Raw genomic sequence first — 99282 nt, 5'->3', positions numbered from 1 at the left:
CGTGTCTGAAGCGCACTGTGCGCTTCAGACACGGAAGGTGCCCCGTCTGTCTGCGCCAGCCGCCTGTTCGAGGTAGTCACGCAACGTGTTCGAATGATCGCCTGGCGTGTAAATGGGGCGAGTGTATGCCCGTCGGCAAGGGCTCTGCAGGGGGTTGCCGAATATGACTTGGCGATGTTTCGGGCGGACTAAGCTCGCCCGGAGCGCGGCGAGTTGAAACGAGTTGCGACAGGTTCGCATGCTTGTTCCCAAATCTTTCGGTTGTTCGCTTTCGCGCCTCCGCTCTTTCCGTCATTCCCCTACACCCCCCTTCCCCAAGACGAGTGTTCAGAGGGCATACATGGTGAGTGTTCAATCGCCTCCCGGTGGCCGAGAAGTCCCTTACGCGCGCGCCCTGTTGCTGCCCGCCATGCTGATGGCCGCGGCGACCGGAGCGGCCGCCGCCGCGGTGCCGGAGCAGTCCCGGCCCGCCGTCGGCTGGTGCGGCGCCGTCGCGACCCTCCTGGTCATCCTGGTCGGCACAGAAGCCGTGCGGCGCGGCCGCACCATCCGGGGGCAGCGCGCGCAGTACGCACAGCGGCTCGCGTACCTCGAAGGGCGCATCGCCGCCCATGACGACGAGACGGTCTGCCTGGGGCGGGACATCCTGCCCGACGCGCTCTACCGGCTGCGGCAGGGCGAACCGCCCGACCAAGTGATCCGCAACGTCGTCGACAAGGACGAGCGGTACCGCGAGCTGTCCGGCTCCCAGCGCACACTGCTCCGCTATGTCCTTGAGGTCCTGGACGACGAGGAAGCGATGCGAGAGTCCTCGCAGCGCGCCTTCGTGAACGTCGCCCGGCGCGTCCAGTCGATTGTCCACCAACAGGCCGCGGAACTGCGCGAGATGGAAGAGTTCCACGGCCGCAACCCCGAGGTCTTCGACGACCTGCTGCGCATCGACCACGGCACCGCGCTGATCGGCCGTCTCGCCGACTCCATCGCGGTGCTCGGCGGCGGCCGCCCGGGCCGCCAGTGGCCCGAGCCCGTACCGCTGTACAGCGTGTTGCGCGGCGCGATGTCCCGGATCCTCGACTACCCGCGCGTGGAGCTGCACTCGATCGCCAAGGTCGCGATCAAGGGCACGTCCGTCGAACCGCTCATCCACGCCTGCGCCGAACTCCTCGACAACGCCACCCGGTACTCGCCCCCGCACACCAAGGTGCACGTCACCGCCGTCGAGGTGCAGACCGGCATCGCCATCGAGATCGAGGACGGCGGCGTCAGCCTCAGCGAGGAGGCCCGTGCCCGCGCCGAGCGCTTGCTGGCGCGGGCCCAGGCCGGCGTCGACCTCAACGACCTCGGTGACACCCCGCGGCTCGGCATGGCGGTCGTCGGCCGCCTCGCGCAGGTGTACAGCATGCAGATCTCCCTGCGGCAGTCCGCCTACGGAGGCGTCCGCGCGGTGCTCATCGTGCCGCGCGACATGATGACCACCGACCCCGCCCCCGGCCTCGCCCACGGCATCGGCGCCTCCGCCGTGCCCCGCGTGGACAGCGGCGGCCGGCTCATCGAGGAGCCCGTCCGCAACATCCGCCGCAAGAAGCCCCGCGTCGTCACCGCGGGCCCGCCGCTGCGCTCCCAGCGCTCCGGGGCCATGGAGGACGACGTCCCCGAGGTCACCGAGTGGACGGAGAACGGTCTGCCGCAGCGCCGCAGCCGCGTCACGATGTCGCTCAAGGAGCGGTACGCCCGGGAGATCGAGGCCCAGCGGATCGCCGAGGCCCACGCCGCCGCGACCGCACCGCCCCCTCCGGCGCCGAAGAAGGAAGGCACCGAACCGGGCCTGTGGGTCGAGGCGTTCATGAAGGGCGTCAAGGGCGAGACGCCGGACGGGCCCGACCCGTCGGCCCCGCAGGGAACCACCCAGAACAACCACGGCAACGCCGACGAGGGGGGCTGGAAGTGATCCAGCAGCGCGCCAATTTCGACTGGATGCTGAAAGAGCTCGCCGACGGGGTGCCGTACACCCGGCAGATCGTGGTGCTCTCCGCCGACGGCCTGCGCATCGCGCGCTACGGCGGCGACCCGGACGCCGCCGACCGCATCGCCGCGGCCTGCGCGGGACTGCAGAGCCTGGCCGCCGCCGTGGCCACGGAGATCCCGCACAGCGACGGCGGCATGAAGATGGTCATCATCGAGATCAACGGCGGCTATTTCTACCTGATGGCCGCCGGCGCCGGCGCCTATCTCGCGGTGCTCGCCGACGAGACCGTCGACGCGGGCCTCGTCGCCACCCGGATGCGCGACCTCGTCGTACGCATCGGGGCACATCTGACGAGCCCCCCACGGCGTGACGGGCAGGCCGTATGACTCCTCCGCAAGGCCCTTCGAACGAGGACGCCCCCGACCCGGACGCCGCTCCACAGCGCGAGCGCCGCAGACCGACCAACCCCGAGCGGCTTTACGTCCTGACGGGCGAGGACTCGGAGCGGGCGCCCCTCGACCTCGTCACGCTGATCGTGGCGCGGGGCGAGGCGTCCCCCACGGCACAGCCGGAGCACTCCGCGGTGCTGCGGCTGTGCGGGACCCCGATCTCCGTCGCCGAGCTCTCGGCCTATCTGGCGCTGCCGTTCAGCGTGGTGACCGTCGTCCTGACGGAGTTGCTGGCGGCCGAGCTCGTGCACGCGCGCGCCCCCATCGTCCGCTCCGCGATCCCCGACCGATCCCTTCTCGAAGCGGTGATGCATGGACTTCAAAAACTCTGACACGATCACCGGCCCCCGCAGCGAGGACGTCCTGCCGCACACGGCCGCGGCCGCCGTGAAGGTCGTCATCGTCGGCGGTTTCGGGGTCGGCAAGACGACGATGGTCGGCTCGGTCAGCGAGATCCGTCCGCTGACGACCGAGGAGACCATGACCGAGGCGGGCATCGGGGTCGACGACGACTACGGCTCGGAGTCCAAGACGGCCACCACCGTGGCCATGGACTTCGGCCGCATCAGCGTCTCCGACGAGCTGGTCCTGTATCTCTTCGGCACCCCCGGCCAGGAGCGTTTCTGGTTCCTGTGGAACGGGCTCTTCGAAGGCGCGCTCGGCGCGGTCGTGCTCATCGACACCCGCCGCCTCGAAGTCAGCTTCGACGTGATCGGGCGCCTGGAGGAGCGCGGCGTGCCGTTCGTCATCGCCGTCAACGACTTCCCGGACGCGCCCCACCACCCCACCGAGGCCCTGCGCAAGGCCCTCGACCTGGAGCCCGCAGTGCCGATCATGGCCTGCGACGCCCGCCTCAGGGAGTCCAGCCGGGACATCCTGATGACCCTGATGCGCTATCTCCACTCCCTGACCGTGGCCCGCGCCTGACCCGCCACCGACTTCTGCAACCCCGGAACCCTTCCGCGAACCCGGAGCGACGACCGTGACGACTCCCTCCCCCTCCTGGCCCGGCACCGACCAGCCCGCCGTGCCGCCCCCCGGCTGCCCCGCCCACGGCCTCGGCCCCGGCGGACTGCGCCGTCTCTACGGCCCCGAGGCGGACGCCGACCTGTCCGGCCTGTACGAGAAACTGCGCGCCGAGCACGGCCCGGTGGCGCCGGTACTGATCCACAACGACGTGCCGATCTGGGTGGTGCTCGGGCACAGCGAGAACCTCCACATGGTCCGCACGCCCTCGCAGTACACCCGGGACTCACGCATTTGGCGTGCCGTACAGGACGGCAGCGCCGGGACGGACCACCCGCTGGCGCCCGTCTTCAGCTGGCAGCCCATGTGCAGCTTCGTCGAGGGCGACGAGCACCAGCGGCTGCGCGGCGCGGTCACCGGCGCCATGTCCGGCATCGACCACCGCGGCGTCCGCCGCTTCATCAACCGCTATACGAACCAGCTGATCAACGACTTCTGCGAGGACGGCGAGGCCGAACTGGTCAGCCACTTCGCCGAGCATCTGCCGATGATGGTGATGTGCCACGTCCTCGGCATGCCCGAGGAGTACAACGAGCGGATGGTGCAGTCGGCCCGCGACATGATCAAGGGCACCGAGACCGCCATCGCCAGCAACGCGTACGTCATGGAAGTCCTGATGGCCCTCGTGCTGCGCCGCCGCGCCCAGCCCGACGAGGACTTCACCAGCAGCCTCATCGCGCACCCGGCGCGGCTCACCGACGACGAGGTCGCCGCGCATCTGCGGCTGGTGCTCATCGCCGCGTACGAGGCCACCGCCAACCTCATCGCGAACGTCCTGCGGATGGTGCTCACCGACCCCCGCTTCCGCGCCCAGCTCAGCGGCGGCCAGATGACGGTGCCCGAGGCGGTCGAGCAGTCCCTGTGGGACGAGCCGCCGTTCACCGCCATGATCGGCTACTTCGCCAAACAGGACACCGAGCTGGGCGGCCGGCGGATCCGCGCGGGCGACGGTCTGATCCTCGGCATCGCGCCGGGCAACGTCGACCCCGTCGTACGTCCCGACCTCGCCGCCCATATGCGGGGCAACCGCGCGCACCTCGCGTTCAGCGGCGGGCCCCACGAGTGCCCCGGGCAGGACATCGGCCGCGCCATCGCCGACACCGGCGTCGACGCGCTCCTGTTGCGGCTGCCGGACGTCGAACTGGACATCCCCGAGCGGGACCTGCGGTGGACCTCGTCGATCCTGTCGCGGCATCTGGTGGAGCTGCCGGTGCGGTTCGCGCCGAGGCCGCCGCAGGATGTCATGGCCCGGCCGTCGGCGCAGGCGCCGAGGCCGCGCGGGGAGTGGGAGGTCTCCACGCCGCCGCGCCGGCAGCAGGCACCGCGGCCGCAGGCCGTTTCGCAGGCGACAGCGCCGGTGCCCGCGCCCGTTCCCGCGCCCCCCGTCCCGGCCCAGGGGGCTTGGCGGCGGTTCGTCACCTGGTGGCGCGGCTACTGATCCCAGTCGTCGTACGCCGACCACGCGCCCAGCGTCCGCCCGCTGACGAAGCGGTGCCGGGCGCCCGTGACCGGGTCCGTGAACTCCAGGCGGCGTGCGAGGAGTTGCAGAGGCCGGCGGAAGTCGTCCGGCGGCACGGGATCGGTCACCACCGGGTAGACCGGGTCGCCGAGGATCGGCAGCCCCAACGCGTTCATATGGACACGCAGTTGATGGGTGCGGCCGGTGTGCGGGGTCAGGCGGTAGCGGCCGAGGCCGCCGCGGTGCTCGATGAGCTCGACGTGGCTCTCACTGTTCGGCGCGGCGCCCTCGACCTCGTACGCCGCGATGACCCCGCGCTCCTTCTCGATGTGGCTGCGTACGGTGCGAGGGAGCGGCAGGGCCGCATCGTACGGCGCGATCGCCTCGTACTCCTTGCGTACGAGGCGATCGCGGAACAGCGTCTGGTACGCGCCGCGTTCCTCGGGCCGCACGGTGAACAGGAGCAGCCCCGCGGTCAGCCGGTCCAGACGGTGCGCGGCGCCCAGCGTCGGCACGCCCAGCTCCTTGCGCAGCCGGGCGAGCGCGGTCTGGGTGACGTGGCTGCCGCGCGGCATGGTGGCGAGGAAGTGCGGCTTGTCCACGACGACGACGTGCTCGTCCCGGTATACGACATCGAGGGTGAACGGCACGGTGATCTCGGGCGGCAGCTCCCGGTGAAACCACACGAAGGCCCCCGGCGCGTAAGGCGTGTCCGTCGCCACGGGCACCCCGTCCGCACCGACGATCGCGCCATCACGCAGCATCGCGTCGATGATCCCGTCCCCGGCGGCGAGCCGCTCCACCAGATGGTCGCGCACGGTCGGCCACGCGCCGCCCGGCGGCAACTTGACCCGGACGGGGTCGACGCCGTCGCGCTGCGGCAGTGGGGCGGGCGGGATGCGGGGCTTGCGTCTCATCAGGGGGTTCAGGGTACGGGAGCGGTGCGGCCGCAGCCGCCGGGCCCCGGGAAAACCGGTGCCGCCGAGCGTCCCCCCGCTGACACGATGTGGCCATGCCTTTCAAGATCTCTGATGTGGTCGTGCGCGGGGCCCTTGCCCGGCAGGAGCAGCCGACGTTGGTCGTCTCCGGTGGTCTGGTCCTGCGGCCCTGGGCGGCCACCGACGCCGCCGCCGTGTACGAGGCGTTCCAGGACCCCGTGATCCAGCGCTGGCATGCCCGTGTGGCCGACTCCGAGAGTGAGGCCCTCGGGTGGATCGAGGGCTGGCGCAAGGCCTGGGCCGACGAACGCGACGCGTACTGGGCGATCGCCGACGCCGATACGGACGAGGTGGTCGGACGGATCGCCCTGCGGCTGATCGAGCTGGGCGACGGTCATGCCGAAGTCGCCTACTGGACCATGCCGTCGGCGCGCGGTCGCGGCGTCGCCCCCCGCGCCGTCGAATGCCTCACGCGGTGGGCCTTCGACGAAGTGGGCCTGCACCGCCTGGAGTTGACGCACGCGACGGCCAACGAGGCGTCCTGCCGCGTCGCCCTGAAGACCGGCTTCGCCGTGGAGGGCACCAAGCGCAGCGCCCTGCTGCACGCGGACGGCTGGCACGACATGCACCTGCACGCGCGGATAGCGGACGAGGCGTCGGGGCCGACCCCGGTGGAGGCGGCCGCCCGGTAGCGGTGGCCGCCCCGCGAGCGCAGCGCTACACGCTCTCCTGCTCCGCCTCCACCTGCGCGTTCCACTCCCGCTTCGACGCCTGCCAGCCGTCCTCGTTGTGGCCGAGGCGCCAGTAGCCCGAGATGGACAGGCGCTCGCGCGGTACCTCGCGCTCGACGCGCAGGTAGCGGCGCAGCTCCTTCACGAAGCCCGCCTCCCCGTGTACGAAGGCCTGCATGTCGCCCGCGGGGAACTCCAGGGAGCGCACGGCCTCGACCAGGGGCCGGCCCACCGGGCGGCCGGCGCGGTGGAGCCAGACGACCTCCGCGTCCGTGGCGATCTTCTGCTCCTCCTCGGGGCCCCCGACCTCCACGAAGACCCGGGCGACGGCGCCCGCGGGGAGCGCCTCGGCCGCGGCGGCGATCGCGGGCAGGGCGCTCTCGTCGCCGGCCAGCAGATGCCAGTCGGCGGCCGCGTCCGGGGCGTAGCCCCCGCCCGGGCCGAGGAAGCGGACCGTGGCGCCCGGCCTGGCGTCGCGCGCCCAGGGGCCGGCGAGGCCCTCGTCGCCGTGGATCACGAAGTCGAGGGCCAGTTCGCGGACCTCGGGGTCCCACCAGCGCACGGTGTAGGTCCGGGTGACGGGCCACTGCTCGCGCGGGAACTCCTCGCGGATGCGCTGTATGTCGAAGGGTTCCGGATACGTGACGCCCTCGGCGTCGAAGAGCAGCTTCACGTAGTGGTCGGTGCACTCGCCCGCCGTGAAGTCGGCGAGCCCCTCGCCGCCGAGCACCACGCGCTGCATGTGCGGGGTCAGCCGCTCCGTGCGCACGACCTGCGCGACGTGGGCCTTCGGCGCTTTGCGTGCCGGACGTTCTGCCATCGGCGACGGCCTCCCCTGATACTGAGTTTCAACTTAGGCTTACCTAAGCTAACACCTCAGGACTGGAGAGTGGCGAGCAGTCGCTGCAGCGAGCCGCCCAGGTTCCACCGCTCGGCCAGCTCGTCGAGCGCCACCGGGTCGCGCGGCTCCCGGGGCAGCGCCACGTCGACCTCGGGCAGCGGCACGTCTCCGGCGACCCGGACGACCTTCGGCGCGACCGCCACGTAAGCCCTGGCCTCGTCGAGCCGCTTGCGCTGCGACGGCGTGAGCTTCGACCTCGGGTCGTCGACCGCGGCCATGATCCCGGCCAGATCGCCGAAGGCGTCCAGGAGCTTGGCCGCCGTCTTCTCGCCGATGCCGGACACCCCGGGCAGGCCGTCGCTCGGGTCGCCGCGCAGCAGGGCCAGGTCGATGTAGCCCTGGCCGTCCACGCCGTACTTCTCGCGCAGCCAGGCCTCGTCGGTGATCTGGAGGCTGCCGACGCCCTTCAGGGGATAGAGGACGCGGATGCCGCGCGCGTCGTCGACCAGCTGGTAGAGGTCGCGGTCGCCGGTGACGATGTCCACCGGGCCCGTGGCGCGGGCCGCGTAGGTGCCGATCACGTCGTCGGCCTCGTACGCCGCCACTCCCACGCGTGCGATGCCGAGCGCGTCCAGGACCTCTTCGATCACCGGCACCTGCGGGGAGAGGGTGTCGGGGATCTCCTCGGCGTCCGGGCCCTGCGCGGCCTCCTCGGCGACGCGGTGCGCCTTGTAGGAGGGGATGAGCTCCACCCTCCAGTGCGGGCGCCAGTCCGCGTCCATGCACGCGACGAGCTCGTCCGGACGGTGGTCCTGGACGAGGCGGGCGATGAAGTCGAGCAGTCCGCGCACGGCGTTGACCGGGGTGCCGTCCGGGGCCTTCACGGAATCCGGGACTCCGAAGTAGGCCCGGAAGTAGAGGGAGGCCGTGTCGAGAAGCATGAGCCGTCGTGTTCGCTGAGTCACGGTGGGCATCATGCCGCACGGCACTGACAGTGACGCCGTACGGCCCGCGACGAATGTGAGCTGGGACACTCCTGGGTTTGGTCCGTACAAGTGGGGGCAGGCGCGCAGCCGGAGCGAGCCCCGTCGAGGATTCAACATTTCGATGGGTCAAGTGGGCAGAAACCACTTCGCTCCACGGCCCGCCGGCGGGGGAGGCGGGCCGTCTTGGTTCAACCCGAGAGGTGTATGTGTCCAGGCTGCAGGCCGAGCACTTGTACAAAGTGTTCGGCAGACGACCCGCTGACGCGGTGGAGCGACTCCGCCACGGAGCCGACCGGGAGGAGCTGCGCTCCGACGGCACCACCGCCGCCGTGATCGACGCCTCCTTCGAGGTCGAACCGGGCCAGATCTTCGTCGTCATGGGTCTCTCCGGATCCGGCAAGTCCACGTTGCTGCGCATGCTCAACGGGCTGTCGGAGCCGACGGCCGGTCACGTCCGCTTCGACGGTCAGGACCTCACCGAGCTGAGCGCGCGCGAGATGCGGGAGGTGCGCTCCAAGAAGATCAGCATGGTCTTCCAGCACTTCGCGCTCTTCCCGCACCGCAGCGTCATGGAGAACGCCGGTTACGGCCTTGAGGTGCAGGGCGTTCCGCGCGCCGAGCGCGAGAAGCGCGCCACCGAGGCGCTGGAGCTCGCCGGCCTGAAGGGCTGGGAGAAGTCCTGGCCCGACGAGCTGTCCGGCGGCATGCAGCAGCGCGTGGGCCTGGCCCGCGCGCTCGCCACCGACGCCGATCTGCTCCTCATGGACGAGTCGTTCAGCGCGCTCGACCCGCTGATCCGGCGCGATATGCAGGACCAGCTCCTCGAACTCCAGAAGCGGCTGAAGAAGACCATCGTCTTCATCACCCACGACCTGAACGAGGCCATGCGCCTGGGCGACCGGATCGCCGTCATGCGCGACGGCCGCATCGTCCAGATCGGCACCGCCGAGGACATCCTGGTCACCCCGGCCAACGACTACGTGGCGTCGTTCACGCAGGACGTCGACCGGGCCCGGGTGCTCACCGCGGGCGCCATCATGGCCGACCCGGAGACCGCCTTCGGCACGGAGACGGACGACGGCAAGGAGCTGATGACCGCCGAGGACGTGCTGGCCGCCGCGCCCGCGACCGTCCCGGCGGACGCCCCCATCATCGAGCTGTTCACTCCCTGCTCCACCAGTGGTGTGCCGGTCGCCGTGACCGACGGCGACGGTGAGCTGATCGGCGTCGTACCGCGGGCCCGGCTGCTCGCCGTGCTCGGCGAGCCGATGGACTCCGAGAAGGACGCGGAGCCGAAGGACGCGGAGCCGCAGGGCGCGGAGCCGCAGGGCGCGGCGGCCGTCCCCGCGCAGGACGACGGCGACAAGAACGTGAGCAAGGTGAGCAGCGGTGCCTAGGATTCCCTTCGGCGACTGGGTCAATGACTCGGTCGAATGGCTCAGAACCCATATGGACTGGCTGTTCGACTTCATCAAGACCGTCTTCCAGGAGATGTGGGACGGCGTCTACGACGTCCTCTCCGCGCCCGAGCCGCTGCTGATGGCGGGCATCCTCGCCGTCATCGCGTTCTGGCTGCGCGGTCTGCTCGGCGGTGTGCTCGCCTTCGCCGGATTCGCGTTCATCGTGTCCCTGGAGCTGTGGGACAACGCGATGATGACGCTGTCCCTGGTGCTCGTCTCGACCTTCGTGGCGCTGGTCATCGCCGTACCCTTCGGTATCTGGGCGGCCCGCTCCAAGACGGTCAGCGGCATCGTCCGGCCCGCGCTGGACTTCATGCAGACGCTGCCCGCGATGATCTACCTCATCCCGGCGCTGCTCTTCTTCCGGATGGGCGCCCCCGCGGGCATCGTCGCCACGATCGTCTTCGCGCTCGCCCCCGGTGTGCGCATGACGGAACTCGGCATCCGCCAGGTCGACAAGGAGCTGGTCGAGGCCGCCGACGCGTTCGGCACCACACCCCGCAACACCCTCTTCCGCGTCCAGCTGCCGCTCGCGCTGCCGACGATCATGGCCGGTGTCAACCAGGTCATCATGCTGGGCCTGTCCATGGCGGCCCTGACCGGCATGGTCGGCACCCCGGGTCTCGGCGCCGACGTCAACGCGGCCATCGGCCAGCTCGACGTGGGCCTCGGCGCGGAGGCGGGCGTCTCCATCGTGATCCTCGCCATCTATCTGGACCGCGTCACCAGCGGCCTGGGCGGCCAGGTCTCCCCGCTCGGCCGCCGCGCGCTCGCCAAGCTGCGGGCCGCGCAGGGCCTGAACATCTGGAACTACCGCCCCCGGCCCGTCGTCGCGATGGTCGGCGTCGTCGTCCTCGCGCTCGTCGCGGGCGGCATGGGCATCTTCGGCGGCACCAAGTCCGAGTCCGTGGCCGACTCCGAGAACGTCGGCCAGGGCAAGGAAGTCAAGATCGGCTACATCCCCTGGGACGAGGGCGTCGCCTCCACCTTCCTCTGGAAGGAGGTCCTTGAGCAGCGCGGCTTCAAGGTGACCACCAGCCAGCTGGAGGCCGGCCCGCTGTACACCTCCCTGGCGCAGGGCGACATCGACTTCCAGACCGACTCCTGGCTGCCGACGACCCACGCCTCGTACTGGAAGAAGTACGGCAAGGACCTGGAGGACATGGGCGCCTGGTTCGGCCCGACCTCGCTGGAGCTGAGCGTCCCCGCGTACATGAAGGACGTCGACTCCCTGGCGGACCTCAAGGGCAAGGGCGACACGTTCAAGGGCAGGATCACCGGCATTGAGTCGAGCGCCGGGATGATGGGGCTGCTCAAGGACAAGGTCCTCGGTGAGTACGGCCTCGACAAGGAGTACAAGGTCGTCGACGGCTCGACGCCCGCGATGCTCTCCGAGCTGAAGGCCGCGTACGCCAAGAAGGAGCCGATCGTCACCACGCTGTGGTCGCCGCACTGGGCGTACAGCGAATTCGACCTGAAGAAGCTCAAGGACCCGAAGGGTGCCTGGGGCAAGGGCGACGGCGTGCACACGCTGACGCGCAAGGGCTTCTCGAAGGAGAACCCCGAGGTCGGCAAGTGGCTCAAGAACTGCAAGATGAGCGAGAAGCAGCTCACCGATCTTGAGGCGGAGATCAACAAGGCCGGCAAGGGCAAGCAGCAGGACGCCGTGCGCACCTGGCTGAAGAAGAACCCCGGTGTGCTCGACAAGATGGCACCCCTTCCGAAGGACTCCGGCAGCGACGAGAACAAGCGTCCGCTGAAGGCCGCGTACTTCGCGTGGGACGAGAACATCGCCGTCACCAACCTGTGGAAGCGCGTCCTGGAGAAGCGCGGCTACAAGATGGAGCTGACGCCCGCCGACGTCGGCCCGGTCTACACCGGCCTCGCGCAGGGCGACCTCGACCTCAACCTCGACGCGTGGCTGCCCACGGCCCAGAAGACGTACTGGGACAAGAACAAGGCGAACCTGAAGGACCTGGGCTCCTGGTACAGCCCGACGTCCCTGGAGGTCGCCGTCCCGTCCTACGTCAAGGACGTGAAGTCGCTCGCGGACCTCAAGGGCAAGGGCGACAGGTTCAAGGGCAAGATCGTCGGCATCGAGCCGGGCACCGGCGTGATGCAGGCGCTCAAGGACAAGGTCCTGCCCGGCTACGGCCTGGAGGACGAGTACGAGATCGCCGCGGGCTCCACCCCGGCGATGCTCACCGAGCTGAAGGCCGCGTACGCCAAGAAGGAGCCCATCGCGGTGCTGCTCTGGTCGCCGCACTGGGCGTACAACGAGTACGACCTGACCAAGCTGAAGGACCCCAAGGGCGGCTTCGGCAAGGGCGACACGATCCGCACGCTCTCCAGCAAGGACTTCCCCAGCCAGTACCCGCAGCTCACGAAGTGGCTCAAGGACTTCAAGATGAGCGAGGAGCAGCTGGCCAGTCTGGAGAACGAGATCAACAAGGCGGGCAAGGGCAGTGAGCCCAAGGCCGTCGACGCCTGGCTGAAGAAGAACCCGGGCTTCGAGGAGAAGATGACGGCCGTGAAGTAAGCCGGAACCCTCCCCGAGGGGTGGGCCTCGCTCCTGGTGCGCCTCGCGCGCCTTGTGGCGAAGCCCACCCCTCTCGGCGTCCCGGAGGGCCGCCCCGGTGCCTAACCTCGACCGGGCCCCGCCTCTCCGACTTTCTGAACGTGAGCCCCCACCCGTGACCGCACGGCAGCCCAGAACGGCGCTCCTCACCGTCGCCGCCCTCCTCGCCCTGGCCGCCGCCCTGCTCCTCGCGCAGCTGGCCCGCGCGGACACCGCCCCCGCCTCCGCGGGCACCGCGCGCCTGGCCGCCCTCGCCGAGGACGTGACGGCCGCCGACGGCCACCGCTACGACGCGCGCGACCACACCGGCCGCACCATGGACGCCGCGCAGATCGAACAGGCCCAGGACGGCACCTACCTCGCCGTCTATCACACGCTCCTGGCCGACGGCCGCTTCCACGCGGCCGTCGCCACCTCCACCGATCTGCGCCACTGGCAGCGCCGCCACGACTTCGGGCCCGGCACCCACCAGGCCTCGCTCGCGCACGACGGCCGGGGCGGCTATGTCCTCGCGTACGAGAAGGACCCGCGCAACCACATCGCGGTCCGCGCCTACGAGGACCTGGCGGCGCTGCTCGACGGCCGCGCCGACCGGGCCTTCGACGCACCGCTCACCCTCTCCCGCTGCGCCGAGGGCACGCCCGGCGTCACCGCCGTGCGCGGCGCCACGATCCACCTCACCGGGCACTACCGCGCGGGCTGCGACACCGACCGCCAGCTGCGCGCCACGCTCACCGGCTTCCGGCACTGGCACGCCGAACCCGACCGGCGCCTCGACCGCGCCGTGCACGCCTGGGGCACCGGCGGCAACATCGGCGACCGGGCGCCCGTCGAACTCGACGGGCAGCGCGTGATCCTCATCGAGGGACAGGGGCGCCGCGCGGACTTCGGCAGCTGGGGCACCTACGCCTACGACCCCCTGAGCGGCCGCGCCGACAGCCTCGACGTCCGTACCCACGGCGGCAGCCACGCCTTCGCCAACCCCTCCGCGACCCTGCTGACCGATCCGCGGGGCCGGCCCGCCCTGCTCGTCAGTCTGTTCATCCCACGTGAGAATTCCGCTCCCGGGGAGTCCGGGCAGCTGCTGTACTGGCACAGGCTGTAGCAACGGGGCAGAACCATTTGGCGAACATGCGTAGGGTGCAGAGAACCCCTCAGGGTTGAGAGTGGACCGACGCGCTGAAGGGAGCCGAGGCGATGGACGAGCGCAAGGAGACCCTCCGGGTGGGCTCGGCCGTGCGGCGCCGCCGCCGGCAGCTGGAGCTCACCCTCGCCGTCGTCGCCGAGCGCAGCGGCCTGTCCGTGCCCTTCCTCAGCCAGATCGAGAACGAACGGGCCCGGCCGAGCCGGCGCTCCCTCCAGCGCGTCGCGGACGCCCTGTGCACCACCGACGTGGAGCTGCTCGCCGCCGCCGACCCCGCACGCACCGTCGAGGTGGTGCGGGTCGGCGACGACACGGACCTGGACACCTCGACGCCCGACGCGCGCGTGCGTCAGCTGGCGCGCGGCCACCATCAGCTCCAGGTCCTGGAATTCGTCGGGGACCACGACGAGGGCCGCGAATTCCGGCACCGCAACGACGAGTTGATGTACGTGATCGACGGCGGCGTCGAGTTGGAGGCGGAGGGCCGCGCCTACCGCCTCGGGCGCGGCGACAGCGTGTTCCTCACCGGCGGGGTGCGCCACCGCTGGCGGGCCACGGCGGCTGACACGCGGGTCCTGGTGGTCGCCGTGAGCGACCACATCGAGGCGGTCGACGACGGGGGGCGCTGACATGCCGCTCGCGCGGGGCCCGCTGCGGGTCGTCTCGCTGGTGCCCTCGCTGACCGAGGCGGTCGCCGTGAGCGTGCCGGGCGCGCTGGTCGGGGCCACGGACTGGTGCGCCCACCCGGCGGACCTCGACGTCACCCGGGTGGGCGGCACCAAGAACCCCGACGTGCCCCGCGTCCTGTCCCTCGCACCCGACCTGGTGATCGCCAACGAGGAGGAGAACCGCGCCCCCGACCTGGCGGCGCTGCGCGCGGCGGGCGTCGAGGTCCTGCTGACCGAGGTGCGGACGCTGGAGCAGGCGTTCCGGGAGCTGCGTCGGGTCCTCACGGCGTGCGGGGCCGGGCGGCCGCGCTGGCTGGAGGAGGCGGAGGCCGCGTGGTGGGACCCGCCGTGCCCGTCGGTCCGGCTGCGGGCGGCGATCCCCATCTGGCGCCGGCCGTGGATGGTCCTGGGCCGCGACACGTTCGCGGGGGACCTTCTCGCGCGCATGGGCGTGGACAACGCGTACGCCGGGCACGCCGAGCGCTATCCGCGCGTCCCCGTCGAGGAACTGCGCTCGGCCGATCTCGACCTGGTGGTCCTGCCCGACGAGCCGTACCGCTTCACGCGCGACGACGGCCCCGAGGCGTTCGCGACGCGTACGCCGGTCGCGCTGGTCAGCGGCCGCCACCTCACCTGGTACGGCCCTTCGCTGGCGGAGGCCCCCGCCGTGCTCAGCGCGGCGCTGCGAGCAGCCTGCCGGTGACGACGCCGCGCAGGGTGTGCCCCAGCGCCACGGCGCAGGCGGTCACGAGGGAGGCGAACAGGCCCACCGCGATCCAGTCGAACACCGCGAGCCCGGTGTGCTTGCCGAGCCCCTCCGCCCCTGTCACACAGGTGCCGAGCGGAAAGGTGAAGGCCCACCAGGTCATGGTGAACGCCATACCGCCACGCCGGGCCCGCAGCACCATGGCCACCGCGAGCGCCAGCCACAGCAGGGCGAAGCCCATCACGGGCACGCCGTAGAGCACGGCGAAGGCGTAAAAGCCCTGGTCGAGTGGGGCGGGGAGGATGCCGGGCGCGAAGTCCGCGAACTTGTTGGTGGCGGTCGTCGACTGCCCAAGCGGACCGAGCACCAGGAAGAGGGTGGGGGTGAGCGCCAGCGGCAGCGGGCCCGATCTCACAAGCCGGGCGAAGATCATCGGTAGCATCAGCAGGGTGGCGAACAGGCTCAGGCCGAACATCGCGAAGCACGCGTACAGCAGGGTCTGCTGCGGCTGGCCCGCGGGCAGACGCGGTATCAGCGAAGGACCGGCGGACGACGCCACCATCGGGGGGACCACGGACAGCAGCCACACGGGCGACGCCTGGTCGGCGGCGATGCGGTGCCGGACGACCATCAGGTACGGGATGGTGACGGCCGTGGCGAGCCCGATGGCCGCGCCGACGGTGAACAGCACGGCGTCGACGGCGACAGCGGGGCCGGTGCCGATCCAGTCCCCGCCCACGGCCAGGGTGGCGCCGCCGACCGACAGCAGGGCCATCGAAAGACACCCGTAGAACGGCGCCACGCTCGGGTCGAGAAGATGGGCGCGGGCCTGGTCGTGGTGGTGGACCCAGTGCGCGGCGCGGGCGGTGAGCAGTACGGCGAGCATCACCAGGGACAGCCCCCACACGACGGCGCAGGCAGTCTCGAGCCCCGCGAACGAGTAGGGGAGGGTGGCGCCCGCGTTGGCGATGATGGCGGTGCCCATGACGGTGGCGTACCAGTTCGGCCCGAGGTGACGGACCGCGGGAAGGCGGGGGCGGGGGCCTGCGGGGCGTGTGGGGGTGGGGCGGGCTGAGGGAGCCGGGTGGGCCGGGTGGGCAGCGGTGACCATGGGACGACCATCGTACGGGGGCGGGGCCACCGCCAGGGAGTACCCTTCTATGAGCACATAAGCTGGCTTTATGAGCCAGTCCCCTCCATCCACTCCCTCGCCCGCACCGGCGGAGGTGCCGGTGTCGCTCGCGCACCGTGTCCCCGACCTCGGAGCGCTTCAGCTGCTGCTCGCCGTGGCCCGGCTCGGCAGCCTCGGGCGGGCCGCGCGGGAGCTGGGCATCACGCAGCCCGCGGCGAGCAGCAGGGTCCGCGCCATGGAGCGGCAGCTCGGTGTGGCGCTCGTCGACCGGTCGCCGCGCGGCTCGCGCCTCACGGGCGCGGGGGCGCTCGTCACCGACTGGGCGGGGCGGATCGTGGAGGCGGCGGAGGCCTTCGACGCGGGGGCGCAGGCGCTGCGCGACCGGCGGGACTCGCGGCTGCGGGTCGCGGCGAGCATGACGATCGCCGAGTATCTGCTGCCGGGCTGGCTGATCGCCCTGCGGACCCAGCGGCCCGACACGGCGGTCTCGCTCCTCGCGGGCAACTCCGCGGCCGTGGCGTCCAGGCTGCTCGCCGGTGAGGCGGACCTCGGCTTCGTCGAGGGGCTCACCGTGCCGGCCGACCTCGACGACGTGGTCATCGCGCACGACCGCCTGATCGTCGTCACGGCCCCCGGGCACCCCTGGGCGCGCCGCGGCAGACCGCTGGCCGCCGAGGAGCTGGCGGCGACGCCGCTGATCCTGCGCGAAGAGGGCTCGGGCACCCGCCAGGTCCTCGACGCGGCCCTCGGCGGCCTGGCCCGCCCGCTGATCGAACTGTCCTCCACGACGGCGGTCAAGGCCGCGGCGGTCAGCGGCGCGGGCCCCTCGGTCCTCAGCGAACTGGCGGTGGGCGAGGAACTCGCGGCCCGCCGCCTGGTGGAGATCCCCCTGAAGGACGTCCGCCTGCACCGAGAACTGCGTGCCGTCTGGCCGACGGGGCACAGGCCGGCGGGGCCGGGGAGGGATCTGCTGGCGCTGACTCGGGGTGGGGCGGGGATGCGGGGCGCTTGAGTGGGTGCTCCCACTCCGCCGCTAAGGTGACGGCTCGGCTGCCTGACCTTCAGCCTCCAGCACGGAGGAGCATGCGATGCACCACACTGCCCGGCACGTCAGACGTCTGGCCGCACGCGCGACCGTGTCCAGCCGCCTGTCCTCGATGAGCGACCATCGGCTCGGTGACGTCGCGGCGGCCGCCCATCCGCTCGGGTCCGGCATCGGCGGCAGATCGGCCGAACTGGACGTCGACGGAACACGGGTCTTTGTCAAGAGGGTCCCTCTGACGGACATCGAATCACGGCCGGAGAACGCACGGTCCACGGCGAATCTCTTCGGGCTGCCGATGTTCTACCAATACGGTGTCGGGTCCGCCGGTTTCGGGGCCTGGCGTGAACTCGCCGTGCACGTCATGACCACCGACTGGGTCCTCCGAGACGAGTACGCGGGATTTCCGCTGATGTACCACTGGCGGGTCCTGCCCGACTCCCCTCCGGAGGGCTTCGTCGACGAGTTCGGGGGCATCGACGGGGCGGTCTCGTACTGGGAGGGGAATGCGGCCGTGCGCGGGCGGCTGGAGGCCATCGGCCGGTCCTCGTACAGCTTGGTCCTCTTCCTGGAACATCTGCCGGGGACCCTCGCCGAGTGGCTGGGCGGGCGTCGCGACGCTCCTGCTTCGCAGACGGACGGTGAAGGCTTGTCGTACGCATGGGTGGACGACTCCCTGGGCCGAGGGGCGGCTTTCATGAGTTCTCGCGGACTTGTCCACTTCGACGCGCACTTCGCCAACATCCTGACCGACGGCGACCTGCTCTGCTTCGCGGACTTCGGTCTTGCCCTGAGCACCGACTTCGAGCTCTCCGCGGACGAGACCGCATTCCTCGCGGACCATCTCGCGTACGACCGCTGCTACATCGGGAGCCATCTGCTCCACCGTCACCTGCTGGAAGGCCGGTGCGGCGAGAGGAAACACCGGGCGGTCCTGAGCGAGTGGGCCGAAGGCCGGAGAGCCGATGACGTGTCGGCCGAAACGGCCGCGATCATCGACCGGCATGCCGGGACCGCGCTGGTCCTGGACGAATTCCACCGCCGCCTGCTGACGGAGAGCAAGCGGACACCGTTCCCGACGGCGCAGCTCGCACGCGCCCTCGCCGAGCCGACCACGCGTGCAAACAGGCCGAGCCGAAGGTAATCTCCGGCCAGGTCATGCCGCGTCCCCGCGCCATCTGAACGGGGCGCCTGCGGCGGCGGTGCCCGGCCGTGCTCGTCAGGCCGAGGTCGCCGTGGGCGACACCCTCGCCCACGGCGAACTTCACGCCGACAACATACTGCTCCCGGAAGCCGTGTTCACCGGCCCGTCCCGACCCGGACCGGCTCAGGAAGCGGCTCGGACCAGAGCCGTCATGACCCGCGTGTCCTCGCCCATCTCCGGGTGCCACTGGACGCCCAGCACCCAGGCGGGCGCCGGGAGTTCGATGGCCTCGACGGTGCCGTCCGCCGCGTGGGCCGAAGGTGCCAGGCCCTTGCCCAGGCGGTCCACGGCCTGGTGGTGGTAGGTCGGCACGTCCGTGGACGCGTCCGGCGCGATCGACTCGTAGAGCGTGCCCGGTACCGGCTTCACCGCGTGCGTGCCGAAGACGCCCACCTGCTCCGCGTGCCCCTCCATGTGCTGGACCAGCGTCCCGCCGAGCGCCACGTTCAGGAGCTGCATGCCCCGGCAGATGCCGAGCAGCGGCGTCCCGGTCGCCAACGCGGCCTCGATCAGGGCGAGTTCCCAGGCGTCCCGCTCCCGCGCGGGCGGCCCCGTGCGCTCCTCGCGCTCCGCGCCGTACCGCACGGGCTCGACATCCGGGCCGCCCGCGACGACCACGCCGTCAAGACGGGCGACGACGGAACGCGCGTACGAAGGATCATCCGGCGGAAGCATCGCGGCGATGCCGCCCGCCCGCTGCACCAGGCGCGGATACCCGGCGGGCAGCAGGGCCGCGGGCAGCTCCCACACGCCCCATGCCACCTTGGACTCCAGATAGGTGCTGACCCCGATCAGCGGCCTGCCGTTCACCGCGTTCTCCCTCACCGCTCTCCCCTCAGTGTGCTCATCAGTCGCGTGCCAACTCCGCCTCGGCCGCCGCGAGCGCCGCGAACTCCTCCTCCGGCGCACGTGCCACGAGGTGCTTGCGGCTGTACATCCCGAAGTAGGCGATAGCGACCACGTACACCGCGAGCGCGATGAGCGCCGCCGTCACGTCCACCAGGAAGGTCGCCACCAGCGCCGCGCAGGCGAGGACCAGCGCGACCGACGAGGTCAGGACGCCGCCGGGCGTGCGGTAGGGACGCTCCAGGCCGGGCTCGCGGCGGCGCAGCACGATGTGCGAGAGCGACATCAGCGCGTACGAGATGGTGGCGCCGAACACCGCGACGTTCAGCATGCGCGCGCCGTCCCCGGTCGCCGCGGCGAGCCCGAAGCCGATCGCCCCGGGGACGAGCAGCCCCAGGTAGGGGGCCTTGCGGCTGCTGGTGAGCGAGAGGAAGCGGGGGAGGTACCCGGCGCGCGAGAGCGCGAAGAGCTGGCGTGAGCCCGCGTAGATGAGGGAGAAGAAGGACGCGACCAGGCCGGCGAGCCCGGCGTAGTTGATGACGCGGCTCAGGCCCGTCGCCTTGCCGTCCGGCTGCAACGCCTCGACCAGGGGATTGCCGGACGACTGGATCGCCGCCGAGCCGCGCGCGCCCGCCGAGGCGAAGAAGGTCAGCAGCGCCAGGACGACCAGGACGCAGAGCGACCAGCGGATGGCGCGCGGCAGCGTACGCGCCGGGTCCTTCGTCTCCTCGGCCGCCAGCGGCACGCCCTCCACGCCCAGGAAGAACCACATGCCGAAGGGGAACGCCGCCCAGATGCCCAACAGGCCCAGCGGGAGCCATGAGTTGGAGCCGAACGCTTCCGCGTCGACGGGGATGTCGTTCAGCTTCGACGCGTCGAACTCCATGAACGCGGCGACCGCGAAGACCAGCAGCGCCGCCACCGCGATGCCGGTCACGACGAAGCTGAAGCGCAGCGCCTCGCCGACGCCCCACAGGTGGATGCCGATGAAGACGATGAAGCAGGCCAGATAGACCGGCCGGCCAGAGGTCAGGCCGAAGAGGCCGAGCGACTCGACGTAGTCACCGATGAAGATGGAGATCGCGGCGGGCGCCAGGATGTACTCGATGAGGATGGCCGTGCCGGTCAGGAAGCCGCCCCAGGGTCCGAGCGCCCGGCGCGCGAAGCCGTAGCCGCCGCCCGCCGTCGGCAGCACGGACGACAGTTCGGCCAGCGAGAAGACCATGCACGCGTACATCACGCCCATGAGTGCCATCGCGATGCCGAGGCCGCCGAAGCCGCCTTCGGCGAGACCCGAGTTCCAGCCGGAGAAGTCGCCGGAGACGACATAGGCGACGCCGAGCCCGGTGAGCAGCACCCAGCCGGCGTTGCCCCGGCGGAGCGTCCTGCGCTCCAGATACTCGTCCGTACAGTCGTCCGCCGGTTCGGCGGGGCTCGTCCTGGTGGACTCCACGGTCATGGCACGGCTCCTATGCGGCGGCGACGCTCTGGCTCGGCGGCTGGGCGACTCAATGGAACGGATCCATACCTTTGCTGTGCCGGGGGTGAGAAATCAAGACCCGTGCGTTACACCGCGGTTAATCACGCCTCACGTGAGAAAGCCCCGCAGCAACGCCGCCGTCCCCGCGCAGTGCTCCCGCATCATCTCCCGCGCCCCGTCCGCGTCCCCGTCGAGCACCGCCTCGACCAGCGCGGTGTGCTGGCGCTGCGAATGCTCCAGGTTCCGCACCAGCAGCGGGATGCAGTCGAGGAGATCGTTCACGGTCGCGCGCACCGCCGCGTACTGCGCGGTGAGCGTCGGCGAGCCGCACAGCTCGGCCAGCGTGAGGTGCAGCAGCGTGTCCAGGCGGCGGTACTCCGACAGGGGCGCGTCATGGGTCTGCGCGAGCGCCGTGCGCAGCCGGTCCGCCTGCTCGTCGGTGAGTCCGTGCGCCGCGCAGAGCCCCGCCGCGCCGACCTCCAGGACCTCGCGGAAGCGCAGCGCGTCCTCGACATCGACGTCCGCGACCCGGCGGCGCAGCTCGTCCTCGCCCGGCGCCTCGGGGCGCGGCCGTACGAAGGTGCCGCCGTACCGCCCGCGCCGCGACTCGACCAGGCCCTGGTCCTGGAGCACCTTCAGGACCTCCCGCAGCGTGACCCGGCTGATGCCGAGCCGGTCGGCCAACTCCCGCTCCGACGGCAGGCGTTCGCCGCCCGGCACCAGGCCGAGGCGGACGACCTGGAGGATCTGCTCCAGGGCCTCCTCGAAGCCGTTGCCGGCCCGCACCGGGCGCAGCACCGGAGTCAGCTGGTCGTCGTCCTGCGCCGCGGGCGATCCGCCCTCTTCCGTGTGCGACATGCCCGTACCCCCTTCCCAAGCAAAGGTTCTCCGCAATACCTTATGGCTCCCGGCTGACCCAAGGAGGCTTTTCCCGTGGCAGACCGCACACCCCCGCTCGCCGTCGAGGAGCTGAAGGCCCTCGTCGCGAGCGGCGAGATCGACACTGTCGTCCTGGCCTTCCCCGATATGCAAGGGCGGCTCCAGGGCAAGCGGTTCGCCGCCCGCTTCTTCCTCGACGAGGTCCTCGAACACGGCACGGAGGGCTGCAACTACCTCCTCGCCGTCGACCCGGAGATGAACACCGTCGACGGATACGCGATGTCCTCCTGGGACCGCGGCTACGGCGACTTCGCCATGCACGCCGACCTCGCCACCCTGCGCCGCGTCCCCTGGAACGAGGGCACCGCGATGCTGATCGCGGACCTCGCCTGGAGCGACGGCTCGCCCGTGGCCGCCGCCCCCCGGCAGATCCTGCGCCGCCAGCTGGAGCGCCTCGCCGAGCTGGGCTACACCGCCCACGTCGGCACCGAGCTCGAATTCATCGTCTTCAAGGACACCTACGAGCAGGCGTGGGACGCCGGGTACAAGAACCTCACCCCGGCCAACCAGTACAACATCGACTACTCGGTCCTCGGCACCGGCCGCGTAGAGCCGCTCCTGCGCCGCATCCGCAATGACATGGCGGCCGCCGGGCTCGTCGTGGAGTCGGCCAAGGGCGAGTGCAACCCGGGCCAGCACGAGATCGTGTTCCGCTACGACGAGGCCCTCGTCACCTGCGACCAGCACGCCGTCTACAAGACGGGCGCCAAGGAGATCGCGGCCCAAGAAGGCGTCTCGCTCACCTTCATGGCCAAGTTCAACGAGCGCGAGGGCAACTCCTGCCACATCCACCTCTCGCTCCAGGACGCCGACGGCGACAACGTCATGGCCGGTTCCCCGGACGACCCCGGCGGCATGTCGCCCCTCATGCGGCACTTCCTCGCCGGCCAGCTCGCCGCGCTGCGCGACTTCTCCCTGCTCTACGCGCCCCACATCAACTCGTACAAGCGGTTCGTGCCCGGCTCCTTCGCGCCGACCGCCGCCGCGTGGGGCTACGACAACCGCACCTGCGCGCTGCGCGTCGTCGGCCACGGCCGCTCGCTGCGCTTCGAGAACCGCCTGCCCGGCGGCGACGTGAACCCGCACCTCGCCGTCGCGGGGCTGGTCGCCGCGGGCCTGTACGGCGTGGAGCAGAAGCTCGAACTGCCGGACGAGTGCACCGGAAACGCCTACACCGGCGAGTACGCACACGTCCCCACCACCCTGCGCGAGGCCGCCGAGCTGTGGGAGAACAGCCCCATCGCCAAGGCCGCCTTCGGCGACGAGGTGGTCGCGCACTACCGCAACATGGCGCGGGTCGAACTGGACGCCTTCGACTCCGCGGTGACCGACTGGGAGCTACGCCGCTCCTTCGAACGCATGTGAGGCAGCCTTGCTTGAGGTCCAGAAACTCGACGTACTGAACCCGGCGACGGAAGAAATCGTCGCGACCGTCCCCGCCGCCACCCCGCAGGACATCGACGCCGCCGTCGCCCGTGCCGCGCGGGCGCAGGAAGAGTGGGCCGCGGCCGCCCCCGCCGACCGGGCCCGGCTGCTGCGCCGCTTCGCCGCCCAGGTCGACGACCACCTCGAAGAGCTGGCCCGCCTGGAGGTCCGCGAGGCCGGGCATGTCATCGGCAACGCCCGCTGGGAGGCCGGCAACGTCCGCGATCTTCTCGACTTCTCGGCCGGGGGAGCCGAGCGGCTGAGCGGCCGCCAGATCCCCGTGCCCGGCGGCCTGAACGTCACCGTCCTGGAGCCTCTCGGGGTCGTGGGCGTCATCGCCCCGTGGAACTTCCCGATGCCGATCGCCGCGTGGGGCACGGCGCCCGCTCTCGCGGCGGGCAACGCGGTGATCCTCAAGCCGGCCGAGACGACGCCGCTCACCGCACTCCGCCTCGCCGAACTCGCCCTGGCGGCCGGTCTCCCCGAGGGGCTCTTCCAGGTCCTGCCCGGCGAGGGCGCCGTCGCGGGCAACGCCCTGGTCGAGCACCCCGGTGTCGCCAAGATCGTATTCACCGGCTCCACCCGCGTCGGCAAGCAGATCATGGCGACCTGCGCCGACCGGGTGAAGCGGCTGACCCTGGAACTCGGCGGCAAGAGCCCGAACATCGTCTTCGCCGACGCGGATGTGGAGGCGGCGGCCCTCGCCACCCCCATGTCGTACCTGGACAACTCCGGCCAGGACTGCTGCGCCCGCACCCGCGTCCTCGTACAGCGCTCGGTGTACGACCGCTTCCTGGAGATCGTGGCGCCCGCGGTCGAGTCGATCGTCGTGGGCGACCCGGCCGACGAGAAGACCCAGATGGGCCCGCTGATCTCCAGGGCCCAGCTGGACCGCGTCCGCTCCTACGTCACCCCCGGCGACGGCATCCACGGCACGGCCCCCGAGGGCCCCGGCTTCTGGTTCCCGCCGACGCTGCTCACCGACGTCGACCCGGACGCCCCGGTGGCCGCGGAGGAGGTCTTCGGCCCCGTCGCCGTCGTCATCCCCTTCGAGGACGAGGCCGACGCGGTCCGGCTCGCCAACGCCACCGACTACGGCCTGTCCGGCTCGATCTGGACACGTGACGTGGGCCGCGCGCTGCGTGTCTCCCAGGCGGTCAGGGCCGGGAACCTGTCCGTCAACTCGCACTCCAGCGTGCGCTACTGGACCCCCTTCGGGGGCTACAAGCAGTCCGGCCTCGGCCGTGAACTGGGCCCGGACGCCCTGCACGCCTTCACGGAAACCAAGAACGTCTTCATCAGCACGGAGGCCTGAACCCCTATGTCAGAGAACATCTGCCGCCGCCTCGTCGGCCGCACCGCCGTCATCACCGGCGCAGGCAGCGGCATCGGCCTCGCCACCTCGCGCCGCCTCGCCTCCGAGGGCGCCAACGTCGTCTGCGGCGACATCGACGAGAGCGCGGGCGAGAAGGCCGCCGAAGAGGTCGGCGGGACCTTCGTGAAGGTCGACGTCACCGACGCCGAGCAGGTCGAGGCGCTCTTCAAGACGGCCTTCGACACCTACGGCTCCGTCGACATCGCCTTCAACAACGCCGGCATCTCGCCGCCCGACGACGACTCCATCCTGGACACCGGCCTGGAGGCATGGAAGCGCGTCCAGGACGTCAACCTCACCTCCGTCTACCTCTGCTGCAAGGCCGCCATCCCCTACATGCGGCGCCAGGGCAAGGGCTCGATCATCAACACCGCCTCCTTCGTGGCGCGGATGGGGGCCGCGACCTCGCAGATCTCGTACACCGCGTCCAAGGGCGGCGTCCTCGCCATGTCCCGCGAGCTGGGCGTCCAGTTCGCCCGCGAGGGCATCCGCGTCAACGCGCTCTGCCCCGGCCCGGTGAACACCCCGCTCCTCCAAGAGCTGTTCGCCAAGGACCCCGAGCGCGCCGCGCGCCGCCTCGTGCACATCCCCGTGGGCCGCTTCGCCGAGGCCGAGGAGATGGCGTCCGCGGTGGCGTTCCTCGCCAGCGACGACTCCTCGTTCGTGAACGCCACGGACTTCCTCGTCGACGGCGGGCTCACCGGGGCGTACGTCACGCCCCTGTAGTCCACGCCCCTGTAGTTCATCCTCCAGCCACCACCCCGTCAGCCGGGCGTCGTACGACGCCCGGCTGACCTGCGTAAACACGGGAGCGTGTACATGAACCTCAAGCGCCGCTGCACCGCCGCAGCCGCCGTGCTCGCCGTCGCGGGGACCGGCCTCCTCGGTGTCCAGGCCACCGCCGAAGCAACGCAGCACCCTGGGCCGAAGGCCGAGAAATGCCCCACGCTGACCGTCTCCGAAGGCTGGTACGGCGACAACAAGGCCAGACTCCAGCGCATGGTGGACCAGTACGGCCGCTGCGGTGACGGCCGCGGCGCCAAGCCGGTCGCCGCCTTCGACTGGGACAACACCGTCATCAAGAACGACGTCGGCGACGCCACCATGTTCTGGCTGCTGCGCAACGGCAAGATACGCACGCCCGAGCGGGGCGACTGGCGCACCACGAGCCGCTACCTCACCACCCCGGCGGCCAAAGCCCTGGCGAAGGCCTGCCCCGCCACCGGCACCACCCTGCCCACGCACCGGAACACCGCCCGGAGCGCCGCCTGCGCCGATGAGATCCTCTCCGTCTACAGCGAGGGCACCACGACCTCGGGCAGGGCCGCCTTCGACGGCTTCGACCACCGCCGCATGGAACCGCGGTACGCCTGGCTCGCCCAGCTCACCCGCGGCTGGACCACCCGCCAGGTCAAGCGGTTCGCGGCCGCCGCCCGCGAGGAGAACCTCGCCGCGCCCATCGGCACGTCGCAGCGCGTCGGCACCCACGAGGTCACCGGCTGGGTCCGCTACTACGACCAGCAGCGCGACCTGATCCGCACCCTGAAGAAGGCGGGCTTCGACGTGTACGTCGTCTCCGCCTCGCCGGAGCCGGTCGCCGAGGTCTGGGCCGCCGGAAAGGGGGGCGTGGGCATCGACGCCCGGCACACCATCGGCATCCGCAACGTCACCGCGCACGGCAGGCAGACCGCGCACCTCAAGGGCTGCGGCACCGCCGAGGACGGCGACGACTCGATGATCACGTACATCGACGGCAAGCGGTGCTGGATCAACAAGGAGATCTACGGCGTGCGTGGCGCCGCCGCCGAGAAGGTCCAGCCGGCGCGGAGGCGGCAGGTGTTCGCCGCCGGCGACTCCGACACGGACATCTCATTCCTGCGCGACGCCACCGGTCTGCGGCTCGTACTGAACCGCAACAAGAACGAACTGATGTGCAGGGCGTACGACAACGGCGACCGCCGCTGGCTGGTCAACCCCATGTTCATCGAGCCCAAGGGCGAGAAGGCCGGCCCCTACCCCTGCGCGACCACCGGCTACACCGAACGGGACGGCCGGGCAGGACCGGTGCGCCGCACGGACGGCTCGGTGATCCCCGATCAGAAGGACACGGTGCACGGGACGTCGGGGGTTTCCACGGCTTCGGTGACTTCGGCGGCACAGTAGACGAGCGTCGTCACGACAGCAGGAAGGATGTACGGTCCAGTCATATGCGTAACAGAAACATTTTGGCGCTGACCCTGGCCGCCGCCGCCACCCTCGCGGCCGTGCCGGCAGCTCTCCCCGCGGCCGCCGCCACGCCCGCGAACTCCCGTACCAGCACTGCCCATTGCCCGCAGCTGTCGAAGAAGCTGACCTGGCACGGCGACAACCGCGCCAGACTCCAGCGGATGATCGACGAGCGCGGACGCTGCTCGAACGCCCGCCTCGGACACGGCGACGCCAGGAAGCCCCGCCCGGTCGCCGCCTTCGACTGGGACAACACGGTCACCAAGAACGACGTCACCGACGCGACCATCGCCTGGTCCCTGCGGCACGACAAGATCCTGCGCCCCAAGAGCTGGAAGTCCACCAGCAAGTGGATGACGGACGACGCGGACCGCGCCCTCACCCGCGCCTGCGGCACCGACGTGCCCGTCGGCAAGCCCCTGCCGACCTCCACGGACACCGCCTGCGCCGACGAGATCTTCGAGGTGCGTGAGGACGGGAAGACGATGAGCGGCGCCGCCGCCTTCGCGGGGAAGTGGGACCACCGCCACACCGTCCCCCAGTACGCCTGGGTGCCGCAGCTCTTCGCCGGGCACACCGTCCCCGAACTCGAGTCGTACGCCGCGAAGGCCCGCAAGGAGGCGCTCGCCGCCCCGGTCGGCGCCACGCAGACCGTCGGCACGCACGAGATCCCCGGCTACGTCCGCTACTACGACCAGCAGCGCGACCTGATCCGCACCCTCAAGAAGGCCGGCTTCGACGTCTACATCGTCTCGGCGGGCTCCGAGCCCGTCACCGAGGTGTGGTCGAAGAGCGTGGGCATCGACCGCGCGCACACCATCGCCATCCGCTCCGTCCTCGACCGCGAGGGCCGCATCACCGCCTGGAACCAGGGCTGCGGCGGGGTGCCCGTCAACAAGGGCGAGGCCATCCCGTACATCGACGGCAAGCGGTGCTGGATCAACCAGGAGATCTTCGGGATCAAGGGCAAGTCCGCCTGGGAGAAGCAGGACTGGAACCACCGCATCGCCCTCGGCGGCGGGGACGCCGACACGGACGTGACGTTCGTCGGCGACGCCACCGGCGCGCACCTCGTGCTGAACCGCAACAAGAGCGAGTTCATGTGCCGCGCGTACGACAACGCCGACGGCCGCTGGGTCGTGAACCCGATGTTCATCGAGCCGATGCCGCGGAAGACCGACCTGTACCCGTGCTCGACCGCCGCGTACAACGAACACGGCGACGGCAAGGGCCCGGTGCTCCGCGAGGACGGCTCGGTCGTGCCCGACCAGCGTGACTCGGTGTACTGATCGTCGCGGCACGACCTAGAGTGCCGGGATGAGCATGACGCCTCCGCCCGGCTGGTACCCGGACCCGAACCAGCCTTCCGTCGAGCGCTGGTGGGACGGGACCGCGTGGACCGAGCACCGGCGCGCCCCCGAGAACCTCCAGGCGGCGCCGGTCCAGGTCCCGGTGCAGGCCCCGGTGCGAGCACCTGCGCAGACCCCGGTGCAGGCCCCGGTGCGGCAGGGCTTCGGTCCGGCGCCGGACGCCGCCGCGACGGCGGTGATCGCTCCGGCGTCCTCCTCCGGCGGCGGCCGCGCGAAGATCATCGCGCTCGCCGCCGCCGGGGCCGTCCTCGTCGCGTCGATCGTCACGGGCGCCGTCGTCCTCGGCAAGGACGACGGCGACCCGGAGGCCGGCGCCCCGGCGCCGAGCACCCCGGTCGCGACGGAGGGGAGCGGGAGCCCCACGCAGACGCCGACGAAGACGTCGACGAAGACGCCGGACCCGAACCCCGACGTCCTCGTCGACGACCTCAACGGCATAACGATCCCCGTCATCGACGGGTGGGAGAAGGCCGAGGGCGCCATCCACGACGAGCCGACCCTCCAGACGCCGGACACCTTCGACTGCCCGGGCGACTCGGGCATCTGCCGCTACGGCCAGGTCACCTCGCGCACGGCGACCTCCACCGACGAGACGTCCCCCAAGGCGCTGGCCAGGGACGACATCGAGGACGCGGCCAAGAGGACCTACGACAAGAACGTCCTCGACTCCGAGCTCTACGGCGGCATGACCGGACACGAGAAGGTGAAGGAAGGAACCGTGGCCGTCGCGGGCCGCAGCGGCTACTACGTGCGCTGGAGGGTCCGGACCGGCAAGGCGTCCGGAGGGTACGTGCAGTCGGTGGCCTTCAAGTCCAGCATCGGCTCCGAACCGATGGTCATCGTCCGCCTCTCCATCGACGTGGCCAAGGACGCGCCGCCCCTCTCCGACATGGACCGCGTCGTCAAGGGGATCCGCTCGGTCGACGACAGCGCCACGGGCGGCGGCGTGGGAGAGGACGTCGGCGCGACGCCATAGGGCCCCCTCGGGTATCAGAGGGCCCCTCGTGCATCAGAGGAAGGTGCGGCCCTCGCCCCGGTACGTCGGGACGCTCCCCGTCACCTTGTCGCCCTCCACCAGTCGCAGCGTGTCGAACCGCTCGCACAGCTCCCCGGCCTTGGCGTGCCGGAACCACACCTTGTCGCCGATCAGCAGATCGTCCGCCGGGCCGCCGTGCAGCGGCGTCTGCACCTCGCCGGCGCCCTCCTGCGGGTCGTACCGCAGCCCCTCCGGGAGATACGGCACCGGCGAGCGGTCGGCGCCCGCGACCCCCGACGCGGGATAGCCGCCGCCGAGCACCGTCACGGTCCCCGGCCCCGGCCTGCGCACCACGGGCTGAGCGAAGAGAGCGGCCGGACGCCCGCTGAACGACGTGTAGTTGTCGAAGAGCCGCGGTACGAAGAGCCCCGACCCCGCGGCGATCTCCGTCACCGCGCGCTCGGCCGCGGTGTGCTGCACGCTGCCCGTCCCGCCGCCGTTCACGAACTCCAGGTCCGGGGCGACCGCCCGCACCGCGTCGATGGCCCGCGCCCGGCGCTGCGCCAGCTCCTTGCGGGCCGCGGCCTGCATCATCCGGATCGCCCGCGAGCGCGCCGGATGCCCCTCGACCGCGTCCCCCACCCCGGCGACGTGGCCTTCGTACGCCATGACGCCCACGAGCCGGAATCCGGGCCGCCGGGTGATGGCGCGGGCCAGCGCGGCCACTTGCGCGGGGGAGTGCAGAGGTGAACGCAGCGCACCGATCCGCACGCGCCCGCCGAGCGGCCGGAAGGAGGTGTCCAACTCCAGACAGACCCGCACGTCCTCCGTGCCGCCGTCCCTCGCCCCGTCGATCAGTCGCAGCTGCGCCGGGTCGTCGACCATCACGGTCACGGCGGCCGCGAGCTTCGGGTCGGCCGTCAGCTCGGCGAAACCGGCGCGGTCGGCCGAAGGGTAGGCGAGCAGTACGTCGTCGAACCCGGAGCGGGCCAGCCATATCGACTCGGCGAGCGTGAACGACATGATCCCGGCGAAGCCGTCGCGGGCGAGGACCCGTTCGAGCAGGGCCCGGCAGCGTACGGACTTGCTCGCGACGCGGATCGGCTTGCCGTCGGCCCGGCGCAGGAGGTCGTCGGCATTGACGTCGAACGCGTCCAGGTCGACGATCGCGACGGGGGCGTCGAGGTGTGCGGTGGCCCGGTCGTAGCGGGCTCGGTCTGCGGCGAGGCCAGTCATGGCGGAAGCCTGCCAGACGCGATTACCCGAGGGTAGGGGGATGATCCGGGCAGATCACCCGGTGGCCTGGACTGGGTTCCCGTACGCCGCGCGTCTGCCCGTAGAGTGACGCGCACGGAGCCTCGCCGGGCCGAGCGTTCCGGCAGCCGGAGCGCGAGGAGACGGGGGAGCATGAGCACGGAGGCGGGACCCACCCCGATTCCCCCGCGCCCCACCGCGCCGCCCCGCCCCACGGCCCCGCCGCCCGAGCCGCCCCCCGCGGCGTCCGCCCGCTTCCCCGACGTGCGCCCCCCGGTCGACGAGGACTGGCTCCTCAACGCCCCGCGCCCCCCGGCCGCCCCCGTCCCCCCCGACCACGCGGCCCAAATCGAAGCGCTCCTGGCCCCTTTCACAGAGGCGGCCCGCCACAGGCCCCCGAGCCCCTCACACCGCGCCGCCGCGCCGCCCTCTTCCCCGAACGACGTCCTCGCGGCGCCGCCGGGTGAGGCGGCCCGGGGGGCGGATTCCGGGGTGTCCGGAGCGGTATCCGGTGGCTCGTTGCCGGGTGATGGCGTCGGGGCTTGGTCGGCGCTGCCGGGTGACTCGTCTCGGGGGGCCGATTCCGAGACGTCCGGAGCGGTATCCGGTCGGGCCTCGTCGCGTGACAGGGCTGTGTGCTCGTCCGAGGCGGAGCCGCTGTCCGGCGGGCCGTCGATGCGTGGCGGCGCCGCATCTCTCCCCGAAGCGGACGCGCTGTCCGGTGGGGCCGGCGGGGAGGCCGATCGCAAGGCGGCACCTGGTAAGCCCTCGTCGCGTGACAGTGCCGCGGAACGCCTGGCCGGTGAGTGCATGGGCCCCGTGCGCGGCCCGGTGGCCGCCGAAGTCGGCGGCAGCGATGCCCTGCCGCCTCCGCCCGCTTCCGCCCGGCTCCCGGACGCTCCGCCCCCGGCCATGGGGGCCATGCGCGTCCTCGACACGGGTGACGTGCCCGAGAGGCCCGCCGGGGGAGTGCCCGCGGTGCCCCCGCAGCCCGTAGCCGCGCCCACCCGCAACACCGGCCGGACCCTGCCGGCCCCGCCGCTCGGGCCGCCCACGCCCCGACCACGACCCGTCGCCGACAACGGGCCCGCGTCCCGATCGACGGTCGCCGACAACGCGTCCGTATCCGGGGCGACTGTCGCTGCCGAGGCGGCGTCCGCGTCCCGGCCGCCCGTCGCCGACAGCGTGCCCCTGCCGCGGTCAGCCGTTGCCAGTGACCGGCCTGTACCTGGGGTGACCGCCGCTGAGAACGCGTCCGTATCCGGGGCGACTGTCGCTGACAAGGTGCCCGCGTCCCGGGTAACCGTCGTTGACGAGGCGCCCTCGGCCCGGCCGACCACCACCCACAACGCACCCCCACCCCTACCCCCACCCCGCAAAACCACCGCTCGCCGCACCCCCGGAGCCGTAGATCTGAGCCCGACGCCCGGCACCGGGCGTCCCTTCGTGTTCTTTGCGCGGCCCGCTTCGTACGACGACACCACCACCCGGCTGCGCCCCGTCGGCGCCTGGGCCCGGCCCCGGGCGGTCGCCGCCGCGGCCTGTGTCGTTCTTGGGCTCGGGCTCATCGGCGGTGCCGTCACCGGCAGTTGGCTGACCGGCGAGTCCTCGGCGACCGGGGGCACTCGCAGCGCGTACGCGGTCACCGGTGACCTCTGGCACGGCGTTCCCGTCGACCGGCTCTTCCCGCCCACCCTCAAGGGGGAAGGCGCGGGGCCCGGCGGCGCCGACCGGTCCTGGACCCGGATCGCCGTCGCCCCGGACAGCGGCTGCGAGTCCGCCTTCGACCCGCTGCTGCGCAAGGCCCTCGCGCCGGCCGGCTGTCTGCGGCTGCTCCGTGCCACGTACACCGACGCGACCACCAGCCATGTCACCACCGTGGGCCTGCTCTTCACAAAGGCGGACGCCGACGGCATGCGGGCGCTGCGCGAGCGCTTCGCGGAAGAGGGGCTCGGTCGGCGCCCCGACCTCATGCCCCGGACGTACGCGGCCAAGGGCACGGCAGCCGAGGGCTTCGGCGACGCCCAGCGCGCGTCCTGGACGGTGTCCGTGCTGCCGGACGCGCCCGTCGTCGCGTACGCCGTGTCCGGATTCGCCGACGGCCGCGCCGTCACGGACCCCGAGCCCGCCACCGAGGCGATGGGCAGCAACACCGGCTCGGCGCCCGCCCAGTCGGGCCTCGGCCACGAGGCGAAGGGCATCGCCGACCGTGTAGAGCGGGGCCTGCGCAAGACCATCGCGAAGGCGGAGAAAGCGTGATGAGGGTCCGCGGGCGAGGGCTGGGGCGTGTTGGGGCAGTCCGGTTCGTCCGGACAGTGCGGATAGTTGTCGGGACAGTGCGGACAGTCGTCGGGACAGTGCGGATAGACCGTACGAGTGCTGCTGTTTCCGCCGCCCGGCACGCCGAGAGCATGCGCCAGACCCCACAAGGCCCGCCCTCCGGGCGAACGACGGGGCTCCCGCGACACACCGCGCTCGCCGCCACGCTCGCCGCCGCGCTCGCCCTCGCCCCCGCCACCCCGGCGCACGCCAACGACGGCATCCGCGCCCAGCAGTGGGGCCTGGACGCCATGAGTACAGGCCAGGTCTGGCAGACCACCAGGGGCAGCGGCGTCACCGTCGCGGTCCTGGACACCGGCATCGACGACCAGCATCCGGACCTCGCCGGCAATGTCCTCCAGGGCAAGGACATGGTCGGTTTCGGGGCGCGCCGCGGCGACCGGCCCTGGGCCCGGCACGGCACCGCCATGGCCGGCATCATCGCGGGCCACGGACACGGCGAGGGCCGCGGCGACGGCGTACTCGGCATCGCGCCCGAAGCGAAGATCCTGCCGATCCGCGTGATCCTCGAAGACGGCGACCCCGCCCGCAAGAAGGCCCGCAACACCCGCGGCAACGCCCTCGCCGAAGGCATCCGCTGGGCCGCCGACCACGGCGCGGACGTCATCAACCTCTCCCTCGGCGACGACTCCAAGTCCGCACACCCCGAACCGGCCGAGGACGCCGCCGTCCAGTACGCCCTGAAGAAGGGCGTCGCCGTCGTCGCCTCCGCGGGCAACGGTGGCGAGCGCGGCGACCACATCTCCTACCCGGCCGCCTACCCCGGCGTGATCGCCGCGACGGCCGTCGACGAGAACGGTGCCCGCGCCTCCTTCTCCACCCGCCGCTGGTACGCCACCGTGGCCGCGCCCGGCGACGACATCGTCATCGCCGACCCCGACCGCAAGTACTACGAGGGCTGGGGCACCAGCGCCGCCTCCGCCTTCGTCTCGGGCGCCGTCGCCCTGATCCGCTCCGCCCACCCCGGCCTCACGCCCGCACAGATCAAGCAGCTCCTGGAGGACACCGCCCGCGACGCCCCGCCCGGCGGCCGCGACGACTCCCGGGGCTTCGGCCAGATCGACCCGGCGGCCGCCCTCACCCGAGCCGGCAAGCTCAAGCAGGACAAGCTGCGCGCGACGGCGTACGACAACAAGTACTTCGGCCCGGGCCCCGACACGCCCAAGGAGGACGACGGCCCCGCGGGCTGGGCCGGCCCGGTGGCGGGCGGCCTCGGTGTCGCTCTGCTCGCGGCGGCGGTCTGTCTGTGGCGGGGCAGGCGTATCCCGCCGGGAACGCGCCCCGGCCCGCCTCTGTAGGGTCGGACCGTGGCGAACAAGAACATTCCCGACCCCGGCTTCTCCGACGACGACGGCACCGCCGATCCCCGGCTGGCCGCGGCGCTCACCGCCTGGTCCGGCGACCGCACGGCCCACGGCCCCGTCCTTGAGGCCCTGGCCGAGGCCCGCCTCCTCGTCCCCGTCGTAGCCGTTCTCGGAGAGGTCGAGGAGGACGAGAACGGGCTGCGCCGTGAGAAGACCAGCGACATGGCCGTTCCCACTCTGCGGGCCGGGGACCGCAAGGCGCTGCCCGCCTTCACCTCCACCGAGGCGCTCGCCCTGTGGGACCCGGCCGCCCGGCCCGTCGCCGTGCCCCTGCACCAGGCGCTCCAGGCCGCCGCCCACGAGCAGGCCGACACGATCGTCCTCGACCTCGCGGGCCCCGTCCCCTTCGAGCTGGGCAGGGCCGCGCTGCTCGCCCTCGCCGAGGGCCGTGCCAGCGCGGACCCGCTCGCCGACCCCGCCGTCACCGGCGCGGTGCGCGCGGCCGTCGCCGCCGAGCCGGCCGTGCTCCGCGCCCACCTCGGCCCCGGCAGCTCCGACGGCACGCTCGCCCTGGTCCTCGACCCGTCCGCCGACCCGGCCGACGCCGCCCAGCGCGTGGCCCGCCGGATCGCCGCCGACGAAACACTGAGGGCCCGCCTGGTGCGCGGCCTCGACCTGGCACTTCTGCCGGCCGAGGCGACGCCACCGGGCGAGCCCCTCTACGTACGTACGGTGTAAGACTCAGCCGAGTATGGCTTAAGGCTCAGCCGAAGACCGGGCCCGTGTACTTCTCGCCCGGGCCCTGACCCGGCTCGTCCGCCACGACCGACGCCTCGCGGAACGCCAGCTGCAGCGACTTCAGGCCGTCACGCAGCGGCGCCGCGTGGAACGAGCTGATCTCCGTGGCGCTCGCGTCCATCAGACCGGCCAGCGAGTGGATCAGCTTGCGGGCCTCGTCGAGGTCCTTGTGGCCCTCGCCGCCCTCGGCGAGGCCGAGGTTCACGGCGGCGGCGCTCATCAGGTGGACCGCCACCGTGGTGATCACCTCGACCGCGGGGACGTCCGCGATGTCACGGGTCAAGGTGTCGAAGTCGGGGGAGTCGGGCCCGGGGACCGCGGGGGACTCGGGGGTGGGGGTCGCGTCGCTCATGTCCCACACGATAAGCCGAGCACCATGGACGCCGGTCCCCCGGGAGCCGGTGCGCCCACCGGTTCGCCCCGCCCCGGGCAAGCTGCTAACCTTGTGTAACGACCGGCCGGAGACCCGCGTGCCAACGCAAGGATCCGGCCCACAAGTGGAGGCTCCGATCTCCCACCTGGCCGCTCCCCGGAGCGGCGGGTCACCGGTCAGGCGGCCGAAGCCCCAAGGCTTCGGGCCGCCCGATGTGCGCCCCGCGATCACCGCGGAGGTGCTCCGGTAGTACGCGGAGCCCCTTCTGTGATCGGTCGGGGCATTTTTTGTGGCCTCGCCCGGTTGGTCCATTCAACAGACGTAACGCGGCTGTCCGCCAGACGGTCGCGTGGTGCTACCGAGGAGGATCCATCAGCGCCGAGCCCCGCATCAACGACCGGATTCGCGTTCCCGAGGTGCGACTTGTCGGTCCCAGCGGCGAGCAGGTCGGGATTGTTCCGCTTGCCAAGGCCCTGGAGCTTGCGCAGGAGTACGACCTCGACTTGGTCGAGGTGGCCGCCACTGCGCGTCCGCCGGTCTGCAAGCTCATGGACTACGGGAAGTTCAAGTACGAGTCGGCCATGAAGGCCCGTGAGGCGCGCAAGAACCAGGCGCACACGGTCATCAAGGAGATGAAGCTCCGGCCGAAGATCGACCCGCACGACTACGACACCAAAAAGGGTCACGTCGTCCGGTTCCTCAAGCAGGGCGACAAGGTCAAGATCACGATCATGTTCCGTGGTCGCGAGCAGTCCCGCCCCGAGCTGGGCTTCCGGCTGCTGCAGCGTCTCGCTTCGGACGTCGAGGACCTCGGGTTCATCGAGTCGAACCCGAAGCAGGACGGCCGAAACATGATCATGGTTCTCGGTCCGCACAAGAAGAAGACCGAGGCGATGGCCGAGGCCCGTGAGGCCCAGGCGGCTCGCAAGGCGGACGCGAAGGCCAACCCGGGCCGCTCGCAGAACGCCTCCGAGGATGCCGAAGGCGACGTTGCCGAGGGTGAGGAGTCCTCCGAGGCTCCCGCTTCCGAGGCTCCCGCCGAGGCCCCGGCCGAGGCTCCTGCCGAGGCCTGATCCTCAGGGCGAGAGCCCAGAGGATGCCAACTGACACATATGGCTCCCGGATGCCCGGTTTCACGACCGGGCATCGGAGTGCCACTGACGAGGAGAGAACGGCGCTATGCCGAAGAACAAGTCGCACAGCGGTGCCAGCAAGCGCTTCAAGATCACCGGCTCCGGCAAGGTGCTCCGCGAGCGTGCCGGCAAGCGCCACCTGCTCGAGCACAAGTCGTCCCGTCTGACGCGTCGCCTCACCGGCAACGCCGAGATGGCCCCGGGCGACGCCAAGAAGATCAAGAAGCTTCTCGGCAAGTGAGCCGGGGCGCGCGCACCGCGCGCCCAGCTCTGACCGGGACCCAATCGATACCGGGTCGTGTGAGTCCAACCACGGCCCCGCTACAAGGAGTTAAAAAGTGGCACGCGTCAAGCGGGCAGTAAACGCCCACAAGAAGCGTCGGGCGATCCTCGAGGCGGCCAAGGGTTACCGCGGCCAGAGGTCGCGCCTGTACCGCAAGGCCAAGGAGCAGGTCACCCACTCCCTGGTCTACAACTACAACGACCGCAAGAAGCGCAAGGGCGACTTCCGTCGGCTGTGGATCCAGCGCATCAACGCCGCTGCCCGCGCCAACGGCATGACGTACAACCGCCTCATCCAGGGTCTGAACGCCGCCAACATCGAGGTGGACCGCAAGATCCTCGCGGAGCTGGCCGTCAACGACGAGAACGCGTTCGCCGCGCTGGTCGAGGTCGCGCAGAAGGCTCTGCCGAGCGACGTCAACGCCCCCAAGGCGGCCTGACGCCGCGCTTGGCCGAGCGTTGTATCGGACCCGTAGGCCGGTGGGCCTGCGGGTCCGTTGCTGTTCGGGGCCTCGTCCGCGCCCCTGCTGTCGTCTGCCGTCCGCGGGTTGGTCCTGGCTGGTCGCGCAGTTCCCCGCGCCCCTTGAGGGGGCTCTTCCCGAGGTGAGTTTCATGGTTGCCGCTCCTGAGTCGATCTCCCCGAAGTCGCCGCGCGTCAGCGCTGCCCGGCGGCTCGCCAAGCGGAATTTCCGGGGGAAGGAGCGGCTGTTCCTCGCCGAGGGGCCGCAGGCCGTGCGGGAGGCCGCCGGGCACGCGGGGACGCTCGTCGAGCTGTTCGCCACCGTCGACGCCGCCGAGCGCTACGCCGACATCGTGGGGGAGGCCCGTGCAGCCGGGGCCCGGGTGCACCTCGCCGACGAGGACGTCATCGCCGACATCTCGACGACCGTGACGCCGCAGGGGCTCGTCGGGGTCTGCCGGTTCCTCGACACGCCGTTCGAGGACATCCTCGCCGCGCGGCCCAAGCTCGTCGCCGTCCTCGCCCACGTACGCGACCCCGGCAACGCCGGGACCGTGCTGCGCTGCGCCGACGCCGCGGGTGCCGAGGCCGTGATCCTCACGGACGCCTCCGTGGACCTCTACAACCCCAAGTGCGTGCGCGCGTCGGTCGGTTCGCTGTTCCACCTGCCCGTCGCCGTCGGCGTACCCGTGGAGAAGGCCGTACAAGGGCTGAAGGACACGGGCGTGCGCATCCTCGCCGCCGACGGGGCGGGCGAGGACGACCTCGACACGGAGCTGGACAAGGGCACCATGGGCACCCCCAGCGCCTGGGTCTTCGGCAACGAGGCGTGGGGACTGCCGGAGGAGACCCGCGCACTCGCCGACGCCGTGGTGCGCGTTCCGATCCATGGCAGAGCCGAGAGCCTCAACCTCGCGACGGCGGCGGCGGTGTGCCTCTATGCCTCCGCCCGTGCACAGCGAGCCGCCGGAGGGTGCCGCTCCGTCACATCGAGCTAGTAGGGTGACGGGCCAGTCCGAGAGGTGGGGTACGGGGAATGAGCGTCGGCACGAGCAGGGCACCGGGAGTACAGGACATCGTCCGTGCTCGCACGGACCATGGCGGTCCCGGTGACCTCGACGGTCCCGGTGACCTCGGCGGCCTCGGACTCGACCCGGACGAGCTGCCCGACGGGCTCGTCGTCGCGGACGAGACGGGCCGGATCATCTGCTTCAACGCGGCGGCCGTGCGGATCACCGCCGTCCGCGCGGACGACGCCCTCGGCGCGCCCCTGGAGCGCGCCCTCCCCTTAGAGGACCTCGAAGGCCGCCGCTGGTGGCAGCTGACCAACCCCTACGGAGGCCTCGCCATCCGCGTCGGCCAGCCGGAGCGCAATCTGCTGCTGCCGGGCGGCCGTGAGGTCCTGGTCTCCGCCCGCTATCTGCGCACCGCCCGCACCGGACCCGTACGCCGCCTCATCGTCTGCCTCCGTGACACCGAGGCCCGCCGCCGCACCGAGCGCAGCCACGCCGAGCTGATCGCCACCGTCGCCCATGAGCTGCGCTCCCCCCTCACCTCCGTCAAGGGGTTCACGGCGACGCTGCTCGCCAAGTGGGAGCGGTTCACGGACGACCAGAAGAAACTGATGCTGGAGACCGTCGACGCCGACGCCAACCGCGTCACCCGGCTGATCGCCGAACTTCTGGACATCTCCCGCATCGACTCCGGACGGCTCGAACTGCGCCGTCAGCCCGTCGACATCGGCACGGCCGTCGGCCGGCACATCCAGGCGCACGTCGCCTCCGGCCAGGACGCCGCCCGCTTCCTCGTCCGCCTCCAGCAGCCGCTGCCCGACCTCTGGGCGGACCCCGACAAGATCGACCAGGTGCTCAGCAACCTCCTCGAAAACGCGGTGCGGCACGGCGAGGGAACCGTCACCATTGACGTGGCGCCCTCCTCGTCCCCGCGGGAGCGGGGTGGCACCGAGACGGCCGTGACCGTGAGCGACGAGGGTCCCGGCATTCCGGAGGAGTCGATGGGCCGCGTCTTCACCCGCTTCTGGCGGGGCAGCAAGCGCGGCGGGACAGGACTGGGGTTGTACATCGTGAAGGGCATCGTGGAGGCGCACGGCGGGACGATCACCGTCGGCCGCGCCCCCGGCGGCGGCGCCCAGTTCCGATTTACGTTGCCCGTGGGGGCCCCGGCGTATCTCCAGTGAGTCCATCGGCTCCGCGGAGGACGTCCTGAGCAGCCCGCGGGCGCATTCGTTCACCGCACCCCCGTTAGACTCGGTCGTTGGCACTTTGCGTCCCCAACCTTGGGACACTCCGTCTCCGATTCGTCGACGGGGACCATCCGCCAGCCAACCGGAAGCACGGGAAGAGATGTCGGCACCGAACAAGTCGTACGACCCTGTTGAGGTCGAGGCACTGAAACCTGAAGAGATCGAGCGCATGCGGGACGAGGCGCTCGCCGCCTTCGCGGCCGCGGACTCCCTCGACGCGCTCCAGGAGGCCAAGGTCGCGCACACCGGCGGCACCTCGCCGCTGGCGCTCGCCAACCGCGAGATCGGCGCGCTGCCCCCGCAGGCCAAGGCCGAGGCGGGCAAGCGCGTCGGCATGGCGCGCGGCGCCGTCAGCAAGGCGCTGGCCGCCCGCCAGAGCGAGCTGGAGGCCGAGCGCGACGCCCGCGTGCTCGTCGAGGAGGCGGTGGACGTCACGCTGCCGTACGACCGCACGGCCGCCGGCGCCCGGCATCCGCTGACCACGTTCATGGAGCGCGTCGCGGACGTCTTCGTCGCCATGGGCTACGAGGTCGCGGAGGGCCCCGAGGCCGAGGCGGAGTGGTTCAACTTCGACGCCCTCAACTTCACGCCCGACCACCCGGCCCGGCAGATGCAGGACACGTTCTTCGTCCAGGGGCCGGCGGGCACTGAAGGCGACGAGTCGGGTGTCGTACTGCGTACGCACACCTCGCCCGTACAGGCGCGCGCGCTCCTCGAACGCCGTGAGCCGCCCGTGTACATCGTCTGCCCCGGCCGCGTGTACCGCACGGACGAGCTGGACGCCACGCACACCCCGGTCTTCCACCAGATCGAGCTGCTCGCCGTCGACGAGGGCCTGACCATGGCCGACCTGAAGGGCACCCTCGACCACATGGTCCAGGCGCTCTTCGGCGCGGGCATGAAGACCCGGCTGCGGCCGAACTACTTCCCGTTCACCGAGCCGTCCGCCGAGATGGACATGGTCTGCTACGTCTGCCGCGGCGAGTCCGTCGGCAACCCCGACCGCCCCTGCCGCACCTGCGGCAGCGAGGGCTGGATCGAGCTGGGCGGCTGCGGCATGGTCAACCCGAAGGTGCTCACGGCCTGCGGCGTCGACCCCAAGAAGTACAGCGGATTCGCCTTCGGGTTCGGCATCGAGCGGATGCTGATGTTCCGCCACAACGTCGAAGACATGCGAGACATGGTCGAGGGTGACGTCCGGTTCACCCGACCGTTCGGGATGGAGATCTGATGCGGGTCCCGCTTTCCTGGCTGCGGGAGTACGTCGACCTCCCCGCCACCGAGACCGGCCGTGACGTGCAGGCCAAGCTGATCGAGGTCGGCCTGGAGGTCGAGACCGTCGAGCAGCTCGGCGGCGGCCTCAAGGGCCCGCTCGTCGTCGGCAAGGTCCTCACCATCGAGGAGCTGGAGGGCTTCAAGAAGCCCATCCGCTTCTGCACCGTCGACGTCGGCACCGCCAACGGCACCGGCGAGCCGCAGGAGATCGTCTGCGGCGCCCGTAACTTCGCCGTCGGCGACAAGGTCGTCGTGGTCCTGCCCGGCGCCGTTCTGCCCGGCGACTTCGCGATCGCCGCCCGCAAGACGTACGGCAAGACCTCGCACGGCATGATCTGCTCCGGCGACGAGCTGGGCATGGGCGACGACGGCTCCGGGGGCATCATCGTGCTGCCGCCCGAGCACGAGGCCGGCACCGACGCCATCGAGCTGCTCGAACTGGTCGACGAGGTCCTGGACATCGCCGTCACGCCCGACCGGGGCTACGCGCTGTCGATGCGCGGCGTCGCCCGCGAGACCGCCATCGCGTACGGCCTGCCGCTGCGCGACCCGGCGCTCCTGGACGTGCCCGCGCCGAACTCCTTCGGCTACCCCGTCAAGATCAGCGACCCGCTCGGCTGCGACCGCTTCACCGCGCGCACCGTCACCGGCCTCCAGCCCGAGGCCCGCTCGCCTATCTGGCTCAAGCGGCGCCTCCAGAAGGCCGGAATGCGCCCCGTCTCGCTCACCGTCGACGTCGCGAACTACGTGATGCTGGAGCTGGGCCAGCCCCTGCACACGTACGACCGCTCCCGCATCCAGGGGACGATCGGCGTGCGCCGGGCCGAGCAGGGCGAGAAGTTCACGACGCTCGACGGCGCCAAGCGCGTCCTCGACGCCGAGGACCTGGTGATCACCGACGAGCGCGGGCCCATCGGCCTCGCGGGCGTCATGGGCGGCGCCAACACCGAGATCGCGGACCACGAGGAGACGGCCGGTACCACGGACGTCGTCATCGAGGCCGCGCACTTCGACGCGCTCTCCGTCGCCCGCACCGCGCGCCGCCACAAGCTGGGCTCCGAGGCCGCCAAGCGCTTCGAGCGCGGTGTCGACCCGCAGGCCGCGGCCGCCGCCGCGCAGCGCACCGTCGACATGCTGGTGCTCCTCGCGGGCGGCACCGCGGAGGCGGGCGTCACGGAGGTCATCGCACCGACCGCGCCGCGCACGATCGCCATGCCCGCCGACCACCCCGACAAGGTCGCCGGTGTCACCTACGGCCGCGAGACCGTCGTACGCCGCCTCCAGCAGGTCGGCTGTGACGTGTACGGCCAGGACGACCTGACGGTCACCGTGCCGTCGTGGCGCCCCGACCTCGCGGAGCCGAACGACCTCGCCGAAGAGGTCATCCGCCTTGAGGGGTACGAGAATCTCCCCTCGACCCTGCCGAAGCCTCCCGCAGGCCGTGGCCTGACCGACCGGCAGCGCCTGCACCGCCGCGTCGGGCGCGCCCTGGCCGGGGCCGGATATGTCGAGGCGCTCAGCTACCCCTTCATCGGCGAAAGCGTCTTCGACCAGCTCGGCCTGGACGCGGACGACCCGAACCGCCGCGTGGTCAAGCTCGTCAACCCGCTCTCCGACGAGGAGCCCGCCCTCCGTACGACGCTGCTGCCGGGCCTGCTCGCCGCGCTCCGCCGCAACGACGGGCGGGGCAGCCACGACCTGGCGCTTTTCGAGACCGGTCTCGTGTTCCACCCGCGGGAGCAGCTCAAGGTCGCGGTGCGGCTGCCCGTCGACCGGCGCCCCACCGACGAGGAGATCGCCTCCCTCACCGAGGCGCTGCCCGTCCAGCCCCGGCACGCCGCCGTCGTCCTCGCGGGCGCCCGCGAGCAGGCCGGCTGGTGGGGCAAGGGCCGCCCGGCCGACTGGGCGGACGCCGTCGAGGCGGCGCGCACCCTCGCCCGTGAGGCCGGTGCCGAGCTGATCGTCGACCAGGGGCAGTACGGCCCCTGGCACCCGGGCCGCTGCGCGGAGCTGAAGGTCGTCATCGACGGCGACATCGTCTCCGTCGGGCACGCCGGCGAGCTGCATCCGCGCGTCGTCAAGACGCTGGGCCTGCCCGCCCGCACCTGCGCCATGGAGCTCGACCTCGACCGCCTGGAGCAGGCCGGTGAAGGGCCGCTGCGGGCGCCGCGGATCTCCACCTTCCCGGTGGCCACCCAGGATGTCGCGCTGGTCGTCGACAAGGAGGTGCCGGCCGCCGTGGTCGAGTACTACCTGACCGGCGGCGCGGGTGAACTCCTCGAGTCCATCCGGCTGTTCGACGTCTTCGAGGGCGAGCAGATCGGCGAGGGCAAGAAGTCCCTGGCGTACGCGCTGCGCTTCCGCGCGGCCGACCGCACGCTGACCGTCGACGAGGCGTCGGCGGCCCGCGACGCGGCCGTCGCCCTGGCGGCCGAGCGCACGGGCGCGGTGCTCCGCGGAGCGTAGTCACCGTCCGTAGGTGGTAACAGGCGCACCATGAGGCGCACAGAGGGGCTCAACCGGATCACCGGTTGAGCCCCTCACTCGTTAGGGTGACAACTGGCTTCACTATGGCTCAATCGGGTCACCCGGTCGCAAGAATCAGACCGGCCGTAGGGGTCGGCCTGCGCGCTGAACGGGGCCTTAGGGGGGCCGACGGCATGATCCGTAACAAGGTTGGGGCTCCCCGCCGGACGATGCTCGGAGCAAGGGCACGAGGTGGCGGGAGCCGTCGAGACCACGACCAGGGGCTGTTCGTACGTGGCAGAACGCCCCGAGCGGCTCCCCGGCTGCTCTCCGGCGGGGGGCGCAGGCGGTTCCGCCGCGCGCTCACGCTGGGGCTGCCGACCGTATGGGGCGCCGTCGCCATCACCTACAAACTGGCCTGTCCGCTCGCCCAGCAGGACGGCATGGGAGCGCGGATCGTCAGCAGCGCGGTCTTCTTCGCCGTCGGGACCGGGCTCATCGTGCACGTCCGACGGGCGCTGCTGCGGGAGTTGCGGCAGGTCCGCGAGGTCGCGGGCGCCGCGCAGAACACACTTCTGCGGCCACTGCCGCCCCGCGTCGACGGTCTGGTGCTCGCCGCCGGCCGGTTCGCGGCCTCGCAGGGCGCCTCCGTCGGGGGCGATCTGTACGAGGTGGCCGCCACCGAACACGGCGTGCGCGTCGTCATGGGCGATGTCCGGGGCCACGGCCTCGCCGCCATCGGGACCGTCGCCGCCGTCCTCGGCAGCTTCCGCGATGCCGCCCACGACGAGCCCGAACTGCCGCTGGTCATGCGGAGGTTGGAGCGGGCACTCGGGCGGCACCTGCGGGAGCGGGCGCGCGCCGAGCACCCCGCGAGCGGCGGGGCGGCGCCGGAGAACCCGGTGGCCGAGGAGTTCGTCACCGTACTGCTCCTGGAGATCGGCGACGGCGGGGAGATCACCGCGCTCAACTGCGGCCACCCCTGGCCCTTCCTGCTGAGCGGCCACGCCCGGCCACTGACGGACGCCGACCCGCTGCCGCCGCTCGGCACCTTCCCGCTCCCCGCCGACCTGCCCGTCCTCGACTGCGGGCGGCTGCTGCCCGGCGAGGCGCTCGCCCTGCACACGGACGGCATGGAGGACGCCCGCGACGCGGCGGGGGAGTTCTTCCCGCTGGAGGCCGCGCTCACCGAGGCCGCCCGCGTCCAGCCGGTCTCCCCGCAGGTCCTCATCCACTCCGTCTACGCCGAACTGCTGCGGCACACAGGCCGGTTGCCGTCCGACGACGCGGCGCTGCTCGTCCTGCGCAACGACCGGGGCGAGGGGAGAGCGGCACGCGCCGTCCGCCCCGCCATGGAGTTGTCGGGCAGACGGCGGGACGGACGGCGCTGGTGAGGGCCGCCGCACTGTATGAGGGGGGAGCCGGCGGCCCGCCGACCTCCTTAACTGATGAGGCATCTCAGTCAAGCGATTCCACACGGCGTGCGGCAGAGCGCACACCCCCCGGATCCGGGCACTCCGTTCACACCCCGTGTGAAGGCCCCTCCACTAGGCTGAGCAGCACCGAGCCACCGGAGGGCATTCATGCAGCCCAACTCTCTGCTCGACGCGATCCTCGACGAAGCGGGCATCTCGCACGCGGGACTTGCCGCACATGTGAACCAGGCCGGAAAGTCCAGAGGCCTCGCGCTGCGCTATGAACACACCGCCGTCTCCCGCTGGTTGAAGGGCCAGCGCCCGCGCGGCCAGGTCCCCGATCTGATCTGCGAGGTGCTCGCCGCCCGGTTGCAGCGGCCCGTCACCCTCGACGACATCGGCCTCGGACTGCCCGGTGTCCCCGCCGCCCGCGCCGGCTCCGCGTCCTCCACGCTCTCCGGCTTCGTGGAGCGGGCCACGGCCCTGTGGCGCTCGGACGAACAGCAGCGCCCCCACCTGCTCGGCGCGCCCGCCGTCACCGGCACCCCCGCGGTGATGCCGGTCTGGGAGTGGGAGAATCCGCCCGAGGACGTCGACGTGTCCCGCGGCGGACGCCACCCCGTCAGCACGGCCGACATCGAGATGATGCGGGCGGCCCGCGCCCACTACGAGCAGATGTACCGCAAGACCGGTGGCGTCGCGACCCGCACCCGCATCGTCGGCTTCCTCAACGCGGAGGCCGCGCCCCTGCTGCGGGGCAGCTACACCGACGAAATGGGCCGCCAACTCCACCGCTCCACAGGCGGGTTGGTCGCGATAGCGGGAATCTGCGCCTACGACTCGGACGCGCACGGCCTCGCCCAGCGCTACTTCCATCAGGCCCTGCGGCTCGCAAAGGCCAGCGGAGACCGGGGACTTGGGGCGTACGTCATCGCGCTGCTTGTCAACCAGTCGCTGTTCATGCGCGAGTACCGCCAGGCCGTGGCGTTCGCCGAGGCGGCGCTGCGGACCGCGGGCCGCGACTTCACCCCGGCGCTCGCGTCCGATCTGTACGCGATGCAGGCCAAGGCGTACGCACACCTCGGCGACGGCAGGAGCGCGCTGTCCTGCATCCGGCGTGCGGAGGCCGCGGCCGAGCGGATTCTGCGCGGCCGCGAGCCGGACGAGACCGGTTATGTCCAGCCCGGACTCGTCAACGTACAGGTGGCGGAGGCCCTGCTCAGCCTCGGCGATCTGGTCAGCGCCCGCGAGCACGCCGCGGCGGCCGTGGACACCCCGGCGCACGACCGGGGCCGGGTCCACCGGCTCGCCATGCTCAGCCAGATCGAGCTGCGCCAGGGAAACACCGACGAGGCGGTGGCCACCGCGGTGCAGATGGCGGAGCAGGCGCGTGGGATGGAGTCCCAGCGGCTGCGCGACCGGCTGCGCGCGGTGCGCGAGCACCTCGTCCGCAGCGACTGCGCGGGCACGGCGGAGGCGGCCGCACTCATCGACGGGGCGCTGCGCGTACCGCTGTGACGCCCTGACGCACCGCTCCGCACCCCGCACACTCTGCTCTGAGTTTCCGCCTGCTGCGATATTGCCATCTACTCGGCGGAAGGTGGCAGAACCGTGCAGTGGACGAAACAGAGTGAACAAACTGTGTATGAAAATCGATGGTTCTCGGTCAATCTGGCGGATGTCGAGCTACCCGACGGCCGGCATCTGGACCACTTCCTCATACGGCTGCGGCCCGTCGCCGTGGCCACCGTCGTCAACGACGCCAACGAGGTGCTGCTGCTGTGGCGGCACCGCTTCATCACCGACAGCTGGGGCTGGGAGCTCGCGGCAGGCGTCGTCGAGGACGGCGAGGACATCGCGTACGCGGCGGCACGCGAAATGGAGGAGGAGACCGGCTGGCGGCCGGGCCCGCTGCGGCACCTGATGAGCGTCGAGCCCTCCAACGGGCTCACCGACGCCCGGCACCACATCTACTGGTCCGACGAAGGGACCTACGTCGGCCATCCCGTGGACGACTTCGAGTCGGACCGCCGTGAGTGGGTCCCGCTCAAGCTCGTCCCCGACATGGTGGCGCGCGGGGAGGTCCCGGCCGCCAATATGGCCGCGGCGCTCCTCCTCCTGCACCATCTGCGCCTCGGCCAGGACGCGCGCCGGTTCTAATGGCCGATGGCCTGCCAGACCGCCACGGCGAGTGCCGCGACCGCCGCGAGAGCGACGATCGTCGGCAGCGGCCAACGCGTGTGCTCCAGAGCGGCGACCTTGGCCTGCAAGGCCTCCACGTTCTTGGCGGTCTGTTCGTCGTGCTGGGTGAGCAGCGCCAGCCGTCCGTCGACGCGGGCGAGACCCACGTCCAGGCTACGGCGCAACTCGGCGACTTCCTCCGGGACCACGGCACTATCGCCGTCGGTGGTCACGAATCCACTCCTCTCTGTAGTGGCGCGTCCCCCCTTCATCCGCACGGGCAGTCAACTCGCCTGGTGGACAGGGCGGGAGAGTGTGCGATGGGCATATGCGAGCCCACTGCGCACACGGTGTGTGAACGCCGCGGGCCCGGCACTCACAGGAGTGCCGGGCCCGTCCAATACGGAGCGTGCTCGTACGGGGAGTGAACCCCGCCGAGTACGGGGGTCAGTACGTGTAGAAGCCCGAGCCGGTCTTCCGGCCGAGGCGGCCCGCGTCCACCATCCGCTGGAGCAGCGGGGGAGCGGCGTACAGCGGCTCCTTGTACTCCGTGTACATGGAGTCGGCGACCGAGGCGACCGTGTCCAGGCCGATGAGGTCGGCGAGCTTGAGCGGGCCCATCGGGTGGGCGCAGCCCAGCTCCATGCCGTTGTCGATGTCCTCGCGGCTGGCGATGCCCGATTCGAACATCCGGATCGCGGAGAGCAGATACGGGATGAGCAGCGCGTTGACCACGAAGCCCGAGCGGTCCTGGGCGCGGATCGCGTGCTTGCCGAGGATCTTCTCGACCATGACCTGCGCCCGGCTGATGGTGCCCTCGGACGTGGTCAGCGCCGGGATCAGCTCGACGAGCTGCTGCACGGGCGCCGGGTTGAAGAAGTGGATGCCGATGACCTGGTCGGGCCGCGAGGTCGCGACGGCCAGCTTCACCAGCGGGATGGAGGAGGTGTTGGAGGCGAGGATCGCGTCCTGCCGGGTCACCACCTGGTCGAGCACCTGGAAGATCTCGGTCTTGACCTGCTCGTTCTCCACGACGGCCTCGATGACCAGGTCACGGTCGGAGAACTCGCCGAGGTCGGTGGTGAAGCTCAGGCGCTCCAGGGCCGCGTCGCGCTCCTCCTCGGAGATCTTGCCGCGCTCGGCCGCCTTGGAGAGCGAGTTGTGCAGCCGGGTACGGCCGATCTCCAGGGCCTCGCCGGTGGTCTCCGCGACCTTCACGTCCAGTCCGGAGCGGGCGCAGACCTCTGCGATCCCGGCGCCCATCTGGCCACAGCCCACCACTCCGACGCGTGCGATATCGGTCATGGAGTCGGTCACCTCGTGCCTTTCGCTGTTCAACGGGGCCGGCAGGGTCCCCCGTATGGATGCGGTCCCTGCCTCGGCCGTGAACGTTACTCCGCAACGAGGGGTCCATGAGGTGCCGGGTCGGGCATGCTGGCCGCAACCCGGCGAAAGGTGCCGGACACAGCGAGCTCAGGGGCGTACAGATGAGGCGTATGTCACGTCGGGGTTTCTCGGTGGTGGCCGCGGCGACGATCGCGGGCCTGGCGTCGGCGGGGGACGCGGCGGCGGCCCCCGACCGGCGTCGAAAGAAGGCGCGCGAGCTGCGGGCCATGTGGCTGGCCACCGTGGTCAACCGCGACTGGCCCTCCCAGCCGGGCCTGCCCGCACAGCAGCAGCGCGCCGAGCTGCTGGCCTATCTGGACTCGGCGGTGAACCGCAGACTGAACGCGGTGGTCTTCCAGGTGCGGCCCACCGCCGACGCGCTGTGGCCCTCGCCGTACGAGCCGTGGTCGGAGTACCTCACCGGCGTGCAGGGCAAGGACCCGGGCTGGGACCCGCTGGGCACCGCGGTGCGGGAGGCGCACCGCAGGGGCCTGGAGCTGCACGCGTGGTTCAACCCCTTCCGCATCGCCAACCACACCGACCCGTCGCGCCTGGTGGCCACGCACCCCGCGCGCGTGCACCCCGACTGGGTCGTGCCGTACGGCGGGAAGCTCTACTACAACCCGGGCCTGCCCGAGGTGCGGCGCTTCGTGCAGAACGCGATGCTCGACGCGGTCCGCCGCTATCCGCTGGACGCGGTGCACTGGGACGACTACTTCTACCCGTACCCCGTCGCGGGCCAGACCTTCGACGACGACGACGCGTTCGCGCGCTACGGCGGCGGCTTCCCGGACCGCGCCTCCTGGCGGCGCGACAACATCGACCGCCTCGTGCGCGAGATGGCCGGCCGGGTGAAGAGGACGCGGGGGCGCACCCAGTTCGGGATCAGCCCGTTCGCGGTCTGGCGCAACATCGCGACCGATCCGACGGGCTCGGACACCCGGGCCGGCGTGCAGACGTACGACGATCTGTACGCGGACACGCGCGGCTGGGTGAAGAAGGGCTGGCTCGACTACATCGTCCCGCAGGTGTACTGGAACATCGGCTTCCCCGCGGCGGACTACGCCAAGCTGGTCCCCTGGTGGAACGACGTCGTGAGCGGCACGGGCGTGAACCTGTACATCGGGGAGGCCCTCTACAAGGCGGGCGACCCGGCGCAGCCCGCGGCCTGGCAGGACCCTGCGGAACTCTCCCGCCACCTCACCTTCGCCGAGGGCTACAGCGAGGTGCGCGGGCACATCTACTTCTCGGCGAAGGAGGTCGGCGTCGACAGGATCGGCGCGATGGCGCGGGTGGTCGCCGACCACTACCAGGAGCCGGCGAAACCGCCGCGCTGACGCCCCGCGGCTAGCTCGCCGGGTCCTGATGCCGTACGACGGTGTCGGGGCCCGGCGACATCAGCGTCTCGTGGCCGTCCTCAAACCGGACGCGGTACGGCGGGCCGCCGTCCGGGCCGAGCACCTCGACGACCTCGGCGATCCGGTCGTGCTGCCCGACGATCCTGCCGTGCAGCACCAGCTTGTCACCTACGGTTGCGCGCATGTGGAGTACTCCCTCGTTGCGCTCTGCGGTCGCGGTCCGTGGCCGTCAGTCTACGACGGGTGGCGGAAGTTGGCGCCTGGCCTGACGCGCCGCGGGTCAGCCGCGCGCCCTTTGTGTGACGGCGATGCAGACGAGCACCGCCGCCGCCGTGAGGGGCGCGGCGACGGGCAGGTGCTCGCCGAGCAGGAACACCGACCAGACCAGGGTCAGCAGCGGCTGGGCGAGCTGGAGCTGGCTGGCCTTGGGGACGCCGATGACGGCCATGCCGCGGTACCAGACGACCAGGCCGAGGAACTGCGAGCCGATCGCGGAGTAGAGCAGGCCCGCCGTGCTGTGCCCGGTGAGCTGGAACGACTCGTGCTGGAGGGCGACGGCCGCGCCCACGACGTTGAGCGGCAGACACAGGACAAGACCCCAGCCGATGACCTGCCAGCCCGGCATCTCGCGGGCCAGGAGGCCGCCCTCGGTGTAGGCGGCCGCGCAGACCAGGAGCGCGCCGAAGAGGTAGAGGTCGGCGGCCGACAGGGCGCCGCCGCTCTGCTGCACGGTGAACGCGATGACCGCGGCGGCTCCGGCGAGCGCCGCCCCCCAGAACGTACGAGAGGGCCGTGCCCCGGTGCGCAGCGCCGAGAGGACGGCGGTCGTCAGCGGGAGCAGGCCGACGACCACGGCCGCGTGCGCGGTGGTGGAGGTCTGCAGGGCGAGCGTGGTGAGCAGCGGGAAGCCGACGACGACGCCGGCGCCGACCACGGCGAGCCCCGCCCAGTGGCGGCGGTGCGGGACCGGGACGCGCAGCGCGAGCAGGCAGCCGCCCGCGATGAGGGCGCTGAGCGCGCCGCGCAGGGTCACCAGGCTCCAGGGGCCGATGCCCTCCAGGCCCCACGCGGTGGAGGGGAAAGTGAGCGAGAAGGCGGTGACGCCGAGGGCGGCCAGCAGGGTGCCGGTGCGGCGGGAGCCGTGCGGGGCGCGGGCGGTCGCGGGGCTCGCGGTGGGCGCCGCCGGGGCCGCCGGGGCCGCCGCGGGGGCTTCGCCGACCGCTATCCGCTTCGGGCGAGTAGCGCTATCCTGTGCTGTCATGCAAGACAGTAGCAGTGTGGGCGAACTGGCGAAACGGCTGCGGAGCGAGCTGGACCGCTACTCTCCAGGCGGAAAGCTGCCGTCGAGCCGGGCGCTCGTCGAACGGTTCAAGGTCAGTCCGGTGACCGTGTCGCGTGCCCTTGGGCAACTGGCCGCCGAAGGGCTCGTCGTCACCCGGCCCGGCGCCGGGGTCTTCCGCGCCGAACCGACGGCGCCCGCCGCGCCCGCCGGGGACACCTCGTGGCAGGAGGTGTCCCTGAGCGCCGACGCCGCGGCGGAGCTGGTGCCGCGCGCGGTCGACGCGTCCGGGGTGCTCGCCACCTTGGCCGCACCGGCGCCGGGCGTCATCGAGTTCAACGGCGGCTACCTCGACGCCTCCCTCCAGCCCGAGCGCGCGATGGCCGCGGCGCTCGCGCGGGCGGGACGGCGGCCCGGGGCGTGGGGGCGTCCGCCGGTCGACGGGCTCCCGGAGCTGCGGGAGTGGTTCGCGCGCGGGGTGGGCGGGGCGATCACGGCCGCCGAGGTGCTGATCACGGCGGGCGGGCAGAGCGCGCTGACGACGGCGCTGCGGGCGCTCGCCCCGCCGGGAGCGCCGGTGCTCGTCGAGTCGCCCACCTACCCCGGGATGCTGGCGATCGCCCGCGCGGCGGGGCTGCGGCCCGTGCCGGTCCCGGTCGACACGGACGGGGTGCGCCCGCAGCTCCTGGAGGCCGCGTTCCGCGCGACCGGCGCCCGGGTCTTCGTCTGCCAGCCGCTGTTCCAGAACCCGACCGGGGCGGTGCTCTCCGCCGACCGGCGCCCCGAGGTCCTGCGGATCGCCCGGGAGGCCGGGGCGTTCGTCATCGAGGACGACTTCGTGCGCCGTCTCGTCCACGAGGACGCCGGGCCGCTGCCGCGGCCGCTCGCCGCCGACGACCGGGACGGCGTCGTCGTGCACGTCTGCTCGCTCACCAAGGCCACATCGCCGAGCTTCAGAGTGAGCGCCCTCGCGGCGCGCGGCCCGGTCCTGGAGCGGCTCCGCGCCATCCAGGTCGTCGACCACTTCTTCGTGCCGAGGCCGTTGCAGGAGGCGGCGCTCGAACTGGTCGGCTCCCCGGCCTGGCCGCGCCATCTGCGGTCGGTGGCGGGCGAGTTGAGGGTGCGCAGGGAGGCGATGGCCTCGGCGCTGCGGCTGCGCCTTCCCGAACTGGCGATGCCGCACATCCCCGCGGGCGGCTACAACCTGTGGGTGCGGCTGCCCGACGGCACGGACGAGGCGGCGCTGGCCTCGGCCGCCCTGCGCGCGGGCGTCGCCGTGGCGCCCGGCCGCCCCTACTTCGCGGCGGAGCCCCCGGCGGCGTACGTCCGGCTGAGCTTCGCGGCGGTCGCCGGGGTGGGGGAGATCGGCGAGGGGGTGCGCAGGCTGCGGGCGGCCTGCGACGAGGCGCTGGGGTAGCGGACGCCGTTCATCCTCCGGCCCGCGTCCACCGGTGGCTGTCCACGGACGCGTACTGGGCCCTCGGCCCAACCGCGGTGCGGCGTGCGTGGTCCGTGTGGCGTGCGTGGTCCGTGAGGCGTACGTAGTCCGTGACGAGCAGCAGATCCTTGGCGGGGCCGCCCACTCGCCACCGGGTGCGCCAGCGGTCCGCGTCGTACACCTCGAACTCGCCGCGGTAGAGGTCCGCCACGCAGGGATGGTCCGCGGTGTGGCGGCCGGAGCGCAGATCGAGGTCGTGGAAGAAGCGCCCGTCGGCGAACTCGACGCGGGCCGTGCCCCGGACCTCGCCGGGCAGGAAGCGCAGGGTGCGCTCGGCGGGGCGCGTGGTGCCGCGCCAGGTGAAGACGCCCGACTCCTGGTGGAGGAGCCCGCCGTCGTCCGGGGCGGGCAGTGGCGCGAAGAGCGTCGTACCGGTGAAGCGGCCCTCGGACCCGTCGGCGAGGTCGCGGACCGTGCGGGTCACGCGCCACTCGCCGACGAGATGGGCCAGGACCTCCGGGACGGGGTGGAGGGGCGTGGAGGGCATACCAGCAGGTTACGCGGGGTGCCGCGGGTCGTTGCCCGCCGCTGCCCGCCGCTGCCCGCCGCTGCCCGCCGCTGCCCGCCGCTGCCCGCCGCTGCCCGCCGCTACTTGTCGACGACCGCCATGCTGCCCTCGTCGTAGCGCGTGCCCGCGACCTTGCCCTCCGGGGCCGCCGCGTCGATCGCCGCGAGGTCGTCGGCGGACAGCTGGAGCGTGGCGGCCGCGACGTTCTCCTCCAGGTACTTCTCGCGGCGCGTGCCCGGGATCGGCACGACGTCGTCGCCGCGGTGCTGCACCCAGGCGAGCGCGAGCTGCCCGGCGGTGACGCCCTTCTCGTCGGCGAGCGCCTTCAGGGTGTCGACGATGGACAGGTTCCGCTCCAGGTTGCCGTCGGCGAAGCGGGGCTGGGTGCGCCGCATATCGTCCTCGGACAGCTCGTCGAGCGAGGTGTAGCGGCCGGTGAGGAAGCCGCGTCCGAGCGGTGAGAACGGCACGAGGCCGATGCCGAGCTCCCGGCAGACCGGCGCGATCTCCTCCTCCAGGTCCCTGGTCCACAGCGACCATTCGCTCTGCAGCGCGGCGATCGGATGCACGGCGTGCGCCCGGCGGATCGTGCGCGCGCTGGCCTCGGAGAGCCCGAGGTGACGGACCTTGCCGGCCTCGACCAGCTCGGCGAGCGCGCCGACGGTCTCCTCGATCGGCACGGTCTTGTCCACCCGGTGCACGTAGTACAGATCGATGTGGTCGACGCCGAGGCGCCGCAGCGACGCGTCACAGGCCTGTCGTACGTAGGCGGCGTCGCCCCGGATGTGCAGGGGATCGCCGAGCCGGTTGGCGAAGCCGAACTTGGTCGCCAGGACGGCCCGTTCGCGGCGGGGACCCGCGAGGGCGCGGCCGATCAGCTCCTCGTTGTGGCCGCTGCCGTAGAAGTCGGAGGTGTCGAGCAGGGTGACGCCGAGGTCGAGCGCGCGGTGGATCGTCGCGATCGACTGGGCGTCGTCCGACGTGCCGTAGGCGTGGCTCATCCCCATGCATCCGAGCCCCTGCGCCGAGACGGTCAGTGCGCCGAGCCGGCGGGTGGGAAGGCTGCTCATGGTGGTACCTCCTGGCTGGTGTTCCGTGGTCGGTTCCGACCCTAGGAGTTGGAGCGGACTCCAGGTCAAGGCGGGGGAGTCCGGAGAGCCGCAGCGCCTGTACGGGGGCTGTCCCCAGGGACCTTCGGCCCGCTGGCCCGATGGTCCGGCACCGCCCGTGTTCCTAGCGTGGTGATCGATCGCTCCGGCCGTCCGGCCCGGGCGACCGCCGCCGAACGAGGAGTACGCACGATGCGCGTCGCGTCAGCAGTCACCGTGGGCCTGGGCCTGGCCGGTCTTCTCGCGGGCGGAGTCGACGCGGCCGTCCCCGAATCGCCCAAGAGGCCAGACTCGGCGCTGAGTTGGGGAAGCTGCTCCGCCGACCAGAAGGAGCTGAACGAGGCGGGCGCGCAGTGCGCGAAGGTGACTGTACCGCTCGACCACGCCGACCCCGGCGGCCGTACGATCCAGCTGGCGATCTCCCGTATCAAGGCGAAGTCGCCCCAGCGGCGCGGCATTCTGCTCTCCAACCCGGGCGGTCCGGGCGGCACCGGCCTCGCCCACACCCTCGCGCTGCGCCCGACGCTGAAGGATGTGGCCGACCACTACGACCTGATCGGCTTCGACCCCCGTTTCCTCGGTGAGAGCACCCCGATCACCTGCGGCACAGCCCCGGCCCCGGCCCCGGCCGCTCCGACCACCACCCCGCGCAAGGACTTCGAGGCCTCGGTGCGTGCCTCGCGCGACACCGCACGCCGCTGCCAGGAGCACGGCGACAACGCCGAGTTGCTCCCGTACGCCTCGACCCGCGACGTCGCCCGCGACATGGACGCGATCCGCGCCGCACTCGGCGAGCGTGAACTGTCGTACTACGGCGTCTCGTACGGCGCCGACCTGGGCGCCGTCTACACCCAGCTCTTCCCGCGCCGCGCCGACCGCGTCGTCCTGGACTCCTCGACGGACCCGGCGGCCACGCAGTACGAGCTGTTCCAGCGGTCGGGCGCGCCCGCGGAGGCGGCGCTGGGCGGGCAAGTGCGGGCGGATGTCCTGGAGTTGCTGGCCGCGGCCGAGCGGAGCCCCATCCCCGTCAAGGGGCAGCGGCTCAACGCGCCGCTCCTGCGGATCATCTTCAAGCAGCTCGTCCAGCACGAGGAGAACGACGCCCAACTGGCGGGCGTCGTGGCCGACTTGCGGAAGGCCGCGACGGGCGAGGAGATCGAGCCGGGGCCGGCGCTCGCCGGGCTCCTCGAACTCCTCTCCTCGCCCGAGCTGGAGAGCAGCATGGTCGGCGGCGCGATCTTCATGTGCGGGGACGGCGGGTGGCCCGCGGGCGGCTGGCCGAAGAACCCGGAGACGTACTGGAAGAACATGCAGCGCGGCCGCGCCACGCAGCCGGTCTTCGGCCCCTACGTCAACAGCATGATCGCGCCGTGCGCGTTCTGGGGCGGCGAGCCCCGCGAACCCGGCACCAAGATCGGCAATGACGTGCCCGTCCTGCTGCTCCAGGCACGCCACGACAACAACGTCCCCTACGAAGGTGCCCTCGCCCTGCACCGCAGGCTCACCGGGTCCCGCCTCGTGACGGCCGACATCCGGGCGCACGGCGTGTACGGGCGCGGGAACGACGGCCTCACCCCCGTTCCCTGCGCCGACCAGGCCGTCAACACCTATCTGCGCGACGGGAAGCTGCCCGCCGCCGACCTCACCTGTCCGAAGCCGGAGGAGAACCGATGACGACGACAGGGATCAGCAGGCGGGCCGGGCTCGCGGCGACCGCGGCGGCGCTGCTCACGGGATCGGCGGCACCCGCCTCTGCCTCCGCCCGCGCCTCCGCCTCGTCCCGGCGGGGACGCGCCCTCCAGCACGGCGTCGACGCCATCCTCGCCACCGGGGTGACCGGTGTCCTCGCCGAGGTGCGGGGTGCGCACGGCCGCCGTACGGCTGCCCGCGCGGGCGTCGCCGACCTCGCGGCGAAGGAACCTGTGCCCTGGGACGCCTACTACCGCATCGGCAGCGACACCAAGACGTTCACGGCCGTCGTCGTCCTCCAACTCGTCGGCGAGGGGCGGCTGAAGCTCACCGACACCGTCGAGCGGTGGCTGCCCGGGGCGGTCCACGGCCACGGCAACGACGGCCGCCGGATCACCGTCACCAACCTGCTGCGGCAGACCAGCGGCCTGAACGACTACCTCGCCCTCGGAGCGGACCCCGACGACCTCACCCCGGAGGCCTACCGCCGGAACCGCTTCCGCTCGCAGACGCCCGAGGAGCAGCTGACGGCGGCCCTGAGCGAGCCGCCGCGGTGGCTTCCCGACGCCGCCGACCCGGCGGGGGAGCGGCGCTGGGAGTACTCCAACACGAACTACGTCGTCGCCGGCCTGCTCGTCGAGGCGGTCACCGGACACCCCTGGGCCCAGGAGGTCCACGAACGCGTCATCGAGCCACTGGGCCTCGGCGACACCTTCACGCCCGGCACATCGCCGTACGTCCCCAGACCGACGGCAACGGGCTACACGCACTTCCCGAACTCGTCCGAGACCGGTCGGCCCGTCGACACCACCCTGGGCTTCGGCGGCGGCGCGGACGGCTGCCTCATCTCCACGACGCGCGACCACGGCGCCTTCCTGCGCGCCCTGCTCGGCGGCCGGCTCCTGCGCCCCGCCCAACTCGCGGCGATGAAGCGGACCGTTCCCGTAAAGGACTGGATCCCGGCCGACGGCGTTCGCTACGGCCTCGGCATCGCCTGGCGCCCGGTGGCCGGCCGGCGGGACGGCATCTGGTTCCACGGCGGCACCAGCCTCGGCTGCGTCTCCGAGGGCGGTGTGACTCCGGACGGCACCACGGCTGTGACCAGCGCGGCCTTCACCCTGCGCCTCGACAGCGCGGAGCGACACGAGGCGCAGGCGCGGGCCACGCTTCGGATGGTCGATGCGGCACTGGGGGCCGCCGCCGGCCCCGGGGGAGACCGCTAGCGGCGCCGCCGACGCCCCGGGAGGCCGCTGGCGTCGTCCGGCGGGTGCCGGTCAGTGTCCGGCAGTGTGATGGGGAGTCGTCGGGCGGGGTTGCTTCGTCGGCAGAGGGGGCTCGTCGTCGGGTCGGTCGGCGGGGCGGCGTGGGAGTCTCGTCGCCGTCGCCGCGCCGAGCGCCGCCACGGCCGCCAGCGCCGCCAGCGTCGGGCCCATCGCGTCGAGGAACGAGGCGTCGGTCCAGTGCGGCGGCCGCGTGCCGTGCCCGTGTGCGGCGGGGGCCGTGAGGGTGGTCATCAGCGTGGTCGCCACGGCGATGCCCAGCGTCGGGCCCACGTTCATCGCCGTCTGCTGGAGGCCACCCGCCACCCCGGCCTCGGCGACCGGGGCGTGCCGTACGACGACGGCCGTCGCGGCGACCATCACCGTGCCGAAACCCGCGCCGACCAGCACGAACCCGCCTCCGATCGCCACCGCGCCCGACGCCTGGTCCAGGCGGGAGAGAGCGAGGACCCCGAGGGTGAGCAGCGCCATCGCGCACATGATCGTCCGCCGGGGTCCGTGCCGCCGCAGCAGCACCGCCGCGAGCGGCGCGCTCACCACCATCATCAGCGCGAGCGGCAGCGCCCTCAGCGCGCTGTGCAGCGGGTCGAGCGCCAGCACGTCCTGAAGGTAGTACGTCCCCACGAAGAGCGCCCCGAACATCGCCGCGGACGCCGCCACCAGGATGCCGAGCGCGGGCCCGACCGCCGCCGAACCGACCAGGCGGGGCGGCACCAGCGGGCTCGCGGCACGGCGTTCGTGGCGTACGAACGCGGCCGCGGAGACCGCCGCCGCGCAGAAGCCGAGCATGGTGGCCGCCGTCCAGCCCTTCTCCGGGACGCCCACCAGCGTGTGCACGAGGCACCCCAGCACCGCCGCGAGCAGCGCGGCACCGGCCAGGTCGAGCCCGGGCGGGGGCCCCTGCCGGCGCGGCGCGGGCACACGGATCAGCAGCGCCAGTACGCCGATCAGGAGCGCGGGCACCACGCTCAGGTAGAACACCGAGCGCCAGCCCAGATGCGTCGCGAGTGCCCCGCCGAGCACCGGCCCGGCCGCCGCCGCGAGGCCGATCGCGCTCGTCCGCACCGCGATCGGCATCCCGAGCCTGTCCGGCGGGAACGCGGCCCGCAGCATCCCGAGCGTGGCGGGCTGCAGCAGCGCGCCGAAGACACCTTGCGCGACGCGCAGCGCGATCACCCAGCCGACGCCGGACGCGAGGCCGATGCCCGCCGAGGTGAGCGCGAAGCCGAGTGTTCCGACGGCGAAGACCCGCCGGTGCCCGTACCGGTCGCCGAGCCGCCCCGAGAAGACCAGCAGGCTCGCCACGGCGATCAGATACCCGGTGCTGGTCCACTGCACCTGCGTGAACGAGGCGTCCAGATCGCGCTGCAGGGCGGGCTGTACGACAGTCAGCACGGTGCCGTCCAGGGCGACGATCATGGCGCCGAGCACGCTGCACGCGAGGGTGAGCCTCTGCTGGCTCGCAGGCCCCGTCGTCACGGCCGCTCCGACCCGAGGTGCGCGTCCAGCGCGGCTTCGATCAGCGGCTCCACATCCGCGGCCCCCGTCGCGAGCCGCAGACTGCCCCATCCCCACAGCTGCGCGATGCCGTGCAAATTAGCCCACAGCGCCCCGGCGGCGACCCGCGCCTCCACGGCGACCCGCGCCTCCGTGCCGGGTCCCGTGCCGGGTCCTGTGCCGGGTCCTGCGCCGGGCGCCGCGCCAGGCCCCGCGCCGGCCTCGGCGACCAGCCCGACCAGCACGTCGAAGAGCGGCAGGCTGGTCTGCCGCAGGCCGAGTCCGTCGCTCTCCAGGAGGTCGTGGCGGAACATCAGCTCGAACATGCCGCGGTGGTCCGCCGCGAAGCCGAGGTAGGCGCGGCACAGCGCCGTCAGCCGCGTACGCGCGTCCCCCTCGGCCGCGGCCTCCGTCACCCGGGCCGCCAGCTCGGCGAAGCCCCGCCGCGCGATGGCGGACAGCAGCGCCACATGCGTGGGGAAGTGGCGCCGGGGAGCGCCGTGCGAGACCCCCGCCCTGCGGGCGATCTCCCGCAGGGTCAGCGCCTGCACACCCTCGGCCGCCAGAAGTTCGACGCCCACGTCCACCAGCCGGGCCCGCAGCCCGGCGTCCTGTTCGCTCATAGACACTGTCTACTACATCGCGTAGACAGTGTCTACGTAGATCGAGGTGCCCAGGGCCCTGTCCGTAAGGGGGGAGGTAGGAGATATCTTGATGTCGAGCAATGTTGCAGACGCGGAGCGGAGCACCCGGTGACTGACTCGACCATCATCTACACCCACACTGACGAGGCCCCGGCCCTGGCGACCCATTCCTTCTTGCCGGTGGTCCAGGCCTACGCCTCGACGGCCGGGGTCAGCGTGGAGACCCGTGACATCTCGCTCGCGGGGCGGATCATCGCGAGTTTCCCCGAGCGCCTGGAGGAGGGCCAGCGCATCAACGACGCCCTCGCCGAGCTCGGTGAGCTGGCCAAGACGCCCGGGGCGAACATCATCAAGCTGCCCAACATCTCGGCCTCGATCCCGCAGCTGAAGGCCGCGATCGCCGAGCTGCAGGGCCAGGGCTACGCGCTCCCCGACTACCCGGACGACCCGAAGACCGACGAGGAGCGCGACATCCGCGCCCGCTACGACAAGGTCAAGGGCAGCGCCGTCAACCCGGTCCTGCGCGAGGGCAACTCCGACCGCCGCGCCCCCGCGTCGGTCAAGAACTACGCCAAGGCCCACCCGCACCGCATGGGTGCCTGGACGGCCGACTCGAAGACGAACGTCGCCACCATGGGCGAGAACGACTTCCGCTCCACCGAGAAGTCAGCGGTCATCGCCGACGCCGGTTCGCTGCGCATCGAGCTCGTCGGTGACGACGGTTCCACCACCGTCCTGCGCGAGTCCGTACCGGTCCTCGCCGGCGAGGTCGTCGACGCCTCCGTCATGCGCGTCGCCGCGCTGCGCGAGTTCCTCAAGGAGCAGGTCGCCCGCGCCAAGGCCGAGGGCGTCCTCTTCTCCGTGCACCTCAAGGCCACGATGATGAAGGTCTCCGACCCGATCGTCTTCGGCCACGTGGTCCGCGCCTTCTTCCCGAAGACCTTCGCCGCGCACGGCGAGACCCTCGCCGCCGCGGGCCTGACCCCGAACGACGGCCTCGGCGGCATCTTCAAGGGCCTGGACTCGCTGCCACAGGGCGCTGAGATCAAGGCGTCCTTCGAGGCCGAGCTGGCCGAGGGCCCGGAGCTGGCCATGGTCGACTCCGACAAGGGCATCTCCAACCTGCACGTCCCGAGCGACGTCATCGTCGACGCCTCCATGCCGGCCATGATCCGCACCTCCGGCCACATGTGGGGCCCGGACGGCGAGGAGCACGACACCCTCGCGGTCCTGCCGGACAGCAGCTACGCGGGCATCTACCAGGTCGTCCTCGACGACTGCCGCGCCAACGGCGCCTTCGACCCGTCGACCATGGGCTCCGTCCCCAACGTCGGCCTGATGGCGCAGAAGGCCGAGGAGTACGGCAGCCACGACAAGACCTTCGAGGTCGCGACCACCGGCACCGTCCGCGTCGTCGACGCCGAGGGCAACGTCGTACTGGAGCAGACCGTCGCCGCCGGCGACATCTTCCGCATGTGCCAGACCAAGGACCTGCCGATCCAGGACTGGGTCAAGCTCGCCGTCACGCGCGCCCGCGCCACCGGCAACCCGGCCGTGTTCTGGCTGGACGAGACCCGCGCGCACGACGCCGTGCTCATCGGCAAGGTCAAGCAGTACCTCGCCGACCACGACACCGACGGCCTGGACATCCGGATCATGTCGCCGGTCGAGGCCACCGCGTTCTCCCTGGAGCGCATCCGCCGCGGCGAGGACACCATCTCCGTCACCGGCAACGTCCTGCGTGACTACCTCACCGACCTGTTCCCCATCCTGGAGCTGGGCACCAGCGCCAAGATGCTGTCGGTCGTCCCGCTGATGAACGGCGGCGGCCTCTTCGAGACCGGCGCCGGCGGCTCCGCCCCGAAGCACGTACAGCAGCTGGTCAAGGAGAACTACCTGCGCTGGGACAGCCTGGGTGAGTTCCTCGCCCTCGCGGTCAGCTTCGAGCACCTCGCCACCACCACGGGCAACGCGCGCGCCCAGATCCTCGCCGACACCCTGGACCGCGCCACGGCCACGTTCCTGGAGAACGACAAGTCGCCGAGCCGCCGCCTCGGTGGCATCGACAACCGCGGCAGCCACTTCTACCTCGCCCTCTACTGGGCCCAGGAGCTGGCCAAGCAGACCGAGGACACGCAGCTCGCGGAGGCGTTCGCGGCCCTCGCCAAGACGCTGGCCGAGCAGGAGCGGACCATCGTCGACGAGCTGATCGCGGTGCAGGGCTCCCCGGCCGACATCGGCGGCTACTACCAGCCGGACGTGGCCAAGGCCACCAAGGTCATGCGCCCGTCCGCGACGCTCAACCAGGCGCTCGCCATCCTGAGCTGACGCTCCGGCACGCAGCGGTACGAGGGGCCTCCCGCCACGCCGGCGGGAGGCCCCTCCTCCGTCACCGCGCTCACGCGTCCCGGGAGCGCAGGACGAGAGCGCCCGCCAGCAGCGCCCCCGCCGCATAGCCGGCGAGCACTCCGAGCCCCGCCCACGGCCCGATCGGCAGCCGGTCGAGACCCGTCGTGGCCTGGACCGCGAGGCCGGCCGTCGACGGGGACAGCCGCTCGGCCCACTCCCGCCAGTCCGGGTCGGACAGCAGCCCCGCGACGAGCGGGAAGGCGTAGAAGAGGGCGAGGGCCGAGGTCGCCGCGCCCGCCGTGTCACGCACGGCGGTGGCCACGCCGAGGCCCACCAGGGCGGCCAGCGCCAGATAGAGCACCGAGCCCAGAGCCGCCCGCGGCGTCCCCCCTTCGGCGAGCCCCGGCACCGCGAACCCCTCGGCCGCGAGCAGCTCCCGCCCCGCCAGCAGCGACCCCAGCACCCCGAGGCCGCCCGCCACCGCCGTCAGCGCGCACACCACGACCGCCTTCGCGGCGAGCACCCGCAGCCTCCCCGGCTCCGCCGTCAACGTCGTACGGATGGTGCCCGTGCCGTACTCGCCGCTCATCGCGAGGACCGCGAGGACGACGACGGCGCCCTGCCCCAGCCAGACCCCCGTGAGGCTGAGCCGCACGGTGTCCTCCCCGCACGCGGCCGGATCCGGGCAGTCCCCGGCGGACAGCGACCCCGCGGTGACCGCGCCCGCCGCCACGGTCAGCACCACCACGGCGAGCAGGAGCCACCAAGTGCTGGGCAGCGTACGGAGTTTGGTCCACTCGGCGCGCACCGCCGCCCCCAGGCCCCGGCTCTCGTCCCGCGCCCTCACGCGTCCCGCCTCCGCAGCCGCCACACCGCGGCACCGAGCACCACGGCGACATACGCCACGAGCGTCGCGAGGCCGGTCCAAGGGCTCTGTGGGGAACAGCCCTTCGCCGGCAGACACACCGTCGCCACCTGGTCGAAGCGCGGCACAGTGTTCTGGATCGCGAACCCGGCTATGGGCGTGAGGCGTTGCAGCGCGTGCGCGAGGTTCAGCGGCAGCGCGCTGAGCAGGACCAGCGGCAGGACGAACACCACGACGACGGTGGCGATCGCCGCCGCCGTGCTGCGCATCAGCGCGCCGAGCCCGAGGGCCAGGACGGCGATCAGGGCGAGCACGGCCGCCGTGCCGACGACGGCACGCAGCACCGGCCCGTCCGCGAGCGAGATGTCCGGGAAGACCGGCGGCCGGTGTCCGTTGTCCCGCAGCACCGGCTCGCTGACCAGGTACGACGCGAAGGACGCGACGAGCCCGACGGCGAACGCCACCGCGCCGATCACCGCGGCCTTGGCCACGAGGACCCGGCCGCGCCTCGGACTGGCCACGAAGGTGGTGCGGATCATGCCGCGCCGGTACTCGGCGGTGACGAAGAGCACGCCGACCGCCGCGATCAGGACCAGGCCCAGCTGGGCGCCGTTCAGCGCCTTCACGGCCAGGTCGCCGCCCCCGGCCGGGGCCGGGCCGATGTCTCCGGAGCCGGTGAGCGTGAAGCCGTCCCCCGTCCGCCGCAGCCCGCCCTCCCCGCCCGGCCGCTGCGCACCGCCGCCCTCGCCGCCGACATCCGTGTGCCGCCAGTCGCCGGACGCCGCGCGGCCACCCAGAGTCACCTCGTCGAAGCGCGCGGTGGACCGCGACGTGACTTCGGTCAGGGACACGTTGCCGAACTTCCGCTCCCTCGTCTCCTCGGTGGGCGAGGCGACGAAGAGCCCGGCCTCCACCGGGCCCGACACCGCGTCCAGACGGGCCCTGCCCAACTCGTCCCAGGAGCGGCCGTCGGTGGATTCGTAACCGGTGAGGACGGCGCCCTCACGGGTCAGACGCAGCCACCTGGAGCCGTCGGCGGGCGTGCCGGAGCCCGCGGTATCGCGGGTGAAACCGCTCTGCATACGCACACCGTGACGCGCCGTCAGCAGTACGGCCGCGTAGTCCGTGCCGGGCCGCGTGCTCTCCTTCACCAGGACGCCCGCCTTGGCCCATTCGGGCGCCGGGCGGGAGCCGGCGCCGGTGAGCCCGCCGACCCGGGCCGTGATGCTGCCGTCACCGGTCAGGGTGCGGTGCGCGAAGGTGAAACTGTCGTGGATCGGCTGCCCGCCGGGCCCGGCGGGCGAGGGAGGCCCGCCACCGCCCTCCCTCGCGACGGACGAACTGGTCGCGGAGAAGAGGGAGATGAGGACCGTCACCACGATCGCGCCGACAAGGGTGAGCCCCCAGGCGCGCACCGTGCGCAGCTTGGTCCACTCCGCGCGCAGGAGCTGGGGGAAGCCGTCGCGGCCGACGGGGACGGCGCCGGGGCGCCGCGGCGTGACGGTGTCGGTCATCGCGCGCCTCCCTCGACGGGACCGACGGTGTCGGCCGGCATGTCGGCCGGCATGTCGGCCGCGAACTGCACGGCGTCCCTGGTGAGTTCCATGTACGCCTCTTCCAGCGTCGCCCGGTGCGCGGCGACCCCCGAGAACGCCACACCCGCGCCGCCGAGCAGCGCCACGACGCGCTCCGCGCCGAGCCGCGAGACGGTGAGCGTCTCCCGCCCGGTCGCCGCGACGCCCGCGCCCGCCTCCGTGAGGACGGTCATGGCGCGGGTGCGCTCGCCCGTGCGGACCTCGACGCGGTCACCGGAGGCGGCGGCCAGCAGCTCTCGTACGCTCGTGTCGGCGATGGCACGGCCACGGCCGATGACGACCAAGTGGTCCGCGGTGTCCTCCAGTTCACTCATCAAATGGCTGGACACCAGCACGGCACGCCCCTCGGCGGCCAGCGACCTGAGGAACCCGCGGATCCACCGGATGCCCTCCGGGTCCAGGCCGTTGACCGGTTCGTCGAAGAGCAGCACCGGCGGATCGCCGAGCAGCGCGGCCGCGATGCCGAGGCGCTGGCGCATGCCCAGCGAGTAGCCACCGGCCCGGCGCCCTCCGGCCCCGCCGAGGCCCACCAGATCGAGGACCTCGTCCACGCGCCGTACCGGGAGCCGGTGCGAGTGCGCCAGCCACAGCAGGTGGTCGCGCCCGCGCCTGCTGGGGTGCACGGCGGCCGCGTCGAGCAGCGCGCCGACCTCCGACAGGGGGGCGCGCAGCGCCTGGTAGGGGCGCCCGCCGATCAGCGCGACGCCCTCGTCGGCCCGGTCAAGGCCGAGGAGGACGCGTAACGTCGTGGACTTCCCCGCGCCGTTGGGCCCGACGAAGCCGGTCACCTGCCCCGGCTCCACGCGGAAGGACAGCCCGTCCACGGCGGTCACGGCCCCGAACCGCTTGCGCAGCCCCCGCACCTCGATGGTCGCTTCCATGTGCCCCGCTCCCTCCCCGTCGCCATCCGCACGGCACCGCCGTGCGCAGACACTGAGGCTAGGCAACCCGGGGCGGTGGGTCGTCACGCGCCGGAGCCGTCTCCGTATCCCTCACGTGAGGGACTCCACCGGCCCCCGAGGCGGTGACAATGACATCCGTGAAGGCAACAACTCCCTGGCCCGGGCGGGCCGTCGAGGGTCTCCCCGAGGGCCGGGTCATGGCCGCGGCGCTGCTCGCGCTCGCCGCCGCGGGCGAGACCATCCTGCGCGCGGACGGCCGCGTCCCGCTCCCGCTCGCGCTCTGTCTCGCCCTGGGGACGACCGCCCCGGCCGCCGTGCTCACCACTGCCCCCTCGCGGCTCCCCGGGGCCGCCGCGGCGCTGACCGCGAGCGCCGCCGGGCTGCTCTCGCTCACCCCCTTCCACGTCCTGACCGTGGCGGGCCTCGGCGCGCTCCTCCTCGCCCTCCACCGGGCGGGACGCCGGGGCCCGAAGGTCCTGGCCGCGCTGCTGCCGGTGCCCTTCGTCGTGTACGCGATCACCGCGCCGGAGAGCTCCGACACCACGTCCCGCCTCCTCGCCGCGGGGGTCGCCGCGGGCACGGCCGCGGCGGCCGGTGCCGGGCTCGCCCGCAGGGCCAGGGAGACCGCCCTCGCGCACAGCGCCACCGAGCGGGCCAACGCCGACACCCTGCTCGCACACGCGGCGCGCGGTGAACGCGCCAGGATCGCCCGGGAGTTGCACGACGTGGTCGCCCACCACATCTCGATGATCGCCGTCCAGGCCGAGACGGGCCGGCTGACCACTCCCGGCCTGCCCGCGGCCGGTGCCGAGCGCTTCCTCGCGATCGGTGACACGGCCCGCACCGCCCTCACCGAGATGCGCCGCCTGCTCGGGGTGCTGCGCGAGGACGCGGGCGAGGCGGCCGTGCCCGACCGCCGACCGCAGCCAGGCATCGAGCAGCTCGTCGAGCTCGTCGACGAGGCGCGGGACGCGTCCGGCACCGCACTTCGGCTGATCGCCGAGGGGCCCGTCCGCCCCTTGGACCCGGGCGTCGAACTCACCGTGTACCGCATCGTCCAGGAGGCCCTGACCAATACCCGCCGCCACGCGCCGGGCGCCGCCGCCGACGTCGAACTCCACTACACCCGGGACGCGTTGCGCTTGCGCGTCCGTGACAACGGGCCGAGCCCGCACACCTCGGCGGGCGACGACAGCGGTCACGGCCTGCTCGGCATGCGGGAGCGTGCCGCCATGGCCGGCGGCTCCCTGCGCGCGGGACCGGCACGCGCCGGCGGCTTCCTGATCGAGGCGACCTTCCCGGCGCCGGTACCGGTACCGGCACGGGCACCGGCACCGGAACCCCCGCCCGCACAGCTCCCCGTACGGGAACAGGCCGTATGAGCACCTTCCCCGCAGAGACCGCCGCTCCCCGCCCGCCTCTGCGTATCGTCATCGCCGACGATCACGAGCTGGTCCGCGTCGGCTACGCCGGGCTGCTCGCCACCCAGGCCGACTTCACGGTCGTCGGCACCGCCTCGGACGGTGCGGCGGCGGTTCGCCTCTGCCAGGAGGTGCGGCCCGACCTGGTCCTGATGGACGTACGCATGCCGGTGATGGACGGCATCGAGGCGACGGGCCGCCTCGCCGAGGCCGGGCCGGGGCCCCGGGTGCTCATCCTGACGACCTTCGACCTCGACGAGCATGTGTACGACGCGCTGGGCGCGGGCGCGGCGGGTTTCCTGCTCAAGGACGTCACCGCGGAGCACCTCTTCGACGCGGTCCGCGTGGTCGCGGCGGGCGAGAGCCTGCTGGCGCCGACGGTCACGCGCCGCCTCATCGCGGAGTTCGCCCGCATCAGACCCGCCAGGTCGGCCAGATCCGCCAGGTCCGCCCGTCCCACACCCGGCCTGGACGCTCTCACGCCCCGCGAGACAGAGGTGCTGCTACTGATCGCGGAAGGGCTCTCGAACCCCGAGATCGCCGCGCGGCTGCATGTCAGCGAGGAGACCGTGAAGACCCACGTGAGCCGCGTCCTGGGCAAGCTGGGCCTGCGCGACCGGACGCAGGCGGTGGTGGCGGCGTACGAGTCGGGCCTGGTCGTGCCGGGAGCGGGGGACGGCTGACGCCGGGGCGGCGGCGGGCGGCGAACTGGTCCGCCCCGCGCACCCCGCGCCCTACGAGGCGCGGCCTAGGAGGCGCGGCCTACGAGATACGCCCCACGACGTGCGCGCCACGAGGTGCGCGCTATGACACGCGCGCTACGACCGGCGGCCGGGCTTGCCCGGCTTGCCCGGCTTTCCGCGCTTGGCGGGCTTGGCGGGCTTGGCCGTCTTGGACTGCCGGGCGGGGGCTCCGCGGCGGCCCTTGTCGGCCGCCTTGGCGGCGGCCTTTGAGGCCGCGGGCTTCCGCTTCGGCTGGGCGGCGGTCTTGGCCTTGTCCTGCGAGGGGGTCTGCGCGCGGCCCCGCGAGCTGTTGACCGTACGGCCGCGGACGATGCCGATGAAGTCCTCGACCAGATCGGTCGTCCCGGCCTCCGGCCACGCCAGGGCGACGCGCGACTCGGGGGCGTCCGTGACCGGACGGTAGGTGAGGTCCTTGCGGTGGTGCAGACGGGCCAGGGACTGGGGGACGACGAGCAGCCCCACGCCCGCGGCGACCAGATCGACGGCGTCGGCCGTCGTCTCGGGGCGCTCCTCGGCGGGCAGGCCGGGGCGCCGCTCCCATACGAGCGTCTCGTCGAGGGGGTGGAAGACGATCTCGTCGGCCAGGTCCCCGGGGGAGACCTCGTCGACCGCCGCCACGACGTGGTCCTTGGGGATCACGACGACCGTCGTCTCGGAGTAGAGGGGGATCGCGCTGAGGTCCGTACGGTCGATCGGCAGCCGTACGAAACCGGCGTCGGCGCCGCCCGCGCGCAGCACGTCAGGCGCTTCGGCGGCGGAGACCTGAAGAAGGGTCAACGGGACGTCGGGCAGCCGCTCGTTCCAGATACGCACCCACTTGGTGGGCGTCACCCCCGGGACGTAGGCGAGCCGGAACGAAGGGGTTACTTCCGAGCCTGTCACCTCGCCAGGCTACCGGTCGTGGTCGGAAGTAGCGCACATGCTCGATACCCTGGACACCATGACGTCGCACCAGACCGCCCAGACCATGAAGCCCGCGACCGCGGCGAAGAAGCTGGGTGTGTACCTCGAGGCCACCCCCGCCGAGTTCCAGGAGGGTGTCGTCTCGCGCAGCGAGCTGAACGCGCTGCAGACCGACCCGCCCGAGTGGCTCCAGGAGCTGCGGCGCAACGGCCCGCACCCCCGCCCCGTGGTCGCCGCCAAGCTCGGCGTCTCCATCGCGGGCCTCGCCCGCGGCGGGGTCACGGAGCCGCTCACCACCGAGCAGATCGAAGCGCTGAAGGACGAGATGCCCAGCTGGCTCCGCCAGGAGCGCGCCACCCAGGCCGAGGTCCGCAAGGAAGCGGTCCGGATCAAGGAGCTGCAGGCGGAGAAGGCCCAGAAGCGCGCGGCGAGCGCCGACGGGGACGCCCGCTCCTGACCTTCCCGGGAGCGGGCGCCGCCAGCACTACTGCGACCGCGACCGCGACCGCAGACTCAGGACCAGGTCACGCGGCAGGCCGTGGGTGTCGTGCAGATAGCGGAAGTCCTCCTCGTTCAGCGGACCCCGGAACCGGGGCCGGGCCAGTACCTGCCGGCCCCGCTCCAGGAGCCGCCTGAACCGGCGCTCCTCATCCAGCAGTACCCGGCGCACGTGCCCCGGACCGGCTTCCTGGCGGAAGCGGTCCAGGGTGTGCCGGACCAGCTCGTCCGGCAGGTCCCCGAGGCCGCGTGAGGGATCGTCCCGCCACAGCACGGTGAGCACCCGCCGCACCAGCCGGCGCAGCACGTAGCCGCGTCCGGAGACGGCCGGGCCCACTCCGTCGCCGATCACCACCACGGCCGAGCGCAGATGGTCGCAGACCAGCCGCAGCGACGGCTCGTCCAGCGGCCACAGCTCCGGCACGAGCCGGCGCCAGGGGTCGAACACATCGCGCACTCGAACACCGACGTACGGCCCTGGAGCAGCGAGGCCAGCCGTTCCAGACCGAGGCCGGTGTCGACGTTGCGCTGGAGGAGCGGCACGAGGGAGCCGTCGGCGAGCCGGCGGTAGCGCATCATCACGTGGTTCCACACCTCCACCCAGCGGTCGTCGCGCGTGGGCGTGGACTCCGGCGGGCCCTCACCGGTCCACAGGAAGATCTCCGAGTCGGGTCCGCACGGGCCGGCTGATCCGCTGGGCCACCAGTTGTCCTCGACGGTCAGCTCCACCGGAACCCCGCGCTCCTGCCACAGCTCCAGGGAGGCGGTGTCGGGCCCGGTCCGGTCGTCGCCGCCGAAGACCGTGGCGTGCAGCCGCCCCGGGTCGACGCCGAACCCCTCGGTGAGCAGCCCGTGACCCCAGTCGAGGCTCAGCGGCCCCTCGTAGTCGCCGAGCGACCAGGTCCCGAGCATCTCGAAGACGGTCAGATGGGTGGGGTCGCCGACCTCGTCCAGGTCAGTGGTGCGCAGACATCGCTGTACGTTGACCAGCCGCCGGCCCAGGGGATGCGGGAGGCCCTCCAGATACGGGATGAGCGGGTGCATGCCCGAGGTGGTGAAGAGCACGGGGTCACCGGGCGGTGGCAGCAGCGTCGAGCCGGTGATCCGGCGGTGCCCGCGGTCCTCGTAGTACTCGACGAACGTACGGACGATCTGCTCGGTCCCCATGGGAGGCGTCACGGGCGTCTCCACGGGTGTCTTCACGGGTGTCTTCATGGGAGTGGCTCCTTCGCGTCGCGACGGGGGAGGCGCCGGGCGACGGCCCGCGGATCACCGGAACCGGGACGGGAGACCACGGAACCACCGGCGGGCCGTTTCCGGTCGCCGGTGGGGAAGAGGAAGTACGTCAGGCGGCGGCAACCGGCGAGCTGGTCGCTCGCGCGGTCGCGGTGCGGCTTCGGCCGGTGACGTCGTTCATAGGGCCGAAGATAGCGCGCCGGGTTCTTCGGGGCATGTCATTTACCGCGGGGTCACAGGGCCGTGAGGAGATCGTCGAGCGGGGCCGGCACCTGTCCGGGAACGAGGGCCTCGACGAGGAGGCGGCCGTAGCGGATCTTGCGGCCCTTCTTCGTGCCGAGGAAGCGCCGCAGCTGCTGGTGCCGGGGCCGGCCGTGGTGGGCGGGCTGGTGCAGGAAGGTCTGCCAGGCACGGTGGTCGCCCTCGGCCCGGACGATCTCCTCGACTCCCTCCGTGCCGAGCGCGCGGATGAGCTCGTCCTCCAGGTCCGCCACGCATACGAAGAAGTCCTGGCGGGGTGCTTGTGCCCGCTTCAGACCGCGGTCGTAGAAGCTCTGCTCACCCACGTCGCACAGTCCCGCCAGGCGCAGGCCGAGGCCGGGCGGCCCGAGGAGCCCGGCGTAGCGGCCGATGCTCATCGCTCCGCCCATCGGCACGACGCACACCCCCTCGGCGGCGAGGTCCCGGCCACGCCGCGCGGCCAGCGCCTCGACGGCCGCGAGGTCGCTCGGCCCTTCCAACAACACCGCCGTCCGCACCCCGAGCCGCCCCGCCAACTCACTCACGACCCCACCGGAACCCCCACTCGCCCATCCACCGACCGCTTCCCGGAATGCCCGCATGTCCACCATGGGCCGAGTCTGCACCTCCGCCACCGCCATGGCGTGGAATATTCGATGGCCGGACTCCACCCACCCATCAGCCGGCCGCCGCGCCGAACCACTTGGGCAGGTAGTCGAGCAGGTCCTGCTGGTCCTCGCCGGCCCAGGCCACGTGGCCGTCGGGGCGCAGCAGTACCGCGGGCGTGTCCAGTTCCTCGCTGACGTCGATGACGTGGTCGACCCGGTCCGCCCAGCCCTCCACCGAGAGTCGGCCGGTCTGGTCGAGCAGCAGGCCGCGGCCGCCGTGCGTCAGCTCGTAGAGGCGGCCCCGCTTCAGGCGCAGGTCCCGCATCCGTCGGCCGAGCAGATCGTGACCCGGGGCGGGCGTCTCACCGAAGTCGTAGCGGACCTCGACCGCGGTGATCATCCCGGTCACGTACCGGTTCACCTCCTCGAAGTCCATCAGCTTCGCGAACAGCTCCCGCAGCGCGGTCGCACCCGGATCGGTGCCGAGGAGCGTGATCTGCGCGCGGGTGTTGTCCAGCACGGCGGCGCCCACCGGGTGCCGTTCGGTGTGGTAGCTGTCGAGGAGGCCCTCCGGCGCCCAGCCGTTGACCGCGGCGGCCAGCTTCCAGCCGAGGTTGAACGCGTCCTGCACGCCGAGGTTCAGCCCCTGCCCACCGGTCGGCGGGTGGATGTGCGCCGCGTCGCCGGCCAGCAGCACCCGCCCGACCCGGTAGCGCTCGGCCTGCCGGGTCGCGTCGCCGAACCGGGAGAGCCAGCGCGGCGAGTGCACGCCGAAGTCGGTGCCCGCGACCGCCCGCAGCCGCTCCTTGAACTCCTCCAGGGTTGGCGCGGCCCGGTCCTCGGACACGCCGTCGGCGGGCACGACGACGCGGCACAACCCGCCCTCGCCCGGCGCGACGCCGAACCGCAGCTGGGTCTTGCGGACTTCCTCGACTACGGCGGCGACCGTCGCCGGGTCCTCGGTCATCTCCATGTCGCCCAGCAGCGTCTCGACGGTGGCGGGCTGGCCGGGGAAGTCGACCCCGAGCTGCTTGCGCACCGCGCTGCGCCCGCCGTCGCACCCGACGGCGTAGCGCGAGCGCAACCGCGTACCGTCCGCCAGTTCGACGCTCACCCCGTCCTCGTCCTGGCTCAGCCCGACCAGTTCGCAGCCGCGCCGGATCTCCGTTCCGAGTTCGAGGGCACGTTCGTTGAGCAGCCGCTCGGTGACCGGCTGCGGGGCGGCGATCCCGTACGGATGGGCCGTGTCCAACCGGTCCGGCCACGGCTTCATGATGCCGCCGAAGAGCCCGCCGACCTGGAACTTCTCATTGTCCGCGAGGAACCGTTCCAGCAGCCCGCGCTGATCCATCACCTCGACGCTGCGCGCGTGCAGGCCCTGCCCGCGGGACTCCTTGGTCGGCTCGGTCAGTCTCTCCAGCACGACCACCCGCACGTCGTGCAACCGCAACTCGGCGGCCAGCATCAAGCCGGTCGGTCCGCCGCCGACCACGATCACATCAATCATCGGAGCATCCGTTCAACGAGGCGTCGCAAGTCTGTCTTTTCGCAGGTCAGTGGCCTGGTCACTGGCCTGAGACGGAGCATTCTGCGGTACGACGGGGGCCTTGCCGCAAGCCCCCCGGTGCGCTATACATTGAGTGTGGCAAGGAGGGCGCGTCCTCCTTGCTTTTTTGTTTTCGCCGCGCGCCGCGCAGGCGGGGAGGCGATGGTGCGCAGAAGAGGCACGCAGGTGTTGGCGGGCGCCATGACGCTGGCCAGCGTGGTGCTCGTCGGCCCCAGTACGCCGAGCGGTCCCTTCTTCGCAGGGTCACTGCCCGCCGAAGCCGCCAGGGATGTCGTACCGAACCGCGTCATGACGTGGAACATCTGCAACCCCTGCGACGCGAGCGATGTGGGCCGGGCGGCGGAGATCGCCACGTACGCACCCCAGGTCATCGGCCTCCAAGAAGCGTGCGTGCGTGACGTCGAGAGGATCCGGGACTATCTGGAGAGCCTCTACGGGCTGACCTACCACGTCGAGTACGGGCTGGTTCTTCGGAACCGGGGCCGCTGCGGAGGATGGCCGTGGCGCCCGGAGGCCTTCGGCCAGGCGATCCTCTCGGCGGCGCCGATGACGGACCGGGTGAACGTGGAGTACCCCGACGGCGGATCCGAGGACCGTGGCTACATGGCCGTGACCACCACGGTGGGCGGCCGGTCCGTCCGGGTCTTCAACACGCACCTCGCCCAACGACGCCAAGAAGGCGTCCGAGCGGACCAGACCGGCGTACTCGCCGCGGAAGTCGCCCGGCACGACCGCGCGATCGTCCTCGGCGACTTCAACGCCGTGCCGGAGGCCTCCGAACTGACCGGGATATGGGCACTGGCCACGGACACGGACCCCCAGTGCCGTCCCTCAGCCACCGGTACCGGTACCAGTACCGGTACCGGTACCTGCGAGCCGACCACTGATTGGCACAGCAAGTTCGATTACGTCTTCCTGCGAGACATCGTCCCGCTCGAACACGGCGTGCATCCCACCCCGTACTCGGACCACCACCTGGTGCACACGGACGTGGACCCGTCGGACGGGTGAGGCCCCGCATTGCATAAAGCTGCGGCTGTACGTATAGTCATGCCATCCAAGAGGAGGGTTCCATGGCGGTACGCGCAGCAGTGGCAGGGGCGAGTGGGTACGCGGGCGGCGAGTTGCTGCGTCTGCTGCTCGGCCACCCCGAGGTGGAGATCGGCGCTCTGACCGGGAACTCGAACGCGGGCCGGCGCCTGGGTGCGCTGCAGCCGCATCTGGGTCCGCTCGCCGACCGCGTCCTGGAGCCGACCACCGCCGAGGTCCTCGCGGGGCACGACGTCGTGTTCCTGGCGCTGCCCCACGGGCAGTCCGCCGCCGTCGCCGAGCAGCTCGGCCCCGACGTCCTCGTCGTCGACGTGGGCGCCGACTTCCGGCTGGCGGACGCGGCGGACTGGGAGAAGTTCTACGGAAGCCCGCACGCCGGGACCTGGCCCTACGGCCTTCCCGAACTGCCGGGCGCACGTGCCGCCTTGGCGGGCGCCAAGCGCGTCGCCGTGCCCGGCTGCTATCCGACCGCCGTCTCGCTCGCGCTCTTCCCGGCGTACGCGGCGGACCTCGTCGAGGCCGAGGCGGTGATCGTCGCCGCGTCCGGCACCTCCGGCGCGGGCAAGGCCGCCAAGCCGCACCTCCTCGGCTCCGAGGTCATGGGGAGCATGTCCCCGTACGGAGTGGGGGGCCTCCACCGCCACACCCCCGAGATGATCCAGAACCTGAGCGCCGTCGCGGGCGCCCCCGTCACCGTCTCCTTCACGCCGACCCTGGCCCCGATGCCCCGCGGCATCCTCGCCACGTGCAGCGCGAAGGCGAAGGCGGGCGTCAGCGCCGAGTCCGTGCGGGACGCGTACGCGAAGGCGTTCGCCGACGAGCCCTTCGTGCGGCTGCTCCCCGAGGGGCAGTGGCCCGCCACGGCCTCCGTGTACGGCTCGAACGCCGTACAGATCCAGGTCGCGTACGACGAGGCGGCCGGGCGCGTGATCGTGATCAGCGCCATCGACAACCTGACCAAGGGCACCGCGGGCGGCGCCCTGCAGAGCATGAACATCGCCCTCGGCCTCGACGAGGCCACCGGGCTGACTACGATCGGAGTCGCGCCGTGAGTGTGACGGCAGCCAAGGGATTCACGGCCGCGGGCATCGCCGCCGGAATCAAGGAGAACGGCAACCCGGACCTGGCCCTCGTGGTCAACACCGGGCCCCGACAGGCCGCCGCGGGCGTCTTCACCTCCAACCGCGTCAAGGCCGCCCCCGTCCTCTGGTCGGAGCAGGTCCTCAAGGGCGGCCTCGTCTCGGCCGTCGTCCTCAACTCCGGTGGCGCCAACGCCTGTACGGGACCCAAGGGCTTCCAGGACACGCATGCCACCGCCGAGAAGGTGGCGCAGACGCTGTCCCTGAACGCGGGCGAGGTCGCCGTCGCCTCGACCGGGCTCATCGGCGTGACACTCCCCATGGACAAGCTGCTGCCGGGCGTCGAGAAGGCCGCCGCCGAACTCTCCGCGCACGGCGGCGAGAAGGCCGCCATCGCCATCAAGACCACCGACAGCGTGCACAAGACGTCCGTGGTCACCAAGGACGGCTGGACCGTCGGTGGCATGGCCAAGGGCGCGGGCATGCTCGCCCCCGGTCTCGCCACGATGCTGGTCGTGCTCACCACCGACGCCGACCTCGAAGCCGGCGTCCTGGACCGTGCGCTGCGCGACGCCACCCGGCTCACCTTCGACCGCGTCGACTCCGACGGCTGCATGTCCACCAACGACACCGTGCTCCTGCTCGCCTCGGGCGCGTCCGAGGTCACCCCGGAGTACGCCGAGTTCGCCGAGGCCGTCCGCGAGGTCTGCGACGACCTGGGCCGCCAGCTCATCGGCGACGCCGAGGGCGCCAGCAAGGACATCAAGGTCGAGGTCGTGAACGCGGCGAGCGAGGCCGACGCCGTCGAGGTCGGCCGCTCCATCGCCCGCAACAACCTCCTCAAGTGCGCCCTGCACGGCGAGGACCCCAACTGGGGCCGGGTGCTCTCCGCGATCGGCACGACGTCCGCCGCCTTCGACCCGGACGAGCTGAACGTCGCCATCAACGGCGTATGGGTCTGCAAGAACGGCTCCGTGGGCGAGGACCGCGAGCTCGTCGACATGCGCTACCGGGAGATCGTCATCACCGCCGACCTGTCCGCGGGCGACGAGACCGCGACCATCTGGACGAACGACCTCACCGCGGACTACGTCCACGAGAACAGCGCGTACTCGTCATGAGCAAGGACCCCAGCAGTCAGCCGACCGCGCGCAAGCACACCGCGCTGCCCAAGGCGCAGATCCTCATCGAGGCGCTGCCCTGGCTGACCCGGCACCGCGGCAAGACCGTCGTCATCAAGTTCGGCGGCAACGCCATGGTCGACGACGAGCTCAAGGCCGCCTTCGCCCAGGACGTCGTCTTCCTGCACCACGCGGGCCTCAGGCCCGTCGTCGTGCACGGCGGCGGGCCGCAGATCAGTGAGGCCCTCGACCGGCACGGCATCGTCAGCGAGTTCAAGGCGGGGCTCCGAGTCACCACCGAGGACGCGATGGACGTCGTACGCATGGTGCTCGCCGGACAAGTGCAGCGCGAGCTGGTCGGGCTGCTCAACCAGCACGGCCCGCTCGCCGTCGGCATCACCGGCGAGGACGCGCACACCATCACCGCCACCAAGCACCAGCCCCGCATCGAGGGCGAACTGGTCGACATCGGCCGGGTCGGCGAGATCACCCGGATCGACACGGGCGCCATCGAGGCGCTCCTCGCCGACGGCCGCATCCCGGTCGTCTCCTCGATCGCCCGCTCCCAGGACGATCACCATGTCTACAACGTCAATGCTGATACGGCGGCTGCGGCACTCGCTGCGGCTCTTGATGCCGAGACCCTGATGGTCCTGACCGACGTCGAGGGGCTGTACGAGGACTGGCCCCACTCCGACGAGGTCATCAGCAGACTCACCGCCAAGGAGCTGGAGAAGCTCCTGCCCGAGCTGGCCAGCGGCATGGTCCCCAAGATGGAGGGCTGTCTGCACGCCGTCCGCAACGGTGTCGAGACCGCCCGCGTCATCGACGGCCGCGTCCAGCACTCGATCCTGCTGGAGATCTTCACCGACGAGGGCATCGGCACCATGGTCGTGCCGGACGCGCCGCACGACGACACACGTCACGACGACACCGAGGGGACGTCATGAGCAACCAGGAGCTGACCGCCCGCTGGCAGGGCGCGCTCATGGACAACTACGGCACGCCGCGGCTGCCCCTCGTGCGCGGCGCGGGCACCAAGCTGTGGGACGCCGACGGCAAGAGCTACGTCGACTTCGTCGGCGGCATCGCGGTCAACGCGCTCGGCCACGCCCACCCGGCGGTCGTGGAGGCGGTGAGCGCGCAGATCGGCGCGCTCGGCCATGTCTCGAACCTCTTCGTCGCCGAGCCGCCCGTCGCGCTCGCCGAACGGCTCCTGGAGCTCTTCGGGCGCGAGGGCCGCGTGTACTTCTGCAACTCCGGCGCCGAGGCCAACGAGGGCGCCTTCAAGATCGGCCGCCTTACCGGCCGTCCGCACATGGTCGCCACCGACGGCGGCTTCCACGGCCGGACCATGGGCGCGCTCGCCCTCACCGGCCAGCCCGGCAAGCGCGAGCCGTTCCTGCCCCTGCCCGGCGACGTCACCCACGTCCCGTACGGAGACGTGGAGGCCCTGCGCGCGGCCGTCACCACCGAGACCGCCTTCGTGATCATCGAGCCGATCCAGGGTGAGATCGGCGTCGTCGTGCCGCCCGCCGGCTATCTCAGGGCGGCCAGGGAGATCACCCGGGCCACCGGTACGCTCCTCGTCCTGGACGAGGTGCAGACCGGAATCGGCCGGACCGGACACTGGTTCGAGCACCTCGCGCACGAGGGCGTGGAGCCGGACGTCGTCACGCTCGCGAAGGGTCTCGGCGGTGGTCTGCCGCTCGGCGCGACCGTCGCGTTCGGCGCCGCCGCGGAGCTCTTCAAGCCCGGTCACCACGGCACGACGTTCGGCGGGAATCCCGTCGCGTGCGCCGCGGGGCTCGCCGTCGTCGACACCATCGCGGCCGAGGGACTGCTTGAGAACACCAAGCGGGCGGGCGAGAAGCTGCGCGACGGAATCGAGTCACTCGGACACCGGCTCGTAGACCATGTCAGGGGCTCGGGCCTGCTGCTGGGTATCGTGCTCACCGAGCCGCTCGCGCCGCGGGCGCAGCAGGCGGCTCAGGACGCCGGCTTCCTGGTGAACGCGCCCGCCCCCGATGTCGTACGGCTGATGCCACCGCTGAACGTGCGCGACGACGAGGTGGACGCGTTCCTCCGGGCGCTGCCCGGCATCCTGGACAAGGCCGCCGAGGCCGACGGGGACGGACGATCCGGAGAATGAGACGACGATGAGCCAGGCGCAAGGCAACGAGCACGGCGACCACGCGGGTCCCGCCGTGCCGCAGACCCGCACCGCACGCCACCGCCGGATCGTGGACATCCTCAACCGGCAGCCGGTCCGCTCCCAGAGCCAGCTGGCGAAGCTGCTCGCCGACGACGGTCTGACCGTCACACAGGCGACGCTCTCCCGGGACCTGGACGAGCTGAACGCGGTCAAGATCCGCAACGCCGAGGGCGACCTCATCTACGCGGTGCCGAGCGAGGGCGGTTTCCGCACGCCGCGCGCGCCGCTGGGGGAGTCGGCCAAGGAGGAGCGGATGCGGCGCCTCTCCGCGGAGCTGCTGATCTCCGCGGAGGCCTCGGCCAACCTCGTCGTGCTGCGTACGCCGCCGGGCGCGGCCCAGTTCCTGGCGTCGGCCATCGACCAGGCCGAACTGCACGACGTCCTCGGGACGATCGCGGGCGACGACACGTTGATGCTGATCAGCAGGGAGCCGGGCGGGGGACAGGCCCTGGCGGACCACTTGCTGCGGCTGGCTTCCAACGACTGACCCCCGGGTCCTGGGCGCCGCCGATCACATCCGCCCGGCCGGTGCCTTCTGACCGCGCGCCATCCAGGCCGCGACCAGCGCCCCCGACACGTTGTGCCAGACGGAGAACACCGCCGAGGGCAGCGCGGCGAGCGGGCTGAAGTGCGCCGTGGCCAGGGACGCCGCGAGGCCCGAGTTCTGCATGCCCACCTCGAAGGCCATCGCCCGCGAGGCCGGCGGGCCGAGGCGGGCCAGTCTGCCCGCGCCGTAGCCGAGCGCGAGGCCAAGACCGTTGTGCAGGAACACCGCGAGGAACACCAGCGCCGCGGCCGACTTGATGGCCGCGGCGCTGCCCGCGACGACGATCGCCACGATGGCGGCGATGGTCAGCGCGGACAGCCACGGCAGGGCGCCGAGCGCCCGGTCGACGTACCGCCCGAGGAGCAGCCGCACCACCAGCCCGGCGATGACCGGGAGCAGCACGGTCTTCAGGATGTCCGTGACCATCGAGCCCGCGTCCACGGGCAGGTACTCGCCCGCGAGCAGCAGTGTCAGCGGCGGTGTGATCAGCGGCGCGAGGACGGTCGAGACGGTGGCGACGGAGACGGACAGGGCCACGTCGCCGCGCGCCAGATACGTCACGACGTTGGACGCGGTGCCGCTCGGCGCGCAGCCCACCAGGATCACCCCGGCCGCCAGCTGGGGCGAGAGGCCGAGCGCATGGGCGATCAGCCAGCCGAGCCCCGGCATGATCACGTAATGGGCGACGAGCCCGAGCGCGACGGCCCAGGGCCGCTTCACCACGCCCTGGAAGTCCAGCGGGGTCATGGTCAGCCCCATGCAGAACATCACGACACCCAGGAGGTACGGGACGTTCGTACCCCAGCCCTCGAAGGCGCCCGGCGCGGCGAGGCCGAGGGCGCCCGCGGCCAGGACGAGGACGGGGAAGACGGTGACGGCGCGGCGGGCGGCCTTGTCGGCACCGCCCCCGGCATCGGTGGGGCTGGGGATCGTCTGTTCGGATTGCACGGCGCGATGCAACGCCCCGGCCACGCGCGCGTGCAACCCCGTCTCGGTATGTGGTCGCTACACGGAGAACGGGGGCGCGTGAAAAGGGAGCGCGTGAGAAGGGGTCGCGTGAAAGAGGCCGTGGCGTCAGTACCGCCTGAGGGCCGTCGCCCCCGACTCCGTGCCGATCGCGATGTGCGGCCGCCGGTCCGGCTTCGCCCACCGCAGGACCGCGCGCATCGCGTCCGCGGACACCGACACGCAACCCGTCGTCGGGCCACGCCCGTTCACGTGCAGGAAGATCCCGGCGCCGCGCCCGCGCGCGGGGCGCGCGTAGTTGAAGTCGATCACGAGGGCGTGCGCGTACTGCGGGCCGTACGTGATGAGGTGCTCGGACCGGTCGGCCCGGCAGTCGGCGGCGAGCGGCTCGGACCAGCGGTTGTAGGCGCGCGACCGGTTGTCCTGGCACCACCAGGACTCCTTCGTCACGCGGCGGTACGGGTAGTCGGTGTCGGCGGGCTTCGGCTCGATCCCGAAGGCGTACGGCAGTCCGTAGAGCCCCGTGGGTGTCGTGTCCGTCCCCTGCCGGCGTGAGCCGCCCTCCACCAGGCCCTTCGCGCCGAACCGGGCGGGCGCGGAGCCGGACTCCACCCAGCGCCCGTCCTGCCGGTCCCACCAGATGAGGGTGCCGGTGGTGGAGTCGGTGCCCGACGCCTCGGCGGTGATGAGCTGACTGCCGCCGCCCGTGTCGGCCATCCGCTCCGGAAGCGGTGGCCCCGAGCCGGGCGCCCGCCAGCCACCCGTCCCGAGCATGCCGACGGCGGCGAGCAGGACGGCGGAGGCGAGGACGGCGGCTCGTGGGCGCATGGCTCAGACGCTAGCGGGCGGCAGCGGCAGCGGCAGCCCGGGAAGGCCGTCGATACTCCGTGCGATGTGCTCCTTCTTGGTGAAGTAGGCGTTGAGCGACGCGTCGTCCTCGCGGGCGAAGCGCTTGGCGTGCAGGTCGCGGTCCTCGTCGTACGTCATGAAGGGCACCGCGTACCCGCAGGTGTCACGGACGAGTTCGGCCGTCACGACGACGATGGCACGCAGGCCGTGCGGTGTGGTGTCGATGCCGGGGAAGTGGCCGAGCAGTTCCTTGAAGCGCGGGTCGTCGCGGAAGACGGGCTCGCCGCGGCCGTGCACCCGCACGATGTTGGGCGGTCCCTCGAAGGCGCACCACATGAGCGTGATGCGGCCGTTCTCGCGCAGGTGGGCGACGGTCTCGGCGTTGCTGCCCGCGAAGTCCAGGTAGGCGACGGTCAGTTCGTCGACGACCACGAAGGAGCCCTTGAGACCCTTGGGGGAGAGGTTGATCGTGCCGTCACCGGAGAGGGGCGCGGTCGCCGTGAAGAACATCGGCTGCTTCTCGATGAACGTACGGAGCCTGCCGTCTATGCGTTCGTAAGTCTTTCCCATGGCGGTGATTATTGGCCAAGATCCTTCGCCTGTCTAACGACTTCGGATACCTGCTCCACGGAGCGGCCGATTGACGAAGCATGCAGAGTTCTGCATACTCATGCATATCGCGTTTCGGTACACCGGCAAGAGACAGCCTGAGGAGCACGTGCAGTGAGCAGCAACAACGGCGGTGACGTACGGCTCTGGGGCGGACGGTTCGCCGACGGGCCCGCCGAGGCCCTGGCCAAGTTGTCCGCGTCGGTCCACTTCGACTGGCGCCTCGCGCCGTACGACATCGCCGGTTCCCGCGCCCACGCGCGCGTGCTCCACAAGGCGGGCCTGCTGACCGAGGACGAGCTGACCCGCATGCTCGCCGGGCTCGACGAGCTCGAAGCCGATGTGGCCGACGGCTCGTTCGTCGGCACCATCGCCGACGAGGACGTCCACACCGCCCTGGAGCGCGGCCTCCTTGAGCGGCTCGGCCCCGATCTAGGCGGCAAGCTGCGGGCCGGGCGCTCCCGCAACGACCAGGTGGCGACGCTCTTCCGGATGTACCTGCGCGACCACGCGCGGATCATCGGCGGCCTGATCGCCGACCTTCAGGGCGCGCTCGTCGGACTCGCCGAGGCGCACCCGGACGTCGCCATGCCGGGACGTACGCACCTTCAGCACGCCCAGCCGGTCCTCTTCGCCCACCATGTGCTCGCCCATGTCCAGTCGCTGTCCAGGGACGCCGAGCGGCTGCGGCAGTGGGACACGCGGACGGCCGTCTCTCCGTACGGCTCGGGCGCGCTCGCCGGGTCGTCCCTCGGCCTCGACCCGGAGGCGGTCGCGAGGGACCTCGGCTTCGAGCACGGCAGCGTGGGCAACTCCATCGACGGGACGGCCTCGCGCGACTTCGTCGCGGAGTTCGCCTTCATCACCGCGATGATCGGCGTGAACCTCTCCCGGATCGCCGAGGAGATCATCATCTGGAACACGAAGGAGTTCTCCTTCGTCACCCTCCACGACGCCTTCTCGACCGGCTCGTCGATCATGCCGCAGAAGAAGAACCCTGACATCGCCGAGCTGGCGCGCGGCAAGTCGGGCCGTCTCATCGGCAACCTCACGGGCCTGCTCGCCACGTTGAAGGCGCTGCCGCTCGCGTACAACCGCGACCTCCAGGAGGACAAGGAGCCGGTCTTTGACTCCTGCGACCAGCTGGAGGTCCTGCTGCCCGCGTTCACCGGCATGATGGCGACGCTCACCGTCAACCGCGAGCGCATGGAGGAGCTGGCCCCGGCCGGCTTCTCGCTCGCCACCGACATCGCCGAGTGGCTGGTCAAGCAGGGCGTGCCGTTCCGCGTCGCGCACGAGGTCGCGGGCGAGTGCGTCAAGGAGTGCGAGCGGCTGGGCATCGAGCTGGACCAGCTCACGGACGAGCAGTTCGCCAAGATCTCCGAGCACCTCACCCCCGAGGTGCGCGCCGTCCTGAACGTGCCGGGTGCCCTGGCCTCCCGCGACGGCCGCGGCGGCACGGCCCCCTCCGCCGTCGCCGTCCAGCTCGCCGAGGTCAAGGCGGACCTGGCGGTCCAGGAGGAGTGGGCGGCCGCACGCGGGTGACTGAGGGGCGTCGCGGTTACGTTGGAGGGGGGATCCCACGCGGCGGGGGAGATCCCCTGCGAGGGGATCCCCTGCGGGGGGACCCTCGCGGGGGGCCCTTGCGCGGGGTCCCCGCGCACGACGACTACGACGACTACGACGAGGAGCCCGCGATGCCCTTCGCCCGGCTGGCCGCAGCCACGACCCCGACCGCGCACATAGGGCTCGGCCTCGCCGCGGTCGGCAGGCCCGGCTACATCACGCTGGGCCGCGAGGCCGACCTGCCGCCGTCCCGCAGCGTCGAGGCCCTGCGCGAGCGCACCTTCGAACTCCTCGACGCGGCGTACGCCTCAGGGGTCCGCTACGTCGACGTGGCGCGCTCGTACGGCCGCTCCGAGGAGTTCCTCGCCGACTGGCTGCACGCCAGGCCCGACAGCCGTGACGTCGTCGTCGGCAGCAAGTGGGGCTATACGTACACGGCGGCCTGGCGCACCGACACCGAGGGCCCGCACGAGGTCAAGGACCACAGTGTCGCCGCCTACGACCGGCAGCGCGCGGAGAGCGCCGAACTGCTCGGCGACCGGCTCGACCTCTACCAGATCCACTCCGTCACGCCCGGGAGCCCGGCGCTCACCGACAAGGAACTCCACGCCCGCCTCGCCGGTCTGGCCGCCGAGGGCGTCACCGTCGGCCTCTCCGTGAGCGGCCCCGACCAGGCGGCGGCCATTCGCGCCGCCCTCGCGGTCACCGTCGACGGAGAGCCGCTCTTCCGCACCGTCCAGGCGACGTACAACCTCCTGGAGACATCGGCGGGGCCCGCGCTCGCCGAGGCGCACGACGCCGGTCTGACGGTGCTCGTCAAGGAGGGCATGGCCAACGGCCGGCTCGCCGCCCCGCACGCGCCCGCCGCGCTGCGCGAGGTCGCCGAGGAGACGGGCCTCGGCTGCGACGCGGTGGCGCTCGCCGCGCTGCTGCGCGAGCCGTGGGCGGGCGTGATCCTGTCCGGGGCGGCCACCGCGGTGCAGCTCGTCTCCAACCTGCACGCGGCCGCGGTCGACCTGGACGCGGGCCATGCCGAACGCCTCGCGCGGCTCGTGGAGGACCCCCGGGCATACTGGGGGCGGCGCGGGGAGCTGCCCTGGCACTGAGCGGAGCCGCTGCGGGGCTGCTGTCGCTGATCGGCAGCCGCTGAGCCGGGCCGCTGCCGCTGATCCGAAGGAGCCGAGCCCCCCTAATGAGACAAACCTGTCTCATTAGGTCTAGACTCGTCTCATGTCAGTCGATCGCGACCAGGTTCTGCGCAGCGCCGCGGCTCTGCTCACCCGCAAAGCCACCTCCACCATGGATGAGGTCGCCCGCGCCGCGGGCATCAGCCGAGCCACCCTGCACCGCCACTTCGCGGGCCGCGACGCGCTCGTACGCGCTCTGGAAGAGCTGGGGCTCCACGAGTGCGAGGCGGCCCTGGACCGGTCGGGGCTGGATGACGGCAGCGCCCAGGACGCCCTGCGGCGCCTGGTGAAGGAGATCGAGCCCGCCGCCGGGCTCCTCGCGTTCCTCTACACCGAGAACCAGCTGTTCGAGGGCGATACGCAGCACGAGGGCTGGTCCCGCATCGACGCCCGTCTGGCCGCGCTCTTCCGGCGCGGCCAGGAGAGCGGCGAATTCCGCATCGACCTGACCCCTGCCTGGCTCACCGAGGCGCTCTACGGCCTCATCGGCTCGGGTGCCTGGGCCGTGCAGGACGGCCGAGTGGCCGCCAAGGACTTCCCGTACATGATCGCCGAGCTGCTGATCGGCGGCGCGCGGCGGAGAGTGGACTCATGACCAGCACACACCACCGGACCGCCGAGGCGGACGTGGAGCGCGGCCCCGGCCGCTGGCTCGCGCTCGCCGTGCTCGTCCTCGCCGTGCTCCTGGTCGCCGTCGACGCGACCGTGCTCGGCCTGGCGACGCCGTACATCAGCGAGGACCTCAAGCCGTCCGGCACCCAGCTGCTGTGGATCGGCGACGTCTACTCCTTCGTCATCGCCGGTCTGCTCGTCTCCATGGGCAGCCTCGGCGACCGCATCGGCCGCAAGAAACTGCTGCTCACCGGAGCCGTCGCCTTCGGCGCGGTCTCCGTGCTGAACTCCTACGCCACCACACCCGAGCTGATGATCCTGGCCCGTGCGCTGCTCGGTGTCGCGGGCGCGACCCTGATGCCGTCCACGCTGGCGCTGATCCGGAACATCTTCCACGACCCGCGCGAGCGCAGCCTCGCGGTCGGCATCTGGGGAGCCATGGCGTCCGCCGGCGCGGCCGTCGGGCCGGTCGTCGGCGGCTTCCTGCTCGAACACTTCTGGTGGGGCTCGGTCTTCCTCATCAACCTGCCGGTGATGGCCGTCCTCGTCGTCGTCGGCATCAAGCTGCTGCCCGAGTCGAAGAACCCCGCGCCCGGCCCCTGGGACCTGATCAGCGTCGTCCTCTCGCTCGTCGGCATAATCGCCGTCGTGTACGCCATCAAGGAGGCGGCGGCACACGGCATGCGCTGGGACGTCGCGGTCTCCGCGGTGGTGGGCGTGGCGGCCCTCACCTGGTTCGTACGCCGCCAACTGACGCTCGCGGCGCCACTTCTGGACATGCGGCTCTTCCGCAACCGCGGCTTCTCCGGAGCGGTCCTCGCCGACCTGCTGACCGTGCTCGGCCTCTCCGGCCTGGTCTTCTTCCTCTCCCAGTTCCTGCAACTGGTGCAGGGCAGGCAGCCGTTCGAGGCGGGCCTCGCCGAACTGCCCGCCGCCGTGGGCGCGGTGGGGGCGGGCCTGCTCGCGGGCGTGGTCGCGCGACGCTTCTCCGTCCGCATCGTGGTCGCGGGCGGCCTCGCGGCGGTGGGCCTCGCGCTCGCCGCGCTCACGGGCCTGAGCCAGAACACGGGTTACCCGCTGCTCGGCGCCTCGCTCCTGGTCGTCGGCATCGGCGCGGGCTTCTCGTTCACGGTGACCGCCGACGTCATCCTCTCCAGCGTCCCCAAGGAACAGGCCGGCGCGGCCTCCGCGGTCTCCGAAACGGCATACGAACTGGGCGCGGCGCTCGGTATCGCCCTGCTGGGCTCCATCGTCACCGGCGTCTACCGCGACTTCACGGCCCCCGCGGGCACCCCGCCCGACGTGGCGTCGGCCGCACACGAATCGCTGGGCGGCGCGGTCGAATCACTCGACGGCCTCCCACCCCACCAGGCGGACGCCCTGCTCTCAGCGGCCCAGACAGCCTTCGTCGACGGCCTGCGCCTGGCGGCGGGCGTAGGCGCGGCAGTCCTCCTGGCGACGGCGACAGTGGCCTGGTTCCTCCTGAAGAACCAGAAACTGGAAGACACAGCCGCCCCCCACTAGGCGCGGAAAGGCCCCGCCCCCTCAGGGGCGCGGGGAACTGCGCGAGCAACCACAACGAACCCGCAGAACAGATCCGCCCAAGCCCCGCAGGGCTACGCCGCCTTCGCCTTGGTCGCGTACATGTCCACATACTCCTGCCCGGACAACCGCATGACCTCCGTCATCACGGAGTCCGTCACCGCCCGCAGCACATAGCGATCGCGGTCCATGCCGTCGTACCGCGAGAACTCCATCGCCTCGCCGAAGCGGACCGCCACCTTGCCGGGCCGCGGCAGCCCCTTGCCGCCGGGCTGGAGCTTGTCCGTGCCGATCATGGCGAAGGGCACGACGGGCGCCCCGGTCATCAGGGTGAGGCGGGCGATGCCCGTACGCCCCCGGTACAGCCGCCCGTCAGGCGAACGCGTGCCCTCGGGGTAGATGCCGAAGACCTTGCCGTCGTCGAGAACGCGCCGCCCGGTCATCAGCGCGGCGACACCGCCACGGCCCCCGTCGCGGTCCACCGGGATCATGCCGACGCCCGTGAAGAACCACGCCATCAGGCGGCCCTTGAGGCCCTTGCCGGTGACGTAGTCGTCCTTGCCGATGAAGAACACGGGACGGTTGGTCACCAGCGGCAGGATCATCGAGTCGATGAACGTCAGGTGGTTTCCGGCCAGAATGACGGGCCCGGTCCCCGGGATGTTCTCGGCGCCTTCTACCCGTGGGCGGAACATCAGGCGCAAGATCGGTCCGAGCACTGCCTTGATGAGCGCTAGACGGGACAACAGGCCCTCCGGTGTCAACGGGTCGACGACGAGTAAGTGCAGGTGAGTACGGTACTCGCGGGTCGCTGCCATTTGCACATCGGGTTCACGTACTCGATACGCAGAGTTGACATGGCCCGGCGCGGTGCTCCCCCGGGTCGTCCCCCTTGGGACGACGGTATCCCCGTGGGGACGGTGTGGCCCGAAGTAGTGGTCCTTGTCACGCACACACTTCTCTCTCGGTAGCGACCCCGTAGCGACCCCCGTAACGGCCCCTCGGCACGGACCGCCATCCCCATGGTGTGCCCACGGCGCGGCCACTCGCCATGCCGCGTCATCCTCCCGTTCCGTCCAGGGTCTCCCACTCGTCACTCGCGGCCACCTACGATCATCCCGCTTTGTCAGGTGCAGGGCGGTAGTACATCGGGAGGAGCGCCAATGGCGACGCAGGAGTCGGGTCAGCAGGAGTCGGGCCGGCAGGAGCCGGGCCGGCAGCAGCCGGGGACGAGCCGGGGGCGCCGAGCGGTACTGGGGGCGGCGATCCTCGGCGCGGGCACGGCCGTGGTCGGGCTGCCCGGCGTGGCGAGAGCCGACCAGAGACATGAGCGCGAGCACGGGCAAGGGCACGGGCAAGGGCACGGCGGATACAAGAGCCTGCCGAAGCCGACCGTCGTCGCGCACCGGGGGGCCAGCGGCTACCGGCCCGAGCACACGCTCGGCTCGTACCAGCTCGCCCTGGACATGGGCGCGCACGTCATCGAGCAGGACGTCGTGCCCACCAAGGACGGCCATCTCGTCTGCCGACACGAGAACGACATCACCGGGACGACGGACGTCGCGGCGCACCCCGAGTTCGCGTCCCGCAGGACCACGAAGTCCGTGGACGGCGCCAAGCTCACCGGCTGGTTCACCGAGGACTTCACGCTCGCCGAGCTGAAGACGCTGCGCGCCAAGGAGCGCATCCCGGGCACCCGTCAGCACAACACCCTCTACGACGGCCGCTGGGACGTGCCCACCCTCGAAGAGGTCTTCCAGTGGGCCGAGAAGGAGGGCCGCAAGCGCGGCAAGCAGATCTGGCTGCACATCGAGACCAAGCACCCCACCTACTTCCGCAAGCTGGGCCTCGGCCTCGAAGAGCCGCTGGCCAAGCTCCTGCGCCGGTACGGCCGCCACAAGAAGCACTCGCCCAACTTCCTCCAGTCCTTCGAGCCCAGCAGCATCCAGCGCCTGGCCAAGTTGGTCTCCGCGCCCCGCGTCGTGCTCCTGTCCAGTGCGAGCTCGCGCCCCTGGGACTTCGTCGAGGCGGGCGACCCGCGTACTGTCGCCGACCTGATCAAGCCCGAGGGCCTGGAGTGGATGGCGCGCTTCGCGCAGGGCATCGGCCCGACCCTGGACCTGATCATCCCGAGGAAGCCCGACGGCAGCCTCGGCACGCCGACCACGCTCGTCGAGGACGCGCACGCGGCGGACCTGGTCCTGCACCCGTACACGATGCGCAACGAGAACACCTTCCTGCCGGCGAACTTCAGGAAGGGCACCGACCCGGCCGCCTACGGAGACGCCTTCGGCGCCTTCAAGGCCTACTTCGAGACGGGCATCGACGGCATCTTCTCCGACAACCCGGACACCGCGCTGCTCGCCGCCGCGGACTACGCCGACCGCTGAGCAGGGACGTCAACGGCTGATCGCCCGGCCCCGATTGGGGTGAGAGACGGCCGCTCCGGAAACCTCCCGCCGGAGCGGCCGCGTCCCGCCGTGCATGACATACGAGCTCATTCCCACGCTCATCCCCACCCTGCGCCGGCTGCTCGCCGCCGAGGCGTCCGCGGAGGCCCTCGGCTCCGGCGACGACCCCGGTGACCTGGAACAGGCTGTCTGGCTGCGCCTGTTGGAGCGCCTTGAGTCCGACGGTCCGCCCGCCGACCCGGCGCTGTGGCTGCGCGGCGCCGTCCGGTCCGAGGCGCGCCGCTCCCGACGCTCCGCCCGGCGCGAGATGGCGTACGCGGCCGAGCCCGCCGCAGACTTCGACGGCGGCCCCGAGCAGCGCGCCCTGATCGCCGACCGGCACCGCACCCTGCACGCCGCGGTACGCAGACTGCCCGGCCGCTGCCCCCGCCTCATGGCCGCACTGCTCTCCCCCAAGGACCTCACCTACCGGGAAATCGCAGGGGAGTTGGGAATGTCACAGGGGAGTCTGGGGCCGGAACGTTCCCGATGCCTGGGATGCCTGCGCAGAATGCTGGCGGCGGAGGTTGCGGCTCCTGAACCGAGGGCAAAGGAGCGTTAGACAACCGGTGGAGCAGGTGAGCGGGAGGCATGCACACATGGGCATGAGCGTGACCATCTCGGAGGCGACCGAAGCGGACGCCGAACAGATCCTCAAACTGCAGTACCTCTGCTACCAGAGCGAGGCCGAGCTCTACGGCGACTACTCGATCGAGCCACTGACCCAGTCCCTCGACTCCATCAAGGCCGAACTGACGGCGGGCACCGTCCTGGTGGCCCGCCTCGGCGACGAAGTGGTGGCCTCCGTACGCGGCACGGTCGACACCGACGGCACCGCGCGGATCGGCAAGCTCATCGTCCACCCCCGCATGCAGCGGCACGGCCTGGGCGGCCGGCTCCTCGACGCGATCGAGCGACAGCTCGGCGCGAGCGGCGCCGCCAAGTGCTTCCGACTCTTCACCGGCCACCGCAGCGAACAGAACCTCCAGCTCTACCGCAAACACGGGTACGTCCCCGTCGGCACCGAGCGTGTGAACGACCGCCTCACCGTCGTGACCCTCTCCAAGGACTCCGACGCGCGCGCATACGTGACCAGCGCCTAGCGGCACCCCGCCCGACGGCGAAAGCCGCCGGGCCTTGAATACCGGCCGGCCGACGCGACCCGACCTGGACACGGGTCGCGCGGCGGCCGCACCGGCGTCGAACGAAGTGACGTCCAGTGCTTCCGCTACGACTGGCAGCGCCGGCTGACGTCCGCCCGGGCGACGGCCAACGCCTCCGACGAGGCCGCGGGCACCGGCAGGCAGAACAAGGCGTGCGCGAGCGACCCGAGCGCGCCCACGCTCGGTGGGCCTGGGGCCTACTGGCAGGACTTCGACTACGACGCGTCCGGCAACCGCAGCAAACAGGTCCTGCACGGGGTGGGCGGCAAGCCCGAGGTGACCCGGAACTGGAGGAAGGGTGGTTGCTGCGGGTATGGGTTGGATCTGGGGGCTTGGTTCCACCTTTGTGGACTCTCTGGAACTGGCAGTCTGCGCGAATCGCCCGCTGGTCTGTCTGCACTCCGACCCGGGACTCAATGCTTGGCCGAGCCCTGATTCCCGTCAGCAGTAGTTGACGGCCGGGTACGCGAAGGAGAGCGGTGCCCCGCAGCGTGAGAAGGGTCGGGGAGAGGATCGGGCTTGCCCTTCGGTTCGTTGTACGTGGAGCCCTTCTCGATGACCGCAGCGGCTCGACCGTCGTCACCTTCAGGGCCGAACCCAGGAGGCGCCCTGGGAGGCCACGGGCCCCGACCAGGGTCTGGTCAAGGCCCAGGTGGCGAAGGTGGCGAAAGCCGAAGCCAAGGCCTGAGCCGCACCCGGCATGCCCGCGCGCATGCCCGCCGCGCTCAGCGTCCCGCCCGCCGCGCCTTCCCCAACCAGAAGATCGCCGTCACCGGCAGGATCACCGGGATGAACAGATAGCCCATCCCGAAGTCCGACCACACCGTGGCGTCGGGGAAGGCGGATGGTTCCGCCAGGGTCCACGTGCCCACGGCCAGCACGCCCACCAGCTCGGCGGCGCAGCACACCAGCGCCGCCTTGCGGGCCGTGTCCCCGCCGCGGACCAGCGAGTACGTGATGAAGCCGTAGACGAGGCCCGCGAGCGCCGACAGCGAGTACGCGAGCGGGGCCTTGTCGAAGTCCGTCGAGATCTGTACCGCCGAGCGCGACACCGCGCCGACGACCATCACGCCGTACAGCCACAGCAGCAGGATGCCCGGGCCGGTGATCAGCTTCTGGCGGGGGCCGCCGCCCGCGCCCTTCTCGGTCTCCGTCATCTCAGCCACCCCAGATGTCGTAGAGCCGCACTTCGAGCACGGCGAGGACCACGCCGCCCGCGGCGACCGTCAAGGAGCCCCAGCGGGTGCGTTCGGCGAGCGACATGAAGCCCGCCGCCGGGACGCACGCGAAGGAGCCGAGCAGATACGCCACAAAGATCGTCGTGCCCTGTTCCGGGTCCTCGCCGCGCGCGAGCTGGACGATGCCGACGATCAGCTGGACCAGGGCGAGGAGTGTCACCACGCCCATGCCGATGAAGTGCCAGTCCTTGGTCGGCTGGTCGCGGTAGGCGGCGAAACCGCACCAGGCGGCGAGGGCGAGCGCGGCCACGGCGGTCGCGATCGTCAGGGCAACAAGCATGCCCGTGACTTTATTACGGGCCCTTTGACCCGATGCGCCTGCCCCTTGGTCCGCCGCGACGCCCCCGGTGGTCCCGTGCGACGCCCCGCGGGCGACCCGTAGGCTCGGACCCCATGAACATCCAGGCTGACGCGCTTCTGTTCGACAACGACGGCACCCTCATCTCCTCCATGGAGTCGGTGTACCGCTGCTGGACCCGGTGGGCGCGGGAGTACGGGATCACCGCCGAGGAGTTCGCCCGGGTCGAACTGCACGGCCGTCCCGCCGCCGAGATAGCCGCCGACCTGCTGCCCCCGGAGAGGGTCGCCGGGGCCGTCGCCCGCATCGAGGAGCTGGAGGTCTCGGACGTGCCGGGCGGTGTCCACCTGCTGCCCGGCACCCGTGAGCTGCTGGACTCGCTGCCCGCGGACCGCTGGGCCGTGGTCACCTCCGCCACCCGTGTCCTGGCCGAGGCCCGGCTCGCCGAGGTCGGCATCCGGCCCGGCCTGCTCATCGCCGCCGACGACATCACGCGCGGCAAGCCCGACCCGGAGCCCTTCCTGCTCGCGGCCGGCAAGCTGGGCGCCGACCCGGCGCGCTGCGTCGTCTTCGAGGACGCGCCGGCGGGTCTCCAGGCCGGACGGGCCGCGGGCATGACGACCGTGGCGTTGGCCACAACCCACGACGGCTCCGAGTTGGTGGCGGACGTACTCGTCAAGGACCTCTCCACCGTGTCCGCGCAGGCCACGGCCGGTGCCGTGGAGATCACCGTCGCCGGCTGAGCGCCGGGCCCGTGACGCCCGGCCCCGTCCCACCGCTGTCCGCTATACGGACAGCGGTGGCGGGCGGCGACCTCACGCGTGTTTTACTTGGGCCCATGACCACGACGAGCAGCCGCACCCTTGCGACCGAGGCGACGATGACGCCCGGTGCTCGTTGTATGTGTCGAATGTGCGCCTTCTGAGGGCCCCCGCACCACTGAAGAGCCTCGCGCCCCGAAGCGAAGCCGCTGTGCCGCGCCCCTGCACGACGTACGCGACGAAAGCCGTACTGACGTAGGAAGCGAGCCCGCCCCGCGCACACGTCCTCCGGTTCCTTTCGCCACCGCGAGAACCGTGCCGCGTTCCGAACGAATGCCCCGTGCCCGGCCACACCCGCGCCGCGCACTCGACAGTGACGGAATCCCCTGTGATCACCACTTCCGGCCTTACCAAGGTCTACCGCTCACGCGGTCGTGAAGTAACCGCCCTCGACGGAGTCGACCTGCACGTCCGCGAGGGTGAGGTGTACGGCGTCATCGGCCAGTCCGGCGCCGGCAAGTCCTCCCTGATCCGCTGCGTCAACCTCCTGGAGCGCCCCACCTCCGGCACCGTGAGCGTCGCCGGACAGGACCTCACCGCCCTGGCCGGACGCGGCCCCCGCGCGGGCAAGGAACTGCGCCGGGCGCGCAACCGCATCGGCATGGTCTTCCAGCACTTCAACCTGCTCTCCTCGCGCACCGTGCAGGACAACGTCGAACTGCCGCTCGAAATCCTCGGCCTCTCCGGCCAGGAGCGCTCCCGCAAGGCACTCGACCTGCTCGACCTGGTCGGCCTCGCCGACAAGGCCCGCTCCTACCCCGCGCAGCTCTCCGGCGGCCAGAAGCAGCGCGTCGGCATCGCCCGCGCCCTCGCCGGCGACCCGAAGGTGCTGCTCTCCGACGAGGCGACCAGCGCGCTGGACCCGGAGACCACCCGCTCCATCCTCCAGCTCCTGCGCGACCTCAACAGGCAGCTCGGCCTGACCGTCCTGCTCATCACGCACGAGATGGACGTCGTCAAGAGCGTCTGCGACTCCGCCGCCCTCATGGAGCGCGGCCGGATCGTCGAGTCCGGCACCGTCAGCGAACTCCTCGCGACGCCCGGCTCCGAGCTCGCCGCCGCGCTCTTCCCCGTCAGCGGCGACGCCACGGGCGAGGACCGCACCGTCGTCGACGTGACCTTCCACGGCGAGGCCGCGACCCAGCCGGTCATCTCCCAGCTGTCACGCACGTACAACATCGACATCTCGATCCTGGGCGCCGCGATGGACACCGTCGCGGGCAGGCAGGTCGGCCGCATGCGCATCGAACTGCCCGGCCGCTTCGAGGAGAACGTCGTCCCGATCGGGTTCCTGCGCGAGCAGGGCCTCCAGGTGGAGATCGCGGGCCAGGACCCCGTGATCACACCGAAGAACGCCACGCCGCTGGTCAAGGAAGGTGCCAAGTGACCTGGTCGGAGATGCAGCCCCTGCTGGAGCAGGCCTGTTGGGACACCCTGTACATGGTGGGCTGGTCGACGCTGATAGCCGTCGTCGCCGGACTGCCGCTCGGCATCCTGCTCGTCCTCACCGAGCGCGGCGGACTCCTGCAGAACTCCGTGCTCAACAAGGTCATCGGGCAGATCGTGAACATCGCCCGCTCGATGCCCTTCATCATCCTGATGGTCGCCCTGATGGGCTTCACGCGCTGGATCACCGGCACCACGATCGGCCGTGAGGCCGCCCTCGTGCCGCTCGCCGTCGGTGCCGTCCCGTTCTTCGCGCGCCTGGTGGAGACCTCGGTCCGCGAGGTCGACGGCGGGCTCGTCGAGGCCGTGCAGTCGATGGGCGGCTCCACCTGGACCGTCGTACGCAAGGTCCTCGTCCCGGAGTCGCTGCCCTCGCTGATCTCCGGCGCCACCACCACGATCGTCGCGCTCATCGGCTACTCCGCGATGGCGGGCACGGTCGGCGGCGGCGGCCTCGGCGACCTCGCGCTGCGCTACGGCTACCAGCGCTTCGAGACCGAGCTGATGTGGATCACCGTGGCGATCCTCGCCGTGGTCATCTCGATCATCCAGTTCGCGGGCGACTACGCGGCGCGCAGGCTGCACAAGCGCGGCGGCGGCTCCGGTCCGCGGCTGCTGTTCCGGCCGCTGCGCGGGGCGCTGCCCGCGCCCGTCGCCGCCGAGTCGACCACCAAGACCGGCTGACCGGCCCGCCCGGCCCGCCCGGGCCGCACCGCAGACGGCCCCGCAGAGGACCGCGGGGCCGCACCGCAGACTTCCCCGCAGAGCACCGCGGGGCCGCACCACCCATGGAGAAAGGCACTTTTCGTGCGTAACACCGCCAAGATCACCACCGCTGTCCTCGCCGCCGGAGCACTCACCCTCGGGCTCTCCGCCTGCGGCTCCGAGAAGGGCTCCGCGGGAGACAAGGACGGCGCGCTCGTCGTCGCCGCCACCCCGACGCCGCAGGGCGAGATCCTGGACTACGTCCAGAAGAACCTCGCCAAGAAGGCCGGCCTGGACCTCGAAGTCCGCGAGTTCACCGACTACGTCACGCCGAACACCGCCGTCCAGCAGGGCGAGGTCTTCGCGAACTACTTCCAGCACAAGCCGTACCTCGACGACTTCAACAAGAAGAACGGCACGGACATCGTGCCCGTCCCGAACGGCACCGTGCACCTGGAGCCCCTCGGCGTCTACTCCAAGGGCGTCAAGAAGCTCGGCGACCTGAAGGACGGCGCCACCGTCGCCGTCCCGAACGACACCACGAACGAGGCGCGCGCCCTCAGGCTCCTCGCGGACAACGGCGTCATCCAGCTCAGGAAGGGCGTCGGCTACGACGCCACCCCCAAGGACGTCGCCAAGAACCCGAAGAACCTCAAGTTCAAGGAGCTGGAGGCGGCCCAGCTGCCCCGCTCCCTCAGCGACGTCGACGCCGCGGTGATCAACGGCAACTACGCCCTTGAGGCCAAGCTCAGCCCCGCCAAGGACGCCCTCGTCGCCGAGAAGGCCAAGGGCAACCCCTACGGCAACTTCCTCGCCGTCAAGAAGGGCGACGAGAAGGACCCGCGCGTGAAGAAGCTCGCCAAGCTCCTCACCTCGCCCGAGGTCAAGAAGTTCATCGACGACAAGTACGACGGCGCCGTCGTCGCGGCGTTCTGATCGTGCGCACGTCCGTCATCGCAGCCTGCGCGGGCGCCCTCGCCCTCACGCTGGGGCTCACCGCGTGCGGTGCCGGCTCGGACAAGGGCCCCGACGGCGACAAGCTCGTCGTCGGGGCCACCCCGACCCCGGCCGGCGAAGTCCTCACGTACATCAAGGAGAACCTCGCGAAGAAGGCGGGACTCGACCTTCAGATCACGGAGTTCACGGACTACGTCACGCCGAACACCGCGCTCCAGGAGGGCTCCCTCGACGCCAACCTGTACCAGCACACCCCGTACCTCAAGGACTTCAACGCGTCCAAGAAGACGGAGCTGGTGCCGGTCACCGAGGTGTACCTGCCGCCGATGGGCGTGTACGCGAAGAACGACGAGAAGCTGAAGGACATCGGGAAGCTGCGGGCGGGTGCGACCGTCGCCGTCCCCAACGACACGACCAACGAGGGCCGGGCGCTCCAGCTCCTCGCCTCCAAGGGTGTCATCGGGCTCAAGAAGGGCGCCGGCTCCACCGCGACGCCCGAGGACATCACGTCCAACCCGAAGAAGCTGACCATCAAGCCGCTCGACCCGGCGCAGCTGCCGCGCTCGCTGGAGGACCTCGACGCGGCCGTCATCAACAACAACTACGCGCTCGACGCCGGGCTCAGCCCCAAGAAGGACGCCATCCTTCTGGAGTCGCCGAAGAGCAACCCGTACAACAACGTGCTCGCCGTCAAGAAGGGCGACGAGGACGACCCGCGGGTGAGGAAGCTGGCGAAGCTGCTCACCTCACCCGAGGTGAAGCGGTTCATCGAGGGCAAGTACAAGGGCTCCGTCCTGCCCGTCCAAGGGAACTGACGCACAGTCCGTTCCCGCCCGCGCACCGGGGTCCTCTCCTGTTGAAGGAGCGGACCCCGTGGTGCGTCCACGCGCCGACATGCTGCATGCTGGGCACTTCAGCAGGCCCGAGGGTTCCAGGTTACGGAGCAGCGCATGACAACCACCTTCCCCGACATCTCCATCAGCACGGAGCGGTTGGTGCTGCGCCCGTTCGAGGACGCCGACGTCCCCGCGTACGCGGAGATGATGAACGACGAGATGGTCACCGCCTGGACCTCCGTACCCCAGCCCTACACCGAGGCCGACGCCCGCGACTGGATCACCCGGCTCGCCCCGGCCGAGCGCACCGAGGGCCGCGGGATCGCCCTCGCCGTCACGGAGTTCCTCACCCAGCGCCTGGTCGGCGTCGTCCACCTGCGCAACACCGACTGGCGGGTGCGCGCCAGCGAACTCAGTTACGTCGTCGCCCCCTGGGCCCGCGGCGAGGGCTACGCCTCGGAGGCGTCGCTCGCCACCGCCCAGTGGCTCTTCAACGACCAGGCGTTCGAGCGCATCGAGCTGCGCACCGCCGCCGACAACACCGCCGCCCAGCAGGTCGCCCAGAAGATCGGCTGCATCAGCGAGGGCGTCCTGCGCGGCGCCTGGATAGCACGTACGAGAAACGGCGGCGACCCCTTCGGCGGCTGGCTGGAGGTGCGCACCGACCTCATCGTGTGGAGCCTCCTCCCCGAAGACCTCGAAGGCGTGTCCGAAAGCTTCGCCGAGAGCGGCTTCTCCGCCTTCTCCGACTGGAACTGAGCCGGCGCCGCCGGGCCCGGCACGGCCCCGGCACCCCCCGACTTCCACCAGGTACGCTCGCCCCTGGCCGCGTGCGCGGTCGCTCCCCGCAGCCACCGGCCCAGCACTGACGACCCGCGAGAACCCAGGAGACAGACGACGATGGCCGACCGGGTCACGGTGATCGGCTGGGACGGTACGCCGCTGACCGACGCGGCACGCTCCGCGCTCCGCGCCGCCACGCTCGTGGCGGGCGCCGCCCACCACCTGGCGCTGGACGAGCTGCCCGCCCGCGCCGAACGGATCCGCCTCGGCAGCGTCGGCCTGGCCGCCCGCCGCATCGCCGCCCACCGCGGCACCGCCGTCGTCCTCGCCGACGGCGACCCGGGCTTCTTCGGTGTCGTACGCACGCTGCGCGCCCCCGAATTCGGCCTGGAGGTCGAAGTGGTGCCCGCCGTCTCCTCCGTCGCCCAGGCGTTCGCCCGCGCGGGCATGCCGTGGGACGACGCCGAGGTCGTCGTCGCCCACCGCCGCACCCTGCGCCGCGCCGTGAACGTCTGCCGCGCCCACACCAAGGTCGCCGTCCTCACCTCGCCCGGCGCGGGACCCGCCGAGCTGAGCCTGCTGCTCCAGGGCGTCCACCGCACCTTCGTCATCTGCGAGGAGCTCGGCACCGAGCGCGAGCGGGTCTCCGTGGTCACCTCCGACAAGGCCGCCGACCACGCCTGGCGCGACCCGAACGTCGTCATCGTCATCGGCGGCACCGCCGCCTCCTCCGACACCGGCTGGATCGCCGGGCGCGAGCCGTCCGTCGCGCCGCGCGGCTGGGCGCTGCCCGCCGCGGAGTACGGCGGTGACGTCTGGCTCGGCGAGGGGGAGAGCGACCGGCTGCGGGCGGCGCAACTCTCCCGTCTCGGGCCGCGCGTGGGCGACCTCGTCTGGGACATCGGCTGCGGGAGCGGCGCCTTCACCGCGGAGGCGGCCCGCTTCGGCGCCGCCGTGATCGCCGTCGACCACGACGCCGACGCCCTCGGCCGTACGACCGCCGCCGTGCGCCGCTTCGGGGTCCAGGCGCAGACCGTGCACGGCGTCGCCCCGCACGTCCTGGAAGACCTTCCCGAACCGGATGTCGTACGCGTGGGGGGCGGGGGAGCGCCGGTCGTCTCCGCGGTCGCCGACCGCCGCCCGGAGCGCATCGTGACGCACGCCGCGACACGCGACGCGGCCGAACTCATCGGCAGGGATCTGTCCGAGCACGGATACGCCGTCGAATGCGCCCTCCTCCAGTCCGTGGAGCTCGACACCCGCGCCTGGCGGGAGGAGAAGCGGACCGTGGCATTCCTGCTCTCCGGGCGGTTGCCGGTCCGTTCCCCCTGACCCTGTCGCGGCACGGCGCGGGGTAGGCTGGCCGATCGTTGTACCGCACCCGGATACCCGGCAATTCGTTGGTCGAGGTCCGGAAAGTCCGCCCGTTTTGGGGGGCCGTGTGGTACGGCAGGACCGGAGGACGCGCAACGTGGCGCAGTCCACAGCGGGCCGTGGCCGATCAAGCTGCCGCGGCGGCGGGCCGACGGGGACAATGCCTGTTGTCCGGTAAGCGGTTCGTGCCGCGCGGCGCGCACGCTCGTTGAGGATGACGGGCGGTTGGTGCGCCGCTCCGGTCAATGGGGCCTCCCCGGCCGAAGGGTGAGGGGCGGTCGAAGAAGCACTAACCGATGGGCGAGGGGTTACGCATGACCGACACCGGCCAGGTCCCGGGCGAGGGGCTGCCGGAGGGCGCAGGCAATGGTGTACCTTTCGGGCCCGTGCAGGGCATGGGGGCACAGCAGCCGGGCGTTCCCGCTCCGGGTGCGTATACCTTCGTGGACGCCGCCGACCCCTCCGAGCCCTCCGACTCCTCCGACCCCTTCGAGAACCCCACCGACGACGATCTGCTGCTGATGCCGGGCGCCCAGGGGGCGTGGAGCGAGGCGCAGTCGGCGGCGGGCCAGGGTCAGGCTTCGGGGCACAGACCGCGTCCGGGCCGGGCCGCTGAGGCCGCCCATTCCTCCCAGTCGGCCCATCCCGGCCAGTTGGCCCATCCCGGCCAGTTCGCCCACCCCGCTCATCAGCCGGGTCCGCACGAGACGTCGGGCCGCGACAGCGGCTCCGTCGACCTGACCGGCGTCCGCATGCCCGGCGCCGCGCCCGCCGCGTCCCATCCGGGGCCCTCCCGCCGCCCGCTGCACCATGGCCCCTCGGGCCCCGCGGTGCCGGACAGCTCGGGCAGCCCCGTGCGTTCGCTCGCCGACCGGGGTCCTGCCGGGGCGACGCCTCCGCGTCAGGCGGGGCCGCCGACGGCCGGGCCCGAGTACCTCGACATCCCGCACGACGAGGCGCCTCTGCCGGGGCCGCAGCTCGGTGAGATTCCGCCGCAGGCGGGTGAGCCGTGGGCGGCCCCGGAGGCGCAGCCTCAGCCGCAGCCACAGCAAGGGACCTATCCGGCATCAGCAGAAACGGTCGTCCCGGAGGGCGCAGTAGTCACAGATGCCTCTGGCGTCACGCCTGCGTCGCAGCCGGGGGAGGCCGTGGCCGCGGCGGAGGAGCAGCAGGGCCCTGAGGCGCTCCAGGGTGCGGAGGCGGCTCAGGCAGCGGGGGCCGTCGAGACGGCGGAGGCTCCGCGGGCTGGGGAGGCTGTTGATGCGGCGGAGCCGCGCCAGGCCGGCGAGGTCGCCGACGGGGCTGGGGCTGCCGATGCGGCGGGGGTTGCTCATGCCGGCGAAGCGACCCGCGCTGCCGGGGCTGCTCAGGCCGCTGGGGTTGCCGACGCCGCTGGGGCTGCCGACGCGGCGGGGGCTGCTCATGCCGCTGCGGCTGCTCATGCCGCCGAAGCCGCCCATGCCGCCCATGCCGACCAGGGCGCTCCCGACGCGGAGGTCCTTGACGCGGCCGAGCTTTTCCATGCCGCCGAGGCCGCTGACGCGGCGGAGTCCCTGCATGCTGTGGAGGCCGTTGAGGGGGCGGAGGCCCTCCAGGGTGCGGAATCCGTTGACGCGGCGGAGCTGCTGCACGCCGCCGAGGTCGACTCCGCCGAGGCCGCTCACGCCGCCGAGGCCGCTCACGCCGCCGGGGCTGACCGTGCCGCCGAGGCCGCCCACGCTGACCAGGCTGCCGACGCCGCCGGAGCTGTTGGCGCCGACCAGGTGGCCCACGCCGCTGGGGCTGCTCACGCCGCCGAGGCCAGCCACGAGGACCAGGCGGCCCACACCGCCGGAGCTGTCGGCGCCGACCAGGTGCACTACGCCGCTGGGGCCGCCGATGCGGCGGGGGTTGCTCATGTCGCCGAGGCCGCTCACGCCGACCAGGGCGCTTACGCCGTGGAGGTCCCTGAGGGGGCCGAGCTACTCCATGCTGCCGAGGCCCCTGAGGCGGCGGAGCCCCTCCAGGTGGCGGAGGCCGCTGAAACGGCTGAGTCATTGCAGGATGCTGAGGCCCTTCACACCGCCGAGGCCGCTCAGGCCGCCGGGTCCCTGCCTGCGACCCATGCTGCTCACGCCGGTGCCGGGCCCCTCCCCGTAGCCGACGCTGCACACGTCGCCGAGGCTGCTCAGGCCGTCGGGCC

Annotated in this window: 89 protein-coding genes and 2 pseudogenes; 60 read left to right on the top strand and 31 right to left on the bottom strand. The window is 71.9% G+C overall.

All coding sequences use genetic code 11. From position 1 onward, the window contains the following. Nucleotides 1-340 precede the first annotated feature (340 nt). From ACWDZ7_RS17370 to ACWDZ7_RS17350, 5 genes are read left to right on the top strand one after another with little or no spacing between them, the layout of a single operon-like run. Nucleotides 341-1948, top strand: a complete 1608-nt coding sequence (locus ACWDZ7_RS17370; protein ID WP_451797782.1) for an ATP-binding protein — start codon at nt 341-343, stop codon at nt 1946-1948. After that, on the top strand, nt 1945-2352 hold the full coding sequence (locus ACWDZ7_RS17365) for a roadblock/LC7 domain-containing protein (RefSeq protein WP_451519385.1): 408 nt from the start codon (nt 1945-1947) through the stop codon (nt 2350-2352). The genes ACWDZ7_RS17370 and ACWDZ7_RS17365 overlap by 4 nt, the downstream gene beginning before the upstream one ends. Then, nucleotides 2349-2747 carry a DUF742 domain-containing protein gene (locus tag ACWDZ7_RS17360; protein ID WP_451797780.1) on the top strand — a complete coding sequence of 133 codons (399 nt, stop codon included), beginning with the start codon at nt 2349-2351 and terminating at the stop codon, nt 2745-2747. The genes ACWDZ7_RS17365 and ACWDZ7_RS17360 overlap by 4 nt, the downstream gene beginning before the upstream one ends. Next, a complete protein-coding gene (locus tag ACWDZ7_RS17355; protein ID WP_451797779.1) occupies nt 2728-3342 on the top strand; it encodes a GTP-binding protein in 615 nt (204 codons plus the stop codon). The genes ACWDZ7_RS17360 and ACWDZ7_RS17355 overlap by 20 nt, the downstream gene beginning before the upstream one ends. 55 nt (nt 3343-3397) lie before the next feature. Then, the gene (locus tag ACWDZ7_RS17350; protein WP_451797778.1) at nt 3398-4879 is read left to right on the top strand and encodes a cytochrome P450; all 1482 of its coding nucleotides are present in this window, start codon (nt 3398-3400) and stop codon (nt 4877-4879) included. Here ACWDZ7_RS17350 and ACWDZ7_RS17345 read toward each other — a convergent pair. Next, entirely contained in the window at nt 4873-5817 is a 945-nt protein-coding gene (locus tag ACWDZ7_RS17345) for an RluA family pseudouridine synthase (RefSeq protein ID WP_451797777.1), read from the bottom strand. The two genes, ACWDZ7_RS17350 and ACWDZ7_RS17345, sit on opposite strands and share 7 nt — an antisense overlap. Nucleotides 5818-5912: 95 nt before the next feature. Here ACWDZ7_RS17345 and ACWDZ7_RS17340 point away from each other — a divergent pair, with 95 nt between their 5' ends. Continuing rightward, a complete protein-coding gene (locus tag ACWDZ7_RS17340) occupies nt 5913-6530 on the top strand; it encodes a GNAT family N-acetyltransferase (protein ID WP_451797775.1) in 618 nt (205 codons plus the stop codon). Nucleotides 6531-6555: 25 nt separating this feature from the next. Here the strand turns inward: ACWDZ7_RS17340 and ACWDZ7_RS17335 are convergent, their stop codons facing one another. Beyond that, nucleotides 6556-7389 carry a siderophore-interacting protein gene (locus ACWDZ7_RS17335; RefSeq protein ID WP_451797773.1) on the bottom strand — a complete coding sequence of 278 codons (834 nt, stop codon included), beginning with the start codon at nt 7387-7389 and terminating at the stop codon, nt 6556-6558. Nucleotides 7390-7445: 56 nt separating this feature from the next. Further along, a complete protein-coding gene (locus ACWDZ7_RS17330) occupies nt 7446-8384 on the bottom strand; it encodes a 5'-3' exonuclease (protein ID WP_451797772.1) in 939 nt (312 codons plus the stop codon). A 218-nt stretch (nt 8385-8602) separates the two neighbouring features. Here ACWDZ7_RS17330 and ACWDZ7_RS17325 point away from each other — a divergent pair, with 218 nt between their 5' ends. The 5 genes from ACWDZ7_RS17325 to ACWDZ7_RS17305 all read left to right on the top strand — a co-directional run bounded on the left by ACWDZ7_RS17325 (nt 8603) and on the right by ACWDZ7_RS17305 (nt 14949). Then, on the top strand, nt 8603-9793 hold the full coding sequence (locus ACWDZ7_RS17325; protein WP_451797771.1) for a quaternary amine ABC transporter ATP-binding protein: 1191 nt from the start codon (nt 8603-8605) through the stop codon (nt 9791-9793). Beyond that, complete coding sequence (locus ACWDZ7_RS17320) at nt 9786-12395, top strand: ABC transporter permease/substrate binding protein (protein WP_451797769.1); 2610 nt, start codon at nt 9786-9788, stop codon at nt 12393-12395. The genes ACWDZ7_RS17325 and ACWDZ7_RS17320 overlap by 8 nt, the downstream gene beginning before the upstream one ends. A 154-nt stretch (nt 12396-12549) precedes the next feature. After that, on the top strand, nt 12550-13539 hold the full coding sequence (locus tag ACWDZ7_RS17315) for a hypothetical protein (RefSeq protein WP_451797767.1): 990 nt from the start codon (nt 12550-12552) through the stop codon (nt 13537-13539). 92 nt (nt 13540-13631) lie between these two features. Then, the gene (locus tag ACWDZ7_RS17310) at nt 13632-14207 is read left to right on the top strand and encodes a helix-turn-helix domain-containing protein (RefSeq protein ID WP_451797766.1); all 576 of its coding nucleotides are present in this window, start codon (nt 13632-13634) and stop codon (nt 14205-14207) included. A gap of 1 nt (nt 14208) precedes the next feature. Next, nucleotides 14209-14949: a helical backbone metal receptor gene (locus tag ACWDZ7_RS17305; protein ID WP_451797765.1), complete on the top strand. Its 741-nt coding sequence runs from the start codon at nt 14209-14211 to the stop codon at nt 14947-14949. Here the strand turns inward: ACWDZ7_RS17305 and ACWDZ7_RS17300 are convergent. After that, nucleotides 14918-16063 carry a TDT family transporter gene (locus ACWDZ7_RS17300; protein ID WP_451797763.1) on the bottom strand — a complete coding sequence of 382 codons (1146 nt, stop codon included), beginning with the start codon at nt 16061-16063 and terminating at the stop codon, nt 14918-14920. The genes ACWDZ7_RS17305 and ACWDZ7_RS17300 overlap by 32 nt on opposite strands. Before the next feature lie 70 nt (nt 16064-16133). Here ACWDZ7_RS17300 and ACWDZ7_RS17295 point away from each other — a divergent pair, with 70 nt between their 5' ends. Both ACWDZ7_RS17295 and ACWDZ7_RS17290 read left to right on the top strand, forming a co-directional pair. Then, a complete protein-coding gene (locus ACWDZ7_RS17295; protein WP_451797762.1) occupies nt 16134-17096 on the top strand; it encodes a LysR family transcriptional regulator in 963 nt (320 codons plus the stop codon). A gap of 76 nt (nt 17097-17172) precedes the next feature. Next, nucleotides 17173-18270, top strand: a complete 1098-nt coding sequence (locus ACWDZ7_RS17290) for a protein kinase family protein (RefSeq protein WP_451797760.1) — start codon at nt 17173-17175, stop codon at nt 18268-18270. 183 nt (nt 18271-18453) lie between these two features. Here ACWDZ7_RS17290 and ACWDZ7_RS17285 read toward each other — a convergent pair whose 3' ends face one another. The 3 genes from ACWDZ7_RS17285 to ACWDZ7_RS17275 form a co-directional block, all read right to left on the bottom strand. Next, entirely contained in the window at nt 18454-19155 is a 702-nt protein-coding gene (locus ACWDZ7_RS17285; protein ID WP_451797759.1) for a gamma-glutamyl-gamma-aminobutyrate hydrolase family protein, read from the bottom strand. Between the two features lie 22 nt (nt 19156-19177). Continuing rightward, nucleotides 19178-20635 (bottom strand): ethanolamine permease, encoded by a 1458-nt coding sequence (eat, locus tag ACWDZ7_RS17280; protein WP_451797757.1) that lies wholly within the window; start codon nt 20633-20635, stop codon nt 19178-19180. 129 nt (nt 20636-20764) lie between these two features. Then, nucleotides 20765-21514 (bottom strand): FadR/GntR family transcriptional regulator, encoded by a 750-nt coding sequence (locus ACWDZ7_RS17275; protein WP_451797755.1) that lies wholly within the window; start codon nt 21512-21514, stop codon nt 20765-20767. A gap of 75 nt (nt 21515-21589) precedes the next feature. Between ACWDZ7_RS17275 and ACWDZ7_RS17270 the strand changes: the two genes are divergently transcribed. From ACWDZ7_RS17270 to ACWDZ7_RS17245, 6 genes are all read left to right on the top strand, one after another. Further along, complete coding sequence (locus tag ACWDZ7_RS17270) at nt 21590-22960, top strand: glutamine synthetase family protein (RefSeq protein ID WP_451797753.1); 1371 nt, start codon at nt 21590-21592, stop codon at nt 22958-22960. A 7-nt stretch (nt 22961-22967) separates the two neighbouring features. Then, a complete protein-coding gene (locus tag ACWDZ7_RS17265; RefSeq protein ID WP_451797751.1) occupies nt 22968-24335 on the top strand; it encodes an aldehyde dehydrogenase family protein in 1368 nt (455 codons plus the stop codon). 6 nt (nt 24336-24341) lie between these two features. Continuing rightward, nucleotides 24342-25121, top strand: a complete 780-nt coding sequence (locus tag ACWDZ7_RS17260; protein WP_451797750.1) for a 3-oxoacyl-ACP reductase — start codon at nt 24342-24344, stop codon at nt 25119-25121. 93 nt (nt 25122-25214) lie between these two features. Continuing rightward, a complete protein-coding gene (locus tag ACWDZ7_RS17255) occupies nt 25215-26558 on the top strand; it encodes a haloacid dehalogenase-like hydrolase (RefSeq protein ID WP_451797748.1) in 1344 nt (447 codons plus the stop codon). A gap of 44 nt (nt 26559-26602) precedes the next feature. Then, a complete protein-coding gene (locus ACWDZ7_RS17250; protein WP_451797746.1) occupies nt 26603-27910 on the top strand; it encodes a haloacid dehalogenase-like hydrolase in 1308 nt (435 codons plus the stop codon). Between the two features lie 28 nt (nt 27911-27938). Then, nucleotides 27939-28967: a DUF2510 domain-containing protein gene (locus ACWDZ7_RS17245; RefSeq protein ID WP_451797745.1), complete on the top strand. Its 1029-nt coding sequence runs from the start codon at nt 27939-27941 to the stop codon at nt 28965-28967. A 33-nt stretch (nt 28968-29000) separates the two neighbouring features. Here the strand turns inward: ACWDZ7_RS17245 and ACWDZ7_RS17240 are convergent, their stop codons facing one another. Next, complete coding sequence (locus tag ACWDZ7_RS17240; RefSeq protein WP_451797744.1) at nt 29001-30203, bottom strand: amino acid deaminase/aldolase; 1203 nt, start codon at nt 30201-30203, stop codon at nt 29001-29003. A 1464-nt stretch (nt 30204-31667) separates the two neighbouring features. On the opposite strand from ACWDZ7_RS17240, the gene ACWDZ7_RS17235 reads away from it, so the two are divergent. From ACWDZ7_RS17235 to ACWDZ7_RS17225, 3 genes are all read left to right on the top strand, one after another. Beyond that, the gene (locus tag ACWDZ7_RS17235) at nt 31668-32480 is read left to right on the top strand and encodes a hypothetical protein (RefSeq protein WP_451797742.1); all 813 of its coding nucleotides are present in this window, start codon (nt 31668-31670) and stop codon (nt 32478-32480) included. 152 nt (nt 32481-32632) lie between these two features. After that, nucleotides 32633-33859, top strand: a complete 1227-nt coding sequence (mycP, locus tag ACWDZ7_RS17230; protein WP_451797740.1) for a type VII secretion-associated serine protease mycosin — start codon at nt 32633-32635, stop codon at nt 33857-33859. A 9-nt stretch (nt 33860-33868) separates the two neighbouring features. Beyond that, entirely contained in the window at nt 33869-34603 is a 735-nt protein-coding gene (locus ACWDZ7_RS17225; protein WP_451797738.1) for an SseB family protein, read from the top strand. Nucleotides 34604-34628: 25 nt separating this feature from the next. Here the strand turns inward: ACWDZ7_RS17225 and ACWDZ7_RS17220 are convergent, their stop codons facing one another. After that, nucleotides 34629-35015, bottom strand: a complete 387-nt coding sequence (locus ACWDZ7_RS17220) for a DUF1844 domain-containing protein (RefSeq protein ID WP_451797736.1) — start codon at nt 35013-35015, stop codon at nt 34629-34631. A 392-nt stretch (nt 35016-35407) separates the two neighbouring features. On the opposite strand from ACWDZ7_RS17220, the gene infC reads away from it, so the two are divergent. The 10 genes from infC (at nt 35408) to ACWDZ7_RS17170 (ending at nt 46490) form a co-directional block, all read left to right on the top strand. Next, on the top strand, nt 35408-36109 hold the full coding sequence (gene infC / locus ACWDZ7_RS17215; protein ID WP_451518194.1) for a translation initiation factor IF-3: 702 nt from the start codon (nt 35408-35410) through the stop codon (nt 36107-36109). 106 nt (nt 36110-36215) lie between these two features. Further along, nucleotides 36216-36410: a 50S ribosomal protein L35 gene (gene rpmI, locus ACWDZ7_RS17210; RefSeq protein ID WP_003947156.1), complete on the top strand. Its 195-nt coding sequence runs from the start codon at nt 36216-36218 to the stop codon at nt 36408-36410. A gap of 97 nt (nt 36411-36507) precedes the next feature. Next, on the top strand, nt 36508-36891 hold the full coding sequence (rplT, locus tag ACWDZ7_RS17205; protein ID WP_451518185.1) for a 50S ribosomal protein L20: 384 nt from the start codon (nt 36508-36510) through the stop codon (nt 36889-36891). A gap of 172 nt (nt 36892-37063) precedes the next feature. Continuing rightward, nucleotides 37064-37909, top strand: coding sequence for a TrmH family RNA methyltransferase (locus tag ACWDZ7_RS17200; RefSeq protein ID WP_451797735.1), 846 nt, complete (start codon nt 37064-37066; stop codon nt 37907-37909). 38 nt (nt 37910-37947) lie between these two features. Further along, complete coding sequence (locus ACWDZ7_RS17195; protein WP_451797734.1) at nt 37948-39108, top strand: ATP-binding protein; 1161 nt, start codon at nt 37948-37950, stop codon at nt 39106-39108. A 166-nt stretch (nt 39109-39274) separates the two neighbouring features. Continuing rightward, nucleotides 39275-40405: a phenylalanine--tRNA ligase subunit alpha gene (gene pheS / locus ACWDZ7_RS17190; RefSeq protein ID WP_451797733.1), complete on the top strand. Its 1131-nt coding sequence runs from the start codon at nt 39275-39277 to the stop codon at nt 40403-40405. After that, complete coding sequence (pheT, locus tag ACWDZ7_RS17185; RefSeq protein ID WP_451797731.1) at nt 40405-42915, top strand: phenylalanine--tRNA ligase subunit beta; 2511 nt, start codon at nt 40405-40407, stop codon at nt 42913-42915. The genes pheS and pheT overlap by 1 nt, the downstream gene beginning before the upstream one ends. 194 nt (nt 42916-43109) lie before the next feature. After that, the gene (locus ACWDZ7_RS17180) at nt 43110-44309 is read left to right on the top strand and encodes a PP2C family protein-serine/threonine phosphatase (protein ID WP_451797729.1); all 1200 of its coding nucleotides are present in this window, start codon (nt 43110-43112) and stop codon (nt 44307-44309) included. 189 nt (nt 44310-44498) lie between these two features. Further along, nucleotides 44499-45848, top strand: a complete 1350-nt coding sequence (locus ACWDZ7_RS17175) for a tetratricopeptide repeat protein (protein WP_451797727.1) — start codon at nt 44499-44501, stop codon at nt 45846-45848. A 93-nt stretch (nt 45849-45941) separates the two neighbouring features. After that, nucleotides 45942-46490, top strand: coding sequence for an NUDIX hydrolase (locus ACWDZ7_RS17170; RefSeq protein ID WP_451797725.1), 549 nt, complete (start codon nt 45942-45944; stop codon nt 46488-46490). Here the strand turns inward: ACWDZ7_RS17170 and ACWDZ7_RS17165 are convergent. Together ACWDZ7_RS17165 and ACWDZ7_RS17160 are read right to left on the bottom strand one after the other, a co-directional pair. After that, complete coding sequence (locus ACWDZ7_RS17165; protein ID WP_451797723.1) at nt 46487-46744, bottom strand: hypothetical protein; 258 nt, start codon at nt 46742-46744, stop codon at nt 46487-46489. The genes ACWDZ7_RS17170 and ACWDZ7_RS17165 overlap by 4 nt on opposite strands. Nucleotides 46745-46958: 214 nt before the next feature. Continuing rightward, complete coding sequence (locus tag ACWDZ7_RS17160) at nt 46959-47816, bottom strand: 3-hydroxybutyryl-CoA dehydrogenase (RefSeq protein ID WP_451797722.1); 858 nt, start codon at nt 47814-47816, stop codon at nt 46959-46961. Between the two features lie 182 nt (nt 47817-47998). On the opposite strand from ACWDZ7_RS17160, the gene ACWDZ7_RS17155 reads away from it, so the two are divergent. Next, complete coding sequence (locus tag ACWDZ7_RS17155) at nt 47999-49234, top strand: glycoside hydrolase family 10 protein (RefSeq protein WP_451797720.1); 1236 nt, start codon at nt 47999-48001, stop codon at nt 49232-49234. A 10-nt stretch (nt 49235-49244) separates the two neighbouring features. Here the strand turns inward: ACWDZ7_RS17155 and ACWDZ7_RS17150 are convergent, their stop codons facing one another. Both ACWDZ7_RS17150 and ACWDZ7_RS17145 read right to left on the bottom strand, forming a co-directional pair. Beyond that, a complete protein-coding gene (locus tag ACWDZ7_RS17150) occupies nt 49245-49439 on the bottom strand; it encodes a DUF1918 domain-containing protein (protein ID WP_451797719.1) in 195 nt (64 codons plus the stop codon). A 96-nt stretch (nt 49440-49535) separates the two neighbouring features. Next, complete coding sequence (locus ACWDZ7_RS17145) at nt 49536-50516, bottom strand: DMT family transporter (protein ID WP_451797718.1); 981 nt, start codon at nt 50514-50516, stop codon at nt 49536-49538. On the opposite strand from ACWDZ7_RS17145, the gene ACWDZ7_RS17140 reads away from it, so the two are divergent. Next, nucleotides 50515-51951 (top strand): aminotransferase-like domain-containing protein, encoded by a 1437-nt coding sequence (locus ACWDZ7_RS17140; RefSeq protein ID WP_451797716.1) that lies wholly within the window; start codon nt 50515-50517, stop codon nt 51949-51951. The genes ACWDZ7_RS17145 and ACWDZ7_RS17140 overlap by 2 nt on opposite strands. A 118-nt stretch (nt 51952-52069) precedes the next feature. On the opposite strand, the pseudogene ACWDZ7_RS17135 reads toward ACWDZ7_RS17140, so the two are convergent. Both ACWDZ7_RS17135 and ACWDZ7_RS17130 read right to left on the bottom strand, forming a co-directional pair. Then, nucleotides 52070-52519, bottom strand: a pseudogene (locus ACWDZ7_RS17135) (DUF6314 family protein); the annotation flags it as partial. Between the two features lie 101 nt (nt 52520-52620). Further along, nucleotides 52621-53610 (bottom strand): aldo/keto reductase, encoded by a 990-nt coding sequence (locus ACWDZ7_RS17130; protein ID WP_451797715.1) that lies wholly within the window; start codon nt 53608-53610, stop codon nt 52621-52623. A 231-nt stretch (nt 53611-53841) separates the two neighbouring features. Here ACWDZ7_RS17130 and ACWDZ7_RS17125 point away from each other — a divergent pair, with 231 nt between their 5' ends. Together ACWDZ7_RS17125 and ACWDZ7_RS17120 are read left to right on the top strand one after the other, a co-directional pair. After that, the gene (locus tag ACWDZ7_RS17125; protein WP_451797713.1) at nt 53842-55323 is read left to right on the top strand and encodes an alpha/beta hydrolase; all 1482 of its coding nucleotides are present in this window, start codon (nt 53842-53844) and stop codon (nt 55321-55323) included. Then, on the top strand, nt 55320-56561 hold the full coding sequence (locus ACWDZ7_RS17120; RefSeq protein ID WP_451797712.1) for a serine hydrolase domain-containing protein: 1242 nt from the start codon (nt 55320-55322) through the stop codon (nt 56559-56561). Before ACWDZ7_RS17125 ends, ACWDZ7_RS17120 begins: the two co-directional genes overlap by 4 nt. A gap of 51 nt (nt 56562-56612) precedes the next feature. Here ACWDZ7_RS17120 and ACWDZ7_RS17115 read toward each other — a convergent pair whose 3' ends face one another. After that, nucleotides 56613-58037: an MFS transporter gene (locus tag ACWDZ7_RS17115; protein ID WP_451797798.1), complete on the bottom strand. Its 1425-nt coding sequence runs from the start codon at nt 58035-58037 to the stop codon at nt 56613-56615. Nucleotides 58038-58093: 56 nt separating this feature from the next. Further along, nucleotides 58094-58738 carry a TetR/AcrR family transcriptional regulator gene (locus ACWDZ7_RS17110; RefSeq protein WP_451797710.1) on the bottom strand — a complete coding sequence of 215 codons (645 nt, stop codon included), beginning with the start codon at nt 58736-58738 and terminating at the stop codon, nt 58094-58096. A gap of 129 nt (nt 58739-58867) precedes the next feature. Here ACWDZ7_RS17110 and ACWDZ7_RS17105 point away from each other — a divergent pair, with 129 nt between their 5' ends. Further along, nucleotides 58868-61087: an NADP-dependent isocitrate dehydrogenase gene (locus ACWDZ7_RS17105; RefSeq protein WP_451797709.1), complete on the top strand. Its 2220-nt coding sequence runs from the start codon at nt 58868-58870 to the stop codon at nt 61085-61087. Between the two features lie 70 nt (nt 61088-61157). On the opposite strand, the gene ACWDZ7_RS17100 is transcribed toward ACWDZ7_RS17105, so the two are convergent. The 3 genes from ACWDZ7_RS17100 to ACWDZ7_RS17090 are packed head-to-tail and all read right to left on the bottom strand — an operon-like array spanning nt 61158 to nt 64449. Continuing rightward, nucleotides 61158-61955: an ABC transporter permease subunit gene (locus tag ACWDZ7_RS17100; RefSeq protein ID WP_451797708.1), complete on the bottom strand. Its 798-nt coding sequence runs from the start codon at nt 61953-61955 to the stop codon at nt 61158-61160. Then, nucleotides 61952-63487 carry an ABC transporter permease subunit gene (locus ACWDZ7_RS17095; protein WP_451797706.1) on the bottom strand — a complete coding sequence of 512 codons (1536 nt, stop codon included), beginning with the start codon at nt 63485-63487 and terminating at the stop codon, nt 61952-61954. Before ACWDZ7_RS17095 ends, ACWDZ7_RS17100 begins: the two co-directional genes overlap by 4 nt. Then, a complete protein-coding gene (locus tag ACWDZ7_RS17090) occupies nt 63484-64449 on the bottom strand; it encodes an ATP-binding cassette domain-containing protein (protein ID WP_451797705.1) in 966 nt (321 codons plus the stop codon). Before ACWDZ7_RS17090 ends, ACWDZ7_RS17095 begins: the two co-directional genes overlap by 4 nt. A gap of 158 nt (nt 64450-64607) precedes the next feature. Here ACWDZ7_RS17090 and ACWDZ7_RS17085 point away from each other — a divergent pair, with 158 nt between their 5' ends. Together ACWDZ7_RS17085 and ACWDZ7_RS17080 are read left to right on the top strand one after the other, a co-directional pair. Beyond that, nucleotides 64608-65852 carry a sensor histidine kinase gene (locus ACWDZ7_RS17085; RefSeq protein WP_451797703.1) on the top strand — a complete coding sequence of 415 codons (1245 nt, stop codon included), beginning with the start codon at nt 64608-64610 and terminating at the stop codon, nt 65850-65852. Continuing rightward, on the top strand, nt 65849-66574 hold the full coding sequence (locus ACWDZ7_RS17080) for a response regulator (protein ID WP_451797702.1): 726 nt from the start codon (nt 65849-65851) through the stop codon (nt 66572-66574). Before ACWDZ7_RS17085 ends, ACWDZ7_RS17080 begins: the two co-directional genes overlap by 4 nt. 135 nt (nt 66575-66709) lie before the next feature. On the opposite strand, the gene ACWDZ7_RS17075 is transcribed toward ACWDZ7_RS17080, so the two are convergent. Beyond that, on the bottom strand, nt 66710-67516 hold the full coding sequence (locus ACWDZ7_RS17075; RefSeq protein ID WP_451797700.1) for a LysR family substrate-binding domain-containing protein: 807 nt from the start codon (nt 67514-67516) through the stop codon (nt 66710-66712). Between the two features lie 58 nt (nt 67517-67574). On the opposite strand from ACWDZ7_RS17075, the gene ACWDZ7_RS17070 reads away from it, so the two are divergent. After that, complete coding sequence (locus ACWDZ7_RS17070) at nt 67575-67994, top strand: DUF5997 family protein (RefSeq protein WP_451797699.1); 420 nt, start codon at nt 67575-67577, stop codon at nt 67992-67994. Nucleotides 67995-68021: 27 nt separating this feature from the next. Here ACWDZ7_RS17070 and ACWDZ7_RS17065 read toward each other — a convergent pair. From ACWDZ7_RS17065 to rox, 3 genes and pseudogenes are all read right to left on the bottom strand, one after another. Next, nucleotides 68022-69202, bottom strand: a pseudogene (locus ACWDZ7_RS17065) (alanine--tRNA ligase-related protein). Nucleotides 69203-69504: 302 nt separating this feature from the next. Continuing rightward, entirely contained in the window at nt 69505-70122 is a 618-nt protein-coding gene (locus ACWDZ7_RS17060; protein ID WP_451797697.1) for a TOPRIM nucleotidyl transferase/hydrolase domain-containing protein, read from the bottom strand. A gap of 67 nt (nt 70123-70189) precedes the next feature. Beyond that, entirely contained in the window at nt 70190-71626 is a 1437-nt protein-coding gene (gene rox, locus ACWDZ7_RS17055) for a rifampin monooxygenase (RefSeq protein ID WP_451797695.1), read from the bottom strand. A gap of 201 nt (nt 71627-71827) precedes the next feature. On the opposite strand from rox, the gene ACWDZ7_RS17050 reads away from it, so the two are divergent. The 6 genes from ACWDZ7_RS17050 (at nt 71828) to ACWDZ7_RS17025 (ending at nt 77638) form a co-directional block, all read left to right on the top strand. Beyond that, the gene (locus ACWDZ7_RS17050; protein WP_451797693.1) at nt 71828-72697 is read left to right on the top strand and encodes an endonuclease/exonuclease/phosphatase family protein; all 870 of its coding nucleotides are present in this window, start codon (nt 71828-71830) and stop codon (nt 72695-72697) included. Nucleotides 72698-72759: 62 nt separating this feature from the next. Then, the gene (gene argC, locus ACWDZ7_RS17045; RefSeq protein WP_451797691.1) at nt 72760-73788 is read left to right on the top strand and encodes an N-acetyl-gamma-glutamyl-phosphate reductase; all 1029 of its coding nucleotides are present in this window, start codon (nt 72760-72762) and stop codon (nt 73786-73788) included. Continuing rightward, nucleotides 73785-74936 (top strand): bifunctional glutamate N-acetyltransferase/amino-acid acetyltransferase ArgJ, encoded by a 1152-nt coding sequence (gene argJ / locus ACWDZ7_RS17040; protein WP_451797689.1) that lies wholly within the window; start codon nt 73785-73787, stop codon nt 74934-74936. The genes argC and argJ overlap by 4 nt, the downstream gene beginning before the upstream one ends. Beyond that, nucleotides 74933-75886, top strand: a complete 954-nt coding sequence (argB, locus tag ACWDZ7_RS17035) for an acetylglutamate kinase (RefSeq protein ID WP_451797688.1) — start codon at nt 74933-74935, stop codon at nt 75884-75886. Before argJ ends, argB begins: the two co-directional genes overlap by 4 nt. Further along, nucleotides 75883-77088 (top strand): acetylornithine transaminase, encoded by a 1206-nt coding sequence (locus ACWDZ7_RS17030; RefSeq protein WP_451797686.1) that lies wholly within the window; start codon nt 75883-75885, stop codon nt 77086-77088. The genes argB and ACWDZ7_RS17030 overlap by 4 nt, the downstream gene beginning before the upstream one ends. Before the next feature lie 7 nt (nt 77089-77095). Beyond that, on the top strand, nt 77096-77638 hold the full coding sequence (locus tag ACWDZ7_RS17025) for an arginine repressor (RefSeq protein ID WP_451797685.1): 543 nt from the start codon (nt 77096-77098) through the stop codon (nt 77636-77638). 24 nt (nt 77639-77662) lie between these two features. On the opposite strand, the gene ACWDZ7_RS17020 is transcribed toward ACWDZ7_RS17025, so the two are convergent. The 3 genes from ACWDZ7_RS17020 to ACWDZ7_RS17010 form a co-directional block, all read right to left on the bottom strand. After that, nucleotides 77663-78646 (bottom strand): bile acid:sodium symporter family protein, encoded by a 984-nt coding sequence (locus ACWDZ7_RS17020; protein ID WP_451797684.1) that lies wholly within the window; start codon nt 78644-78646, stop codon nt 77663-77665. A 126-nt stretch (nt 78647-78772) separates the two neighbouring features. Next, nucleotides 78773-79492: a L,D-transpeptidase family protein gene (locus ACWDZ7_RS17015; protein ID WP_451797683.1), complete on the bottom strand. Its 720-nt coding sequence runs from the start codon at nt 79490-79492 to the stop codon at nt 78773-78775. 3 nt (nt 79493-79495) lie between these two features. Next, nucleotides 79496-80083 (bottom strand): pyridoxamine 5'-phosphate oxidase family protein, encoded by a 588-nt coding sequence (locus ACWDZ7_RS17010; protein ID WP_451517295.1) that lies wholly within the window; start codon nt 80081-80083, stop codon nt 79496-79498. Between the two features lie 153 nt (nt 80084-80236). On the opposite strand from ACWDZ7_RS17010, the gene argH reads away from it, so the two are divergent. The 4 genes from argH to ACWDZ7_RS16990 all read left to right on the top strand — a co-directional run bounded on the left by argH (nt 80237) and on the right by ACWDZ7_RS16990 (nt 85011). Then, complete coding sequence (gene argH, locus ACWDZ7_RS17005; RefSeq protein ID WP_451797681.1) at nt 80237-81667, top strand: argininosuccinate lyase; 1431 nt, start codon at nt 80237-80239, stop codon at nt 81665-81667. Nucleotides 81668-81819: 152 nt separating this feature from the next. After that, the gene (locus ACWDZ7_RS17000; RefSeq protein WP_451797796.1) at nt 81820-82794 is read left to right on the top strand and encodes an aldo/keto reductase; all 975 of its coding nucleotides are present in this window, start codon (nt 81820-81822) and stop codon (nt 82792-82794) included. Nucleotides 82795-82918: 124 nt separating this feature from the next. Then, a complete protein-coding gene (locus ACWDZ7_RS16995) occupies nt 82919-83470 on the top strand; it encodes a TetR/AcrR family transcriptional regulator (protein ID WP_451797680.1) in 552 nt (183 codons plus the stop codon). Next, a complete protein-coding gene (locus tag ACWDZ7_RS16990) occupies nt 83467-85011 on the top strand; it encodes an MFS transporter (protein ID WP_451797678.1) in 1545 nt (514 codons plus the stop codon). The genes ACWDZ7_RS16995 and ACWDZ7_RS16990 overlap by 4 nt, the downstream gene beginning before the upstream one ends. A 92-nt stretch (nt 85012-85103) precedes the next feature. Here ACWDZ7_RS16990 and ACWDZ7_RS16985 read toward each other — a convergent pair whose 3' ends face one another. Next, nucleotides 85104-85847, bottom strand: coding sequence for a lysophospholipid acyltransferase family protein (locus ACWDZ7_RS16985; RefSeq protein ID WP_451797677.1), 744 nt, complete (start codon nt 85845-85847; stop codon nt 85104-85106). 345 nt (nt 85848-86192) lie between these two features. Between ACWDZ7_RS16985 and ACWDZ7_RS16980 the strand changes: the two genes are divergently transcribed. The 3 genes from ACWDZ7_RS16980 (at nt 86193) to ACWDZ7_RS16970 (ending at nt 88582) form a co-directional block, all read left to right on the top strand. Next, nucleotides 86193-87419, top strand: a complete 1227-nt coding sequence (locus ACWDZ7_RS16980; protein ID WP_451797675.1) for a glycerophosphodiester phosphodiesterase — start codon at nt 86193-86195, stop codon at nt 87417-87419. 94 nt (nt 87420-87513) lie between these two features. Then, nucleotides 87514-88041, top strand: a complete 528-nt coding sequence (locus ACWDZ7_RS16975) for an RNA polymerase sigma factor (RefSeq protein WP_451797673.1) — start codon at nt 87514-87516, stop codon at nt 88039-88041. A gap of 37 nt (nt 88042-88078) precedes the next feature. After that, complete coding sequence (locus tag ACWDZ7_RS16970; protein WP_451797672.1) at nt 88079-88582, top strand: GNAT family N-acetyltransferase; 504 nt, start codon at nt 88079-88081, stop codon at nt 88580-88582. A 785-nt stretch (nt 88583-89367) separates the two neighbouring features. On the opposite strand, the gene ACWDZ7_RS16965 is transcribed toward ACWDZ7_RS16970, so the two are convergent. After that, on the bottom strand, nt 89368-89799 hold the full coding sequence (locus ACWDZ7_RS16965) for a hypothetical protein (RefSeq protein WP_451797670.1): 432 nt from the start codon (nt 89797-89799) through the stop codon (nt 89368-89370). A gap of 1 nt (nt 89800) precedes the next feature. Further along, nucleotides 89801-90160 (bottom strand): hypothetical protein, encoded by a 360-nt coding sequence (locus tag ACWDZ7_RS16960; protein WP_451517309.1) that lies wholly within the window; start codon nt 90158-90160, stop codon nt 89801-89803. Between the two features lie 113 nt (nt 90161-90273). Between ACWDZ7_RS16960 and ACWDZ7_RS16955 the strand changes: the two genes are divergently transcribed. The 7 genes from ACWDZ7_RS16955 (at nt 90274) to cbiE (ending at nt 97058) form a co-directional block, all read left to right on the top strand. Then, nucleotides 90274-90921 carry an HAD family hydrolase gene (locus tag ACWDZ7_RS16955; RefSeq protein WP_451797669.1) on the top strand — a complete coding sequence of 216 codons (648 nt, stop codon included), beginning with the start codon at nt 90274-90276 and terminating at the stop codon, nt 90919-90921. A gap of 406 nt (nt 90922-91327) precedes the next feature. Further along, nucleotides 91328-92386, top strand: a complete 1059-nt coding sequence (locus tag ACWDZ7_RS16950) for a methionine ABC transporter ATP-binding protein (RefSeq protein WP_451517310.1) — start codon at nt 91328-91330, stop codon at nt 92384-92386. Continuing rightward, nucleotides 92383-93129, top strand: coding sequence for a methionine ABC transporter permease (locus ACWDZ7_RS16945; protein ID WP_451797667.1), 747 nt, complete (start codon nt 92383-92385; stop codon nt 93127-93129). Before ACWDZ7_RS16950 ends, ACWDZ7_RS16945 begins: the two co-directional genes overlap by 4 nt. Before the next feature lie 123 nt (nt 93130-93252). Beyond that, on the top strand, nt 93253-94086 hold the full coding sequence (locus ACWDZ7_RS16940; protein WP_451797666.1) for a MetQ/NlpA family ABC transporter substrate-binding protein: 834 nt from the start codon (nt 93253-93255) through the stop codon (nt 94084-94086). A gap of 2 nt (nt 94087-94088) precedes the next feature. Continuing rightward, nucleotides 94089-94922, top strand: a complete 834-nt coding sequence (locus ACWDZ7_RS16935; protein ID WP_451797665.1) for a MetQ/NlpA family ABC transporter substrate-binding protein — start codon at nt 94089-94091, stop codon at nt 94920-94922. 135 nt (nt 94923-95057) lie between these two features. Further along, nucleotides 95058-95702: a GNAT family N-acetyltransferase gene (locus ACWDZ7_RS16930; protein WP_451797663.1), complete on the top strand. Its 645-nt coding sequence runs from the start codon at nt 95058-95060 to the stop codon at nt 95700-95702. 141 nt (nt 95703-95843) lie between these two features. Continuing rightward, entirely contained in the window at nt 95844-97058 is a 1215-nt protein-coding gene (gene cbiE / locus ACWDZ7_RS16925; RefSeq protein WP_451797662.1) for a precorrin-6y C5,15-methyltransferase (decarboxylating) subunit CbiE, read from the top strand. Between the two features lie 1109 nt (nt 97059-98167). On the opposite strand, the gene ACWDZ7_RS16920 is transcribed toward cbiE, so the two are convergent. Next, nucleotides 98168-98998, bottom strand: a complete 831-nt coding sequence (locus ACWDZ7_RS16920; protein WP_451797660.1) for a hypothetical protein — start codon at nt 98996-98998, stop codon at nt 98168-98170. Nucleotides 98999-99282 lie beyond the last annotated feature (284 nt).

This window comes from Streptomyces sp. NPDC003032, assembly GCF_053591415.1.
This window is presented reverse-complemented; position numbering and strand designations above follow the sequence as displayed.

Excerpts from the sequence above, each read along its gene's own strand:
- ACWDZ7_RS17370 (WP_451797782.1), top strand. The coding sequence starts at position 341 with ATGGTGAGTGTTCAATCGCCTCCCGGTGGCCGAGAAGTCCCTTACGCG.
- ACWDZ7_RS17360 (WP_451797780.1), top strand. The coding sequence starts at position 2,349 with ATGACTCCTCCGCAAGGCCCTTCGAACGAGGACGCCCCCGACCCGGAC.
- ACWDZ7_RS17355 (WP_451797779.1), top strand. The coding sequence starts at position 2,728 with ATGGACTTCAAAAACTCTGACACGATCACCGGCCCCCGCAGCGAGGAC.
- ACWDZ7_RS17345 (WP_451797777.1), bottom strand. The coding sequence starts at position 5,817 with ATGAGACGCAAGCCCCGCATCCCGCCCGCCCCACTGCCGCAGCGCGAC.
- ACWDZ7_RS17340 (WP_451797775.1), top strand. The coding sequence starts at position 5,913 with ATGCCTTTCAAGATCTCTGATGTGGTCGTGCGCGGGGCCCTTGCCCGG.
- ACWDZ7_RS17335 (WP_451797773.1), bottom strand. The coding sequence starts at position 7,389 with ATGGCAGAACGTCCGGCACGCAAAGCGCCGAAGGCCCACGTCGCGCAG.
- ACWDZ7_RS17330 (WP_451797772.1), bottom strand. The coding sequence starts at position 8,384 with ATGCCCACCGTGACTCAGCGAACACGACGGCTCATGCTTCTCGACACG.
- ACWDZ7_RS17310 (WP_451797766.1), top strand. The coding sequence starts at position 13,632 with ATGGACGAGCGCAAGGAGACCCTCCGGGTGGGCTCGGCCGTGCGGCGC.
- ACWDZ7_RS17305 (WP_451797765.1), top strand. The coding sequence starts at position 14,209 with ATGCCGCTCGCGCGGGGCCCGCTGCGGGTCGTCTCGCTGGTGCCCTCG.
- ACWDZ7_RS17300 (WP_451797763.1), bottom strand. The coding sequence starts at position 16,063 with ATGGTCACCGCTGCCCACCCGGCCCACCCGGCTCCCTCAGCCCGCCCC.
- ACWDZ7_RS17295 (WP_451797762.1), top strand. The coding sequence starts at position 16,134 with ATGAGCCAGTCCCCTCCATCCACTCCCTCGCCCGCACCGGCGGAGGTG.
- ACWDZ7_RS17290 (WP_451797760.1), top strand. The coding sequence starts at position 17,173 with ATGCACCACACTGCCCGGCACGTCAGACGTCTGGCCGCACGCGCGACC.
- eat (WP_451797757.1), bottom strand. The coding sequence starts at position 20,635 with ATGACCGTGGAGTCCACCAGGACGAGCCCCGCCGAACCGGCGGACGAC.
- ACWDZ7_RS17275 (WP_451797755.1), bottom strand. The coding sequence starts at position 21,514 with ATGTCGCACACGGAAGAGGGCGGATCGCCCGCGGCGCAGGACGACGAC.
- ACWDZ7_RS17260 (WP_451797750.1), top strand. The coding sequence starts at position 24,342 with ATGTCAGAGAACATCTGCCGCCGCCTCGTCGGCCGCACCGCCGTCATC.
- ACWDZ7_RS17255 (WP_451797748.1), top strand. The coding sequence starts at position 25,215 with ATGAACCTCAAGCGCCGCTGCACCGCCGCAGCCGCCGTGCTCGCCGTC.
- ACWDZ7_RS17250 (WP_451797746.1), top strand. The coding sequence starts at position 26,603 with ATGCGTAACAGAAACATTTTGGCGCTGACCCTGGCCGCCGCCGCCACC.
- ACWDZ7_RS17245 (WP_451797745.1), top strand. The coding sequence starts at position 27,939 with ATGAGCATGACGCCTCCGCCCGGCTGGTACCCGGACCCGAACCAGCCT.
- ACWDZ7_RS17240 (WP_451797744.1), bottom strand. The coding sequence starts at position 30,203 with ATGACTGGCCTCGCCGCAGACCGAGCCCGCTACGACCGGGCCACCGCA.
- mycP (WP_451797740.1), top strand. The coding sequence starts at position 32,633 with ATGCGCCAGACCCCACAAGGCCCGCCCTCCGGGCGAACGACGGGGCTC.
- ACWDZ7_RS17220 (WP_451797736.1), bottom strand. The coding sequence starts at position 35,015 with ATGAGCGACGCGACCCCCACCCCCGAGTCCCCCGCGGTCCCCGGGCCC.
- rpmI (WP_003947156.1), top strand. The coding sequence starts at position 36,216 with ATGCCGAAGAACAAGTCGCACAGCGGTGCCAGCAAGCGCTTCAAGATC.
- ACWDZ7_RS17200 (WP_451797735.1), top strand. The coding sequence starts at position 37,064 with ATGGTTGCCGCTCCTGAGTCGATCTCCCCGAAGTCGCCGCGCGTCAGC.
- ACWDZ7_RS17195 (WP_451797734.1), top strand. The coding sequence starts at position 37,948 with ATGAGCGTCGGCACGAGCAGGGCACCGGGAGTACAGGACATCGTCCGT.
- pheS (WP_451797733.1), top strand. The coding sequence starts at position 39,275 with ATGTCGGCACCGAACAAGTCGTACGACCCTGTTGAGGTCGAGGCACTG.
- pheT (WP_451797731.1), top strand. The coding sequence starts at position 40,405 with ATGCGGGTCCCGCTTTCCTGGCTGCGGGAGTACGTCGACCTCCCCGCC.
- ACWDZ7_RS17180 (WP_451797729.1), top strand. The coding sequence starts at position 43,110 with ATGATCCGTAACAAGGTTGGGGCTCCCCGCCGGACGATGCTCGGAGCA.
- ACWDZ7_RS17175 (WP_451797727.1), top strand. The coding sequence starts at position 44,499 with ATGCAGCCCAACTCTCTGCTCGACGCGATCCTCGACGAAGCGGGCATC.
- ACWDZ7_RS17160 (WP_451797722.1), bottom strand. The coding sequence starts at position 47,816 with ATGACCGATATCGCACGCGTCGGAGTGGTGGGCTGTGGCCAGATGGGC.
- ACWDZ7_RS17155 (WP_451797720.1), top strand. The coding sequence starts at position 47,999 with ATGAGGCGTATGTCACGTCGGGGTTTCTCGGTGGTGGCCGCGGCGACG.
- ACWDZ7_RS17150 (WP_451797719.1), bottom strand. The coding sequence starts at position 49,439 with ATGCGCGCAACCGTAGGTGACAAGCTGGTGCTGCACGGCAGGATCGTC.
- ACWDZ7_RS17140 (WP_451797716.1), top strand. The coding sequence starts at position 50,515 with ATGCAAGACAGTAGCAGTGTGGGCGAACTGGCGAAACGGCTGCGGAGC.
- ACWDZ7_RS17145 (WP_451797718.1), bottom strand. The coding sequence starts at position 50,516 with ATGACAGCACAGGATAGCGCTACTCGCCCGAAGCGGATAGCGGTCGGC.
- ACWDZ7_RS17130 (WP_451797715.1), bottom strand. The coding sequence starts at position 53,610 with ATGAGCAGCCTTCCCACCCGCCGGCTCGGCGCACTGACCGTCTCGGCG.
- ACWDZ7_RS17125 (WP_451797713.1), top strand. The coding sequence starts at position 53,842 with ATGCGCGTCGCGTCAGCAGTCACCGTGGGCCTGGGCCTGGCCGGTCTT.
- ACWDZ7_RS17120 (WP_451797712.1), top strand. The coding sequence starts at position 55,320 with ATGACGACGACAGGGATCAGCAGGCGGGCCGGGCTCGCGGCGACCGCG.
- ACWDZ7_RS17115 (WP_451797798.1), bottom strand. The coding sequence starts at position 58,037 with ATGATCGTCGCCCTGGACGGCACCGTGCTGACTGTCGTACAGCCCGCC.
- ACWDZ7_RS17110 (WP_451797710.1), bottom strand. The coding sequence starts at position 58,738 with ATGAGCGAACAGGACGCCGGGCTGCGGGCCCGGCTGGTGGACGTGGGC.
- ACWDZ7_RS17095 (WP_451797706.1), bottom strand. The coding sequence starts at position 63,487 with ATGACCGACACCGTCACGCCGCGGCGCCCCGGCGCCGTCCCCGTCGGC.
- ACWDZ7_RS17090 (WP_451797705.1), bottom strand. The coding sequence starts at position 64,449 with ATGGAAGCGACCATCGAGGTGCGGGGGCTGCGCAAGCGGTTCGGGGCC.
- ACWDZ7_RS17080 (WP_451797702.1), top strand. The coding sequence starts at position 65,849 with ATGAGCACCTTCCCCGCAGAGACCGCCGCTCCCCGCCCGCCTCTGCGT.
- ACWDZ7_RS17070 (WP_451797699.1), top strand. The coding sequence starts at position 67,575 with ATGACGTCGCACCAGACCGCCCAGACCATGAAGCCCGCGACCGCGGCG.
- ACWDZ7_RS17060 (WP_451797697.1), bottom strand. The coding sequence starts at position 70,122 with ATGGTGGACATGCGGGCATTCCGGGAAGCGGTCGGTGGATGGGCGAGT.
- rox (WP_451797695.1), bottom strand. The coding sequence starts at position 71,626 with ATGATTGATGTGATCGTGGTCGGCGGCGGACCGACCGGCTTGATGCTG.
- ACWDZ7_RS17050 (WP_451797693.1), top strand. The coding sequence starts at position 71,828 with ATGGTGCGCAGAAGAGGCACGCAGGTGTTGGCGGGCGCCATGACGCTG.
- argC (WP_451797691.1), top strand. The coding sequence starts at position 72,760 with ATGGCGGTACGCGCAGCAGTGGCAGGGGCGAGTGGGTACGCGGGCGGC.
- argB (WP_451797688.1), top strand. The coding sequence starts at position 74,933 with ATGAGCAAGGACCCCAGCAGTCAGCCGACCGCGCGCAAGCACACCGCG.
- ACWDZ7_RS17030 (WP_451797686.1), top strand. The coding sequence starts at position 75,883 with ATGAGCAACCAGGAGCTGACCGCCCGCTGGCAGGGCGCGCTCATGGAC.
- ACWDZ7_RS17025 (WP_451797685.1), top strand. The coding sequence starts at position 77,096 with ATGAGCCAGGCGCAAGGCAACGAGCACGGCGACCACGCGGGTCCCGCC.
- ACWDZ7_RS17015 (WP_451797683.1), bottom strand. The coding sequence starts at position 79,492 with ATGCGCCCACGAGCCGCCGTCCTCGCCTCCGCCGTCCTGCTCGCCGCC.
- ACWDZ7_RS17010 (WP_451517295.1), bottom strand. The coding sequence starts at position 80,083 with ATGGGAAAGACTTACGAACGCATAGACGGCAGGCTCCGTACGTTCATC.
- ACWDZ7_RS17000 (WP_451797796.1), top strand. The coding sequence starts at position 81,820 with ATGCCCTTCGCCCGGCTGGCCGCAGCCACGACCCCGACCGCGCACATA.
- ACWDZ7_RS16995 (WP_451797680.1), top strand. The coding sequence starts at position 82,919 with ATGTCAGTCGATCGCGACCAGGTTCTGCGCAGCGCCGCGGCTCTGCTC.
- ACWDZ7_RS16990 (WP_451797678.1), top strand. The coding sequence starts at position 83,467 with ATGACCAGCACACACCACCGGACCGCCGAGGCGGACGTGGAGCGCGGC.
- ACWDZ7_RS16985 (WP_451797677.1), bottom strand. The coding sequence starts at position 85,847 with ATGGCAGCGACCCGCGAGTACCGTACTCACCTGCACTTACTCGTCGTC.
- ACWDZ7_RS16980 (WP_451797675.1), top strand. The coding sequence starts at position 86,193 with ATGGCGACGCAGGAGTCGGGTCAGCAGGAGTCGGGCCGGCAGGAGCCG.
- ACWDZ7_RS16975 (WP_451797673.1), top strand. The coding sequence starts at position 87,514 with ATGACATACGAGCTCATTCCCACGCTCATCCCCACCCTGCGCCGGCTG.
- ACWDZ7_RS16970 (WP_451797672.1), top strand. The coding sequence starts at position 88,079 with ATGGGCATGAGCGTGACCATCTCGGAGGCGACCGAAGCGGACGCCGAA.
- ACWDZ7_RS16965 (WP_451797670.1), bottom strand. The coding sequence starts at position 89,799 with ATGACGGAGACCGAGAAGGGCGCGGGCGGCGGCCCCCGCCAGAAGCTG.
- ACWDZ7_RS16960 (WP_451517309.1), bottom strand. The coding sequence starts at position 90,160 with ATGCTTGTTGCCCTGACGATCGCGACCGCCGTGGCCGCGCTCGCCCTC.
- ACWDZ7_RS16955 (WP_451797669.1), top strand. The coding sequence starts at position 90,274 with ATGAACATCCAGGCTGACGCGCTTCTGTTCGACAACGACGGCACCCTC.
- ACWDZ7_RS16930 (WP_451797663.1), top strand. The coding sequence starts at position 95,058 with ATGACAACCACCTTCCCCGACATCTCCATCAGCACGGAGCGGTTGGTG.
- cbiE (WP_451797662.1), top strand. The coding sequence starts at position 95,844 with ATGGCCGACCGGGTCACGGTGATCGGCTGGGACGGTACGCCGCTGACC.
- ACWDZ7_RS16920 (WP_451797660.1), bottom strand. The coding sequence starts at position 98,998 with ATGAGCAACCCCCGCCGCATCGGCGGCCCCAGCGGCGTAGTGCACCTG.